Genomic DNA, 115343 nt, shown 5'->3' on the forward strand with positions numbered 1-115343 from the left:
AATTACGGGCCAAGCGCATCAATCAACGGCTCTTCGATCCCTCCAAGTATACTATTTTATGCAATCATAACCTCGCGTAGATGAGTTGAATTCACTGTCGACGTCGTGACTGAAACGATCGAGCCGTTGACCAGTCCGCAATCGTGTCAGGTATAAAATTGTGAAAATCGTCACTTTGCGTGCCTCGACCGTTCGTTTTTTTAGTTACGGGTTGGCCGCTGCCGTTGGTCTCGCTTTCGCGCTCCACTGTTTGCCTTTACGTGTAATCACTGGGAAGCTGCCCGCTGGATTGATCGGCGTCCCCGATCAATATTTGAACGACCCATCATTGTTGCGAGCACGAGCGGCCACATTCGACGATCTGCAACATATGACAGGGTTACTTTATTTTCTGCAGCAGCCATGGAGGTGGTCGCTTCTGGAAGCGCCAAAACTGGCGAACGGCGTTTCAATATCACTGACCGACAGCAATCCCCTCGTCGCAATTATTTTCAAAACGCTTCATCCGCTCACGCCGTGGATGGAACAATCGCTTGGTCCATATCTGGCGCTCTCTTACCTGATGCAGCCGATCGCAGCTGTCTTCGCTCTGCGCGGCACAGGCTGCCGCGACATCGGCTCGGCCGTGGCGATCGCATTACTATCCGTCGGCATACCTCATATTGTCGCTGAGCCGGCCGAACAGGCGCTCACAGGTCATTTCGTCGTTTTAACGGCGTTCGGGCTTTACTTTCGTCTTGTCCGCCACAGCCAGACCCCGCTTCGGCTTCTGGTGGCGTTGTCCATATTGTCGATCGCCTGCTTGCTTATCCATCCTTACCTGATGCTGATGGTGCTCGCAGTCTTCGGCGCCGGAGTGTTGACGCCGCTTCTGCGAGGACAGTGGCCCACAGCCGCCGCGTCAGGCTGCGCCCTAGGCGTGACGCTACTTGCGATCCGTCTGTTGGCTCGCATGATCGGTCTGGACGCGGTTCAACCTAACCACGTCGCACTGTATCCCCTTTTGCTGCGCGATTTTCTCGGACCCATCGTTCGCCTTGTTCCGCAGTGGACGTGGATTCCCGACTCACTACCCGGCGTCGACGCCGGTGTCGCCTATGCAGGCGCCGGGCTTATCGTGATGCCGGCAGTTCTGCTCTTGTTCGCTCAAGTACGATCGCAGTTGATCGCAGCGATCCGGAACCATGGCGGCTTGTTTCTCGCGGTTCTCGCACTGGCTCTTGGTGCAACTCAAGGCCACGTGATCGCCAACTGGCTGCGTTACTTTTCGCTTGTCCACGTCGCTGACACGATTGATCAATTCAGGGTCAGTCTACGATTGATCTGGCCAGTTCTGGATCTCGCAATGATTGCCTGTGTACGCTTTGCGGTCTTCACTCGGTGGCGGCCATGGCTGCTGGCTTTTGGCGTAACCGTGCAACTTCTTGACACCGAGCGGCTGCGTGCGGACGCACGTCTGGCGTTAAGCTGGGAAGCAACGCCTTTTACGACGGAACAGGCTCGCTTTGACGCCCGTCTGGACGGCGCGACTGCATTGCAACTGGAGCCAATGCTCGCCTGTGAACCACAACTCGTGTGGCGCTATGCGCAATTGGCTTACCTTGCCGCCCGGCACAATATAGCTGTTAATGACGCTTATTTCTCTCGCCAGCCGAGGGCCGTATCGTGCCCTGAGCAGCGTGCGCCGGACAACCTCAACGATCCAACAGTAACGCGCAACAATGGCGTCGTCACGGTGATCGACGGCGCCGCGTTCTAAAGTCAAGGAACCGCTTTCCTATCGTCAGAGGTTAACGGGAAGCTCATCATCATTGACGTCTGAAAGCCAAGCGCGCCTGCAACATCAGGGAAATTCCCCGCGCACCTTAATCTGATGAGCGCCACTCGTTGTCGATAGATGTTCTGCGAGTTCGAAATATTTCTCAAAAATCAGCGACGATCAGGGCGCCACAGGGGAGGTAAGTTATTCATTTTTCGGCAGGCGAACCTCGCGAACGGAGCAACCCTGCACGTTGTTCGAAGCGCTGTTGCGTATCAGGATATCACGAGGGATGCTCTTAAACAGGTCGTGCGCGATGTTCGGAGCATAGAGCCAGACGACAAGGTCTATGCGAGCTATTACGCCGATAACATGGATTGGATGGCCAATCGCGGATTTACCTTGGCTCAGGCCTATCCAAGGACTGGCGACGCTCGACACCGATATCCTGCAACAACAGGTGCAGTTCGTCACAGGACAGACCGTCCCTACAAACGACGTGTGGATCAGCAGTGTCGAGCAACAGATTGGCGCGCGTCAAGCGACGTTCTGGGGCGCGGTCCAGACCCTGACCCAAAGCGACGCCGCCCGTACCCAGATAAAGGGCGTCTACGCCGACTGGGGCCAACTCCCGCCGAGCGACGCCGAACTGCAGACGGCGGGCGCGGCGTTATACAATCTCTCGCGGGGCTGGCAGGTCGTTCAGGGACAGAATGTAACCGAATGGGCGAACGAAGCCGCCGCCTGGCGCGCTCCACGGGAGATCTGCTGGTTCTCGTCGACCGCGAGCGCAAGCTCAAGCGCTGAGCGAGAGCCTTGGCGAGGCAGCCATCCAGACGTGTGACGCGCCCCTCAGCGCCTCGCGTCGCAGCCGGATCTCGATCATGTTGGGGACAAGAGCGTGAAACGGTTTCAGCGCCGCCAGACACCCTGTCCTAGCCTGAGGCCAGACGTCGCTAGCGTGAGCAGCGAGTGGACGTCACCGCCTGCAAGCGAAGCGGATCAGGCACCGTATAGGATCAGTCCGGAGTGAGTTCGGAAACTTCTGACAGGGAAAAAGACCGAAAGGCCAATTTCAAAAATTTTCAGAAATAATCTGGCGCACCCGAAAGGACTCGAACCTCTAACCCCCAGATTCGTAGTCTGGTGCTCTATCCAATTGAGCTACGGGTGCGGACGAGGGGCTATGTAGCCGAGAGGATTCGTCTCTGCAACCCCCTATTTCACGCCTCAGACATAAATCTCTATGCGAGACCCTCTTGAACACTCGAAGGAGAAAACTCTCATGGTCTGATTGGAAAGTTCATGATCACCCATGCACGGCTACATGACCGGGCTAGCGCCAGAATTAGCAACACGAACCAAAATATCGGCGTCTCTACAGACACGCCCCAGAAATGTCGGTCTCGCGCCTCACCAACCTGCTCGTTCGAACCTCAGCAAGCAAGATAGACCGCCGGAGACGCGAAGTGAGTTCTCCTGCGTCGGTCAGCTTGCCGCACCCGTGAAGGCAAAAAAAAACCGGCTTCAGACGAAGCCGGTTTTACGCATAATCCGCCTGGACTGAGGCGAATTAGAAGCCTTCGCGCTCGAGACGCTTACGCTCCATCTTGCGAGCGCGACGCACGGCCTCGGCCGCTTCACGCGCACGGCGCTCAGACGGCTTCTCGTAATGACGACGAAGCTTCATCTCGCGGAAAATACCTTCGCGCTGCATTTTCTTTTTGAGCGCCTTGAGAGCCTGGTCGACATTGTTGTCGCGAACGAGAACCTGCACTGCGTGGTCTACTCCTGATCGAACCTGGTGACCGTGACGGCGCGCCGGATTCTTGCCGATTGGTAAGGACGAAAGCGGCGACCTGAGACGCCCTTACGTCGAAGAGGGCCGCTGCTTAGCACGGCCGAACAGGAAAAGACAACTCGATTCCGCTGAACACGTTTTCCTGAACGGCGCATCGGGCTATCGTTCGTGCAGTCTGCAGGGGTGATCTTTGTCTTATGGCGTTACTCAAGATAGCACGCATGGGGCACCCTGTGCTTCTCGCCACGGCCCAGATCGTCGACGCGATTGACGACCCTGCCGTGCAGAGCCTTATCGACGATATGATCGAGACGATGTTCGATGCGGCTGGCGCTGGATTGGCGGCTCCGCAAGTGCATGTTTCCAAAAGAATAATCGTATATCGCACACCACGTGGCCGCGTCGAGGAAGAGAGCGATCAGGACGACAGCGTCAAGGTGCTGGTGAATCCGGTGTTAAAGCCTTCAGGCGTCGAGACGACGCTGCGCCTCGAGGGCTGCCTGTCTATTCCGGGCCTGCGTGGTTGGGTGCCGCGCTACACGCGGGTCTTCTATGAGGGATATGACCGACGGGGCGAACGAGTCGCCGGCGAAGTCGGCGGATTTCAGGCGAATGTGCTGCAACACGAGGTCGATCACCTTGATGGCGTTCTGTACCCAATGCGCATGACCGATCTGCGTCTCTTCGGCTTTGACACTGAAGCCGAGCGCCATCTCCAGCTCGACCAGATTCAGGGCGACCGTTCGTGATCGGGCTGGCGACACGCCTCGCCGTCCCCCGAGCGATCGAATGCAGCGAGGAACGCGACTCGGCGCTGAAAGCGTTCGCCAACGAGGCCGGGCAGGCAGGCTGGTCGATAGCAACCCTTCAGAGAGCGGCCGGCCCCGACGCCGACCTTCTGTTTCCGGGCGGACTGCGCGAGGTCACTGAAGCCTGGGGCGATCTGGCGGATCGGTGGATGCTCGCCGCTATGGCGGGGTCTGAAGCAGAGGAACCCCGCCTGAGCCGACGCGTACGACGCGCCGTGCTGGAGCGGCTGGATGCGTTGACGCCTTACAAGGCGGCAGAGCGCCGCGCAGTGGCGTTTCTGGCGCGCCCATGCGGACAGGCCGCAGCTGCGCGGATCGCGATGCGGACAGTGAATGCGATCTGGGAAGCCGCAGGCGACGGAGCCTCAGGCTTCACCTGGGCGACAAAGCGCGTGTCCCTGTCGGCCGTATATGGCCCTACGTTCGCAACGTGGCTTGCGAGCGATGATCGAGGAAAAGTTGAGCGCATCCTTGACGCCGGACTTGAACGTACGCGGCGTATTGGCGCCTGTCGGCAAAAACTCTCTACGCGCTTTCGTCCAGGCGTCGGCTGAACCATGGCGATCGAGCAGCGCAAGACATCGACTGACGCTGAGGATGCGCCCGGCGACGGCGTACTTTTTTTACGCGAGCAGCAGCTCAGGCTCGCGCAGGAATTGTTGATCCTGACGGCGCGCGACATGGGCGAGGCCATAGCCCCGGTGCTTGAAGAACTGAAACTTGGCGGCGCGCAGCATAGAGCCCTGCAGATGCTCGCGCTTCACCCCGGAATGACCGTCGGCTCCCTGCAAGACGCCCTGGGGGTCACGAAACAGAGTCTTGCGCGAACGCTGTCGGAATTACAGGATCGGGGGATGGTGACGGCGTGCGCCGGGACGCAGGATCGTCGCTGCCGGTTTCTGGAGTTGACTGCGACAGGAAAAGCTGCCGAAGCACGGCTATTCGGTGTGCAGCGGGAGCGTCTTGTCGCCGCTTATCGTGACGCAGGCGGCCCAGCCGTTGCGGGATTCCGCCATGTGCTCAGAGGGTTGCTGACGCCTGAGAGCAAGGCGCTTCTGGGAGGTTCTCCCCAGACGAGAGAGCCTATGAAAGGAAGATCTCGCGATGGCAAGTGAGCAGGCTGGAGATAGGAGCGTCCTCAACGAACGGCCCGCGCCTTTTCAGGTGGCGCGCGACGAAAGCGTGTCGGGCGCCCACGTGCTGGTGGTGGACGACGACCCTCGCCTGCGGCGGCTGTTACAGCGTTATCTGGTCGAACACGGTTTTCGCGTCACCGCTTCGGCGTCGGCGCTTGAGGCGCGGCAGGCACTGGGGTTCATGCTGCCTGACGCCATCGTGCTCGACGTAACCATGCCGGGGGAAACGGGACTCGAATTGACACGCGCACTGCGGACGCAGGGACTGGACATCCCGATCCTGCTTCTGACGGCGCGTGGCGAACCCGAGGACCGGATCACTGGTCTTGAAGCCGGAGCTGATGATTATCTTGGCAAGCCGTTTGAACCGCGCGAATTGCTGCTGCGCCTGAAAGCGCATCTGCGGCGACTGACGCCCTCGGCGCCTGCGGATAACCTGCGTGTCGTGCGGTTGGGCATGGTCGAATTCGACCCGGCGCGCGGCGTGCTGACGGGCGAAAATGGCCCGGTGCATCTGACTGGCGGCGAGGCCGCGCTTCTCGCAGCGCTCTCGCGCCGCCCGAACGAGGTGCTGTCGCGCGAGGAAATCGCCGTTGCCCTGGACATGACGGAAATCGGCGAGCGCGCTGTCGACGTGCAGGTGACGAGGCTGCGGCGCAGGATCGAGCCGGACCCGCGAGAGCCACGTTATCTGCACACCATTCGGGGCAAGGGATACGTTTTGAAGCCGGGCTTCTAGGACGTTTCCACCCCACCCACATAACGCCCGGTCCAGAGCCGACCATTCGGATATCGAGGCCGCCATGTCTTTTTGCGATAGACGCCCTTGGTCTGCCGGAGCTGTTTGATAGGACGAAAAGCAAAGGCTTCTTCTCATGGCAGCCCATCGATCAGACTCCTGCCTTCGGCCCAAAGTATAGACTGTCCTGACGACTAAGCAGCTCTTGCCCGACGACATTCGGAGCGCCCGAGCGGCCGTGGACCCATTGACGACCGGTTCCTATTGGAGGCGACGATTTTCGGCATGTTACGATGGCGCGGCATGTGGAGCGAAGAGCGCGTCGACAGATCGGTACGCCGTGTGCTGCCTCGTTCGTTTCTCGCCCGTTCACTACTGATTCTATTGCTCCCGCTACTGGTGACGCAGGGCATCGCTCTCGAACTTTTCTACGGGAACTACCTGCGCGTCGTCTCGCGCCGCTTTTCGGACAGCGTTGCCTCCGAGATCGCGTTGTCTCTCGATTTGATGGAGCGTTATCACGCACGCGGCGATCGGGCCTGGCTGATCACAACAGCGCGCAATCGCACGCAATTGGCGATGACTTGGCGACCAGGGCAACGGTTGACGCGGTTCGGATCGACGCACGTCCTCGGGCCCATGGACGATGATCTCGTTCGCGCCATGCAGGAGATCGTCGCCTATCCATTTTTTATCGACTGGCTGCGCGACGAACATACGGTGTTCATCGATATTCAGGTCCCGGACGGCGTAATCTCGGTGGAGGCGCCGCGCAAACGCCTTGATGTCGGACAAATATGGCTGTTCGTGCTGTGGGCGCTTAGCGGTTCGATTTTGCTATTCGGCATCGCGGCCCTGTTCATGCGAAATCAGGTTCGGGCGATACGTCGGCTGGCGAAGGCCGCCGAACAGTTTGGCCTTGGGCGCGATCCGGGACCGATTCGCCCTGAAGGAGCGCAGGAAGTTCGCAAGGCCGCAGTTGCGTTCAACCGCATGCAAGATCGCATTCTTCGCTTCGTGTCACAGCGCACCGCCGTGCTTGCCGGAGTGTCGCATGACCTGCGCACCCCACTTACGCGCATGCGGCTATCCCTGGCGATGTTGCCGCATACAGGTTCTCTGGACGCCACCGACCTCCGCGAAGATATCGCAGACATGGTCGCCGACGTCGCGGAAATGGAGCGCATGATCGAAAGCTACCTCTCATTTGCGCGCGGAGAGGGTGCGGAGAATCCCGTCACAATGGATCTGGCCGCGTTACTCGACGATGTGGCCGCATCGGCGCGGCGGGCTGGCGTTGCGTTGCATGCTGTGGATTGCAGCCCCGGCATTACGCTGCAGGCGCGTCCGGATGCGATGCGCCGGATGCTCAGCAATCTCGCAGAGAATGCACGCAGACACGGCGCAGGTGTTTGGCTCTCCGGTCGCGGGGAACGAAACACGGCGGTAATCGAGGTTGACGACGATGGCCCCGGCATACCGGCAGACCGTCGGGAAGATGTGTTCCGCGCGTTCAGCAGCGGTACGGGGGGCGGTGGAACCGGGCTCGGCCTCACTATCGTGCGCGATATCGCGCGGGCGCACGGAGGAGAAATCCGGCTGGAGAGCAGCCGGATGGGCGGCCTCAATGTAAAGATCACACTTCCACGGTGACTCTGGGATTCTCGTAGTCAGACCCAGAGTCGACAAGTTAAATCTGGATCAAGGCAAGCTGTTGCCGGTGCCGCCGTGACCAGGACCGTTGTTACTGCCCATGGGGCCAGTCGATCCGCCGAAGGTGCTGCCCATGCCAGACATCGGGTTGTAACGTCCGACGTTGCCCAGGATCTGCTGCATGACGTTGATCTTGGTGCCAGGCGTCGGCGTGACTGCGCCAACCATGCCAACCTTCTTGGCGTCCTTCAGATCCAGCGTCCTCAAGGAACGCAGGGTGCCTGCCGGATCGAAATTAAGCACGACGACCTGCTGCTTGGTGATGCGCGGAAAGCTCGCCGGCTCAGGTATGGTCATCATGGATATGTAAATCCATGTATTGTCGTCGAAGGTCGCTTTCGTCGTCGGGGATCCCAACAGATCAATCGCATCCGCGCGGTTACTGACGCCCGGCTTGAGCTGGGTGTAGTCGTCGGCCTCGATGAGCGAGCCACGCGGCATCGGGGGCGATTGAAAGAACGAGCAGGCCGAAAGCAGGCAAGCGGAGCCGACCAGAACCAGCATCGGAGCCAGCGCGGCGCGGCCGCGGCGCGGTCGGAGGCCAGTCGGAGGGGACAAGGGCGTTTCGCATGCTGGCATCGAGAGGTCTGCTATCCTTCGCAGGCGCTGCGATCCTATTAACGCCACGTGCCGGGCGTCGATCGGAAATCGCGGGACTTGATTGTCCGGTGCCTGATAGCATGCTTTCTGTCAATCATGTCGGACGGCGACGCCATAGACGCCGGGCACGTTGGGGACTGCAGAATATGGCCGATCATGAATCTCTCGAATTTTCCCGCCCGATCCTGGTGCGGTCGTTGCGCAGCAGCCAGTCGGGTGCTCCGCGGGAAGTCTCGATAGAAGCGAATGAAATCGAGAGAAACGCCATGGCTCGGCGCCTAGGGCTGCCTGCGATTGCGAGCTTTTCATGTCGCTACCGATTGAACGCGGAAGCCCGAGGGCGAGTTCTCGCCGAAGCCACGCTCACCACACGTCTGACGCAAATCTGCGTCGTCACGCTGGAACCGTTCGAGGACGCACTGGTCGAGCGTTTCGCTGTCAGATTCGTTCCTGAGACTGACATGCGCGAGGACGATCTCAGCGACGTCGACTCCATCGATGAGACACCTTACGCGGGCGACAACATCGACATTGGAGAGGCGGCGACCGAGCAGTTGGGCCTGATTCTCGATCCCTACCCGCGTCGGCCAGGGGTCGAAATTCCGGCGGAATGGCGTGGGGACGAGGGCGGAGCGGGCAATAGCGACGAGCGAGAGAACGACGGCCCGACGCGTCGTCCCTTCGCGGCGTTGGAGCAGTTGAAGCGTCGTCAAAAATAAATCGGACGCGGGGATCCTTAATCGGACAGACCGTTGGGTTCTTGCGAAACCGCCGCCCGTCTGGTAGAGGCCCCCGCTCAATTGATGTTTTTGTCCGGCTTCGCGCTATGCGGCTCCGGGCTGATTCCAGTTTGGAGGGGCTCGGACCCATGGCTGTACCTAAAAGAAAAACTTCCCCCTCACGTCGCGGCATGCGTCGCAGCCATGAGGCTCTGCGCGTCGAATCCAGCGCTGAATGCGGAAACTGCGGCGAATTGAAGCGTCCGCACCACATCTGCAGCCACTGCGGACACTACGATGGCCGTGAAGTCATCGCCGCCGGCAAGGCGCTTAAGGTCGCGGTTCGCGCCTGAAAAACGGCCGCCGGGGAGACTATTGTCGCTTTGATGCGGCGGCTGCCAGCTTGGATCGGATTGGCGGAAACCGTTCATGAGCATGACTGATAGCTCCAACGTGCTGTCCGGGACGCCCGAGGAGCCCTACGCACTGGCGATTGACGCCATGGGCGGCGACGGTGGCCCTGAGGTCGTTATCGCGGGTCTCGCGGTGGCGGCCGATCGTCATCCGGGCGCACGGGTTCTTCTGATCGGCGATGAGGCCCGTCTGAAGGCGATCCTGCCGAAGCACCCGAAAGCTGCGGCGATCTGCACGATCCGCCATGCCGCCTCCTCAATTGCGATGGACATGAAGCCCACGGCGGCGTTGCGGGTTCGCGACTCGTCGATGCGGCTCTCCATGGACGCAGTTGCGAATGGCGATGCGCGCGGCGTGGTCTCCGCGGGCAACAGCGGGGCCATGCTGGCCCTCGCCAAGATTATCGTCAAAACCCTTCCAGGGATTTCACGCCCCGCGATGGCGGCGATCAACCCGACCATGAAGGGTGACGCCGTGATGCTGGACCTTGGGGCCAACGTCACGTGCGACTGGCGCAATCTTGTCGAATTCGCTGTCATGGGCTGCGCCTTCGCCAAGGCCGTCCTTGGCCTCCCCGCGCCCACTATCGGGCTCCTCAACGTCGGGTCCGAAGAACTCAAGGGCGATGAGAAATTGCGGCAGGCGGCGGAAGCTCTGCGTGACAGCCCTCTTGCCTCGCAGTTTTACGGCTTCGTCGAAGGCCACGACATTACGGCGGGCACGACCGACGTCGTCGTGACCGACGGATTTACCGGCAATGTCGCGCTGAAGACCGGCGAAGGGACAATGAAGCTGGCGTCAGGCCTGTTCAAACAGGTCTTCACCAGCAGTCTGCTGGGACGAATCGGGTATCTTCTGGTTCGCCCCTCCCTGGAGCGCATGCGCGACTGGCTGGATCCCCGGCGCTACAACGGGGCCGTGTTCGTCGGCCTGAACGGCGTGGTAGTCAAATCACACGGAGGCACGGACGCCGAGGGCTTCGCGTCGGCATTCGATGTGGCTATGGATATGGTCACGCATGGCTTCAACGAAAGCATCCGCGACGGCCTGCTGCATATGCCGTCCCTGACGGGCGGAAAGTCCGCGGCCGGGCAGGAGCGTGAGGACGCGGTGCTGTCAACCTGAAGCGGCGTCGAATCTGCGTTCGTAGTGCGGGGCCGTTTTCGTGCTTTGAGAGTAAATAGATATGACGACTCGCTCCGCTATGGTTGGTTTTGGCGGGTACCTGCCTGAACGCGTAGTGACGAATGACGAGCTGTCCGAACGGTTCGACACGTCTGATGAGTGGATTCGCGCACGTACTGGCATCCGCCAGCGTCACATTGCTGGCGAGCAAGATACGGCGGTCAGCATGGCGACTCGGGCGGCCGAAAGGGCGTTGGAGTTTGCCGGCATCGCGCCCAAGGACGTTGACGCGGTAATCGTGGCTACAGCCACTCCAGACCAAGCCTTTCCATCCACGGCGGTCCGCGTTTTACACCAGCTTGGCGTCACACACGGCTTCGGGTTCGACGTTTCAGCGGCGTGTTGTGGCTTCATATACGCTCTGTCGTCTGCGGATGCGTTTATCAGATCCGGGCAGGCCCGCACGATTCTGGTCATCGGCAGCGAGGTTTACTCGCGGATTCTCGACTGGTCCGATCGTGGAACCGCCGTGCTTTTTGGCGATGGCGCGGGCGCTGTAGTACTGCGCGCGACTGACGGCGACGGATCGACCGGACTGATCGGCACCCACCTGCACGCCGACGGCTCTACGGGCGATCTGCTTTATGTGGACGGCGCCGTTGGACGTCGCGAGCATCCGGGTCACTTACGCATGAGCGGGCGGGATGTATTTCGTCACGCTGTGGCCAAGCTGTCCTCATCGGTTGACGAGGCTCTTGATGCTGCGGGGCTGACCTACGCGGACGTTTCCTGGCTGGTGCCGCACCAAGCCAATATCCGCATTATCGAGGCTGTCGCGCGCAAGCTTCAGATGCCGATCGAACGCGTGGTGGTGACGGTCGAACGTCATGCGAATACCTCTGCGGCGTCGATCCCTCTTGCTCTTGATGAAGCCGTGCGAGATGGGCGGATTCAACGTGGCGATCTCGTTTTGATGGAAGCGCTGGGCGGCGGCCTGACCTGGGGTTCTGCGCTCGCTCGAATGTAGAGCGCTGCACACGTTGCGTGTCCCGATTGACGAGGGATCATGGCGTGTTACCCTCGCTCCATGAGCACTGTTACGCGCGCAAGTTTGGTGGAACAGATTTACACGCAGGTCGGGCTGTCGCGAAGCGACTCGACCGCCCTGCTTGAAGCTGTTCTGGAAACGATGGGACAGACGCTTGAGACGGGCGAGACCGTCAAAATCAGCGGCTTTGGAACATTCATGGTGCGCAAAAAGGGGCGTCGCAGCGGGCGCAATCCCAAGACAGGCGTCGAAATCCCAATCCTTCCGCGCTCCGTGATCGTTTTCCGGCCGAGCCAGATACTCCGCGCCAAGGCGAATGGGCAGGAGCTCACAACTGAAACCGACGCGGATTTGGACGAATGACCAGCGCAACGGCTGGATCAGCTGACTTCAGTGAAGACTTGCCGCCGTCTGCGGATCAGGCGCATGAAGACGGGGACCTGAAAGGGCGAAAAGGACCGCTGGCGTTCAGAACGATCAGCGAGGTCGCCGACGAGTTGAACGTTCCTCAGCATGTGCTGCGCTTCTGGGAGGCGCGCTTTGAACAGGTAAAGCCGCTCAAGCGCGGCGGGGGGCGACGTTATTATCGCCCGGAGGATGTCGAACTCCTCAAGCGCATTTCTACGCTTCTATACGTTCAGGGATACACCATTCGTGGCGTCCAACGCGTTTTGCGCGGACAGGAGAGCGAACACTCCGACGATCCGGATGTAGTAGCCAGCCAGCCTGATACGTCCCGCACATCCAGTCCTGCGGATCACGATATGGCTCCGGATAGTGAAAGCGCCGTGGCACCCGCTGATCTGAACTCCATCCCAACCGTTACTGCCCCGCCCCCTCGTATCGACGCCAATCGCCTTCGAGAGGAACTGTCGGAGATATTGGTGGAACTGGAGGCTTTACGCCACTATCTGGGGTAGGCGGTAAATCGCAACGCTACAGCTGCTGTGCCGAACGCGCGGGCTTGCGGCGTTCTCAACGCCCTGCTAAACAGCCTCACCGATATGACGGGCAGTAGCGCAGCCTGGTAGCGCATCAGTCTGGGGGACTGGGGGTCGTGGGTTCGAATCCCGCCTGCCCGATATCGAGAATCTCTCCCCTACCTATCAAATATTTGGCTGAAATCTCGCCATTACGCGGCCGATAATCGTCAGGTCACGCGCCTCCCCAGCACGCACCCAGGCCACCTGCTCTACAGGCACGTCGAACGACGGGTAACGGGCATTGTCGCTTGTTACTGTGAAGGTTTCTCGGTCCTTGATCGTTAACCTCTTGACGATGAACATACCGTGGAAATTCATCACATATATCGCTTGGGCCAAGGCGTCGGGAGTGTAATCCACGAGGAGTGTGTCCCCAGGATTGATAGACGGCTGCATGCTGTCCCCTTGGACGCGGACCAGAAATAAATCCTTTTTCCAAGTCCCGAAAACGCCCGCAAGAAAATGGCGAGGCAATTCGTATTCGTCATATCCTTCCCACTCATCAGGGGTAATGCCCCTTCCAGCCGACGGCTCGGCATGAAAAAATTTCAACGCCACCGAATCGGGTTTCTGCCCCGTCAACTCGAGCCCGTCATTCGTCATCGCTCCATCGCCCGACGCTAGCCACGACAGTGACACCCCGCATGCGCGAGCGAGCGTAACCATCGCATCCGCCTTCATGTCGCGGCCTGCCAGATAATTGCTTAATGTACTAAAGGGCACGCCAGAACGCTCGGCCACCTTTGTATTGCCGCCGCCGAACCTTATCGCCGCCTTCAGGCGATCAGCGCGCGCCGTGATGGTGTCCGATCCGACGGAAAGCTTCGACTCTCTCAACAAACCATCTCCCCAAACATGCGGCCGGGACTCTGGCATAATTTTCCACGCGCGAATAGAAAATACCCATATGAGATTTTGTTTCCCATTTGGGTATTTTATGCTACACCAACAGGCGCGCAGTCCGAAAGCAACTTACACGCGCCACATGACGGACTGTGGCGAAGATTGTCGTTTGGTGAATAGTTGGGGACATGTAATATACTCTTAGATACACGACAAAAGGGACATGCATTACCTAGTAATGCAAGATAAAATCCAAAGTTCGGAAAATATATATGAGCGTCTCTTGTACTCGCGATTACGCGCGCCATCGGCGACTCAATACAGCTTCACGTAACTTGCATAGAGCAAAGATAAACGGCCGGATCTCCACGGCTGAAAATGCACACGTCAAACATTCTTTTGCGGTTTAGAGTATGGCACGAAAATTTGACGATTCAGAAAGAGAGCGCTGCGTTCTGGCCCTTCCAGGCTGTCATCATGAACGCTTATCCGTCCGACAAACAGCACGACGCCTTGGCGTAAGCAGAAGTTATATTCACAGATTATCTGTTGAACTTGGATTATCTCAAGGGGCCATGAAAAACGTCTCGGAACGCCGCAAAGTGCACGGTTGGGAACCCTTGGCTGCAGGAAACTCCATTTCGTGCGGCGCCATCCAAATGAAAAGTTTTGTTTCTACTCGTCAAGACCGCTCGTTGTCTTCGTTTTTTATCCGGAAGGAGTTGTAGCCATGAGTAAAATCAGTCGTGGAGACATCATAGCTTTTCGTAAAAAATTCGCCGTAGTTATTTTTGTTTTGTCGAATGGTGAACTTATTTGCTCGCCCCTTGAAATTGAACCCGCATATGATCATCGTGCTTTTATTTTTTTGACGCCGGAAATGTTACATCTGGAAGAAGACATTCATTTAGAAACACCGGCTATCCTGTGCGTCTTGGGACGAACTACGCGACACCCAGATATGGCCATTTGCGGAATGATAGAATCGAATGTTTTGGACCAAATCGAATTCATCGCGGCGATGGAAATTCGTGCGCGAAAGGCCGAAGATTTTGGGCACTCAAGCAGCGCCAGCGCGATCGCTCTACCCGCAGGCGCGCTGATGAGTTCCTCATCGGTCTGGAATGGACGCCGCACCCCCAATCGTCGTCTTGGCGGCTAAATGCGTAGACAGCGCAGATTCATGACGCAGGACGAGTTTAGCCAATTGTGCGACTGCGTCGCTAAAAATGGAAATACTTCACACTGCATACGTCTCATCGGGCGTTCTTTGGACGATCTTTATCGCTTCCTCAAACACCACGCAGACGAGCGGCCACGCCTCACACTGGCGCTCTCCGTGTTTCACGATGACCTCATTGCAACTGTAAGAGATTTTGCTATATCGGGCATCCCGGGAATTCGACGCGGAGAAAAAGGGGCAATCATCCTGGGGGATGATGGAGAGCCTGTTATAGACCGCTCTCCCAACCCACAATTGCTGGCAGCCGTTCTCAGAGAAAGTTCCGCCCGTCTCACCCGTTCTGAACAACGTGACCGAGAAAACAGCGTCACCGCTGGCTCAGAAGATGCGGCGAGTTCGATCATGCAGGCAATCAATTCGGATCCATCGCCTGTGATGCTCGCAGTTGGCAAGATCTGCGACTAGATGGCCTTCCAGCGCGCGCTGACACGCCCTCAAATGACCATTTACAACGCCGGGTGGGACAACAATTCACGATTCCGGGTCGCTGTCTGTGGACGTCGTTTCGGGAAAACGTATCTAGCTGCCGAGGAGATTCGTCGAGCCGTACGTATCGCGATAACTCGCGGTATACCGCCAGAAAACGAAATATGGTATGGTGCTCCCACCTACAAGCAAGCCAAGAGGATATTTTGGCCCAGATTGAAGCGATTCATTCCTGCCCAATGGCTGCTCACGAGTCCAAACGAAAGCGAACTGACTATACGGTGCAAACCTTATGGCCACACAGTTCGCATCGTTGGCCTCGACAATTACGACACGCTCCGAGGGACAGGCCTATTTTTTTTTCTGGGTGACGAGTGGGCGGACGTAGCTGATGCGGTATGGCCAGAAATACTGCGTCCCATGCTGGCGACAACGCAAGGACATGCATTGTTTCTTGGCACTCCGAAAGGATATGGGAATTTTTACGACTTCTACATGAAGGGACAACCTGGCGAAACTAAGCACGCAGGTTGGTGGTCTTGCCTTTATACAACCATGGACGGTGGCAACGTCCCTGCTCATGAAATAAACGGAGCTCGCGATACCCTTGACTCTCGGCAGTATCGCCAAGAATACGAAGCTTCGTTCGAGAATTTCTCGGGACGTTGTCTCTACTCTTTTTCGAGATCCGAATCTGTGAAAAAAGTAGCTTACGATCCGAACTCAACACTACATATTGGGCTGGACTTCAACATAAACCCCATGTCGGCGACTGTTTGGCAGGAAAATCTGGATGCTGGCGGGCAAATTATAACGTGCCAGGTGGACGAGTTGGTTCTCTCCACTTCAAACACCTCGGAAATGGGCAACGAAATAAGGCGGCGATATGGACGTTTCGAAAATGACTTCTCTTCTTCGTCGCGCGTAGCTTTATCACATATCACGATATATCCGGACCCAGCCGGTCAGGCGCGTCGAACTTCTTCGGGCGGGCATACCGATATATCTATTCTACGCGATTTCGGCTTCCAAATTTTCATAATGAATCGAGCGCCACCTGTCAGAGACAGGTTAAATTTTACAAATGCGATGTTTCAAAACTCACTCGGGATTCGAAAGGCATTCGTATCTTCGCATTGCTCAAAGAGTATAGAATCCTACGAACGTTACTCATATAAAAGCGGATCGAGCGAACCGGAGAAGACAGGAGGATTCGATCATCTTGTCGATGCCACCGGGTATTATTTCGTTGCACGTTTTGGACATGATAAATTTTCTACAATTAAAACAAGCATTTTAAATCGCTGATTTTTATATCAAAATAATATCAATGCCGCGCTTTCTGACAAATAAAACTTCTTGTATTTTACATATTTCAAAGGAGAAGTGATGGATTGGTCTGAATTAAAAAAAGGCATGATGTTCTCAAATCGATTATCTGCTCGGGCCCGGGAACTTCTTGCGCTTAGTCGTGTTCTGGACGGAACTCTATACGATCACATTCCTCACCCGTTTTTCAAAAGTTGTGGAGCAGATGGATCTTACATCCCCATCAATCGGAGGCGACCATCAGTCCGCACGCATCTGTGTAACGTCGTTGTCGAGGATTCAACATCCCTGCTTTTTAATGCTTCACATTGGCCACTCGTCACCGCCCGTTTCGACGACGGGAGCGACGACCCCGTCCGTGAACAGAAGCTTCATTCAATCATTTTCGATAGCGGTATTCCATCTTTGATGGAGCAAGCCGCGATTATAGGATCGGTGGGCTCCGTAGCAATATTGGTGCAAGTTATAGACAACGAACTCGCTATAGAAATAAAAAGAACATGTTATCTAGAACCAACATTTTCCATATCAGAACCCAGTCGACTTGTGATGGTTCGGGAACAATATGTTGTTGATGCGGACTCGCTCAACAGATCGAACATTGGCTACTTCGAACCAGGAAACTACTGGTTTATCCGAGATTTCACCGAGAAGGAGACAATCTGGTACCAACCCGTACCCGTCACAGACGGTTTTCCTGGGGAGGAAAATCTGATCAGGGATCAAGATCGCTCTACGACCCATAGCTTGGGTGTAACGCCGATCATATGGATAAAGAATTTACCCGCAATTGATCCCACAGCTCCCGATGGCAAAAGCACCTTCTCTGCCGGGATCGACGCGATGATAGACGCTGACTATCTACTCTCCCAAACGGTTCGCGGTTTGCGCTACTCGGCGGACCCTACAATGGTACTCTCCGGTGACGAATACCAAATGTCAGGCGGTATTTCCGCGTCGCTCCCCAAGGACCCATCTTACGCGATATCCGTACCAGCGGGCGGCGACGCGAAACTTCTCGAGATTAACGGTACTGGAGCAACTGCGTCGCTGAGTATGTGGGAAGCGCTTCGCTCCCTGGCGTTGGAAGCTATGCACGGCAACCGTGCGCAAGGTGATCGCGTAAGCGCGGCACAGTCCGGGCGCGCCATGGAGTTAATGTGCCTGGGATTGACGTGGCTGACCGGCCGTCTTCGACGATCTTACGGCGAATCAGGCTTGCTCTCCCTCCTCAGGTTAATTTGCAAGATTACCGAATCAATACCAGACGTGAAAATATCAGGAAAATCCTACGGTCCAATAAATTCCAAGAATTTATCTCTGATATGGCCTCCGTGGTTTGAACCGACTTTTGGAGACATGCAAACTATGGCCCATGCAGTGCAAGCCGCCAGGACCGCGAACGCTGTTTCGATGGACACCGCCGTAAAGATGATGAGACCGGCGACCAGAGTCCCACACATTCATGAGGAGCGTGAGAAAATCATGAGCGATCTCGCGGAGCATGATCAACGCTTAAAAGCCCTCAAAGCCGCGGTCGAGGATCGCGATACCTCGGAGATATAAATGAGTTCTGACAAACACAGCTCATCCTTGGGCAACGAAAACGCCGGTCGTGACGTTTCACAGGGACCTCAGTCAGCTGCCGACAGCGTTGCAAACGCCTTTTCGGGACAGCTTGCGCAGGTGCAGGCCGATCTTGCGGAAGCGCGGGCGCGTTCAGTCGCACTCGAAGCCGAGCTCACGAATGCTCATGCCGAAGCACAGGCCAGTGCGGACGCTCGCGTAGCAGAAATCTCCCTGATGAAGCGTAACGCCGCAATTCGTGAGGCAGCAATTGGTGTAGGCTTTGTCGACATGGATTGCCTACCGCTTCTCGACACATCGCGAGTTTCCATATCTGAAGACGGGTCAATAGTCGGCGTCGACGACGCGTTTTCCGCTCTGAAATCGAATAAACCGTTTCTATTTTCCTGTAAGGACGGCGAAAACAGAAAGACAAGCGCCGCACGTCCGGCAGTCGCTCCAAGAGAGAGAACCCCGGTCTTTTCCTCGGTCCGCGACATGACCGACGCCGAGTACCGTGCGTCCTTGAAGAGAGTTGCGCCGTCATACGCTCGGCGATCAAATTAAGTAGGGAAGATTTAAATTGGCGATTGATAATTTTCCGGCACAATTACAGCCCATCATCCAACAGGGCTATCTGGCGCGCGAATTCACTGCAGGGCTCCAGTCTCGAATTGCCTTTCGCGCAATTGCCGACCGAGAAATTTTTCCTAACCGAATTGGCGAAAGCATCACGAAAACACGCAAGGGCCTCAAGGCCCCAGTGACCACGCCAATGAATCCGTCTCAGAACACCAACTTCGATAACGGATTGACTCCATCAAGCTGGTCTGTCGAACAATATACGCTATCGATTAACCAGTATGGAGACACGATCGACCTCAATGTGGTCAGCGAAGGCGTAGGAATTGCCGATCAATTTCTCGCAAATGCCAATACGAACGGCATCCAGGCTCTTCAGTCTCTTGATCGTATTGCTCGCAATACCTTGTTCGGCGGTGGAATCGGGGGGGTAGGCGGATACATTGGTGGCAACACGCGTGTGACCACCGCCCTCAGCGCTGCAGGCGCCGACGTGGCCGTGGACGATATACGTGGCTTTCTGTCGCTCCTGAACTCCTCTGGACAGGTTGTGTCGGTGGCGCAGTCGTCGGGAATGACCGTAACAATCGGCAGCAACGCGTATACCCTGATCGCCGCCACGGCGGACGCAGTCAATGTCTCGACAGCGCCGTTGGGAAAGTCTGGCACATTGACTTTTTCCACATCCGTAGCCGTCAGCGACGCGGTTGCCGGCAGTCCTGTGGTCGCCTCCACTGCGCCATTGGTGCTTCGCCCAAATAATCGTCTAACGACAGCCCAGCTAGTCGCCCCCACCGGCAATTACGGGTCCAGCACGTATGTTCCAGGCGATACTCTCGGCATTCAGACCGTTCTTGCGGCGGTGGCCGCTTTGCGCATGAACAATGTTCCGACAATCGACGGAGCATATCACTGCTATCTCGACGATCAGCAGATGCTTGGACTATTTCGCGATGGAGATTTCAAATACCTATACAGAGGGGCATACGGCAGTGATACTTATCGCGCCGGATCCGTCGTTGAGTTGCTGGGTGTCCGCTTTATCCCGACTACAGAAGCGCCTCTTCAGGCATCCTTGGGCGCTGGCGTAATCCATCGTGCTATTGTCTGCGGGCAGGGAGCCTTGATCGAAGGCGATTACAATGGCGTTGTCGAGATTCCAGACAGCGATCGCGCCTTGATCGAAAATCTTGACGGGATCATGATGATCACCCGAGAACCACTCGATCGTCTAAAACAGATTATTGCCCAATCATGGTACTGGATCGGCGGTTTTGCGCTTCCCACCGACGCAACCGTAAATCCCTCGATTATTCCCACTGCTACAAACAGCTATTTGAAACGTGGCGTGGTTATCGAAAGCCTGTGACCTAAGCGTATTGCGGCCGAATTTTAAATATTTGGCCGCATTCACATCAGATATTTCTAAAAAATCTCTTGGCTAAATCGGAATTCGGATTTTAGGGTACAGCCTATGAGCGAAACGTCCAACTCAAATACCCTAACCGACATTGAGCGCGTCAACGTCCGTAGGTACTGCTGGTACCCTGCTTTTGGAAGCGAGAACGTCGGGTTTTCTTCATGGCGTTTTTTTGATCATTATGGTCAGCTTGAATTTCGGCTTACAAATTTATCTATGTCAGAAATTTCAGTCGTCAGGGGCATGCTTTCCACTTTGGTTATACTCGAAACAGGGCCTTCTGACGCGGCCAATCAAATAGATACTGACAAAGCTGCAATTTGGACTCGTAACAAAGATGAAGTAAAAGATCGCGTCGACTTGTACAACCAGCAGCGGTTAGAGTTGGTGCAATTCCTAGGTATCCCCCCTGGCCCAGCACGGTCCACATTTTCAGTTCGATTGAACGTTTAATGGATATCTTCCGTCTACAAAATAGGATAGCTTTAGGGTTTCAGAAAGCGTCTCAATCATGTGGCGTTCCAACTTTACATTACAGGTCGCTCTCTTCACAATCCCCCGTAGACAGGAATCCGATCGACGATTTTTTTTGTATTTTTGACGACGTACCAAATTTTTCCGTCAAAACACCCGCACCATGGGGACACACATTTCGTTATGCAGCGCTAGACAACTCCAACATATTACCCGGCGATTACCTAGTCACAAATTCAGTTCTTGCCACGGAAAATTGTTTGCAGGACACTTACTTCGTTTGTCGCTGCGAACCAGCACGCGCACTCTTAGTCACGTTGACGAATGCGACGATATCTCTATGGCGCTGCGGCTCGTTCACAAACGAAAACACAGTTGGCCTCCAAGCTCCTCAAGGTCCGGTGCTCAGCGCCTATACTATGATAGCCGAGAACTGGCCAGTTTCCCTCTTAGCAAAACATTCTGGAAAGCCACCTGCCGCCAGATTGCCCACCGACGTTCCAGCTCAGGCATACTCACTTTTAATGCCAAACATTCCGACAATCGAGGTAAAAATCGGATTACGAGTTATCGACAACTTCAATTCAAGTTACCATATTTCCGGAGTGGAACGATCTCCCTATGGCCTGCGCGCAGATCTCGAAATCGATCAACTATGACAATCACTACTGCTGATATCGAACAATCTCTCGCAGAAAAAATTGCTTCATTCGTGTATCCGAGCGAGTCATCTAGTGAAAGTATTTTTGATTTTGACGTAAAAATTGCCCGTGGATGGCCCCCGGCCGCAGAACTGAACGCAGATTTGACGGCAGCATCTCCACTCGCTTGGATCACGGTTAATCAAAAGTCCGGGATGACTCGTGATAAGACGCGGTACGGGCGAGGATGGATCCCCAGCCGCACTCAAAGCGATATCGGAATAACAGCGAAAACGTCGAACGGAGTATTACAATTCAATGGCGTCGCCACTGCAAGCGGAGTGGCGGGCGCAGTCGTGGATGATGTAGCCTATCCCGTGTATGTATCGATCGGCGATACGGCAACCCTCGTCGCCCAGAAAATCGGGGCACAAATTCGGGAGGTCGGCCGCTCTACAATCGTAACTACAGGCTCGTCCCTCTTGAACTCATCCGCGCGAACATTTTATGCAAAAATTTCTAGCAATATTTCCATAGAACGTGAGCTATGTCGCATCGAAGAAGGATTTTGCATCTCTTTATTCGCGCCGTCGATTGCTTACCGTGACACGCTGGAGAGTGGTGTGATGACTGCTCTGTTAGCCGGGGATGAGTTACTTCGTGACGTTGATTCTGGACCATTAAAATTTGTCAAACGTGACGCAATTGACTCCAGTTTAAATGAGGGCCTATACCGCCTCGATTTGATATGGACATTTGAATACGGTTGGACTGAAACGCAAGCCGTAGCGCCTACTCTATGGCCCGTCGGCGTAGTTAACGACGCATGGGCATTTGGGGTTTTGGGCACATACACTCCGCCCAAAGCCCCACCAATCGGCGCCATTCGTTTTGACGCATGGTACGATATGACGAACACGATTGATCAACAATGCGCGGTAGCGTTATCCGACGGGCAGTGGGAATATCGCTTGCCGGCAAATTCCTCGATAATGACGGACGGCTCTGTCACATGGCCGACTGCAACTCAGGATTCCATTGATCTGGAAATTACTGCTGCATTGTCGGCCGGACTATCATTTTGGGCATTTGATTCCTATTTACCATCAAACACATTAAGTTCAGCTCTATCCTTATATCTTTCGAGCAACAAAAGAGGAAATTTACAATTTTGTATGCTCGGCCAATCTTCAAACTGGGGTGACCTCAGCGGGGTTGATGGATATAGCCCAGCGCTGCACCGTGATATCGATCTGATGTCAAACGACTTTTACTTTACTGTACTCGACGGAAGACCCCTGTATTTAATGCTGGATGCAAATAGCGGCCAACTTAGCGAGTTACCCTCTGGAATAAGTGGGGCTGTATCCTACATCCGAAGCAGAGTTGGCCATGAAACGGGAAAGGATCCTTATATCGTATACCTCTCCGGGGCTGCGCTTCAAGATTACGACAACACCACCGCCGCAAATTCTGCCGGCGCCGATGCGTCGGGCGCATATTGTACGCCACGGCTTAACGGCGCGACGCAACCGTATTCGTCGCTAACCGCTGCCGCAGCGGCGGATTGGAGCGCACGCGCGGCGTCCGGATTTCCGATGATGCCTACTGCTATGGCCGGCTGGGATCAACGCCCGCTCATAAAAAATCCGCAAGCATTTTATCCTCTCGATCCGAGTCTTAATGTTGAAGATTATTATGAGACGGCAACCCCCGACGCGCTCGCTGATCATGTTGCAAGCATGGCAGAGTTTATTCAATCAACTTCATCCACTACGTGCGGCGCCGGACTTCTCTATGCATGGAATGAATTCGCCGAAGGTGGTTGGATAGCACCAACATATTTAGCATCGGGATCAAATGACGAGCGTGTTTCCGCTGTGGGGTCAGCTATACAAAAGTTAGAGCAAGAAACACTTTATCCAGAACTACCTATCATCACGTAATATACGAAGCACGCCTGCATATCGTAACCACACAAAAAGGAAGCGGAATGAATAAGTCCATCGTAGTCACAACGCCATTTGCATCCTATAAGAAAGGACAAGTAATTTCCTCTCCAACTGAAGTTTCTAATATCCTTTCATCAAGTCAAGCGGATTATGTACGGCAAATCAACGTCGCCGTCCCTCAGACCGGTTCTATTCCCAAAGAAAAGGCGCCGATTTAATGGCGACGATATCTCAAAGCGGCGAACTAAACACCGCTTCGTTGTCCGTACCTGACCTGTACGTTCAGATTCAAACAGCTGGCGCCACCTCTCTGGCCGGCGTCGGCACAAACACCATAGGTGTCGTTGGAACAGCGTCCTGGGGCCCCGTCAACGCTCCCTGCGTCTTCGGCACCTCTCAGGAGCGTGTCGTCCTGTTCGGTCCTATGCAGCAGACATCCTACGACCTTGCTACTCCCGCCTCAGTCGCTATCGTTCAGGGAGCAAGCAGTTTCGTGGGCGTGCGTGTCACAGACGGTACAGATGCCGCGGCGACATACGCTTTGCAATACGACACCACGTCATCCAGCTATCCAATGATGCTGTCAGCCGCTTACACCGGCTCCGCTGGCAACACCATCAGCGTCGAGTTAACTGCAGGCTCAGCTCCCGGCACCTGGAAGCTGGTTGTCCAAATGCCAAACGCCGTTCCTGAGTCATTCGATAATCTGTCGACGGAAGGGGGCAACGCCGGCTTCTGGGCTACGGTCGTGGCTGCGGTCAATAGTGGCCAGTCAGCGACACGGGGTCCCAGCACTCTTGTTGTCGCCTCATTGGGAACCGGGACAACCGTGTCCCCAGCGATCATTACGGACCAGTATCTTATGAACGGCTCTGATGGAACCTCCGGCGTAACCGCCGAGACGTTGATTGGTTCTGATGACCTCAAACGTACCGGAATGTATGCGCTCCGTGGACAACAATGCAGCCTCGGCGTCCTGGCCGGCGTAACAGACGCCACAACATGGTCGACGCAAGCGGCATTCGGCGTTCAGGAGGGGGTATATATGATTACTTCTGGTCCTTCAGGCGATACAATCAATAGCGCCGTGTCCACACGGACCTCCGCCGGCGTCGACTCCTATGCGCTAAAAGTTATGTTTGGTGATTGGCTGTACTGGTATGACACTGAAAATGCAGTTACACGCCTGGTTCCCGCTCAGGGCTTCGTCGCCGGATGTCTATCTTGCCTTTCGCCGCAGCTTCCGAGCCTGAACAAACAAATTTACGGCGTGATTGGCAGTCAGAAGTCCGGACTCTCAAGCACAGGACAAGTAACAACCTATTCCTCCGCCGAGCTGACCTCTTTGTTTCAGAACGGGTTAGATGTTGTCTGCAACCCTGCGCCTGGTGGCAGTTATTGGTGTGTGCGGGGTGGTTTCAATGTGTCGAGCAACGCAGAAATTGACGGAGATGAATATACACGTGTAACAAATTTCATCGTCGGCACAGTGGCGTCCGGGATGGGTGTGTATGTTGGTCAGCCAATTTCACAGACATTATTTTCAAACATTGATGCAACACTTACGGGTTTTCTCTCCGATCTTCAAAGTCAAGGTATTATTGGAACCGCGTCTGGCAGTGCTGCGTACTCCGTGACATGTTCGGCAAAGAATAATCCGCAATCGAGAATCGCTCTAGGTTATCTTCAGGCTGACGTTAGCGTAACATATTTCGGAATCAACAGAAAATTCATTCTTAATATAAACGGAGGCGCTGACGTTACTGTCACCGCAAATACATGAGCACTCCCTACACAATCGGCCGTCAAGGATCAATCGTTCTCATCTGGAATGGCGAACGTATCGATCTGCAGGATGTCGTGAATTTTTCTGTTCAACAGGAAAGTCGTCGACAGCGAACAAATCCTCTTAACAAACCCCCGGTAGAATTCAGTACTCCAGCCGGGTGGCGCGGTTCATTTACCATAGATCGCGGAAATTCGGCGCTTGACAAACTATTCGACTCGGATGAACTTGCTTACTGGAACGCTAATTCGATTTCATCCGGCGTTCTTTACTGCTACATTCAAGAGTCGGATGGAACAACATCGAAATATGAGTATAGCGGACTTGCATTGACGTTTACTAACGCTGGCTCCTTTCAAGCGGAAAATATAGTGACGCAGACAGTGACCTTTTTTGCCAGCCAACGACGCGAGATTTAACTGTGTCTATCTACCATAAAGAACTTGTCATACTAACGACCACCAGCGGAAGAAAGCTGGAGTATAGGGAGTTGAATCCAGGAGAAATTCTGGACCTTTTGCTCGCATGCGGTGACGGATCGCAAAATCAAGCGTACATAAACGTAGTCCAGACATGGTGCTCAATTCGCGCAATCGATGGGGTTCCCATTCCGTTTCCCCGCAATCATGCAACGATCCGAGATCTCGCTAATCAGATCGGGAGCGACGGGCTCGACGCGTTGCACAGTCACATTGACTCTCTCGAATCAGCATCTGATTTGAAGGTAAAAACCGAAATAAAAAACTAACATACTCTCCGTCCTTGTCTACACTCATGGGTTTGTTACGTGCCAACGTCCCCTATGACGTGATCTGCGGTTGGGATCCACGATTGCGTGCCGCCGCGTTAGTGGTTGCAGGTCAACTGGACGGAGGGGTTTATAATTGGGAAAGCGGCACATGGACAAATTGCACAGATAATTAGTGCTTTTTTGCTTCATATAAATTTGCACAGCACCATAAAATTTCACCTTATATATTAATATTTATCACTGGGTTGAGAGCAATATTTTTTCAACAATCAAATATTGTTGTCTTGATGACAATTCAATTTGTATCAACGTTATAGGTCACGAGGTCTAAGCCGTGTCTTCAATCGAGTTTTCTAGGCCTCGCATCCTTGGCTTCAGTTTAAAAAATAAAACAAATATTTTCATTCCACCTCGCAATATTATTCTGAAAACGTTACAGAAAACTATACGAAAACAATCTAGTATTAGATTTAACTTTTTATATTACGCGAAGATCCGAAAGTTTTCTGTTGACCCTAAGGTGAAAATTGGAACAAAACATCAAAAACAAGGCCGCGATGAAAATCCTATACACATTTCATTTCGAGATCCAAACGTTTCTATAAATAGGGCAGCAAAACCTTCCACATTTTATTTACTTGCAGAAAATGATTTTAAAAAAAAAATTAAGTTTAAAAATACCATTCCGCATAAAATCTCGCACGAAGATACTGAACAGAAGAACGATTACCTAGAAAAATCCGGAAATTATAAAAAATTTCGAATCAATGATTTAACAAGTCCCAACGCTAAGCCCTCGAGCTCAAGAATCCTTTGTACAGAAAATTCTCTGCATTCAAAAGAAAATATACATAATTCAAAAAATTCAATCTTTTATAATAGAACTTCTTTGTATTCAAAAAAATATATCACAAAAATTCTGAGTAAAATAAATAAATACGGACAATTATATAATAAAAATAACACAATTTTAAATAATTCTTCTATTTATTCGATGGATCACGATTTTTCATATAAGTATAAAGTTTTTTTGGGGGACATAAAATCGAATCGATCAAAAAAATCCCATTACTTTGTTTCGAAAAAAAACTCGAACATTAACTATACAATATCTAGAAAATATTCACGCCACTCGTCATTTATACAACCCTCAGAAGATAACGTTCCAACGATAAAAAACACACATTCATTTACAAAATTTCTCCAAAAACATCCCGCAACAACACCTTATGAATTAAAAAAATACCTATTTAAACAAGAAAATTTAAAAAAACTCATTGCAGATGAACCAGGGAGCTCTTCTTTTTCTTTCCCCATTTCCAGTAACAAATTACGCTCGGCACGAAGTCAATTCACTCCGATTCCGTATCAAACTTTCGCTAATGCTCCATTTCAATTGCACACATCACGCGACGCAGAGCAGAAAAATTTTGAGGTTTTTCAAAATTCTTCTGATAAATTTAACAGAAGCGAACCCCATTCGCCACGCTATACGCATGTTGAACGTTCTATTTTTGCACATCAGAAATCTTCAGCGACCTACCAACCGAGTATAAACGAATTTGCTGATGCCGTGACCCTTCATCTGGTGAATGAACTATCGGCCGCACCAGCGCATTCCACACTGTCATGGCCACAAGCAACACCTAGCTATCCAGGATGGCATACATGACGAGCTTATTAAGAACAGCCTCTGCTATCGCATCCTTATCAAGCGCGCGCGCGTTTTCTCTCGGTTCCTTTGTTTTTCTCGACACTGAGGTTCCCTCTTTTTTACCTTGGGGAGGAATTCAGAGTACATCAGTTTCATGGGCTCCGGGCGGAGCCAAGACGATTTCGCAAGAGGGATATTTCGACGCCCCCCTAGAGTGGAGTGGCATTTTCCGTGGTTATAACGCCGTGACGCGAGCCCAAGCTCTTGAAACTATGGCCCGCGTGGGTAACGTGCTTTCGTTTGTCGGCGCTGCGTTGTCGAGGCAAGTGATAATCACGTCGTTTCAGGCGATATATACAGAAAATGGAAATATTGTTCCGTACAACATACGCTGCGAGGTTGTACCCTCCAATTCAAACCCGCTTAACGGCACAAAATCCGCGCTGGCCAACCTCATCGGCTCCGACGGAGCGGCGGCAGTGTCAACACTCTCCGCCGCGATGAGTTCCCTCGCTTCATACGCCGCAGGGATAACGTCGGCGGTGGGCGTCTACGCTGGTCAAATAACTCCTCTAGCGAGCCTTTTTGGAGCGGGAAACTCGATGACAACGTTGTACACTCAGCTAACCGGCGCGGCGACAGTCGCGGGAGGTCTTTCGGCTACGAGTTCCACGTCGTCTCTCAACGGCGCCGGAGCGCAATTGAGTTCTCTGAGCTCATCCCTGTATTCCATGATGGGTCTATCAGGGCAGGAGCTTTCTTCAATCGCAGAAAATTCGGGACCGGATGTCGTCGGCAGTATGAGCGCCCTTTCGGCTGCAGTAGGACATTCTGGTATCTTGGCATCTGTCGCATCTACCAACGCGTACGTCACTCGCGCAACGGCAAATGTAAACATTGCAACTGGCGCATCAAATTTGACGGTAGAATCCTGACTATGGCGAATATTCGAACTATTGGTCCTTCTGATGTATCTTTGTGGCATGTCGCCGCCCGTCTATTGGGCGATGCAACCCAGGCCAACAGAATAATGAGCCTCAATGCACTTAGCGATATCTGGATTCCTGGAATCATAACCATAGCAGTGCCACCAGTCGATGCAACCCAATCCGGAGGCGTTGATCAGACATGATTACGTGACGCCCGATTCTCAGAATACTGCGAAAGTCAGTTAACTTTGAATCCACGCGCCACCCCACATTGTGAGAAACGACCCATGCTTACATTAAACCAGCCCGTAGCCGTAGGCGACTCAGTGGTGCGACCTCGCCTTCTGGTCATGACTAACGGAACGGCGCTGCCTGACGCCTCAAACATTCATATAAAGAAAACGAGATTGTCTGAATCTGGGACGTTTTCCTTAACTTTACCCGTGGAGGCGTCATCTCCGTACTGGTTCGACCCTGATGTCGGAACATTTGAATTACCTATCGAAGTTTACTTGGGATTTCTTCCACATGGCCAAGAAGAGGGAACCCAACCCTATTCTCTTCTCTTTGGAGGCGTTGTCGATCACGCACACTATACCCCCGCCGGTAACAAAGTGGTCGTCTCCGGCAGAGACCGATCAGCACGACTCATTGAGCGCGAACTTTCCGGGAAATCGTTTCTAAATTTTACAGCTTCAGACGCAATTTCTCAGTTGGCTACGGAAGTCGGCCTGACACCGGACGTCGATACGACATCCGGTCTCGTCGGACAATTCTATCAGTACGAACACAAAGCTCACGGCCTTCGCAGCATGCACCGATTCCAGACGGCATGGGATTTCTGCGTCGGAATGCAACGACGATATGGTTACGACCTATGGGTCGACGGAAATACTCTTTATTTCAAAGCCCCCGACGAAAACAGTGAAATTTTATATTTGAATTGGAAGCAAGCCGATTCAGAAACAAAATATCCCGTTTCGTCTGTGTGGAATCTCGGGCTTTCTCGAAGGGTCGCATATTCTGACGGCACCGCAGTAACCGTTTCTGCATGGGACGCTCGGCAAAGAGTCTCTCACTCCGCGACCTACCCGTCGGACATATCAGCAGCTGGTCTCGGCTACGCTTATACCGCCGCCGTTGGCACAACGCTGGATGAATGCGCCGCTCTGGCGCGACAGAAGTACAATGAAACGATGGCTCACGCCAGGACATTGTCCATGAATGTCCATCCGTCTCTGTCCATATCGCCGCGCCAGCGCGTGACCATTCAAGGAACCGGAACTTCGTTTGACGGAGTTCCATACACCGTTGATGAAGTCATTTTCTCTGTGAACGGCCCTCGCATAGCGCAAAGTATTACCCTGAGAAACAGAAGCAATCTGAAGGATGCCTCGTGAGTAGCTTACGTAGCGTCCTTGACATGCAAATGCATGCGCACGCCAGCAGAATAGGACGCGCTCGACTTGGCGTCGTGAGCGCCGTCGATCCGTCCGCCGGACTGGTCAAGGTAAGGCTTCAACCTGAGAACACAGAAACAGGCTGGATCTGTGATACGGCGATCGCCGTGGGTTCGACTGTCTGCTACGCGCCCTCGGAACTAGGCTCTCATGTCCTTGTTGAGACAGTACAGGGCGATGGGGACAACTATATCGTAGTAACAAGAATTTTCGACGCCGTCTCGATGCCTCCTACTTTTTCCGCGCTTGGAGACGTCGTTCTTCAGGCAGGGCAATTTGGCGTGAAAATTGCCGATACTGAACTCGTAGTATCTGAAAGCGGAGTTACTGTCGTCGGCCCCCTCATTATCCGCGGAGATGTTTCCGTTCAAGGAACCATCAATGCTCAGGGCGATATTTCGACGTCCGGGGTTAGTTTGGAACAACATATACACCGCGGCGTACAAAGTGGGTCAAGCGTCTCCGGCACGCCTGTTTCAGGATGACATCCCTCGCACGCACATCAAACGATCGGAACGAGAACATGCCTGACGCCTATCATGTCCCGGGTTCGGATCTGACACTGGGCTCTTCGGGCGACATTGCGGTGGCGTCAGGCGTTGACGCTTCGAACCAGAGGATTCTTCGCCGCCTCGCGACGAATGCGGGAGATTACATATTTTCTCTCGCTTATGGGGCGGGGCTTCCGGGTCGAGTAGGAGGCTCGGACGTTCCTGCGGATCTGGAGACATTGATTTCCCAACAAATCCTGCTTGAAGCGTCGGTCTCTTCGACACCCGCGCCGATCGTATCCGTCACCAGATCGGGGCAAAGCATTACGCGTATTTCGATAACATACAGGAACACGGAAACAGGCGACACTGTCGCGCTGGAACTTTGATATGACCCCTTCGCTCCAAAATTTTTCGACCATGGTGTCTAACGCCGCCGCCGCCGCTCAGGGCGCTTGCAAGTCCCTTCTCGACTTCACAACCGGTTCTGTCTCGCGCTCCCTGATGGAAGCCAATGCGACGGTCGCACTGTGGCTGCAATATCTTCTGCTTCAGGTTCTGGCGACGACGCGTCTGGCGTCCTCTTATGGCGAGGATGTGGATTCATGGATCGCCCAATTCGGTATGAGCCGGTTAGGCGCGACGGCCGCCACCACTACCGAGACATTCATCTGTCTCGCGCCGCAGAGTTCCTCCGCCGTCGTTCCTGTCGGAGCAATCGTAAAGTCCTCAGATGGAACAATTTCGTTTTCCGTCGTGTCCGACACGTCCAATCCCTACTGGTCGACGTCCGCCGGCGGATATATCCGGGCAAAAGGAGTGGCGTCCATCACGTGCCCGGTCCAATGTTCGACCTCTGGAACGACTGGGAACGTGACAGCGGGTGTGCTCAATCTTTTGGGCACGCAGATCTCTGGTATCGACACCTGTTCCAATCTTGCAGCCGCCACAAATGGATCCGATCAGGAGAGCGACGCGGCTGTGAAAGCGCGCGTGACTCTTTGGTTCGCGTCCCTGTCTTCAGCGACCTTGAAGGCCGTTGAGGGCGCCATCGCTGGCGTATCGTCTAACCTGACTTATCAGGTCATCGAAAATGCTACGCCCGACAGCGTCTACCGTCCTGGATTTTTCTTCGCGGCGATCGACGACGGTTCTGGTGACGCTCCAGACGCCACCGTAGCAAGCGTCGAGGCGGCGATCGAAGCGCAACGCGCCTGTGGCGTCGAAACGGCCACCATTCGCGCAGCGCTGGTTCCGGCGGTAATCGTCGTGCCTGTCACGCTCGCCGACGGCGTCGTGCTGGCGTCTGTGCAAACCGCCGTGGAAAGTGGCGTTCTCGCATACGTCAACGCCCTCGCGGTCGGCGCCACCTGTAGTTACACAAGAATCTCCAGCGCTGCACTTACGGCGGCGGGAACCCTCGTAAAGAGTGTGGGGATTGTTACCGTCAATGGAGCTGCAGCGGACATCGGCGGCGACACAGGAAGCGTCGTGCGCGCCGCGTCGGTGGCGGTCACACTGATCAGTTCGTGATTATTCGGAATATATACCAGTACAGGATCTGAAAACTCATGGCGATCGGCGATCTTGACGATATGGCCGCGCGTATCCGCGCAGTGCTGCCGCAAGGATGGTTTCCATCAACCGAAGAAAACAGCACGCCCGTTCTGGACGGCCTGCTGACCGGGTTCGCGTGGCCCTGGGCTCAACTGCACGCGCTGCTCGCCTACACTGCGAATCAGGCGCGTCTGCAAAGCAGTACAGGAAATTTTATTGATGCTGCGGCCGCAGATTACTTTGGAAGCGATCTCGCACGAGTCACTTCCGAAACAGATACCGCATATATCGCGCGAATCCAGCAGACGCTCATAGCTCCTCGCAACACCAGACCAGCTCTTGTCAGCAAGCTTCAGGCCGTTGCGCCGGACGTGTCCATTTTTGAACCGTGGCGTGCACCTGATAGCGGATGCTATGGGCGCGACGGCTACAACACGACGAAACGCCGTTATGGCTCACGAACCTCTCCTGCCACCGTCTTTGTCGAGGCACCTGCTGGAACCGACTCAGACGCGCTGAAGGCTACAATCGTCGATACGAAAGCCGAAGGCGTGGACGTATTTTACAGGGTAATGGCGACAACTGACTGAAAAACGCCCCGAACTTCGATTTCGCGAAACCATCGGATATATCTGGCGGCGCCATCGCTCTCTCTTGACGAGCGAGAACGCGCTCAACTCGACCTGTTCAGAGCAATCACACCTCAGGTGAACGGGTGAGTTCACGGCGTAGCTACCCGCTTCGAGACTTCAACGTCGCCAAAAGTTCAACCCGGCTTGCGCAGACTGTCCACTGACGACTTCAAATCCTCGAACGACGCTGCCCCCGGAATGATCGCCTTCTCGCCGATTAAAAATGTCGGCGTGCCTTCCAGCCCGATCTGACGCGCGAGGTCCATGTTCTCGTGCAGGATTGCAGCGACGTCCGGCCCCTTCATATCCCGCTCAAGCCTGTCCGCATCCAGACCCGCAGCGGTCGCCAAAGCCCGGATCCGCGCGATCGAAGCCGGCTGGGAGTCGCTCATGAGCGCCTGCTGAAGCTTGAGGTAGCCGCCTTGCAGCCCGGCAGCGGCAATGGCCTGCGCCTCCATCTGACTCGCCGGACCAAGAACAGGAACAACCTTCTCAACCAGTCGCAGATCAGGCTCGGCCGCCACGAGCTTATCAAGATCCGGCAAAACCTTGCGACAATAAGGGCATCGCGGATCGTAGAACTCCACGACCGAAAGGGAGCCTTTGGGGTTGCCCAGAACGATGTCGCCGGACGAACCCGCGAGCTTGGCGCGGTTGGCGCGCACTGCCTGCAGACCCTTGGCCTGTTGCTGCGCCTCGGTCTCCGCGCGCATCGCGGTGATCGCGTCGGCAAGGATCGTCGGGTCCGTCTTGAGCGCATTGCGCACGATGGCGACGATTTCCTGCCGCTGCGCTGGCGTAAAACTGTCCTCCGCCCAAGAGGAGTCGGCAGGAAAAGCCGCAAGACCGCCAATGATCGCGGCGGTGAGCAAAGAGAGGCGAAGCCTTGGAAAGCGCGTCATATTCGATCCTGTAACCCAGCGAGCCATGCTTGTGAATGTCGCACGACCCGGCGTCATTTCCCCAGCGTCAGCGCGTTGCTCAAGTCCCCCAACGGCGCATTGCCGTGCGCCGCGATAGCGGCGTCGCGCGCCTGCAGCCCCGGCAACACGTCCAGACCAAACCTGCGTGTCAAAAACCGTAGAATGGAACCAGAGTCATACGGAGTGTGATCGACGAAGCCCCGTTTTGCGAAGGGCGAGATAATGATCGCCGGCACGCGGGAGCCCGGCCCCCAGCGATCGCCCTTGGGCGGCGCCACATGGTCCCACAGGCCGCCGTTCTCGTCATAGGTGACGATCACAAGCATATGGCCCCATTGCGGGCTCCGCTCCAGATGCTCGATCAGGTTCGCCAGATGGGCGTCGCCCGACATGATGTCCGCATAGCCGGAATGCTCGTTCAACGTCCCCTGCGGCTTGTAGAAGGAAACCTGTGGCAGACGCCCGGCGTCGATGTCGGCGAGCAACGCCGCGCCCGCCATCCCGCCGTCGCGCAGATGCTCTCGCCGAGCCGCCGTGCCCGGAGCGTAGGCGAGAAAGTAGTTGAACGGCTGGTGATGCGTCTGAAACTGCACCTCGCGCGACCGCAACCCGTGAGTCAGAACATAGTCCCACCCACCGGAATACCACGCCCAGCTGACGCCTGCGCGAGTCATGACGTCGCCTATCGTCGGCGCGGTCTGCGGAGGCAGCGTCGTCTTCTTCGCAGGGTCGGCCAACGCCGGATCGCCGCCCGGCGCAGGTGGGTTTTCGCTCGGCTGGTACGGCGGCTGCATCGTGTTCACGGCGTAGAAATCCGGCGTCAGATTGCCGTCATGGACAAACTTCGGCGGCCCGCCCAGAGCAGACTCAGGCGCGTTCGCCGCCACCTGCAAGGCCCGTCCGTCGGCTGTCGTCACCGCGATCAAAGGTTGGGCCGGGCTTTGATCCGCGTGCGGATAAAACGCAACGCAAGAGCAGATCAGCCACTGATGATTCATGAAGGAGCTGCCGAATGCTCCCATGAAGAAATGATCCGCCAGCGTGTAACGCCGCGCTATCCCCCACATCTTCATGTGGGAGCCGTCCCAGTTCCCCATCGGCATGGCGCCGACGTCGGACCACGCCACGAACTTGTCGTTCAGGCCACCATCGATCTGCATCTGGTTCTGATAGAACCGATGCCACAGATCCGCCGTTACAGCTGAATCGGGGACGTTCAGACCGCTCTTGCCGTCAACCGAAAACGGCGCGTTCGGCAGGTGCGCGCTCATGGCCTGCGTCACCGGCGGCGTAACGCCGGGCATCGTCACGCCGCCCCACACAGGCGGCAGTTCCGGCAGGACCTCGCCATTGCGGTCACGTTGCAGACGCGCGGACTCCGGCGCCTGCGCCAGCCCTTCGGCGCCAGGAAACCGCCCGTAGAGGCTGTCGAACGAGCGGTTCTCGTCGTAAATGACGACGACCGTCTGAATCTGCTCAAGACCGTGGCCAGCAACGGCGGTTGCGCCCGCCACCGGGGGCGGCGCAAAAGCGCAGGCGGCCAGCAGGGCAAGCCCGGCTTGCGGGGTGCGACGCATATCGTCAGTCTCCTCGGCTGATTTTCGAACGAGGCGACGCCGCGTCGATGGGTGCAAAGGCAATGTATCGGAAGCGAAAACTGCGGCCAACCACTCCGCCGCCCAAACAACACGCGCCAGCAAAGCCCGCTCTGTCACACGTGACGGTCGCAGGCGCGGCTACACGCATCACTCTGGTCCACCACATTACGGCAGGACTTATTCTGGCCGGACTCGCAACGCCCATCATCCGCAGCGCGTCTGCTGCCGCTTTGTCCCGTGAAGACGCCTTCAGGCGCGTAGAAACGCTCTCGAATTTGGGCGCGCGTTTGTTTCGAGACCCCCGCCTTTCAGCCTCCGGTCGCCAGTCCTGCGCCTCCTGCCATGATCCAGCCCACGGTTTCGCGCCGCCGGACGCACGCGCCGTCGAGCCCGGTGGCGACGCGATGACCCGGTTCAGCTTTCGCGCCCCGCCGTCCCTGACCTATCTCGCCGCCGTTCCACGCTTCACCGAGCATGCCTTCGACTCTGAAGACGAGGCCGACGAGAGCATCGACAACGGACCGACTGGCGGCCTGACCTGGGACGGGCGCGTCGATACGGGAGCGGCTCAGTCGCTTATCCCGCTGCTTTCCCCTGACGAAATGGCGAACCAAACGCCGCAGGACGCTGAGGCGCGTCTGGTCGGCGCCGGTTACGGCCCCGAACTGGACGCACTCCGGCTGCCGATCCGGTCGGGCGCGTTGCAATCGCGCCTTTCCGTCGCGCAGGACGCGTTTGAGGCGTACGAACAGGACTGGAAGACGTTTTATCCGTTCAACAGCAAATATGATCTCTATCTGGCCGGAAAGGCGCGGCTGTCTCCTGCGGAGACGCGCGGCCTCGCCGCGTTCGAAGACCCGGCCAAGGGCAATTGCGCGTCCTGCCACATCAGCGAACCTCGCAAAGATGGCGCGCCGCCGCTGTTTTCCGATTTTGGCATGATCGCGCTCGCTGTTCCCAGGAACCGCGCCATACCGGCGAACCGCGACCCGCAGTTCCATGATCTCGGACTCTGCGGTCCCCTGCGGAAAGATTTCCTCGACCGCTCCGAATACTGCGGCCTTTTCCGTACGCCGTCCCTGCGTAACGTCGCTCTGCGATCGAGCTTTTTTCACAACGGCGTCATGCATAACCTGCGCGACGCAATCGCGTTTTACGCGACGCGGGACACCGATCCCGCGCACTGGTACCCGCATGGACCACGCGGCATACGACCCTATGACGACCTGCCCCGTCGTTATTGGATCAACATCAACGACGATCCACCGTTCGGCGGCAAACCGGGAGACGCCCCACATCTGACCGATGCGGATGTCGACGACATCGCAGCCTTTCTGCGCACCCTGACCGATAATTGGAAACCAGACGACCAAACCGACAGAAGCGCCCGCTGAGCAGCTTTCAGGCTTCCGTGAACCGATGCTCCCTCAGGCTTGCCTCGATCTCTTCAAGCGAGCGTCCCCGCGTCTCCGGCACGCAGAAATACACGAACACGGCGGCAGCGGCGTTGACCCCGGCGAACAGCCAGAACGTGCCGGACGGCCCCATGAACTGGATCAGCGACAACGTCACCAGCGAGACTATGAGATCGGCGCCCCAATGACTGGCGGCGACAAGGCTCATGCCCTTGCTGCGAACCGACAGCGGATACACCTCGGCGCCTATTAGCCAGATTGCGACCGACAGGCTGCCCGCGTTGAAAATCGCATAGGCGACCAGCGCGCCGACAGCGACCCACGGGTTGGCGCCCTGCGTCGCGCCCATCATGAAGACAAACCCAAGCACGACGAGCGACAACGCCGCGAACGGAAGGAACACAAGCATCAGCTTGCGCCGTCCCCATGAATCAACGGCCCAGCTTCCGAAAACAGTCGCGACGACCATCGCGAACCCTATGGGGATCGAGGCGAGCAGCGCCGACCCTTCGCCGAACCCGACGCCGGAGAAAATCGTCGGCGCATAATACAACACGGCATTGATCCCGGTCAGCTGGCAGAGAAGGGCCACGCCGACGGACGCCACGATCGCAGGCCGCAGCCAAGGCTTGGCCAACTCTTTCCAGCCAGCTTCTGCATCATGCGCGTTTATGATCTCCGTCAGCTCACGCTCGGCCTCATCATTGGTGGATCGAACCTGCCGCAACACGGCGCGCGCCGCAGGAAAGTCGCCACGAAGCGCCGACCAGCGCGGGCTGTTGGGCAGGAACAGCATACCGACCAGAAGCACAACAGCCGGAATGGCGCCGAGCCCGAACATCAGCCGCCACGAATGATCGCGCAGAAAATACCCGGCGACGAACGACACGGTGATGCCCGTGACCACCGCCATCTGAAACAGGACGACCAGCCGCCCACGCCGGTTGGCTGGAACAATCTCGGCGATGTAGACAGGCACGATCTGAGACGACGCGCCAACCGCCAGACCAAGCACGAAACGCGACAAGGTCAGGACCGTCGTGTCCGGCGCAGCAGCGGCGCCGATGGTTCCGGCAAGAAAGATCGCCGCCGCCAGCATGATCGTCCGACGCCGACCAAACCGGTCCGAAAAAGGCGCGGCGCCGACGCACCCGACCAAAGCGCCGGCGACAATCGCCGCGGTCACAATTTGTTGTCCGGGCACGGACAGGGAAAAGACGTGGGTAATCTGCAACAACGCTGCGGAAATGATCCCGGTGTCATAACCGAAAAGAAGACCGCCGGTAGCCGCGACGACGGCGATCACTCCGACGAGAAGACTGTCATTCATCCGTCCAGAATCCGATCTTTTCTAAACGCAACGCCGTGCGTTCGCTATTATTGATCGTAACGAAAACATGCCGATGCTTCGCTACAACGAAACGCCCTTTCCGCATCGAAACAAAACTTCCACTGCAGATTCTCTTTGATGGAAGCGGGAAAGGAAAAGAAAAATCTCCCTACGAGAGAGTTGCCGCAGCCTTACCGCGCCCGCCCTGGGCGCGGAGCCCTAAGCACCCGCCTCATGCGGTGGGCGCCCTTGCGTCACCACAGTGCTGACTTTTCGAGGAAAAAGGAACGAAAAGAATTCCCCGGGCCCCATCCAGCGCTAATGACAGGACACTGCTCCAATGGGCGAAGCGCCGGATTCTTTGAATACGAATACCCAAAACTCCCCCTCCACAGCCCAGCGGTCCCCTTGCCAGAGCGGCGCCCTACTCAGACGAAGACCTCCAGCCGGATGATGACATCCGCAAGGCCTACGTATGAAACCCTTTCCTGTTGAAGAAAAACGGGCGGACATACGGTAAGGATACGCGATCCTGACCCGGCGCGCAGGAATGCCCCTCTAGAGCGCGACCCTGTCCTCAGCGGCAAGCGCAAGCCCCGAAGGCTCGAAACCGAAAACCCTCCCGTAAAAATCCAGCTCGATCTGAAAGACTCTAGCGATCGTAACCTCGTCTCTAAAGCCGTGCCCCTCTCCCGGAAACTCGTAGAGGGCGCACGGTGCGCCCCCAGCACGCAACGCTTCAACCATCGCACGCGCCTGTCCCGGAGGCACCACCCTGTCCTCCAGCCCCTGAAGAAGAAGAACCGGCGCGCGAATGTGATCAGCCATGAACAGAGGCGAACGCGCACGATACACCGCCTCCGCCTCCGGCCACGGCCCGACAAGCCCGTCGAGATAACGCGCCTCGAACTTGTGCGTTTCCTGCGCCAGCGCCCGCAGGTCAGTCACACCATAAAGGCTGACGCCCGCAGCGAAGACGTCGAACACCGCCAACGCCGCCAGAACAGTCAGCCCTCCGGCGCTGGAGCCCCGGATCGCGATCCGCTCCGGATCGACCACGCCACTTCCCGCAACATGTCGGGCCGCCGCCACACAATCCGCGACATCCCGGACGCCCCACTCCAGATCGAGCCGCTTGCGGTACGTCCGCCCGAACCCCGTCGAGCCGCTATAATTGACATCAAGCACCGCGAACCCTCGGCTGGTCCACCACTGAATCTTGAAGGAGAACGCCTCGCTCGCCCGCGCCGTGGGACCGCCATGCGCCGTGACGATCATCGGCGGCCGCTCGCCCTTGGGCGCCGTACAACGCGCATTGGTCGGGGAATAGAACAGTGCGTGCCCCTCGACGCCGTCCGGCAACGGAAAACGAATCTCCTCCGCCACGGCAATGTCATCCGCTGCGAACGGCAACGTCGTCGCAGCCCGCAGCACGCGCGGCAACTCGCCTTCGCGCCCGACAACGATCGCCGCCGGACGATCGGAGGGCGCGTCCAGCCAAGCAAAAACGGGCGACGACCTGTCGGCGACGAGGACCGGGCATTGTTCCGGAGCGCCAAGATCCATTTCACGCGCCGTCGCGTCGCCTTCCGCCCCCGGGGAAAGCAGAAGCGTACGCGCCCGGCCGTTACGAACGCTGAGCGCGACAACGCGGCCATCTGGCAAAATAGAAAAACTCTGTTGTCCGAACACCCAGTGCGGCTGCCCGATTTCCTCCGCCGCAGCGTAGAAAACGCGTCTCTCTCCAGTCGCGGCATCAAAACGGTGCAAGTTCCACCAGCCGTCACGATCAGTCGCCGCGAGCAGCGCCCGGTCGTCCAGCCAGCGTGGCTCGACGACGGATTCTGCGCCGCCAGACAATGTCCGCATTTTTTCGAGCCGCAACGTTCCGTCTGCACGCACGACCTGCGCCACCCGAAGCCGTGTCTCATCCCACGGCATGGATGGGTGGCTCCACTCGACCCACGCCAGATAGCGGCCATCGGGCGAAAACCGGGGCGACGTGTAGAAATCCGCGCCACGCGCGATCACCGTTCCGCCATCGACAACAGCGTTCGGCGACGCGGGCAGGAGAGTCAGCGTGTTCTCCGCTTCGCCCTCAACACTGTGATCCTCTCGCACCGCGACAATCCAGTCGCCACACGGGTCGACCGCGAAATCTGCATAACGCAGTCCATCGTCGGCTGCGACAAGCACGGGATCCGACGTCGTTCCGCCCTCGCCCAAACTCAGCACGTAGACGCCGCCGTCGCCACGATGGCTGAGAACCGCCTGACGCCCGGCGACGCTATATGCGCCGCCGCCGTATTCGTGGACGCGCGTGGCGACGTCGAAGCCGGACGAGGTCAGATCCTGAGGAGCCTCGCCCTCGCGCCAGCCTACGAGCGTCGTTCGCCCGCCATTGGCCGGTCGCCGCTCCAGCCAGAACACAGCGCCCGCGCTAACGGTCACGGAAGAGAGAGTCACGGTTTTGCCCGCAGCCAGCGCCGCCGTCACCGGGGACGGCCACGCGCCGCAAGGCGTCGGGTGTTTCGGCATCGGGCCTCCTTCATTCCGGCAGGTCGTGCGTCGCCCACCGGATTCCTCCTATGGTTGGCCATGGGGAGTGGTTCCTGCAAGCCGCCCGGTCCCGGAGGCCCAGACGTCGTCCCCAAAGCCGATAACCCGCAAGCTGGCCAGATCATTCGATCAGGCCGCCGCACTTTATCCGCCGCGCCACGCACCGATCGTCTGGATCTTCTTCCTCATTCCAAGCGTTTGGCTCGCCACCTCCGGCTCCACAGAAAGGCTGCCCGGACTTGACACGGGTGAGCGCAGAAGGTTCCTCAGGCGCTTTGCTCGACCAGCACGGGGCGCCTGACGCTGTTACATTTTCTGGATTCGCTCTTCTCCCAATACGGCTACGGCGTGATAGGCGTCGTCGTCATGCTGGAGAGCATGGGCCTGCCGCTGCCAGCCGAGAGCCTGATCATCACCGCCGCGCTCTACTGCGCGACGACACACAAGCTCGACATCTACTGGGTCGCCGGGGCTGCGGTGATCGGCGCCATCATGGGCGACAATTTCGGCTTTCTCATCGGCAAGGCCCTCGGCTTCAGAATGCTGCGCCGTTACGGCGGAAAGGTGGGTCTGACGCCTGAGCGTCTGCTGGTCGGACGTTATATCTTCCGACGGCACGGCGGCGTGGTCGTTTTCTTTGGCCGCTTCATCGCCGTGCTGCGCGTTTTCGTCGCGCTGCTCGCAGGGGCGAACCATATGCCCTGGCATACGTTCCTGTTCTACAACGCCCTAGGCGGCATCCTGTGGGCCGGCGGCTATTCGCTCTGCACCTATTATCTCGGGCACGAAGTGCTTCAATTGTCTGGCCCGATCGCTTATGGCGCCGCAGCGCTTGCGATCGCCGGGATCGCCGGAGGGTTCCTCTTTCTGAAGAAGAATGAGCATCGGCTGATTGCAGAAGCGCAGGAGGCGGCCGAGAAGGACGCCAGCCTGAAACACTGACAAGACCGTCCGGCGACGGATAACGGGGGCGCCGACGGCGTCAGACGACGAGGTGCAGCGATGATGCAACCCGAGATGACACGCCTTGACGGCAAGCTGGCTCTGGTGACCGGCGCCAACAGCGGCCTCGGCTTCGAGGTCGCATGCGGCCTCGCTGCTCTGGGCGCTCGCGTGGTCCTCGCCGCACGCAATCCGACACGTAACGAGGAAGCGCTGGCTCGCCTGAAAGCCCGTATCCCCCACGCGCAGGCAGAGACGGCTTTCCTTGACCTCGCCTCGCTTGACGACGTGGCGGCCTTCGCCAGCGCTTTCGCCGGGAAAGAGGCCGCGCTCGACATCCTCGTCAACAACGCGGGCGTCATGGCTCCACCTATGCGGCAGGAAACCGCTGACGGCTTCGAGCTGCAACTCGGCGTCAACCATCTGGGGCACTTCGCGCTGACCGCACGTCTGATGCCGCTTCTGCGCGCCGCGCCGGGCGGCGCCACGGTCGTCCCGGTCGCGAGCCTCGCCGCATGGCGCGGACGCATCCAGTTCGACGACCTGCAATCCCGCTATCCCTACAGCGCCTTCACCGCATACCGCCAGAGCAAGCTGGCGAACCTCCTGTTCGCGACAGAACTCGCGCGCAAGGCCCATGCAAACGGATTGCCCCTGCACGTACGGGCGGCGCATCCCGGATGGTCACGCACCAGCATCGGCCTCAACGGCCCTTCGCTCGGCGCCACAGCGTTGCGAGCAAAACTGTCGGAGCGAGTGATCTCGCTCGCGTTCGGTGCGTTAGGTCAATCGGCGGAGGACGGCGCCCGCCCCATCATCTATGCTGCGGCATCGCCAAAAGCAGAAGACGGATTGTATTACGGCCCCACCGACCGGGGCGAACGGCGCGGACCGCCTGGCCTCGCGATTATCCCGCCTTCGGCGCGTGGCACGGCGACCGCTCGTCGCCTGTGGGACGTATCCGAGCGATTGACAGGCGTAACGTTCGCCTGATGAAAACCCGCAGCCGAATGCGGGACAGACGCCAGGCCGATTTTTCGGGCGTCGCAGCACACCACTGCCTGTTGAGGCCCCCTTCAAGGAGAGCGATTGCGTGAGGCATGACTACATCTCGGCGCTTACAGATCTTCGCCGCATGTTCGACTGGCTTCCTCCCGTTTTCGCCTCCCTCCTCATCCTCTTTGGCCTCGGCGGCCTCTCCGCACTGGCCTGCGGCATCGTCGCCAACCGCATCCTCGCCCGCCTGAAGGGCCAGCGCCGGGGCGCGTTCATCCACGCGTTCGCCAGCGGGCTGCGCCACCCGATCCAACTTGTCATAGCATCTACAGTGATGCTCTCGGCGCTACCGGCGCTGGATTTTTCCACGGTCATGCTCGAGCGACTGGCGCATCTGCTCGGGGTCGTGCTGGTGATCTCGCTCGGCCTTGGCCTTGGTCTCGGCGCGCGCATCACCGCCTCGGCCTACACCACACGCTGGAGCGCCTCGGGCGACGACCGGGAAGAAGATATTCAGGGGCGCAAGCATCTGACGCAGGTCCGCCTGATGCAGCGTATGGCGGAAATCGTCATCGGCGTACTGACCGTCGGCGCGGCGCTGATGACTTTCGAGCCGGTGCGCCAATACGGATTGAGCCTGCTGGCCTCGGCCGGGGCGGCCTCGATCATCGTCGGTCTCGCCGCCCGTTCCGTGCTCTCCAACCTGATCGCCGGCGTACAGATCGCGGTGACGCAGCCCATTCGCATGGGCGACATGATCTCCTTCAACGGAGACTGGACATGGGTGGAAGAAATCAACGCCACGTATGTCGTGTTGCGCGCCTGGGACAAGCGCCGCAGAATCGTCCCGCTTTCCTACTTCCTGGATAATCCGTTCGAGAACTGGACCTACAACTCCGCCGAACTGGTCGGCGCGGTTTATCTCTATCTCGACTTCGTCGCCCCAATGGACCGCATCCGCGCCCGGCTTGCTGAAATCGTGCGGACATGCCCCGAATGGAACGGCAAGGACTTCAGCGTGCAGGTCGCCGACGCGACGGACCGTACGATCATGATCCGCATCACGGCGGGCGCGCGCACCGCCGTAAGAAGCTGGGATCTCCGCTGCGCGCTGCGCGAGGGGATCGTCTCGTGGATCCGGGAAAACTGCCCTGAAGCCTTCCCTCAGACCCGCTTTCTGCCTGGCGGCGACGCGTCGGGAGGGCTGCCGCCCGACGCGGACCCGTTCCTGCCGACCAGCCGGACCCCGCCACCGCCGCCCTGATTTTTGCGCCGCACACTCTGCGCGCGGCGGTCTACCGCCGCTGCGCATTGAAACTTGGGGTGAGCGCTGGTAAGCACGCGGACTTCAAACCGTCTGTTCGCGCGGGCCGGAGACGCCATGTTTCCGGGCGAAAAGATGCGCTTCCAGAAAGAACGAAATGTGCGCGCCGACCGACGTCGGACGTGGACCGCGACCCCGAGCGGGACAGCCAAGGCCGGAGAAGATCATGAGCACCAAGAAACTGCTGATTCTGCCCGGCGACGGCATCGGTCCCGAAGTCATGCGCGAAGTCGCGCGCGTTACGGCATGGCTGAGCCGCAAACGCAACATTGCCTTCGAGATCGACGAGGACCTCGTCGGCGGAGCGTCTCTCGCCGAATACGGCGTGCCGATCCGTGACGAGGTCGTCGAAAAAGCTCGCGCCGCCGACGCCGTGCTGTTCGGCTCCGTTGGCGATCCGGCGTGGTCTCACGTCGGTTTCGACAAGCGTCCGGAAGTGGCGATCCTGAAGCTCCGTCAGGAACTGGGCCTTTTCGCCAACCTGCGCCCCGCCAAGGTCTTCGACGCACTCGTTGACGCCAGCACGCTGAAGTCCGACGTCATCAAGGGGCTCGACATCATGATCGTCCGCGAGACCGTGGGCGGCATCTATTTCGGCGAACCGCGCGGGATCGAGACCCTGCCCAACGGCGAAAAGCGCGGGATCAACACCGAGGTCTATACGACCAGCGAGATCGAGCGCGTCGCGCGCGTGGCTTTCGATCTGGCTCGCAAGCGCAACAACTCGGTCTGCTCGGTCGAGAAGTGCAACGTCATGGAAAGCGGCCTGCTGTGGAAAGAGGTCGTGACCGATCTCCACGCCCGCGAATATTCCGACGTGAAGCTTTCGCACATGCTGGCCGACAACTGCGCCATGCAACTGGTCCGCAACCCGGCCCAGTTCGACGTGATCGTCACCGGCAACCTGTTCGGCGACCTGCTGTCCGATCTCGCCTCCATGTTGACCGGCAGCCTCGGCATGCTCCCCTCGGCGACGCTCGGCGCTGTGCAGGAAGACGGCCGCCGCCCGGCGCTTTACGAACCGATCCACGGCAGCGCGCCCGACATCGCCGGGCAGGGCATTGCGAACCCGATCGCACAGATCCTGTCGTTCGCAATGCTGCTGCGCTATTCGTTCGATCTGCAGGCCGAAGCCGACATGATCGAGGCGGCGGTCGCGGCCGTCCTCGCCACAGGCCTGCGCACTGCGGACATCATGAGCCCCGGCCTCGCACGCGTCGGCACCGACGTTATGGGCGAGGCCATCGTCCGCGAACTCGACAAGATGTGATCCTTGCGCCCGCCGACGCGACAGGCGTCCGGCGGGCGATCGTCACCGATACACCGGGTCGAGATACGGACTGGACGCGTCAAAGAAAGATCGACTGGTCTGCAATTCCGCCGAAATAACCCGTAGGCTGGCCAGGGCGCGCAGGATTTCGACGCGTTGTGTCATGCTCGCCTCGTGCTGCTCCCGGCGAACAAGCAGCGCAACCGCCAGATCAGTGGCCCGCGCCGTTCTTCCATACTGCCCGCCATACCGCCCGCTGAAACGCGCCATCCGCGCCAATGTCTGACGCAATGCGCGCTGCACGTCCGGCGGCGTCATCCCGCGCGCCAAAATCGCGCGCAGGTTGATGATCGCCATGCCGACCGTCATTCCGGACAGAACTCCGCCGAGATAGGCGTCGACCACCGGTCCCCGTTCGCCCCCTGAAGTGTTGAGCAGCTTCAGCATCCGCTCCACCGTCAGACCGATCAGATCAGCCCGGGTCATCGGCAGGCGACGACTGGCCAGACGTCGTAGAGTGCCCAGAATGCGACGCCGCATATCCCAACGCACCCCGTCCGGATCCAGCGGCAGGAACACCCGATACATCCAGGTGCAGAACGCCATCGCCAGAACCAGCGGAACAGCGGTGTTGAAAAAACTAATTTCATCGAGACGCCCGCCATTCAGCGGACCGACAAGAATGGTGAGAAAGAGGTTGTAGGCGACGGCGCCAAGGACCATCGCGGGATTGGCGAAGGCCAGCCCTCCAATCATCATCGGCAAAGCCAGTCCTGCGGCGAGAAGTTCATACGTCGTGACGGCAGGGACGACATAGAACGCAACAACCATCGCCACGACGGACACGCAGAGCGCTCCGTGAAGAAAGGCGCGGGTCGCCATCGCAGGCGTCTCCAGAGTCGAGAACAGACTGGAGACGATGCCCACGAACATCAGAAACGTCAGCCCGTCCGGCCACGCCGTGGCCACCCAGATCATGCCTGCGATGAACACGCTGACCGAAGCACGCATACTGTTGCCGATCGCGACGCGCCAATCCCGCCAGGTGCGCATGGCGTAATGAAACGCGTCATGAGATTGCGGATTGCGGCTCAGGTCGAACTGGGTCAGCGCATAATTGAGCTCATCGCACATCTGACCAAGCGTATGCAGCGCCTGCCCCTGCCTCGTGATCGAAATTTCCCGCCCGACGTCAACCGGAGGACTGGTGACGATCTTCATCTCTGATTCAAGACAGGTCGCGGCCTCGATACGGATCGCGGCGCGCAAGGTCGCAAGATCCGCCATGACCGCCGCAAAACCGTCAGCCGCGTGCAGACGTTCCGCGAGCGGCTCAAGAAAATCGCAAGTCTGCGCCGAAAGTCGCTTCCATACCTCCCCATAGGAAGCGGGGTCGGCAAGCAGAGCCTGAAGGTCCAGCCCCCGGGCGAAAAGAGCCGTCACGGCCGCCATCGCAGCCCGTGCATGGTCGCCTTCGTGGCCACGGCGCCCGCCGAGTTCAACTTCGGCGAACTCGACCTGATCGCCCATCGAAGCAAGCGTCGCCAAAAGGTCTGCGGATGAACGTAACGCCGCCTCTTCGCCCGACAACATGCGCCTCAGCAGGCCGGTCGTGCGCCCGATCGCCGTGATGAAATTGTCCGCCAGCCGCGACCGCGCGCGATCCTGCAGGCGATACTGGAACAGGGATGACACAACCGTTTCGATGACTACGCCCAGCGTTATGTACGTAAGGCGCGCCATGGCGACATCGAAAATCCGCTCAGGAGCGGCAATGCCGTCAAGCGAGATAATCACACAGGTGAAGCCGCTCGCCCGCATTCCGTGAATACGGTAATTGGTCATCGTCGGCGGACCGGGAAGCAGCGTTCCCACAAAGCAGAAACCGCCTACGCACGCGGCAAGCAACAGAATGAAAAGCGCTGGCTGCTGCGGGCACGCGGCGACCAGCGCCACCCCGGCTATTCCGCCGACGATCATACCGAACAGATGCCATCGCGCCTTGGCGATCGACTTGCCGCGCGTACCCTGTGCAATCATCCAGACAGTCAGCGCGGCCCATTGCGGGCTACCCAGCTCCCACCAGAGAGCTATACCGAGCGCCAGAAGGGAAGCGAGCGTGGTTCTCAGCGCATAGCCGAAAGCCATCACGTCCGGAGCGATCAGCCATCGCACCCGGTTGAAAACGCCCTCGCCGGAAAGAACGGCGAGGACACGGCGGCCGCACGAAGCAGCCCCCTGTCCGCCAAGTCGCGAAACAGCATCCCACGCCTCCGCCACAAGGCGGTGCAATCCGGCGGCTCTGCCTGCACGAAACGTCATGGTTTCCGGTTAGAACAGAACGCGCCGACAAACCTCGGATGACCGCGAATAACTGTCTTCCCGGTCCGGCATGGCGCGCACTCCCCGTCTCTCGCTTCTTTCGAAAATCCGTGGATTACCGCCATAAAAAATCACATGACCGACTGCGCACCCGATTGAACGATTTCAAACGCGCGGCGGCCATGCGCTTCAGGGAGCGTCGCTGATCGAGGAAAGAAAACTACTCTTCGTAGGAAAGCAGTGAGTGGACCGGCACGTCCAGCTTGTTTCGCCCGCCCAGCGCCGTCAGTTCAATCAACACCGACGCGCCGATAACGTCAGCCCCGGCCTTGCGAAGCAACGCGACCGAAGCCGCCAGCGTTCCACCCGTCGCAAGAAGATCGTCTGTCACGACCACACGCTGACCGGGCTTTATTGCGTCCGCCTGAATATGCAGACTATCCGTGCCGTACTCGAGATCGTAGCTGAGCGAAATCGTGTCGCCGGGCAGCTTTCCCGGCTTGCGCAGCATGACAATGCCGCAGCCCAGACGCGTCGCAAGCGGAGCCGCGGTCAGAAAACCACGGGATTCAATGGCCGCCAGTTGATCCGGCTGCCACGGACCTACGGCGCGCGCCATACGCGCCGTCGCAAGCTGCCAGGCGTCGGCGTTCCGCAGCAACGTCGAAATGTCGTAGAACAGGATGCCGGGCTTCGGAAAATCCGGAATGCCGCGAATATACTGTTTGAGATCGATGTCCTGCATTGTGTCCCCGCCCGCGTAGGAATACCAGCCGCATCGGCGCCGAAATTCATCTATCTATTTGATAGAGTTGTATTTTTTTCGGGAAACACCGCCTGCCGCCAAACCGGGCGGGACACTAACTTGCCCGGCGCCGCCCTGCAAGGCTCGTCAAACCGGAATAGAGTCGCCCATCGCAGACGCCACAACCTTCAAAAATCCGTCACGCCGGAACGGTTTGGGCAGCAGCCGCGCATCCGACGGAGCGGCCGCAGGTCGCGGCGCGTCAGCGGTGAAATCGCCGGACATGCAGACGACGCCCAACTCCGGGTAACGCTCTTTCAGCACCCGCGCGAGCGAGAAACCGTCAAGCGGCCCGGGAAGCTGTACGTCCGTCACCAGCAGATCGATGCCGTCTCCAGCTTCAGCCAGCGCATCAAACGCCGACTCTCCATCCGCCGCCTCCCGCACCCGGTACCCGGCCAGACCCAGGATCGTAGCCACGATGTCGCGGATGGCGGGATCGTCCTCGACGACAAGCGCCCGCCTGCTCTTTCGCTCGGAAGAAGGCGCCGCCAGAACCGGGGCGGAAATGAACTCCGCTTTCGCGCGCGGCAACCAGACTGTGACTTGGGCGCCCCGCTGCGGCGCGGAGGAAACCACGACGCGCCCCCCAGACTGGTGCGCGAAGCTGACGACCATGGCCATGCCGAGGCCGGTTCCGGCGCCGTCCTCCTTGGTGGTGAAGAACGGCTCAAACAGTTGATGCAGAATCTCCGGCCCCATGCCGCAGCCGCTATCGGCGACGTCGATCCGTATCCACGACCCTGCCGGAAGCGGCGTCTTTTCCGACGACACGCGTAACCCGCGCTCTTCCTCGACTGGCAGACTCAACAGATCAACGCCCGCCGGAAAGGTCACGTTCGCGGCCCGAATTGCGAGTGTCCCGCCCTTCGGCATCGCGTCGCGCGCGTTGATCGCAAGATTGAGAAGCGCGCTTTCAAGCTGTGCGGCATTCACATGTACGGGCCAGACAGTCGTCGCCTCGCCGCAATCCACGATGATGCGTGGACCGATCACGCGGGCCAGAAGGCCGCTGACGTGAAGAAATATATCAGCCAGCGCCACCATGTCCGACGCGGGTTTGTCGCGTCGCATGAAGGACAGAAGCTGACCAGTCAGCGCCTCCGACCGGCGCGCTGCGTGAACTGCGGAGTCCAGACAGCGTCGGCCACGTTCGCCATCGCCGACCTCGCCAGCCTCCCCGGCAAGCTCCAGATTGCCTAGAATGACGGTCAGCAGGTTTTTAAAATCATGCGCGATCCCTGCAGTAAGCTGCCCGACGGCCCGCAGCTTCTGCGCCTCGCCCAGAGCACGCTCGCTCCGCAGGCGCAGGGTGATGTCGTTTGCGGTCAGCACGAAACCGCGCCTGTCCTCCGAACCCGACGCACCATCGGGCGCGAAAAACACCGTGCGGCACAGCTCGAGATCTGCGCCGTTAACGCCCTTGCATTCCACCATCACCGGCGGGGCGAGCTCGCCCCGGCGAAGCGCTCGTTCAACATGCGCGAACGGCTCAAGCAGCGGCGTTCCCCCGACAATCAGAGCCGAGCTGAGATCGTCGTACCGCAAACCCGGCCGCAGGACGCCGTCTTCCAAACCCAGTATGGCGCCCAGCCGATCGTTCCAGTGCCGGAGCTGACCGTCCGTGCCGAAGACGGCGACGCCAATCGTCAGGCTGTCCAGTACCGCGCGCATCTGCGCCGCCAGATTGCGGCTGCTCGCCTCCGCCCTCGCGGCCGCAAGCGACGTGCGATCAAGAATCCAGCCAGCGGTGATCATGATCAGGACGCCGATGACAATACCGAGCGCGTCCAGGCGCTTCTGCCAGCCGGTGTTCCGCAACATGTCGGCCAGTCGTCCCGCACGCTCCATGGTGTCCGCATGGCTCAACTGTGACAAAGCGCCGTCAAGTGAGACCAGAGTGGCGTCGGCGTCAGGCGCGCCCAGCGTGTGGGCCGCATCCGGTTTCCAGGCTGCGACACGGTCCAGCGCCTGACGGAGCTGCTCGATGCTGCGGTCATGTTCGGGATCGAGGCGACGCTGCGTCGCCGCGAAGTCGGAGAAGTCGGCGCGGGCAGCCGAGAGCTTGCCCACCGCGTCTGCAAAACACGCGGCGTCGGTGGGGGAATGCTCGGCCAGCCATGCGAAATGGCAAATCCGCGCGTCGCTTACCTGCCGATTAAGGGTGCGAAGATACTGGTCGGAACCCGCGCTCTGGCGATCAAGCTGGCCATGTCGCGCCATCTCGTTGCCGAGCTGCATGGCCAATGTTCCGAACGTCACGATCAACAGCGCGGCGCCAAGGAGAGCAAGCATATGTGCTCGCTTTGCCGGATGACGCGCCATCGCTCCTCCCATGGGGTAATTCGCGGCAAGATACGGCTCTCATCCGCACCGAACGTCAAGCCCAACCTGCACGCCCGACTGTGTTTTGACGCGAGATCGCCCACAGGAAAAGCTTCGTCACGGACGCGGCATCGTCCAACTAACTGCGCCGGACGCTCCTTTTCAGACGGTCGCGCGGCGCAAACGCCAAGCATAGAGCACCAGAGGGCAGAGTGTGCGCCTTGGACCACTCCTGCGGTGCCCCCGGATCAAGGCAAGGCTCAGCGCGGCCTGAATGGCAACGTTGCCAGCATCATGAGCGAGCCGAGCAACATCCCCCCCGCCATTGGCAACGCAGTCCCTGAAGGCAGCACGCCCAGCAGGGCTCCGGCGAGCGCCCCGAACGCGTACTGCATCGTGCCCGTCAACGCCGATGCGGCGCCGGCCATGTGCGCGTGGTCTGCAAGCGCGCCCATCGTCGCGTTGGGATAGATCAATCCGGTGGCGCCCAGCGCCACCGCCATCGTGCAGATCGTGAGAATGACGATCAACGACGCCCCATGATCGTGACGATGCGCCGGCAGGTGAAGTGACCAGATGGAGACAGCCAGCAGCGCGAGCGCCCCGATCACCGCCAGCAGGACCGACCCCGTCAGGATACGCCCGGCGTCGACGCGGCCGACCAGCATGCCGTTGACCTGCGAAGCTCCAATCATGAAGACCGCAAAAACGCCAAACAGCATTGAGAAATGCAGCGGCGAAAACCCAAACCCGACGATAAAAACCGGAGACGCGGCGGTCAGGTAGCTGAAGGACATGAACGTCGAAAAACCGCCGATCAGCGCGTGAGTCAGGAACCCGCGATGTCTGAGCAGCAGGAGATATCGGCTCACCAGAATTATCGACGAGAGGCGCTGGCGCCTGCGGCGCGGCAGCGTTTCCGGCAGCACGCGCAGCACAAGCAAGGCGCAAATCGCGCCGTAGACAGCGGACGCCCAGAAGATTGTCCGCCAGGACGCGAAAGTGACCACCAGCCCGCCGAGCATCGGCGCAAGGATTGGCACTACGCCCATCACCATCACCAGCTTCGACATCATTCGCGCGCCTGCATTGCGATCAGGCACAAGATCCCGCACGCAGGCCGTCGGCACGACAAGGCTTGCCGAGGCGGCGAGGGAAGCCACGAAGCGCGCGACCGAGAACACGGCGACATTCGGTGCAATGGCGCACACCACGGACGCCAGCGCGAAGATCGCGTTGCCCGCGACCAGAGGCGCACGACGACCGTAGCGGTCGGATAATGGGCCTACGGTGAGCTGCCCTATCGCAAGACCAACGAACCAGATCGACAGGGTCATCTGCACTGAGCCCAACGTCGTATGGAGCGAACGCACCATCGCCGGGAACGCAGGGAGATAGATATCCGTCGAGATCGGCCCGACGGCGGTCAGCACGCCGAGCAGGATCGGCATCCATCCCGGCGTGGTTGACGGAGGCTCGTATGCGCCGCCGACCTTCGTGTATGGCGACTGAACGGGAGAGGCCATGTACAGGCTCCGGAATAATCTCGGTCTGGGCGATATGGCTGGAAAGTATTCGACGGGTGGAAAAACCACCGACTAGTGGACGCTGGCGCCTTACTGTCGCGCCGATCTGGCGTAGCCGCACAGGGATACAGCGCAAGACTTCACGCGCAACGCCTCCCCAACGGACTGGATGCAATGAACCGATTCATCGATTCTCCTGCGGCCGGACGCCTCAAAACGCGATCGCGCCGGACGGTGGCGCGAGTGATGGCGACCTTAAAAGGGATCAGACGTCTGGACTCAGGGTCCCACCGTCCGTCTCGCCCACACGGCGCAACAGCCATAACCCGAGCAGGCCCGACGCAGCAAACAGGAAACAGCCGACAGCAATCCGACCGCCGCCGCCGATCTGTGCGCCCGCTCCGAGCAACACGAACACCACGGTTTGCGGCGCCGCGCCCAGCGCTGTCGCTGCGGCAAACGGCATCACCCGCACGGCCGAGAGACCAGCAAGAATATTCAATAAAAGGGAGGAGCCGACCGGCAGCAGCCGAAGCGTCAGGATCGTCGTGAAGGGATGCGTCTGGATCGCACGATCCATGCGCGACACGCGGGCGCGCAGGCCGCCGCTCTGCGATGCAGCGGCAGGATCATGAGAGGAAAGCCATCGCGCCGCAGCCTCCCGGCCACCCCAGCGCGCCCAACCAAACGCGAACACGCACCCGACCAGAGTCGCCACGACGCTGAGAACGGACCCTTCCCACACGCCATAGGCGACCCCTCCGGCGAAGCAGAGCGCCTGACGGGGGAGCCCGAACGCACACCAGACCGCGCCACACAGAAGGAACGCGATGCGTCCAGAGGCTCCGGCGCGCAGAAGCTCCGGACTGTCGAGCACATGGCGAGCGGACGGAAGCTCCCGCAGCAAAACTGCGCCAGCGGTCAACGCCAGAAGCATGAGAGCGGGACGCAGAAGGACGCGCGGACCGGCAGGACCTGCGGCCGGACGTGGGACGCGGAGCGCGTCGGGCGGTCTGGTCATGCTGCGCCGTAGCATCGGCTTGCCCGCACTTGCAAGGCGGGAGTAAAGGGCCTCATGCCCGACGCAGCGACCGCTTTCTCCGTGAAGGCCCAGGACTCAGACTCGATCCCTCTCGACGGCATGACGCCGCGCGACCGAAAACGCGTATCGAACTGGCTGCTGACCATCTGCGTCATGCTGCTCGGCATGATCGCGCTCGGCGGCGCGACGCGCCTCACGGGTTCTGGTCTGTCAATCATGGACTGGCGTCCTGTCACGGGAATTCTGCCGCCGCTTAGCCATGCCGAGTGGGAGAGACAGTTCGAACTCTACAAAGGCATTCCCCAGTACAAAATCCTGCATGACGGGTTCGGGCTCGCCGGCTTTCAGAAAATCTTCTGGGCCGAGTGGACCCATCGTTTCTGGGGCCGGATGATCGGTCTGTATCTGCTGCTCCGTCTGGTCTGGTTCGCGGCGACAGGCGTTCTGACCCGCTCCCTGATCCTGCGTCTGGCTCTATTCTTCGTACTCGGCGGCCTGCAGGGCGCGATCGGCTGGTTCATGGTCGCATCGGGTTTTCGCGCTGACAGCACCGCCGTCGAGCCGGTGCGCCTCGTGCTGCATCTGAGTGCTGCGTTCATCCTCTACGTCGCCATCCTGTGGACTGCGCTGTCGATCCGCTTCCCGCGCCCGTCGATCATCCCGGACCGGCAGGCTGGGCGTCGCGTGCGTGCAATCCTTGCCGTGGCCATCGGGTTGATCTCGTTGACGATCGTGGCTGGCGGGTTCACCGCCGGGACGCATGCCGGATTTTCCTACAACACGTTCCCTCTCATGGAAGGACGATTGATCCCGGAGGGATACGGAAAGCTCTCGCCGTTCTGGTTCAACTGGATCGCCAATATCCCGGCGGTGCAGTTCGACCATCGACTGCTCGCGACACTGACGGCGCTATGCGTCGGACTTGTCCTGCTGATCGGGGCTCGCGCCAATCTGGGCGAACGGGCCCACCGGGGCGTCATTCTGCTGGGCTGGGCCGTACTGGCGCAGTATGCGCTGGGCGTAACCACTTTGCTGCTGGTCGTGCCTGTTCCAGTGGCGACTTTGCACCAGACTTTCGCAGCGGTGCTGCTCAGCGTCGCAGTGTTCACCCTGCACGCACTGCGCGGCGTGGGCCGCGCGTCCTAGATGGCGTGAGCTTCAGACTCGTTTCATGCTCCTGAAGTCGCCTGCCCGGACTCGCTGCGCCCGGGCATAGCGCCAGTTTCAGGATCGAACGGACCGACCACCGCCTCCACCTTGCCTCCCAGCCCACGGATCACGTCAGCGATGACGTGGTCGTCACGGATCAGGATGACGTCGGGACTGATGGCCGCCGGAAGGTGCCGGTTACCCAGATGCCACGACACCCGCAGCAAATCGTGCGCCGTATCCGCCGTCACCCGAAGCAGGTACTCCGGCAGCGCCGAGACAAGCACGACCCCGCCAGTTTCGAGCTTGAGGCCATCGCCGTCCTTGAGGTGGTGGGTATGCTCCAGATCCAGCAACATGCGAGAACCTGAATCGAGATCGAGCATCATCCGTCGCCGATGACGTCCCTCGTAATCAGCTGTGAAGACATCGATCGCCGTGGCGGCGTCCCAGGAGCCGGCTGGAAGAATCGTCGTGCAGCGCATAGTCAGAATGCAACCTCCACAAGAAGAACAGAGCGAGACTTCAATGCGCCGTCCTGACCGTACGTGCGCGTCGTTCCACGGCGACCGCAGTTGACCCGCCAGATAGCGGTTCGCAACCACACCGCACGGCTTGAACGTAAACGAGAATCCCCTACCTTCGGCTTCATTCGCCCGGAACGTAACGAAGCGTTCGCGCAAATCACGAGGCTGGCAAGCCCTCTGTGACAAGATCACGCATCACGAGAGCGCCATATTGCCTCACCGGGACAGCGCTAACTCCCGTATCTGCACAGCGACCGCGCCTGGGGCGTCGTCGTCATGTCCAGCGCGCCCTTCAAGATTGCACGACACGGGGGAATAACGGCGCAACGTTACAGGGAATGCGACATAGCTCTCTGCGGCTTTGCACACTCGCCCATCGTTCACTTTGCGCTCGGCGTGCTTGGAAAGGTCTGGCCCTGAGATGACGGCACACCCGCAACACCCCACCCGCTCTCTTTCTCGTACAGCGCCGGGCAATACTCTGTGCAGGCGCTTTGACCCATCGAAACGCGCTCGCGACTTTAGGATACCCTCTTAGACCAGCTGCAACCGGATACTCGCACCAGCACGATCCGACGACGCCTCGTGTAACGCCGCCCTGAGCCTCCAGGCACCTGAGCTCAGGACACGCGGGGTAAGCGGATGACGAACCGGGCTCCCAGTACGCGGCCATCAGACGCGACGCGGTTATCGGCATGGATTGTCCCGCGCAGCGCCTGGATGATCTGACGACTGATCGACAGGCCCAACCCGGAATGCTGGCCGAAATTCTCGGTTTGGGGGCGTTCCGAATAGAACCGGTCGAAAATCGAATCGAGTTTCGCCTGCGGGATGCCGGGGCCTTCGTCCGACACGGCGATTTCCACCATCGCGCCAGCCGCGTTCGCCTCGAGAAGAATATGTCCGTCGGGCGGCGAAAAGGAGACGGCGTTTCCGATCAGGTTGCGAAGGACCTGCACCAGCCGATCCTCGACGGCGAGCGCGCGCAGGGGCCGCGCCGGATCGTCGTCCACCACGGAGACGTCGATCTCCGGCTGCCCAGGCTTGCGGGTCGACTGATTGATTTCCGCCAGCAACGACAGCAGCGGCGCCACTGCGATCGGAGACGGCTGAACGCGCGACATTTCGGCGTCCAGCCGACTGGCGTCCGAAATGTCGGTGATCAACCTGTCGAGTCGACGCACGTCGTCCCCGATAATGGTCAACAGACGACGGCGGCGTTCTGCGTCCTCGACGCGGCCGAGCGTCTCGATCGCCGAGCGGATCGAGGTCAGTGGGTTTTTGATCTCGTGCGACACGTCCGCCGCGAACCGCTCGATCGCGTCCATTCGCGCCCATAACGCCTGCGCGCTGTCCTGCAGGGCCCGTCCCACGTCTCCAATCTCATCGCCGCGACTCAGCAGCCACCCCGGCACCGCGCCAGCGCGGCCGGAGCTTTCTCGCATCACGTGCGCAGACGCCGCCAGCCGCAGCAATGGACGCGCGATGGTCAGGGAGAGATACCAGGACAACAACACCATGATCGCCATCGCCAGCAGGAACAACGACAGGATCGACGAGCGTATTTCGAACAGCGACGTGTCGACCGCCTCGCCCGTGCGGGTAAGCTGAATTACGCCAACGGTCTGCCCCTCATGCATCACCGGTTCTGCGACGGTTACCACCAGAGTACGGTTGGCGGTGCGCCTGATATAAGGCGGCGTCTCCACCTCATCATGCGCGTTGTCGGCGCCGGGGCGACTTCCAGATTTTCCAGCGGCACGATCTTCCGTCAGCGGGCCGTCGTCGGCTTCTCCGATCACTGAATTTATCAACCGTTCCAGCAAACTGCGATGCAGGGGCGGGGCGTCCTGCTCGTCAGGCGGTAAGGGCGGACTGCCCGGTGCGCGGTGCGCCAGCTTTTCCTGCCGGCTGTCGGCCACAAGCCGTCCGTCCGGCGCGTAGATACGCGCCTCGGCGCTGGGGCTGGGCTCCGTCAGGCGCAACAGCAACGGCCGGACCAGAGACGGTTCGAGGAGGTAGGTTTCGCCAAGCGGCGCCGCTCCGTCCTCATCGCGCCCGCCACGACCGCGGGAACGCGGCGCATGCGTGACGGCGCTCTCGCCGAGCGCGCCGGCGTAGATGCGCGCCTGCTCTCGGAGCGCCTGCACCTCGCCCGTCAGCAGACTGTTGCGGAACTCATTCAGGAACAGCAGCGTCAGGCCAAAGACGACCAGCGGCAGCATGTTCGCGAACAGTATCCGCCGCATCAGGGGGGACACGAGGCGACGCTCGGACGCCTCCAGCGCTTCAGCCGCGCGCCGGTCCGACCGCCGACGCGTTATCGAGCGCGAGGAGAACTGTTTACGCAGCAGATTCGTCAGGGCGCGAAGCGGCCCGGTGAAAGTGGACGACCGCGCCGAGGATCGGACCGGCGCGCCCAGTTCGACCCTCTCCGGACCGACGCCGTCGCCGCCCGGGCGCGCCGCGTCCATGCCTCAGTCTTCCTTGTAACGGTAGCCGATGCCGTAAAGCGTCTCGATCTGGTTGAAGTCTTCGTCAACCTGCCGGAATTTCTTGCGCAGACGCTTGATGTGGCTGTCGATGGTGCGGTCATCGACGTAAATGTTGTCGCCATAGGCGGCGTCGATCAGCTGGTCGCGGGACTTTACCAGACCCGTCCGGGCGGCCAGCGCCTTGACCAGCAGAAACTCCGTCACCGTGAGAGGTATTTCGGCGTCGCGCCACTGACAGCGATGACGCAGCTCATCAAGCGTCAGGCTGCCGCGCACGAGCGTGCTGCCCGCACTCTCTCCGGCCGCTTCAGCGCGGTTGACTTCCTTGCGCCGCAGCAACGCGCGGATACGCTCGATCAGCAGACGTTGGGAAAACGGCTTGGTGATATAATCGTCAGCGCCCAGTCTGAGGCCCATCAGCTGATCGACTTCCTCGTCCTTCGAAGACAGAAAGATCACCGGCAGATTGGAACGCGCGCGCAGACGCTGCAGGAGCTCCATGCCATCCATACGCGGCATCTTGATGTCGAGCACGGCGAGATCGACCGGCCGCGCCGCCATGCCCTGCAACGCCTGTTCCCCATCGGTGTAGGTGCGGACCTGGTATCCTTCCGCCTCCAGAGTCATCTGCACGGAGGCGAGAATGTTCCTGTCGTCGTCCACCAGCGCGATCGTCTGCTTCGTCGTCTCCGTCACGTATCCTCATCTCCCGGCCGCAAACCGCGCGGCCAATCCTCCGCTATTGCGGGCGACCATAGCCGCACGCGGACGCATGGACCATGGGGGGCCTCGTTACTAAGAAGCAACCTTGGAGCGCGCCCGAGAGCGCCGCACACAACGGTATCGCAATGGAGCGCCGCGAATTCGTCACGTTTTCGTAGCCACGCGCGCCTTGCCGAGCGCGGTGAGGATGCCTAATTCTTGCACCATGACCAACACAGCAGACACCTTCGGGGTCGGCTCTCCGGCCGAGCAGGCGGAATCCGACCGCACAGAACATTATCATCCCCACGAAGCCACCGAGACGGGCGATGACGTGATGAACGCCGCCGCCGCCCGCATCAAGGCGCTGGAGGCCGAAGTGGCGGAGGCCCATGACAAGTGGCTCCGCTCCGAGGCTGAAATGCAGAACCTTCGCGCCCGCGCGAAGCGGGAAGTGGACGACGCCCGGCAATACGCGGTGCAGAAATTCGCCCGCGATGTCGTCGAGGCGGCGGAGAACCTGCGGCGCGGTCTTGCAAGCCTGCCCCCGGCGACAGAAGGCGAAGACGGTATTCTGGCCAAAATGCGCGAAGGCATCGAGAGCACGGAGCGGTCCTTCATCTCCATCCTCGAGCGCCATGGCGTGGTCGGTCACGACGCCGCTGGCAAGCCGTTCGACGCCAACCTGCATCAGGCGATGGCCGAGCAGCCGAGCGCCGAGCATGAGCCCGGCACGGTGATTCAGGCCTGGACCCCGGCGTGGACGCTCCATGGGCGGCTGCTCAAGCCCGCCATGGTCGTCGTCGCGAAAGGCGACGGAGCCGCTCCGGCGACGCCGGAAGCCGGGCAGTAACCACCCACGGTGGAAGCGGTTAGAGGCGGCGTGCGGGGATTTTCGACAGGTTTTCCGTCGGCGTCGCCCTTGCAAGGCCCCTCAACCGATCTTACATCGCAATAGCTTGAACGGTCCGCCGCATTACGGACGGGCCACAGCAATCATAAGGGCGACATCCGGTGCTTCGGGCCGGAGGACGCCGCTGAGAGGAGATTGAGTTCATGAGCAAAGTTATCGGTATCGACCTCGGCACGACCAATTCCTGCGTCGCGATCCGCGAGGGCAGCGAGAACCGGGTTATCGAGAACAGCGAAGGCGCGCGCACGACGCCGTCGATGGTCGCCTTCACCGAAGGCGGGGAAATGCTGGTCGGACAGGCCGCCAAGCGTCAGGCCGTCACCAACCCCACCAACACGCTTTACGCCGTGAAGCGCCTGATCGGCCGTCGTTTCGACGACGCCACCGTCCAGAAGGACAAGGGGCTGGTCCCGTATTCCATCGTCAAGGGCGACAACGGCGACGCATGGGTCGAAGGGCGCGGCAAGGGCTACGCCCCGTCGCAGATCTCCGCCTTCATTCTCGGCAAGATGAAAGAGACCGCCGAAGCGTATCTCGGCGAGAAAGTCACGCAGGCGGTCATCACCGTTCCGGCTTACTTCAACGACGCCCAGCGTCAGGCCACGAAGGACGCGGGCAAGATCGCGGGCCTCGAAGTCCTGCGCATCATCAACGAGCCCACGGCGGCTGCGTTGGCCTATGGCCTTGAGAAGAAGAGCGGCGGCACCGTCGCGGTCTACGACCTTGGCGGCGGCACGTTCGACGTCTCGGTTCTGGAAATCTCCGACGGCGTCATCGAGGTGAAGTCGACCAACGGCGACACGTTCCTGGGCGGCGAAGACTTCGACAACCGAATCATTTCGTTCCTGGCCGACGAATTCAAGCGCGATCAGGGCATCGACCTGCGTTCCGACAAGCTGGCTCTGCAGCGCCTGAAGGAAGCGGCGGAGAAGGCGAAGATCGAGCTGTCTTCTTCCAAGGAGACCGAGATCAACCTGCCGTTCATCACGGCGGACGCGTCCGGCCCTAAGCACCTTGTCGTCAAGCTGAGCCGCGCCAAGCTGGAGAGCCTCGTCGACGATCTGATCGTCCGCACGATGGAGCCCTGCAAGGCGGCGCTCAAGGACGCGGGCGTTTCGGCTTCGCAGATCGACGAAGTGATCCTCGTCGGCGGCATGACCCGCATGCCGAAGGTGATCGAGGCGGTTAAGGAGTTCTTCGGCAAGGACCCGGCCCGCAACGTGAACCCGGACGAAGTCGTCGCAATCGGCGCGGCTGTTCAGGGCGCTGTGCTGAAGGGCGACGTCAAGGACGTCCTGCTGCTCGACGTCACTCCCCTGTCTCTGGGCATCGAGACGCTGGGCGGCGTGTTCACACGCCTGATCGACCGCAACACGACGATCCCGACGAAGAAGAGCCAGACCTTCTCGACGGCTGAAGACAACCAGAACGCCGTGACCATCAAGGTCTTCCAGGGCGAGCGTGAGATGGCGGCCGACAACAAGCTGCTGGGCAACTTCGACCTGCAGGGCATCGCCCCGGCGCCGCGCGGCGTGCCGCAGATCGAGGTCACGTTCGACATCGACGCGAACGGCATCGTGTCCGTCTCGGCCAAGGACAAGGCAACGGGCAAGGAGCAGCAGATCAAGATCCAGGCCTCTGGCGGTCTGTCGGAAGCCGACATCGACAAGATGGTCAAGGACGCCGAAGCCAACGCCTCGGCCGACAAGGCCAAGCGCGAGCGGGTTGAGGCGCGTAACAACGCCGAAGGTCTGATCAATCAGGTCGAGAAGTCCCTCTCCGAAGCTGGCGACAAGGTTCCCGCCGCCGACCGCGCCGATGCGGAAAGCGCCGTGGCCGCCGTGAAGTCTGCTCTGGAAGGCTCGGACGACGAAGCTCTGAAATCCGCTACGGAGCGTCTGACCCAGACCGCCATGAAGATCGGCGAAGCTGTCTACAAGGCGGAACAGGCGGAAACGCAGGGCGCCCCCGGCGGCGCGGCCCCGCATGCCGACGACAAGGTCGTCGATGCGGACTTCGAGGACGTTAGCGACAAGAAATCCTGAGCGGGTTCGTCTTGATATCGGCCGGGTTTCGACCCGGTCGGCCGCCCCAGCCGACGCTCTCCGACGGCATGGTTCAAGGCGTCCGCTCCGGTCGGGGCGGACGCTTCTTTTTTATCCCATTCAATCCCTCGCCGCCGCATCGGGCCGGAAGAGGGAGGACCCCACGAGGATCCTATGGCCACTAAACTGGATTATTACGCCGTTCTGGAAGTCACCCGAGAGGCGTCCGGGGACGAGTTGAAGAAAGCGTACCGGCGACTGGCCATGAAATACCACCCGGACCGCAACCCCGGGGACGCATCAGCTGAAAACCGCTTCAAGGAAATCAGCGAAGCCTACGACATCCTGAAAGACGACCAGAAGCGTTCGGCCTACGACCGCTATGGCCACGCTGCGTTCGAAGGCGGCGGGGGCGGGTTCGACTTCAACGGCGGCGGTGGATTCGGCGCGGGCGGCCTGGGCGACATCTTCGAGCAGATGTTCGGTGACATGATGGGCGGCGGACGTCGCGCCAAGCGTGCTGGCGCGGACATCCAGACTCAGGTCGAGATCAGCCTCGCCGAAGCGTTCGCTGGCGTGAAAAAAACCGTCACCGTCACGACCCGCGTGGTCTGTGAGGCCTGCGAGGGCACCGGGTCGAAGGACCGCGAAGCGGGTGTCGACACCTGTCCGAGCTGCCACGGCGCGGGCAAGGTTCGCGCTCAGCAGGGTTTCTTCGTTGTCGAGCGCCCCTGCCCGACCTGCCATGGCGCCGGGCGCGTCGTGAAAGACCCCTGCGTTTCCTGCCATGGCGCCGGAACGGTGCAGCGCACCCGCACGCTTGACGTCGCTATTCCAGCCGGCGTCGAGGACGGTACCCGTATCCGCATGACGGGCGAAGGCGAGTCAGGTGGCAAGGGCGTCGCGCCCGGCGACCTATATGTTCATATCAGCGTAGCCCAGCACGAACTTTTCCAGCGTGACGGCTCAAATATTTATTGCCGCGTGCCGTTGCGCATGGCGCAGGCGGCGCTTGGCTCGGACATAGAGGTCCCGGTGATCGACGGCGGTCGCGCCAACGTGAAAATTCCGGCGGGAACGCAAAATGGCGAGCATTTTCGTCTACGCGGCAAGGGATTTTCGGTGCTTCGCTCGTCGTCGCGCGGCGACATGTATATTCAGGTATCGGTGGAAACGCCGCAAAATCTCACGAAACGCCAACGCGAATTACTTGAGGAGTTCGAGAGCGAGGCGGGCGAACATGCGAAAGGCAGCCCCGAGCATGCAGGTTTCTTCAGTCGCGTGAAGGACTTTTTCGACGGAACGAAGGGCTGAGTCATACGGGCTGGAGCGCATTGCAGGCGCTCCAGCCCGTGCACGGCAGCAATATGCAGCCGATCTTTCAACGAAAACTAAAAAACTTCTGATCACGGCATTCGCCAGGTAATCGACTGAATCGCGAAAGCGTCGCTATAGATTCAGATTCAAGCGTCACCCAAGGCAAAAGCCGGTCACTGGTCGGAGGACGGCCCGCTGCCCAACCTTTCTCGCGCTTCATGACTGGGCGGAGCCCCTGCGACCGGATGCATTTCGGCATGCGCCCGATCTTTCGGCGTCCCCACGTTCTCGAGCGTCGGTTTCGCCTCTGTCTTGATCGACGGCGTCTCGGTCGCCGCGCCACCAGACGTTTCAGCCGCTTTCGACATCTGGTCCGACAGCGGATTTCTGTCGAGAACCTGCCGCGCATTCCGGGGGTAGCGGTTCATCAGACCCAGCAACGTCCCGTTGGTCCACCCAAAGCCGATCTGCATCGGATACTCGCCACCGCCCGCGCCCCCAGTAGGACTGATCTCGGGAGCCACCACGTCATATTTCTCCAGAAGGACGCCGCTTTTTTCATAAGTTCCGATCACGCGCGCCATCCAGCGGCGGGCGATGTCCTCCGCAAGCGCCTCTTCTCCGTATTGATTAAGCCCCTTTACCGCCATCCATTGCAGCGGCGCCCAACCGTTCGGAGCGTCCCATTGCTGGCCGCTGGTGATATCCGTCGCGACGAGGCCGCCAACCTTCAGCAGTTTCGTCCGCAATGTGTGGGCCACAGCGTGAGCCTGCTCGTCAGTCGCCAGATGCAGAAATAACGGCATAGCGGTCGCGGCTGAAAGAACGTCTGTCCGCTCCCCTTTCTTCCAGTCATAGTCGTAGAAAGCTTCGCGCTCCGGATCCCACAGATATTTCCTGATCGCAGCGACGCGCGCCTTGGCGTCAGCGCCGTAACGGATGGCCTTTCCCTGATCGCCCGCAAGTTCGTAGGCGTGGGCCAGCGTCTGCGCGAGATGCGCCACGGTGCAGTTCATCTCGATGGTCACCAGATCCGTGGTGTGGATCGTGGACAGCGTGTGGTGATCGGCGAGCCAGCGGGCAGAATAATCCCAGCCGGTTTCAGCGCCTGCGCGAAGATCTCGCCACACTTCGTGCGATGGACGAGACGTAGACGCAGCCGTGGCGATGTCTTCGGGGTAGCTCTCATCGCGCGGGGTGTCGAGGTCGTCCCACGGCCTCACCATCAACGCGCCGTCAGGCAGACGAACCGCATGCCGCCAGGCGTGACCGGGCTCCAAAGTCGAAGCTCCGTCTGTCCAGTAATCGTATTCGCGCTGCAGCTCAGGCAGAAAACGCGTGTAAACGACCTGCCCATCATGGCCAGCCAGCAGATCCAGCATGATGGCGAAGAAAGCCGGCTGCGACCGGCTGAGATAATAGGTTCGGCTGCCGTTCGGGATGTGGCCGTAACGATCAATCAACGAGGCCAGATCTTCAAGGGTCGAGCGCATCAGATCGATCCGGCCGTCCTCGTACAGGCCGATCATCGTGAAGTAGCTGTCCCAGTAATAGATTTCGCTGAAACGCCCTCCGGGCACCACGTATTTCTTCGGCAGCGGCAACTGCGACGACCACGGAATCTGTCGGTCCGGCTCGCGGGTAAGAACGCTCCACATGCCGGAGATGTAATCCCGCACGTTTTCGCCCGGCGTACGTTGATAAGCCGCCGAGGTGAACTCCGGCGTCGTGAAATAGGTCGCGACGAAGGTCTTGAGATCGAAACCCGGCTCCTCCCTCTGCTCGCGCCAAGCTTTCAAAATCTCCGAAGGCGGATGGTTTGGATAAGCGTCGGCGGCGGCCTTGGCGTCGGTGAAAATCCGGGCCTGACCGATCGCGGCGAACAGCCCGTCCAGCGCGATGGACGGCGGCCGCAAATCCTGCTGCGCGTCGACATGCGTCGTCGATTGCGGAGCGGGGATGATTGTCGGATGTATCAGCAGGACTTCGTCATCCTGAGCGGAAGGCGGCGGGTTTTGACTTGAGGGAGCTCCGCGAGACGAAAAGTGCGGATACGCGGAGGCAGGACCGTCTCCGGTTGCGCTGTCTTTCTCACGGGTTTGCTCCATGGGCGGCTCAACCTCGGGGGCAGTGAAAGTTGTCGGGTTATTTCCCGGCGTCAGCCTGCCGGAAGCATCGTTACCATTTGACGAACGGGGCGTTCCGTCCGGAGCGACCTGTGTTTGAGAAAGGCCTGCGGACGGCGTGGCGGATACGTCGGAGCGAGAGGCGTTCCGGGCGTCGCCAGGGTCGTCTGTCGGCGCGGCGTTCGCGTATACCGATCCCAAGGTGGCGTCCAGCGCAAAAACGCCCCCGGCCAGCAGGCACGCCTGCAGGGTTGCGCGTAGCGCAATGCGGGCGGGCGATACGCATGTTTGTGAGGGAGCTGAACGTCCGAAGAGTCTGACTGTCAAAAGGACTCCTTATTCCGCCAGCCCGAACGAGAACCGAATCTTGCATGGCGAGATCTTGCCGCTCATATGCATATTACGAAACAATGAGCCGGTGATCGTAGAGTTGCATCCAGCGAGCGCCGAAAGCCGCCGCCGGGTTCGCTTGCGCGTCCAGGAGGCGCTTTCTGCGGCAGGTCTTCCGGGATCGGCGAAAGCGGCTATGATTTGCGTTCGCCCCCCAGCCTCGGACGTCCGACGTGACGTATCGCGGCGTCGGTCAGCAGTTCGGGAGTCTCGCCTATGTCATCCGCATCTTCAAGCCCGAACCTGGACAGCGGTCACTCCGCGAACCGAACCGACCCTCTCGGCGCGCTGGCCACGACCGACCGTCTGTTTTTCGAGCGCGCAGGCGCCAGACTTGATCGCTCGGCCGCAGAAACGCTCACGGCGAGCGCACTGGAAGGCATGGACGACGGAGAACTCTTCCTCGAATATCGCGAGAGCGAGGGCGTATCGCTCGAAGATGGCGTTATCCGCACCGCATCCTTCAACACCAGCGCCGGTTTCGGGCTGCGCAGCGTGCTGGGCGAGGAGTCCGGTTTCGCGCATTCCGATGAAATCAGCGAAGAGTCGCTGCTCCGCGCGGGCGAGACGGTCCGCGCGGTGCGTGCAGGCCGCTCCGGCGTCCGCGCCGATCCCCCGCGCGCCACCAATGCGCGCCTGTACAGCGACCTCAATCCGCTGCACGACACCGATTTCAGCGTGCGCGCCGCAGTCCTGAGCGAGATCGACGCTTATGCGCGCGCCAAGGACTCCCGGGTAGTGCAGGTCATGGCGTCCCTCAGCGCCGAGTGGCAGGCGGTGCAGATCATCCGCGCCGACGGACAACGCGTGGCCGACCTGCGGCCTCTGGTTCGGTTGAACGTCTCCGTGGTTGTGGAGAAGGACGGACGACGCGAGAGCGGCTCACACGGACAGGGCGGTCGCTTCGACATCACGCGAATGCTCACGCCCGATGTCTGGCGCGATGCGGTGGATGAAGCGCTGCGGATGGCGCTGGTCAATCTCGACGCGCGTCCGGCGCCGGCCGGTGAAATGGAGATCGTGCTCGGTTCCGGCTGGCCGGGCATCCTGCTGCATGAAGCCGTCGGCCACGGTCTTGAGGGCGACTTCAACCGCAAGGGCACCTCGATGTTCGCCGGGCTGGTGGGCAAGCGCGTCGCAAGCCCAGGCGTCACGGTGATCGACGACGGCACGCTGCCTGATCGTCGCGGCAGCCTGACCGTCGATGACGAAGGCACGCCGTCCGGGCGCACCGTCATGATCGAGGACGGCATTCTGACCGGCTTCATTCAGGACCGCATGAACGCGCGTCTGATGGGCGTTGCGCCGACCGGCAACGGGCGGAGGCAGTCATACGCCTACTCCCCGATGCCGCGCATGACCAACACGCTGATGCTGGGCGGCGACGCGACGACCGAGGACATGATCCGCTCGGTCAAGCGCGGACTCTACGCCATCAATTTCGGCGGCGGGCAGGTGGACATCACGTCGGGCAAATTTGTCTTCGCCACGTCCGAGGCTTACCTGATCGAAGACGGCAAGGTGACGGCGCCAGTCCGTGGCGCGACGCTGATCGGCAACGGCGCCGACGCCATGACCAAAGTGTCGATGATCGGCTCCGATGTCGCTCTCGATCCCGGGATCGGCACATGCGGCAAGTCCGGGCAGGGCGTACCGGTTGGCGTCGGACAACCGACGCTGAAGATGACGGGGCTTACCGTCGGCGGCACCGTCGGCTGACGAGCCGGCCGTCTTTCCGGTTTCCTTTCCCCTGCAAACTTTCCAGCCAGACGGGATAGCGTTGCTTCGCCGTCTCGCGTCCGGGAAATTTCTCCGCAGCCGGAGCCAAGTTATCCATGATCCATTCGCTCCCTTTTGCGCCGGATTTCACGGCTGACAAACGGTCATGAGAGCGACGTTCAGACCAGATCGATCCTCGCCCGGCCCTGTAGCAGTCGGGCTCTCACGGCTACTCGGGGCTATCGCTATTCCGGCGACGATCCTGCTGCCGATCCTGCTGTTCCGCACCCGCGCCCTGTCGGACGCGGTAGTCTCCGTCGTCACCGTTCTTTTCGTAATGCGAAGCGCAGCTTTGCACGACTGGTCATGGCTGCGGGCTCGCTGGCTGCAATGCGGGCTGGCGCTCTGGGGCGTGATCGTCGTGTCGTCGGTTCTGGCAGGGCCTGCGTCCTCGGCGATTCAGGGCGTCCTGAGCGTCCGGTTCTTTCTGTTCGCCGCAGCAGCCTCCTTCTGGACTCTGGCCGGGCGCAGGGCGCGCAGCGCTGCAACAGGCGTTTGTGCGGCGCTGGCTGGCTGGACCGTGCTCGAGTGCTGGCAACAATACCTGACCGGATACAATGCCCTCGGCTACGGCCGCTGGGGCGACGGAGCCCTGACCGGGCCTTTTCTGAAGCCGCGAGCGGGCAACGCCCTGCTGATGGTGATGTTTCCCGGCGCGATGCCGGTGGTGTTGCGGCTTCTGGCCCGTGATACATGGCGATCGAGGCTGGCGGGCTTAACCGGACTGCTGCTGCTCATCGCCAGTATGATCCTGATCGGACAGCGCATGGCGAATCTGCTGATGGTGGCCGGGCTGCTGCTGACAGCGTTGCTCGTACGTCGCATGCGTCTGCCGGTGATCGCGGCCCTCGGTCTCGGCGTTGTTGTTCTTGCGGCGCTTCCGGTTATTTCTCCACCGACCTACAGCAAGCTGGTCATAAAATTCGCCGACCAGATCGGTCACTTCACAGCCAGCCCCTATGGACAGATTTATACGCGCGCGGCCGTAATGGTCGCCGAGCACCCCATGCTGGGCATCGGGTTCGACGGGTTTCGGTTTCATTGCCTTGACCCGCAGTATTTCCATGGCCTGCCGCAGTTCGACATTCCCTTCGTCGGACCTGCGGCAAACGGCTGCAACATCCATCCGCATAATTACTATCTGCAGGTCGCGACCGCGGCCGGGCTTCCGGGGCTGGCGTTGTTCGTGACGATGATCCTGTGCTGGCTGCGCCTGATCGCGCGTCCGTTCCTGCCGCCACGCGGCGCAGAGCGCATGTCCAGAATCACGCCCGCCGCCGCCCCGACGCCTGAGAACGCCATGCTGCTCGTGGCCTGCGTTGTGACGATCTGGCCGATCGCGAGCACCAGCGCCCTGTTTTCGCTGCCGTCGGGCGGGTGGGTGTTCCTGATCGCAGGGTGGGCGATGGCGGCGACGTGCGGCGAGACGCCGGAGCGGGCGTCTGGGAGAATTTAGCGAGGGAGCTTCGGGATGCCGCAAAAGGAGACGCCTGAGATCGGGGCGCCTGAAACCGGGTCGATGGCCGGGCTTATTGCGCGGACGTCTTCACGCAGCCTGTATGTTGATGATTACACTGTGCCGGTGGCGTTGCGATGACGGGCATATCCTGGCGCATTCGCCGGGCGGCTGAGTTCCTGTTTCTGTTCGTCGGAGGACCTCTGGCGATCCTCGCGCTTCATCGTGCGGGCGTTCTGTTCGGGCTGTTGTGGGCGGCAGCGGCTCTCGCCTGGCTCAACCAGCGCGGCGCATCCGCCCCCCAGTCCGACGAGACGGTCGGAGCCGCATTGCGTGCGCCTTTGCTGCGCTTCATCGTCCTCGCGCCGCTCATCACGGGTGCCGCCTGGATCTGGTCGCCACAGACCCTGTTCATCCTCCCGCGTGAAAAGCCGGGTTTCTGGCTCATAATCATGGTTCTTTATCCGCTGCTGTCCGTCTGGCCGCAGGAGATGCTGTATCGATCATTTCTGTTCCGGCGCTATGGCGCGCTGTTCGGCGGCGACAGGAGGACTGTCGCCGCCAGCGCCCTAGCGTTCGGCTTCGCCCATATTCTGTTCCTTAACTGGATCGCCATAGCCATGACGACGATCGGCGGCCTGCTGTTCGCGAGAGAGTATGCGCGACATCGGGATCTGCGGGTGGCGTGCATCGAACACAGTCTCTACGGCTGCCTGATCTTCACCATTGGGTTGGGCAGGTTTTTCTATACGGGAGCAGCCTGGAAGCACGGCTGAGCTACGCGCGGCCTTCATCGACATTTCGCTTGTCTTTGTTCTTATTTTGTTCCAAAAGAGAACAGAAGAGAACGAATAGTTAACGAGACATGTCGCACGCAGCGGAGGCGGATGAATTCTCGCCGGACGCATTGCGAGGAGGGCTGGGCTTATGAGAGAGTCAGCGGACAGCGCAGTTATGACGCTGGAGGCGCCGAGACTGGCGGCGACGGCGCGGCCCGTCGTCGCAGTCGGGGTTCGAGGAGTGGAAATGGACAAGACGAAGGCCCTGGACGGGGCGCTTAGCCAGATCGAGCGCGCGTTCGGCAAGGGATCGATCATGCGTCTCGGGCAACGCCCGAAGGAAGCAGCCGACGTAATCTCGACCGGCTCCCTTGGCCTCGATATCGCGCTTGGCGTCGGCGGCCTGCCACGTGGCCGTATTGTCGAGATCTACGGGCCTGAAAGTTCCGGCAAGACCACGCTCGCCCTGCACGCCATCGCCGAGGCTCAGAAGCTTGGCGGCACCTGCGCATTTATCGACGCGGAACACGCGCTCGACCCGGGATACGCCCGCAAACTGGGCGTCAATGTCGACGATCTTCTGATCAGCCAGCCGGACGCTGGCGAACAGGCGCTTGAAATCGCTGACACACTGGTCCGCTCCGGCGCCATCGACGTGCTCGTGGTGGACAGCGTCGCCGCGCTCGTCCCGCGCGCCGAGCTTGAGGGCGACATGGGCGACAGCCATGTCGGCCTACATGCCCGTCTGATGAGTCAGGCGCTTCGCAAACTCACAGGCACGGTCGCGCGCTCAAACACGCTGCTGATCTTCCTCAATCAGATCCGCCTCAAGATCGGCGTGATGTTCGGAAACCCCGAGACCACGACAGGCGGCAACGCGCTCAAGTTTTACTCCTCCGTCCGGCTGGACATCCGCCGCATCGGCGCGATCAAGGACAAGGACGAGGTCGTCGGCAACCAAACGCGCGTAAAGGTCGTCAAGAACAAGATGGCCCCGCCGTTCCGTCAGGTCGAATTCGACATCATGTATGGCGAAGGCGTCAGCAAGATGGGCGAGCTGATCGATCTGGGCGTGAAGGCTGGCGTCGTCGAGAAATCCGGCGCGTGGTTCTCCTATGACAGCCAGCGCATCGGGCAAGGGCGCGAAAACGCCAAGCAGTTCCTGCGCGACCGTCCGGAAATGGCGGCTGACATCGAGCGCAAAGTGCGCGAGCACGCGGGCGTCGTGGCTGAAGCCATGATGACCGGCCCGGATGCAGACAGCGACGAAGACTAAACGCTAAGGCGGCAGGGGCTCGGAGACGTTCCGGGACCTCCGCCCCGACATTCCCTGAACAGGCGCCCTTGACGGAACGAGCCTATATTGCTCGTTTCGTCATCGCATCATCAGGGAAAGAAGCGTCGATTATGTCTTTCGTTCTCAAGGCCTTTCAGGATCGCGAAAATACGTGGCGGGAACTGTTCCATGAACAGATGCCTGAAATGGAATTCCATAACTGGCCGGAATACGGCGATCCTGAGCAGGTGGAGTATGTCGCGCTCTGGAAACCCGAAGCGGATCTGGCCACACGTTTCCCAAATCTGAAACTCGTCTTCTCCCTGGGGGCTGGGGTCGATCAGTTCGACTTGTCCACGCTGCCCGACCATGTCGGTCTGGTGCGCATGATCGAACCCGGCCTGACGCAGGGGATGATCGAATATGTCGCCGCCTTTGTGCTGTCCGCACATCGCGATCTTCCGCTCTATGCGCAGCAGCAACGCGGCCATGTGTGGCGTACGTGGCCAGAGCGGCAGGCCGCGCAAACGCGGGTCGGGATCATGGGACTTGGAACGCTCGGCGTCCCTTGCGCGCAGGCGATCGCAAACCTTGGCTTTCCAACCCTCGGCTGGAATCGTAGTCCGCGCGATATTGACGGAGTCCAGGTCTTTCACGGCGCCGACGCCCTCGATGCATTCCTTGCCCAGACCGATATCATTGTCTGTCTTCTGCCGCTGACCGATGAAACCCGCGGCATGTTCAACCGGACTCTGTTCGCAAAACTCCCCGCTGGCGCGACCCTGATCAACGCAGGCCGCGGCCCTCAGGTCGTCGGCGAGGATCTTATAGAGGCGCTGGATTCCGGCCATTTGAAGTGGGCCATCCTTGATGTGACGGACCCGGAGCCCTTGCCCGAGGGCGATCCGCTTTGGGATCACCCGCAAGTCGTCATCACGCCGCATATCGCCAGCAACACCCGCCCGGACACCGGCGTCGCCAGCATCATCGCCAATATCCGCCGCTATCGCTCCGGGCAGCCTCCGGAGGGCCTCGTCGACCGCTCGAAACGATACTGACCAACACCGCCCGGACAAGGGAGGCGCCGTCGCCATTTCGTGGTAAAGGCGGCGCTTCACGAAACGGCGGAGGTTCCATGGTCATCGCTTCTGCGGCGCGCGTCACGCCCCCCAACCGGCCCCTGTTTGGGCGCGTCACGCCGCCCGGCTCGAAGTCGATCACCAACCGCGCGCTGCCTCTGGCCGCATTGTCTGAGGGCGTGAGCCGTCTGACCGGGGCGCTCAAGAGCGACGACACGCGATATATGGCTGCCGCACTACGTCAGATGGGCGTCGACGTGGAAGAACCCGACGACACGACTTTCGTCGTCACCGGAACCGGAAACCTGAAGCGCCACGACGCTCCGCTGTTTCTGGGCAACGCTGGCACAGCCGTTCGCTTTCTTACCGGCATAGCGCCGTACGTGCCCGGCATGGTTGTGTTGGATGGCGATGCGCATATGCACAAGCGTCCCATTGCGCCACTTATCGCCGCCCTGACTGCACTTGGCGTGGACGCCACGGCGCCAACGGGGTGTCCGCCAGTGACCGTCCAAGGCTCGGGACGTCTTTCAGGTGGGCTCGTGAAGATCGACGCCGGACTTTCGAGCCAATACGTGTCTGCGATCCTCATGGCGGCGGGCAGAGCCGATGCGCCGGTCGAAATCCAGTTGCAAGGTTCTGGGCTTGACGCCCGAGGTTACGTAGATCTGACGGTGACCGCCATGCGCGCCTTCGGCGGTGCGGTCGAACAGACCGGGCCTATGAGCTGGCGTGTCGAACCAGCGCGCTACGTTGCGTGTGATCTGGCCGTTGAGCCCGATGCATCCGCCGCAACTTACCTGTGGGCCGCTGGCGCGCTTACCGGAGGCGTCATCGATGTCGGACTGGCGCCCGAAGTATTCTCACAACCCGATGCGCGCGCATACGAGATGATACGAGCGTTCCCGCATATGCCATCACAGATCGACGGCTCCCAGATGCAGGACGCAATTCCGACACTTGCGGTCATGGCCGCATTCAATACAACGCAGGTTCGTTTTTGCGGCATCCGGAATCTTCGCGTGAAAGAGTGCGATCGCATCAACGCACTTTCCACAGAACTGAACCGCATCCGTCAGGGTCTGGCGTCCGAAGAGGGCGACGATCTGATTGTAAACGGAGATCCTTCACTCACAGGGACATCGCTCCCCACGCAAATCGAGACTTACGCGGATCATCGCATCGCCATGGCCTTCGCTCTAGCAGGCTTGATGATCGAAGGAATCGAAATTCTCGATCCATCATGTGTCGGCAAGACCTACCCGGGGTTCTGGGATGCGTTGCGAACTCTCGGGGTCGATGTCGCTTAATAAAGAAAAAGAATTTCCGTGGAACTGGACCGTCAAAAAATCTCCGGTTCCACCGATGCTTCATCACGCCGCACAGTTTCGCCTTCGCGCAAGAACATGGTAATTTCGCCAAGCGTGACGCAATCCAGTATCGGAGACAGATTGAGCTCTACATGCCGTTCGATAACGGCTGGACACTTGGCAATACGCCCGATGACCCTTCCCAACACAAACGCCGTTTGAGTAGCGTAATCCAGTGCCTGAAACTCAATCGCCAATGCGTCATCACCTTCAGGAGCCTCGATTTCCTCCACCAACCCCTGCAAGCTCTCGAGTTTAGCTCCCAAAGCCGAAGTCAGTTGACTGATTCGCTCCAGCACGGTGCTCAAAGGTATGTCAGAATCCATAATCATATATCCGCAACACGCGCACGAATTGTAATGTCCTGTCTATTTCTATGATTTACCATAACTTCCTCACCAACGCCTCCTGCGGCGTCACGCATCCAGGCGTGTTGCGCCCGACCACTCACCGGCCAAAATCTTATCCGACGTCCTCTTGATCCCCCCAAACTAAACGCCACACAACTAATTCCCTTAGAAGAAAGATATTCTCTAATGAATTCAGAATTTCGATTCCCAATATCGCCCAATCGCGGCTGTACCGTCGCGCCCCCAAATACTTTACACTGCAAATTACCCCGGCGAGCGCCATACAAAAGAAGGCCGCCTACCAAAGACTCCATGGCGTACACGCCAGAAGAAAATTTTGACTGTGAGGAAATAAACGCTGAGTGCGGTAGAAGAAAATGATTCATACCGCCTATTTGGGCGCACCTATCGAATAGGCAAACCGACACACAAGATCCCAGAATGGCAACGAATATCTCGCGTGAATCGCAAGATATCCGAATTTGTCCCAACATGACGCCGGTAATCTGATACGGCAGGGCATTACGTGAAGTCACGTTAGACCGTAATGGCTCCGAATACTGCCTCAATTGCGGTTTTCAATTTTCCAACAGTATAGGGTTTGGCCAGCAGATTATTCACGCCGTACTTTATCGCCTCTTGCACCAAATCTTTACTCGCTTCTCCTGTCAAAATAATAAAGGCGACTTTTGCTGTTTTGGGTGTCGCTCTTATATTTTTCAACAAATCCAGACCATTCATTTCCGGCATATTGAAATCCGAAATAATGAGATGCGCCTGATTTTCCGAAAAAAAATCCAAAGCTTCTTTACCATTACGTCGTTCAGAAACCTGGAACACTCCCAATTGAGCAAGACTATTTCTTAATAAAGTTCGTATTGATATCTGATCATCAACGATCAAAACTCGGATTGCCGACGCGGCGGGCATTATCGCACTACTCCCGGTTCAATGGATCGAAACTCCGCCATCACCGACGCTATTTCAGATAAAGACATCACACGCGCCACCGCTCCCCTTTCCGCAGCCACCCGCGGCATGCCATAAACGACACAACTTGCTTCGTCTTGCCCAATAGTTACAGCTCCAGCTTTACGCATCGCGCCCAATCCGGCGGCCCCGTCAGAGCCCATGCCAGTCAAAATGATTCCCAGGCAGCGTGGACCAAAATTTTCTGCCGCTGAATAAAACAATTCATCAATAGAAGGACAATGACCGTTTACAGACCCGCCCGGAGCAAGGTCACAAACAAATCTCCCCGCACTGCGGCCGATTCGAAGGTGTCGATCACCTCCCGGCGCAATGTAGACCGTGCCGGAACGAAGGACATCCCCTTGACTCGCCTCGACAACTGTAACGCCACATAATCGATTCAACCTTGAGGCAAGACTGGCCGTGAAAAGAGGTGGCATATGTTGCGTAACCACTACAGGCAGTGCGTCGACCGTCAACGCCGGGAGGATTTCCCCGAGCGCCTCCACTCCACCGGTGGAGGCACCAATGAAAATGGCCTCGATCTCAGGCCTCAAAATGTTCGGTAGAGTCTCATTCCGCAATTTTGGTGCCGCGAGAGGATTGCGCCATCGCGGTACGCCAAAAACCGCTGCCTGCTTTACGATCGGAACCAACCGGTCGTACCCAACAATACCCTCCCCGGCAGAGGGCTTTGGGAAGCAATCAAAGGCGCCTAAACGCAACGCCTCTATCGAAAGATCAGCGCCGCTCTGGGTGAAGCCCGACACCATTACAACCGGAATTGGACGAAGACGCATGATTTTCTCGAGAAATTGCAGGCCGTTCATCCCTGGCATTTCGACATCCAACGTGATTACATCCGGCTGGTCGGCGATTATCATGTCGCGCGCTTCCAGCGGGTGGTTCGCCATTCCCGTGATTGTGATGGCTGAGTCACGCCGAAGAGCAGCAGCAATTAACGCTCTGCCAGTACGTGAATCATCAACGACTAAAACACGAATTATTCCGCTCATTGCACGCTCTTGCAGTATGTAGTCGGGCAAAAATCCCTGCGTACTGTGGATAGCAAATGCTCCGGAATTTTCTCAGAGTGTCCGAGATATAAATATCCGCCTGGGGAAAGGCAGGAAAAAAGTCTACGCCACACGAAATTTTTTCTATCTTCATCAAAATATATGGTGACATTTCTACAAAATATAACCAAAAAATCCCGACTAAACGGCCAATTTGACAGGAGATTGAGACGCCGAAAACTGACCATATCTTTTACTTGTTCAACAACAGAAAAATGCTCGTTTATTGGAAAGAACCAACGCCGCCTTGTATCGTCCGATAATTTTTCTATTTTATATCCAGAGTAAATACCTGTTTTCGCAATATTAATCATTTCCGTGTTTATATCCGTTGCCAATACTTTCACATCGAAACTGGGAGCGTCAGGAAATGCACTTAATATCGTTATTGCAATGGAGTATGCCTCTTCGCCTGATGAGCATGCAGAGGACCATATCCTGACTGGAACGCCACGCCGAGCGCGGGAAATTAACTCTGGCACTACTACACGGCTCATATGTTTGAAGTGATGATTTTCTCGAAAAAAACCCGTAACATTTGTCGTGAGCGCGTCAATCATTCGATCGAGTTCATCAACTCCCGTCGGGCTGGTCACAAATTTTATGTACGTCGAGAAATCTAAAAATTTACAAAACCGAACGCGTCGAGACACTCGTGAATAGACCAAGGTTCTACTTAATCTATCTCTGGAGTACCCGCACTTTTCGCAAACTATATCCTGTATATTTTTTATATCGTCCTGACAGTAAGGGACATCAGAAATTTCATCTTCGAATCCGACGCGATGTCTCACGCTACCGACTCCAGTATCGTCGCCGCGACCATCTCCAAGCTTAAAACTCCCACCATTCGATCATTGATCGAGATAAGGCCAGACACAAATCCTTTCTCCCTGTCGGAAGAAAAATTTGGAATCCCCTGAATCATCGACTTTTTGACATCAATTATATCAGAAACACTGTTCACTAAAAATCCGAAAATTTTCTCAGAAATCTCGACCACCATAACAACATCACGTCCCCCGTCTTGATCTACGGAGTTACCCAGAAGCTGACGCATGTTTATAACCGGAAGCACAATGCCTCTAAGATTGATCACTCCACTGACAAAATTGGGAGCGAATGGGATCGGCGTCGCACCGAGCCAACCGCGTATCTCTCTTACCTTCAATATATCAATGCAATATTCTTGTTTTCCTACCTGAAAAGAGATTACTTTTTCTGCTCCACCATCGATTTCTTGTCGCAAAAATCCTGTCATGTCGCCCACTCCGGCGAGCGGCGTTCAATGCTCGCAAGTCCGCCCGGATATGGCAATCTACATACGTTTTCGGAGCCCATGTGAATTATGGATGCCGCATCCAAAACCAGTGCGACGTTGCCGTTTCCCAAAATAGTCGCAGCTGAGATGCCTCGAGTCGCACGAAAATTCTTCTCTACGTTCTTGCTTACAACCTGCATCTGTCCGTCTATGCCATCAGCTAACAACGCGACCCTGTTTCCGTCATCATCTTCAACAACTAAAATAACTTCGCGATCCTGGAAATTTTCACCTGTTGAAAATCCCAAAACAACACTTATATCGAGTAACGGCATAAATACCCCGCGTATGGAAAGGGCGGAAACACCGTCACCCATTACAAATACATCTTTGTAATTAAACAACATAGTTTCCACTATACACGAAACTGGAAGAATAAGCGTTTGTCCGCAGGAGGTTATCGCCATTCCCTCTATTACCGCAAGCGTCAATGGTAAACTCAACAAAAACGTAGAACCGACACCTTTTTCGGAAAAGATCGTCACACGCCCGCCAACATCAAGTATAGATTTTTTTACGACATCCATACCCACTCCTCTACCCGACAAATCACTGACTGTCGACGATGTTGAAAAGCCGGGAAAAAATATCAAATTATCTATTTCATTTTCACTTAAATTCGCTTGCGAATTTATAATTCCCTTCTTGATTGCAATTGATTTTACGCGCTCTCTGTTAATTCCAGCGCCGTCATCCGCGACCGTAATTATAATTCTTCCAGATTTTTGAATTGCAGATAAGCGAATTACTCCGTCGGCGCTTTTTCCATTTTTTAACCGATCTTCCGTCGACTCTACTCCGTGATCAACTGCATTCCGAAGCATATGCGTGAGAGGATCTGTTAATCTTTCAATCAAACTTCGATCGATTTCTGTATCCTCACCATCCATCACTAACTGAATTGACTTTCCAGTCGCGTGAGCCGCCTCACGCACAACTCTTTGCATTCTCTGGAAAACTGTGCGCAATGGCTGCGCTCTGACAGCCATTACGGCATCCTGGATGTTTCTTGTAAGCTGATCAATATCACTCAACGCGTTTTCTATCGATACTGGCTCTGCTCGCCCCCAATGATTTTTTTCATACCTTTCTCGCAATGTTGCTTGCCCGATTACTAACTCTCCTACTAAATCTACAAGCTTGTCTATCCTTTCCAAATCTACCCTAATAGTTACATTATTGTTTTGAGAATTTACTTTAATTGTGGCCGGAGCGTTTTCTGACTCTCCCTCATTAATTTCATTATTAAGATTTTTTTCCGGGGATTTTTCTGATTTTCCCGTACCGTCGGGCGATGAATTATCTTCGAATATCTCAAACGCAACATCCAATTCGTTACCAGAGGTATTATCAATCTCTGACAACTCTATGGAAATCGGGGAAAACAAAGATACAGACTTTTCTTCCTCGTCAAATCCTCCTAGGTTATCATCTCGATTCAGAAATTTATCTGCATCTACTGAATTATCGCAACTAAGAGAAATAAGCTCTTTGATACTTTGATTCTGCCTTTCAAATGGGGGGGCAACTCCCTCGCGCTCCGCTTGTACCGAATCACTAAGAACATCGGTTGCCCTAAGAAATATTTTTATGATGCCTGAATCAATATGGAGCATTTTTGAACGCAAAAGATCAAGAGCGGTCTCAAATACATGCGTAAAACGCACAAGGTCCGGCATTCCGAATGAACCAGCTCCTCCTTTTACAGAATGAACAGATCTGAATGCCGCATTGACAATTTCGTCGGTAAAGTCGCCACATTTAATTATCTCCAAACTTCGTTCAAGTTCGCTTAGGAGTTCGTTGCACTCCTCGAAAAATATATTTTTTATGGAATCAAAATCGTCCATAAAATTCCTCCTATTTTTTGATAATTATACGATTGATAGCCCGCACAAGAACTTCAGGCGCAAACGGCTTGACTATCCAACCTGTAGCGCCCGCATTTCGCGCAAGAATTTTCTTTTCTTGACTCGTTTCTGTCGTAAGAACGAGTATCGGAGTTTTTTTTGTTAACTCCAATATTCTAATGCAACTTATGAAATTATACCCATCCATGCGGGGCATGTTAAGGTCTGTTATTATTACGGCGGGAGCTTCAACGAGCGATTTCACTAATTGAACGCCGTCTACTCCGTCGGCCGCCTGCCGCACTGTATAGCCCGCAGCGTACAGAGTCTTACTTAGCAAATTCCTTATAGTTCGTGAATCGTCAACTATGATAATAATATTAGACATTTTTTTATTTCCTTAAATCTGTGAATTTCAAAAGTCCTCCCATCCTTCGTCTGACGATATTTTGCTTTCCTTAATTTTTGAATCTTTATAGCTTTTTTGTTGTATTTTGTCGAAAGAATCCAAAGATCTTGTTTGTTGTGTTTTTTTGCTGAGGTTGCGAATATGATCTTTCATATGAAAATCACCCACGAGATTTTCAAGATCCCTCGTTTCTCTGGTAAGATTGTGGCTTGCTGCCGTTGTTTGCTCTACCATCGCCGCATTCTGCTGCGTCGTCTGGTCCATTTCACCAATAGCCCTGTTAATTTCTGTCAAGTTCTCCGCTTGTTGATGTGCAGACGACGAGATGTCTTCGATCAGGGACGATATGGTTCCTACGTTGTGTGATATTTTCGACAGCGCCGCGCTGGTCTGTGTCACCAACGTCACCCCGCGTGAAACCTGACGTCCTGATAATAGGATAAGTTCCTTGACGTCTTTGGCGGAAGCCGCGGAGCGCTGCGCAAGCGATCTAACCTCCGTCGCAACAACTGCGAAGCCACGTCCTGCATCGCCGGCCCTTGCCGCCTCCACCCCCGCGTTGAGCGCCAGCAGATTTGTTTGAAATGCAATTTCGTCTATAACTCCCAATATATCAGCGACTTTTTTTGAAGAATCCTCTATTTCGCGCATCGCCTCTATAGTGGAATTCATCACCGCACCGGACTCCGTGGCCTCGTCACGAGCGCCGCCTGCCGCTTTTCTAGCGTCAAGGGCAGCCTGAGCTGTTTTCTGGACCCCAACAGTAACTGTATTTACGGAGGCGGCTGTCTCACCGAGATTGGCGGCCTGCCTTTCAGTGCGACGGGCCAGATCATCAGACGCCAGCGCAATTTCCGATGAGCCCGACGCTATAGTCGCTACACTCGACGCAACTCTTCCAAAAATTTCGGCTAATTTGTCAATTGACTCATTGAATATATTTCTTTGAATTTGATATTTATGATCTATAATATTTGAGGAACGGTAACCAAAATCACCAGCGGCGAGCTTCTTCATCGCGTCCACCATCTGCTCCAGAGCGTGGTTCGCTGAATCCCTCTCTTTTTCTGCTAAATCCAAGCGTAGTTGAATATTATTTTTCGCTACATTTTCGTTTTTCAATTCTTTTTTTAAATGATCCAGGCGATCGACGAACTTCGATCTGGCGTAATCTATGGCTTGACGCAAATCTTTTATTATATCAAATTTAACGGATGTAGAATAAATATTTATTGTAGATAAGGCGTCTTCCTGATTAATAGATCGAATTATTTCGTGAACCGGCGATATTATTTTTTTGACAACAAAAATAACTGCAGGAAAAGTAGAAAATAAAAACAGGAGACACGTAAATCCAATTAAAAATGGCGAAAATTCACTACCTTCCAACCGCAACATTATAGAAAAAGCACACAAGAAAATTATTATACAGCTTATGTACGCCGAAATAAAATTCTCTAAAGAAGAACGAAACAGGCGCATTTTTCCACTTCCATTGGCGGGCCGAAAAATGAATTGACTCCGCAATAGCTAATCCCCGTTCACACGGCCCCATCGAACGTAGTAAACGCCCTATTTTGATAAAAAATGGTTACCAGGCGCATTAAAATGCCTCGGCGCCCTGCGTCAACTTTTTGGTAATATATTCGGCATTATTTTTAAATTGCGACCTTTAATCTGTTTTATTGCCTTTTCGACGGGATTCCGGCGTGAATAATTTGCATGACGACATACAACGCAAGCTGCAGTTCTTAGGGTTAGGAACACGCGAGTGCGATATCATTCGCTCCGCCCAACCAAACATTATGAAGGCCATACCAGCAGGTCTGGATCTCTTCTATGACAAAATTTTACAAGTTTCCGAACTTTCAAATTTTTTTGAGAATTCAGAACATATAAAATCTGCAAAAGGGCGCCAAAAAAGCCATTGGCATTCTGTCACCGACGCAAAATTCGGATCGGATTACATTTCCGCAGTTACTGCAATCGGGAACATGCATGCCAAGCTTGGGTTAAATCCCGGCTGGTATATTGCCGGCTACAGTGTCCTTTTGGGAGAAGTCGTTCGCAGCGCGATCAAAAACGCATGGCCGTCCGCTAAGCGATCCTTATTCTCCGCGCCCGCTCCGAAGAGCGAAGGGGAGGCACTGGGCGAGCAAATCGCGCTTCTGATCAAGGTGGTCCTTCTGGATATGGATTTAGCGATTTCGACCTATCTGGAGAATCTGGAGGCTGCAAGGGTTCGAGCGCAGGAAGCCAGGGTAGCAAGTCTCGACACGCTCGCCTCTGCTTTAGATCGCGTCGCGGAGGGAGACCTTTTACTCGGCGACTATGAGGCCTTGTCACATGACGGAGGGCGTTTGGAGGGGGCTTTCGCCAATGTCATCAACGGCCTTAGTGAGATCATTCTTGAGGTGAGGCATTCGTCTGAGTCCGTGGAGGTGGGCGCCCGCGAAATTCGCAAAGCGAGCGAGGAGGTACTACAGAGGATTTCTGAGCAGACTACCGGTCCTCAATCGGTCTGCAACACCATCGGTCCACTGGCGGATTCGGTAAAATCTGTTGCTCAACGAGCAAAGAGCGCCGATGCCGCTGTTTCTCTTTGCGGTCGGGAGGCGCGACAAAGCCGGACGGTAGTTGCCGAAACGATAGCAGCGGTGGATCAGATCGCCGAATCTTGCGGAAAGATAAGCCAGATAATTGGGCTCATCGAAGAAATCGCGCTTCAGACCAATCTCTTGGCCTTGAATGCTGGAGTGGAGGCGTCGCGCGCGGGCGACGCCGGGCGGGGTTTTTCGGTCGTCGCAAAAGAGGTGCGCGCTCTGGCGCAACGCTCGGCAGGCGCAGCGAAAGAAACGAGAGCCCTGATCACAACTATCGGCGAAGACGTCACAAAGGGTGTAAAGCTGGTGAACGAAACCGGCGTTGCGCTCGAGAGTATTTCTCGATCGGTTGTGGACGCCGGAGGGCTGGTTGGCGAAATCGCCGAAGTAGCCGAAGAACAGGCCCTCCGAATTGACGAGATCAATGCCGGTGTAGTTACGCTGGAACGCGAAATGAGAAGTAACGCAGCCATGATGCGACGAACCACGGGGGTAAGCCACGAGCTTGCAAGAAATTCCACTCACCTGATGCAGTTAGTCATGAACTTCAAAGTTCATGAGCAGAAGCGACGGCAGCGCATTGCCCGGGGATGAGAACAGGCGGCAACGTTCTCATGGTAGGGTGCGGAGGCTAAAAATTGACGCCTCTCCACTGCCCCGAAGACGAACTCAAGCGCCGCGAACGCAATGGCACCCGCGGCCACACCTTTGGCCTGACATGGCGAGAAGGCCTCTAAAACAGCGCAATCTCATCTCACCAACGACCAATTGCACGTCTTCGGTCTATCAGTTCCCTTTAGGCGCTGCGTCACGATATTTGTCCCAATGCATGGCCAGCTCCCTGACCACCACCGAGCCGACCTTGTATGCGGCCTCAAGCGAGGGGAGGAAGCCGGAGAAACCTGACTCGTGCGCCTCCTCAGCCAGCAAATCGGCCGCGCTTTTACCCGGCGGGGGCATGTCGTAGTTACTGGCCGTGCGCAGAATCAGGACGCGGTTGATATCGACGCGCCCAGCTCGGGCCTGCGCCGTCAGGGCCTGCATGAAGCCCACATCTTCCTCTGCCGTGGTGGCGAATACCCCTTTGCCTTCAGTCCAATATGCTACCCAGCGCTCCGCCCAGGCGTTCATGCGCGCGCCAATCCAGAATGTCTCGGACGAAAGCGTGTCGCCCAGCATAACCTGTGGAGGCTTCTGAGCGTGTGCGTAACCGCGATACCGCTCCCGGCTCACCCGTAAGCCGTCCGTGTCCTGAAGCGCCACGTCGCGTGTCAGACCATAAGCCCACGAGACCAAAGCAGGGTCCAGCGTGTAAGCCATGTCACCCCATTGAGAATGCAAAGGTGGCGTCGGCTTATCCGTCGGCGTCGCCCCCATCACAGGGGTGAAACCGTCTGGCCAGCTTTTCGGTATCTCCCGGGCGTCAATCAGATGCGCGAGACCGCCATTGATCACGCGCGGCGCCCAGACGGCAGACCCCACCGAACCGAATTTCGGATCGATGCCGCCAATTCCCGCCAATACGAAATAGGTCTTTCGTAAATCGAAGCGCGGATCGAGCACGAGCGCGGTCATCGCGGACGCCATATGCTCGGGCCCCTCTCCTGTGACAACACCCAACACCTGAAGATCCGGATTGTAGCGCATCAGGCCATGATCGGTGCCGGGCGCAGCCAGTTCCTGGCTGAGCGGCAGTTTTTCGACCCATGTCTGGAATTCGCCAGGCACATCGCCCGAATCCTTACCGATCTCAAAAGTCGTCACCACGACGACGCGAACTGGAAGCTGGGAATCCGCGGCGCTTGCGGCGGATGAAGCCACCGCAGACAACGCTGTAGCAAAAAAAAGATCGGCACGAAAACGCATGGAACAAAACCTTTGTCGAGCAGGACGGATCAGAGCGGTTTTTCAGCAGCAACGCTGTGTTCGAAACGAATAAAATCGCCCTCCAGTGCCCATTGGAGGCGCGCCTTCTCGCTATTGGCGAGCAAATCGTGGCAAGGTCCGGCGGCGACATCGGAACCGGGCGCAATTCCCGCGCACGCGCCCTCGATCCTGAACGGCGTCGTTTGCGCCCATAGGCTTCGCCCCGGCGCGAAAGCATGCTCTAGCCCCGTACGGGAAAGATCGCGCAGGTTGGTGTAGGACAGCGGGTAAGTCAGGGCCGCACGCAGATACTCGTTCGTCAGCGATCCCCGCGACACGCCTTCGTCATCCGTGGACAACGCGACCGGAACGTCATGCGCCCGGTAGGTCATGAAAGGGTGCGCATCGCCGCGCACGCCGAGAATCTGATCGTTGCTGGTCAGATTGATCTCGACCATGACGCCACGCTGCGCCAGTTCAGCCAGCAAACCTTCCGGATCGCGTTCCGACAGAACATCAACGCCGTGACCGATGCGACTGGCTCCAGCGACCTCAACAGCCTGACGGATATGGTCGCGCAAGCCTTCCGGGGGCACGAGACCGCCCGTCAATTCGCCCGCATGTAAAGACAGCTTCACCGTTGGGTGGCGGGCGGACAGGAAGTGAAACATGCGCATGTGCAGCGCGTAATCGCGCATGGCGACTGGGTTGTCTTCCGGCGCGACGATGTTGATCCCGACAAAACGCGGATCGGCCTCCGCCAACGCATAGCCAAAGGCGATCTGGCTAAACACCATGCCGGGCGGAAGGACGCGAACCGTTTGATACAGGTAACGGACGCTGACGCCACATCCCGGCGCAGCGTCTGGCGACCCGCAGCGCATGATCTGCCGCGCGCCAGCCTCCATCTTGTCGGTCTCCGCGCGGGCTGCAGAGACGAGCGGCGCAAACTTTGGCGACACCGAGGTCAGTGTGCTGTTTAACCCGTCGTCGTCCGTGACCTGTGCATTCGCGCCGAGGCCCGCGACCGGCATCAGTTGCGGCGAGATCATCAGCTCGACATACCGGACGTGGTCCATGGCCGCCTGGTTCTGCGCATCGGCGAGCATGTCGGGCTCATGCGCGTACGTGGCTGGCATGAACCGGTCGAACGTTGCGAAGAAATGATCATGCCCCGACCGATCTTCTGGGGTCGGCACGAAATCCCGCATCGACAGGGCGTCAATAGAACGTGCGTAGAGCGCTGGATTTGCAATCACGGCGACGGCTGGCAGACCATCACTTTTGGCGTCATGGCCGCCAGCGGTGCAATGCGCGGAAGTGATTGCGCCGCCAGCCGACACGCAGAGCTGGTCGCGCGCCGCCCAGTCGAGCATGTGCTCGGCGTAGATCGCACCGACGAGATGATTGTGCAGGTCGGCGCCTTTGGGAAACGCCTGCAGGAAAGGGCGCAAGCGGGCAGGGTTCGTGCGGATCTCGTTGAAACGCGACGCTGTTACGTCGAAATCGTGATCTGCCGACGACACCGCCGACGCAGGAGAAGCAGCATGAGCATCTGCCGCCGCTGTAATGTGAGCGAGCGTTGCAGAGAGAACGAGGGCGGAAAGCGAGCGTCGGATCGTCATGGCAGTATCGTGTTCTCTCCCGCACAGCTTGGCAATGCTGATCGAGACAGGCCGCGGCTTGACGGCGAGGGCTGGTTCGGCTGCACCTTACACCACCACCATGACGAACGAAGCGCCTGCCGCTATGGGCGCCGATTGTGAAAGGTTACGCCCCTTGCCCCGGCTCATCATCCCGACGACCGCTCCCTTCGACCATGAACCCGATCAACGGCATCGGAACGGAAGACGCGTGAGCCCGCGGCTGGCGCTTCTTGCCTGCGCCGCGCTGGTCGCGACCGCATGCCCGGAGCTTTCGGCGCGCGCAGCGGATCAGACGCCCCCCGGGGTTCCTCTGCCTGAACCTGCACGAATCTTCGCGCCGCTCGCCTCCCCGCAGCCGGTCAACGCCTACCGGTCCGGCTCCGGCGCTCCCGGCCCGCTGGCATGGCAGAACGGGGCCGATTACGACATCAAGGTGTCGATCGACCCGACCAACAAGACCGTCACGGGCAGCGAGGTCATCACCTACACCAACAACAGCCCAGGCGATCTAGACACGCTGTGGGTGCAGCTCGATCAGAATATCTACAAGGAAGGTGCCCGTGCGGATTTCTCGTCGCCCGAACGGCACGCGAACCACACGGACGGCTTTTCCATCGAAAGCGTCTCCGTCGGAGATGACGGGCATACGACCCCGATCCAGCCCCTTGTCTCTGACACCCGCATGCAGACGCCGTTGCCCCAGCCTCTGCCGAAGGGGGGCAAGATCAAGCTCCGTATTGCGTGGCACTACACCGTGCCGGGTCCGTGGGGCGGTCGCACGTCGGTGACGCCCAGCAAGAACGGCGACATTTACGAGATCGCCCAGTTCTATCCCCGCATGGCCGTCTACGACGACATTCGCGGATGGGACACAGCGCCCTATCTCGGTCAGGAATTCTACCTCGATTACGGCGATTTCGATTACAGCGTGACGGTCCCGGCGAACTTTATCGTCGTTGGCTCCGGCGCCCTTGCCAATCCTGCCGAAGTCCTGTCGCAGGAGCAGCGCGACCGTCTGGTGACGGCGTCGAAAAGCGACCAGCGCGTCATGATCCGCACGCAGGCGGACGTAGAAGCCGCGATAGCGCCACCACCTGCTGCCGTCGCGGCGGCGCCCTCTCCGGCCAAACCGGATGCAAAGGTCGACGCCAAACCTGACACGACACCCGCAACCAAGACGTGGCGCTTCCACATGAGCGATAGCCGCGACGTCGCGTTCGTCGCCTCCGCCGCGCTTCTGTGGGATGCGGCGAAGCTGGACCTGCCGCCCGTCGCGCCGGCGCCCGGCAAACCACCTGCGCCGCGTCTCGCCATGTCGGTCTACCCGGTCGAGGGCGTCGGGTCGCACGGATGGGATCGCTCGACCAGTTACGTCAAGCACGCCATCGAATATTTCTCCGAAAAGTGGTACCCGTATCCTTGGCCAAACGCCATCAACGTTGGTGGCCACGGCGCAGGCATGGAATATCCCGGCATCGTCTTCGACGGCATGCAAGACCGTGACCCGATGCTTTTCTGGATCACCACGCACGAACTCGGCCACGGCTGGTTCCCGATGATCGTCGGATCGAACGAGCGCCGCAATGCGTTTATGGATGAAGGATTCAACACCTTTATCGACGCCCTTGCGTCGGATCATTTCAACCACGGCGAATTCGCGCCAAAGCATGATTCTGAATACGCGCCGGATACAGGAAAACCGGCCGACGATATCATCAAGGTTCTTAAAGATCCTGACGCCCCGGTCCTGATGGCGCCCAGCGACGTGGTGTCGGAAAAATACCGTCACCCCGTCACCTACTTCAAGGCCGCTTACGGTTTAACGTTGCTGAGAGAACAGATTCTCGGACCTGACCGTTTCGATCGGGCGTTCAGACGCTATATCTCGCTCTGGGCGTTCCACCACCCCACGCCGTCCGATTTCTTCCGTCTGATGGACAGCGAGGCGGGCGAGGATCTCTCATGGTTCTGGCGCGGCTGGTATTTCAACAACTGGGCGCCCGACTACGCCATCAAACAGGTCAGCTATGTCGAGGGGGACCCGAAAAAGGGGGCTCTTGTTCAGGTCGCCAACCACGGATGGTTGCCTTTGCCTGTCGTACTACAGATCACCTGGGCGGACGGAAGCTCCGCACGTATGACGTTGCCGACGGAAACATGGATGCTGCGCAACGAAATCACGCTGCAGATCCCCGGTTCACAACAGATTCGCACTGCGGTTCTCGATCCGGACCGCGCCATTCCCGACGTCAATCGCGCGGATAATTCATACGGCGCAGTCCCGACCGCGACGCCTCAGCAGCACTGAGGCCGCGGACGAACCAAGCGGAGACGCTCGGACGGCGGCGATGCAAACGCCACCGTCCGAGCACCCTCCACTATATTCTGTGAGTTACAAGAGTGATGTCGGATGCGTCTCCGCCCAAGGAGATGCACTCTGAGAGTGAGATATTTTTTAGAAGACGAAAGTTCTTTTTAAAATCTAGTCACTTCACAAACTTCTCGTCGACGCAGGCCCCCGTTCACCACCGGAAAACCGCGCCCACTCTGAGACAGACTCCTTACAAATCACCAGGCGATATCGAAAACAACATTAAAAATCATGATAAAATCCATTCCTTATGATCAATCTTCCAATTAACGACCCCATAGTGTCGTACCGAGCGAGCATGCGATCTCCTCCCGCTCTCAGTCCGCCTTTGGATTTTAGAAGACAGCCGCACTACTCGACTGAAACCATGGCCATCATACTGGCTCACCCCCATGGATCCGACTCATCGCCTGAGCGCACGCCGCCATCAAATCGATTTAGAAAATTTTTTGTTTTTCAGAAAATAATCGAAAAAATCTAGCTCATTTCAGCGTTTCCGAATTCCTGCAACACTTTCATGATCGCTTTACTATCCGTTTCCGCCAACACGCGGCGTCCAAGGCGCACGCACTCTTCGTAACGCACGGAGCGGATGACCTGTTTTACGCGCGGCACAGCCGAGGCCGTCATCGACAGCGACCGTAACCCCATCCCGACCAACAAAGGCGTGAGAATGGGGTCGCCAGCAATCTCTCCACACAAGGAAACCGGCGTGCGATGTTGCAAGGCGGCGTTCACCACGTCTGCAATCATGCGCAACACGGCAGGATGCAGCGCGTCATAAAGCGACGCGACATCGGCGGATGCGCGGTCGGCCGCCAGAGCGTACATGGTGAGGTCATTGGTTCCAATCGCCAGAAAATCGGCGTGCTGCGCGAGCGCGCCTGCCGTAAGAGCTGCGGCAGGCGTTTCGATCATGGCGCCGAACGGCGGCAAGGTTTCCGCGAGGGCGACCCCTTTGCGCCGCAGCCTGCGGGCCACCCGCTCGTAAATATCCCGCGCAGCGCTGATCTCTTCCACAACCGTCACCATCGGCAACAGGACCTGCAACGGGCCAACAGCAGACGCGCGAAGGATCGCGGCAAGTTGGGTCTCCAGCAGCGCCGGATGCTTCAGCAACAGGCGTATTCCCCGCAACCCTAGCGCCGGATTCGCCGTCTCACCCAACGTCGACAGCCCCGCCCGCTCCAGCGCCTCGCTCGGTTTTTCACCGCCCCAGTCGAGCACGCGTACCGTGGTCGTGTCCGCGCCCATCGCCGCCACCAGACCAGCGTAAAGCTCGAACTGCGTCGTCTCATCCGGTAGTTCTTCGGAGTTGATGAACAGAAACTCCGTGCGCAGCAGACCGATCCCCGCGGCGCCGGATTGTGCAATCAACGGCAGTTCTGCAGGAAGTTCCAGGTTGGCCTGCAGCAAGACTTTCTCGCCGCTCGCCAGCTTGGACGAAAGTCGGCGCATCCGTCCAAGCTTCTGCCGTTCCTGCGCGTAGGTTGCGACAGCCCCTCTCGCCTCCACAAGAGTGTCGCTGGCCGGATCGACAACGACACGCCCGCGATCTCCATCGACCACCACCTGCGCGCCATCGGCCACCGCGCCGAGCGCCCCCGCTACGGCGAGGACGGCGGGAATGCCCAGCGCCCGCAGCATGATCGCCGTGTGACCAGTCGCGCCGCCTTCTTCACTGACGACGGCGGCGACCCGCGACGGGTCGATCAACGCAGCGTCAGAGGGGCGCAACGATTCAGTGACCAGAATCGCGCCGTCGGGCATGCCCCGCAACGTCAGAAAAGGCGTACGCGTCAGATTGCGCAGAAGACGACGCCCTATTTCACGAAACTCGTCAGCCCGTCGCCTTGCCGCAGCGGCGTCTTCGCCACTGCCCGCTCTTGCGCCCTGTGGGGGATGCGACGCCTGCGCAAGCGCCTCCGTTTCCTCAAAGACCGCGGCTTCTGCAGACAGGCCTTCCGCGATGCGCCGCGTCACCCCGCGTTGCAAACGCGACGGCCCCAGCATCCGCCGATAGACGTCAAGCAGAGAACCGATTTCGAACTGACTGTCTTCAGGCAATAACGCCAGTCTCGCCTGTAGTTTTCCGAGTTGCGAGATCGACCGGATGACGGCGTCGCGGAAACGCTCCTCTTCCTCTTCCCGGTTAAGCGAACTTAATCGCTCCCGCAGATCAGGCTCCGGATCCTCCCGAACGACAAACGCCGGTCCGATCGCAACGCCGACACCAATCGACTCGCCGGTCAGAACCTGCTCGGTTCTGGTCTCCAGCGAATGCGGGCGCTCCTTTGTGTGAGCCCGCCGACCGCTATCCGCTGTCGCCCGCTCCGTCCCTTGTTTCGAGTGTTTCATGGCCGTGATCTGTATTTGTAACGCCATGTTGCGCCAGACGCCGCGCGCCTGTCTACAGGGTCAGTCGTCTTCGCCAAAGCCACTGGCAATCAACGCCACCAGCGCATCCAGTGCGGCCGATGCATCAGGACCGGTGGCGCGCAACTGAATTTCGGCGCCCTTACCGGCGCCGAGCATCATCAGTCCCATGATCGACTGGCCGGGAACGCTCTCTTGTCCATAATCGACCGTGACTTCGGCACCGAAGGTCTCCGCAAGGGCGACAAAGCGGGCTGACGCGCGGGCGTGAAGACCTTTGGCGTTGACGACGACAACAGATCGCGTCGCGTCGCCCACCGCGCCATCGGGCATCATCCAGCCTTACGCGCGACAGACCGCAGCGACGGACGGAGAACCGCCCCTGCGTCGGGTGATTGTTTCGCGGGCTGCTGCTGAACGCAATCGGCCACAACGGCCACCTGCTCAGCGGGACCGTCCGAAACGAGCCTGACCGTCGCGCTCTCCGCGCATCTCCGCGCGCCTTCCAGACATTGCTGCGGCAGGTGGGACGAACACGCGATGTATTTGTGGGCCGCCTGCTCCGCCAGCGTTGTGCATTCAGTAAGGTTACGGTGGTCGCGCATCTTGGCGAGCTTCACCAGCATGGGCAGGTTGGCGCCGCCCAGAACCTCAATTTTACCCGCGCAGCTCATCGCAACCGCAAGATTGGACGGCGTACTGCCGAGCATGTCGGTGACCAGCACCACCCCATCGCCAGTGTTCACGTCGTCTACACGCGCGCTCAGCTCAGCCCGACGCGCCGCCAGATCGTCATCCGCGCCAACGCTGACCGTCGCGATCTGCGTCTGCGGACCGACCACATGCTCCATCGTCTCGCGCAGGGCCACGCCAAGAGATCCTTGCGTGACCAAAACAATACCGATCATGCGTTTCCTTGCGCTATGCAACGTAATGCGTCTGCTCCGGACGAAGCACGCCGCGATCCGCGCGTCAATCGCTCGGCAGAGGCGGTTGCAGACTCGTCATGCCTCGATGCGACGTCGGCGCCAGCCGAGGGAGAGGTCTCTCCGGACGCACGATCTGTAGATAGCGCATCGCCAGCGCCCGTTTCATGCGCCTCTGAAATTCCGTCCGTCGGCTCGCGCGCCCAGCGCCAACCGCCGCTCGTGCCGCCCACGCCCAGTCGGGCAAGTTCGCGATGCGCCACCGCTATGGGCCAGTCGCCGGTCGCAAGCCCCTCCGCCTCGCCTTCTGCGGCGCGGCACACGCCTTCTTCCGTCAAACGGCTCGCCAGCGCTTCCACCAGCGTCACGGAGCGATGTCGCCCGCCGCTGCACCCGATGGCGATCGTCGCGTATTTCTTTCCCTCACGCACGAAGCGCGGCAGGACCAGCTTCAGCATCGCCTGGATCTGGGCGAGAAAGGGCTCGTAATCCGCATCGGCGCGCACATAGTCGACCACGGCCTGATCCAGACCAGTCATCGGCGCCAGAGCCGGATCGTAGTGCGGATTACGCAGGAACCGTGCATCGAACACCATGTCCGCTTCACGCGGCAGGCCAGACGGATAGGCGAACGACATCAGGATGACCGTCAGGCCCTCATCCGGCCCGGTAAGCCAGGCACCGAAACGCGCCTCCACCAACCGGCGCAATTCGGGGGCAGACAGGTCAGACGTGTCGATGACCAGATCGGCGCTGCCACGCAGCCTCGCCGTAAGGGCGATCTCCGCCTCGATGCCTTCCTTGACGCTACCATGCGGCGCCAGCGGATGACGGCGCCGAGTAGCCGTATAGCGACGCAGCAACGTCGCCTCTTCGGCGGCCGCATAGATCAGTTCCGCATGAAGGTGAGGATTGACGCGAAGCCGGGCCAGCGCCTCCAGCACGGCGGTCGCATCGAACCCGCGCGTACGGGAATCGACGCCGATAGCGATCGGGCGATCCGCGCGCGCCACGATGTCGTCGAGCATACCGAGCGGGGGATTGTCGATCACTTCGTGACCCAGATCCTCCAGAATCCGCAGGATGGACGACTTTCCCGCCCCGGACAGACCGGTGACGAGAAGAATCTGACGCGGCGTAACGCTGTCTTCAGAAGGGCTAAGTGTCACCATGGAACCGAAAAGGCGCCTTGTGTGATGAAAATGGACAGGCCCAGAAAGTAGCGACTCTGGCCCATAGCGAAGACGGGGCACGGGTGAACCCGTGCACTACCCTCGCTTTCGCAAGCATCATATCAGTACGTCCCCACAAGGTGGCAACATTTCGTAGCCTTCAGATATCGCCAAGCGACATAACCCCAATGCGGCCACGGAGTGGCGCGGGCGCCACGCAGTCCAGCGCGACGTCGATCCGCGCGACGGCGGAAGCGTGGAACCCGTTCAGCCGCAAGAGCGGCAACCCGCTCGGCTCATGCGTCTCGGGCCTCGGCGACCGTTCCGGGGCCATTGCGGTTTCCTCGCCTCCGGGCGCGATGAGCGCAACCGCGAGATACGCGCGCGCGCGCTCAACAAACGGCATGCGCACCAGCCCCCATCCCCGAACCTCGACCATCCCCCGCAATGGCGCCGGTGCGCAGGCCACCCCGTCTGCGAGCAACACCCGATCATCGGCGACAAGGTCGTACCCTGCATGAACGAGACGAAGAAGGAGGTCCGATTTACCGGCCCCGGAAGGCCCGAAAATCAAAACCCCGGCGCCATTTCTCGCGGCGCAGCAGGCGTGCAGCGAACGAGAGGCGGGTAGGGCGGCGTCCTGTCCGCCCGGGGTGAGCATTACCATCCGGCAACGTCTTTCGTTTTGCTCGCTTCACGATTATGACCACATTGTGGCGGCGCCGGAAACCCGGCTGACGCGAGACGTTTTTGCGAGACGCGCCCCGCGCCTCGAACAGTCAGGGGGAGAGCGCGGAACGTGAATGTCGGCTCGATCATAACGCCAACCGACACCGGCGCCTGTCGGCGCGCCGTGCAATGACCGTGGTATGCGAGCAGGAGCGCGACGGCATCAGCCTCCGGCGCGTTAGAGGCTTCGACCGTCACGCCGACCACTTCCCTCCGCGCATGAGCGAGCAACTCCGTCTCGCACTCTCCGCCGGACGGGCGGCGCTCGCCGCCCGCGGCGCATCAATGACCGACGTGGTCAGGGTCATCTATCGCGTCAAGGAAACCGACGGCCTCCCGCATTGTGCGCCATTTCTATATGGCGCGTTCGGTGAGAGGCAGCCGATATCAACCCTGCTTGTCGTTCCCGAGTTCGAGCGGCCTGACGTCCAGATTGAGATCGACCTGTTCGTCCATCTGCCCGGGCGCACCGCGCCCCTGTAAACGCCGCAGGCCCGTGAAGCCGGTGTGACCGCTATCTGCGGACGATCCCGCAACAGAGCGCTTTATCGCACCGCCATCAGACGCTACGTTGAAAACTCCGAGTTTTCTGGCCTGACGGATTGCTTCATTGTCGTTTCCTCCAAACGCCTCCACCGAGCAGCCCACGTCGCAGAAAGATATCGCCGCACGCGCGCAACTGGACCAGTTGCACAAAGTCGAGCACGCCCTCGCCGAAGCGAACGCCACAATTGCAAGCCTGCAGCGGCAGATCGATTCCTTCGAAAACAGCACATTCTGGCGCATTACCTACCCGGCCCGCATCGCCCTGAACCGAGCGCCAAGGCTGGCTCGGCTGATGCGCCTGTCCCTCAAATCGGTCTGGTGGATCGCCAGCGGACAATTTCCCGCCCGTTTTCGGCTTTACCGTCTCAGCCAGGCGCAACTCCATAAGTCCCGCGCCAGCGCCGAACTGGCGGCGCCAGCAACGACCGCGCCTGACGCCGTTGGCGCTGCAGAGCTGACCAACGCACCCCATACACCGCAGTCTGGCGCGGGGGCCGCGTCTACCCTGCCTACCTCCGACGCGTCCGAGTCAAAACCTCCGGCGGCCAGCGTTCTGGCTGTTTCGCCGCTGTCGATGGATTTTCAACCGACGCGCCCGCTGTTTTTTCCCCGGTATGCAGAGCCGGTTCTCAGCATCGTCATTCCGACCTATGGGCAGGTTCCGGTCTCGCTCAGATGCCTGCAGTCGATCGTCGATAATCCTCCGACCGCACCCTATGAGGTGATCGTGGCCGAGGACGCGTCGGGAGATCCCGCAATCACCCGGCTCGCGGAAATTCGCGGCCTGATCCTGATCGAGCAGCCCCGAAACCTCGGTTTCCTGAAAAACTGCAACGACGCGGCGAAGAAGGCGGCGGGACGTTACCTCCATTTCCTGAACAATGACACGGAAGTCCTGCCGGGAGCGTTCGACGCGCTGGTGACGAGACTGGAGGCAGACCCCGCAATCGGCCTGACAGGGTCGAAACTGCTGTTCCCCGACGGGCGGCTGCAGGAAGCGGGCGGCGTCATCTGGAACGACGCCTCGGGCTGGAATGTCGGACGAAACGACGACCCGGAACGCGCCGCCTACAACTGGCCGCACGAGGTCGACTACATCTCCGGCGCATCGATTCTCGTCCCGCGCGACCTGTTCGAGACGCTCGGCGGCTTCGACGAGACTTTCGCACCTGCCTATTACGAGGACACCGATCTCGCTTTTCGCGTAAGGCAGGCAGGTTACCGCGTTATTTTCGAGCCAAAGTCGCGCGTGATCCATCATGAGGGGCTATCCCACGGCACGGACGAGACAACCGGCGTGAAAGCCTATCAGGCGCGCAACCGCGAGATCATGCTGACACGGTGGAAAGATACTTTGGAGGCCGATCACTTCTCGCCCGGGACGCATGTCTTGCGGGCGACTGCGCGTGGGCGTCACCGTCGCACGATCCTGATCGTCGACCACTATGTGCCAGAGCCCGACCGGGACGCCGGTTCGCGCGCCACGATGTGCGTTATCCGCGCCCTGCTCGACGCCGGATGGCTGGTCAAATTCTGGCCGCACGCGCCGCGCGCTCGCACGCCCTATTCCCCGGCCCTGGAACACTTGGGGGTGGAGATACTGGACTACACAAGCCCGCCGGAATTTCCTGAGTGGATTGCGGCGAACGGCGCGGATCTGGACCACGTCATGCTCATGCGCCCCACGGTGGCGCGTTGGTACATGCCATATCTGACGACATCCCCACGACCGTTTCTGTCATTTTATGGCCACGACATCCATTTTCTGCGGATGATGCGGGAGGTCGACCTGACTGGCGACGATACATTTCGTCGCGATGCCGAAGACATGCGCGATCTGGAAATCGATCTCTGGCGACAGGTCGACTCAATCATCTACCTTGCGGAATACGAAGCCGCTCTGGTGCGCGAAATCCTGCCCGATGCGCCCGTCCATGCCGTGACGCCATTCTGCTTCAGGGACGGCCACCCCGCCCGCGCGCCGTCGAGCGGAGCGACGATCCTGTTCGTCGGCGGCTTCGCCCATCCACCAAATATCGACGCAGCTCAATGGCTGGCCGAGGAGATCATGCCCCGCGTGCTCGCCGTCATGCCCGACGCGCGACTGATTCTGGCCGGATCGAAACCCGCGCCTGCGGTCCTCGCTCTGGCGAGCGAGCGGGTGAGGGTGACCGGATATGTAACTGACGAAGAACTGGAGGCGCTGTATGCAAGCGCTCGCGTGGCAGCCGCGCCGCCCCGTTTCGGCGCGGGCGTGAAGGGAAAAGTGGTAGAAGCGCTGCACCACGGTCTGCCTCTTGTTACGACGGCAACCGGCGCCGAGGGAATTCCGGGCATTCACGACGTGTGCTCCGTTACCGATGATCCCGAGGCCTTTGCAAACGCCATCGTCTCGCTTCTGCGCGACGATGCGCTGTGGCGGGAGCGCTCGGACCGGGGCAGAGCGTTGATAGAGACCCAATTCTCTCCACGCACGTTGGAGGAAAGCCTCTTACGGGCGCTGGGAGAAGGGGCGGCCGACCGTTCCCGCTAATCAGCACGTTCTCTCGTCTTTTCGTTTCACAAGCCCTGCAGGGCCATGCGAACAAAAAGCTAACATTCGCCCTGTAAAAATCCGGCGGCCCCCCTATATTCGACGGTCGGAACGACGGGACGACTGACGGCACGATGACGAAGCAGACAATTTCCAGCCACGCCATCCGGGTCAAGGGCGCGCGTGCCCACAACCTGAAATCCGTGGATGTCGAGATTCCTCGCGACAAACTGACCGTCATCACCGGCCTTTCGGGGTCTGGCAAATCGTCGCTCGCCTTCGACACGATCTACGCTGAAGGGCAGAGACGTTACGTCGAAAGCCTGTCCGCCTACGCGCGGCAATTCCTCGAATTGATGGGCAAGCCGGACGTCGACTCGATCGACGGGTTGTCGCCTGCGATCTCCATCGAACAGAAAACCACGTCCAAAAATCCGCGCTCAACCGTCGGCACCGTCACTGAAATTCACGACTACATGCGCCTGCTTTGGGCGCGCGCAGGCGTGCCGTATTCGCCCGCGACCGGCCTGCCGATCGAGGCGCAAACCGTGAGCATGATGGTCGATCGCGTGATGGAGATGGCGGAGGGTACGCGGCTGATGCTGCTCGCCCCGGTCATTCGCGACCGCAAGGGGGAATACCAAAAGGAAATCGCCGAGCTTCAGCGCAAGGGCTTTTCCCGCGTCAAGGTCGACGGCGAGCTGTATGAAATTTCCGAAGTCCCGAAGCTGAACCGCAAGCTGCGGCATACGGTCGAGGCCGTGGTGGACCGTATCGTGGTGAAGCCGGGCATTGAAAGCCGTCTCGCCGACAGCTTCGAAACCGCTCTCGGCCTGTCAGACGGGATCGTCTACGCCGAGGAAGTCTCGCGCGACGCCGCGGCCGAAGGCGCACGCACTGTGTTTTCCTCGCGCTTCGCCTGTCCCGAAAGTGGCTTCACGCTGGAGGAGATCGAGCCGCGCCTCTTTTCCTTCAACGCGCCACAGGGCGCCTGCCCGACCTGCGACGGCATCGGCACGGAGACGTATTTCGATCCGCATCTGGTGGTGCCGGACGAGGGCCTGTCGCTGGCGCAGGGGGCTATCGCCCCGTGGCGCAACGCACAGAACGACCTGTTCGAACAAACTCTCTCCAGTGTCACCGCCCATCTGGGCGTGGAGATGACGACGCCATGGCGCCATTTGCCAGAGGCCGCACGGACAGCCATCCTAGAGGGCACGCCGGACGACGTCGTCTTCACCTACCGCGACGGCCGCAAGGCCTACGCCGTCACCAAGCCGTTCGACGGCGTGCTGGCCAATCTGCGCAAACGGCTAGCGATGACGGACAGCGTATGGGCGCGGGAAGAACTGACGCGCTATCAATCCGACAAGCCATGCCATGTCTGCGACGGCGCCCGGCTCAAGCCGGAAGCGCTGTGTGTACGGCTCGCGGGCTTCAACATTGCGCAGGCGTCCGATCTGTCCATCCGCAAGGCGCTTGAGTGGTTCGACAACGTGCTGCCGACGTTGACGCCGCAGCGCGCCGAAATCGCGAGGCGCATCCTGCGAGAGATCGTCGACAGGTTGAAATTCCTTGTCGACGTCGGCCTCGACTATCTGACGCTCTCGCGTGGCTCCGCCACCCTGTCCGGCGGCGAAAGCCAGCGCATCCGGCTGGCCAGCCAGATCGGCTCGGGCCTGACCGGCGTATTGTATGTGCTCGACGAACCGTCGATCGGTCTCCACCAACGCGACAACGAGCGTCTTCTCGGCACGCTGGAGCGGTTGAAATCGCTCGGCAACACCTTGATCGTCGTGGAGCACGATGAAGACGCGATCCGCAGCGCAGATTGGCTGATCGACATGGGGCCGGGCGCAGGCGTCAACGGCGGACGCGTGATCGCCGCAGGCACGCCAGAGGACGTGGCTAAATCGCCCGATAGTCTGACCGGCGCCTACCTGTCCGGCCGCAGGCAGATTCCCGTCCCGGCTCAACGGCGACCGTTCGACAAGAAGAAACTCGTAACCGTCCGTGAAGCGACCGGCAACAACCTGAAGACCGTAACCGCCAGTTTCCCGCTCGGCACGTTCACATGCATCACCGGCGTCTCGGGCAGCGGCAAATCCACGCTGGTCCTCGACACGCTCTACAAGACCCTGTCACGTAACCTCATGGGATCCGGGCAGTCGCCGTCGCCGTGCGCGGGCGTCGACGGCATGGAGTTGCTCGACAAAATCATCGACATCGACCAGTCGCCGATTGGCCGAACCCCACGCTCCAACCCCGCGACCTACACCGATCTGTTCGCGCCGATCCGCGACTGGTTCGCCGAACTGCCCGAGAGCAGGGCGCGCGGCTACAAGCCCGGCCGCTTCTCTTTCAACGTGAAGGGCGGACGTTGTGAAGCATGTCAGGGCGACGGCGTGCTCAAGATCGAGATGCACTTCCTGCCGGACGTGTTCGTCACTTGCGACGCCTGCAAGGGCGCGCGGTACAATCGGGAAACTCTGGAGGTGAAGTTCAAGGGCAAGTCCATCGCCGACGTGCTCGCCATGAGCGTTGACGAAGCCTTGCCGTATTTTCAGGCTCAACCCCGCATCCGCGACCGGCTGGCGATCCTGCAACAGGTTGGTCTCGGCTATGTAGCGCTAGGCCAACAGGCGACGACGCTCTCGGGCGGCGAGGCCCAACGCGTAAAGCTGTCCAAGGAACTGGCCAGACGCGCCACCGGCCGCACAATGTACATTCTCGACGAGCCGACCACGGGGCTGCACACGGAAGACGTACGCAAGTTGCTCGACGTGCTGCACGCGCTGGTGGAGCAAGGCAATACTGTTGTCGTGATCGAGCATAATCTCGAGGTCATCAAGACGGCGGACTGGATTCTAGATATCGGGCCGGAAGGCGGAGATGGCGGCGGCAGGATCGTCGCCGAAGGCACGCCCGAGACTATCGCTGCCTGCGCCGAGAGCCACACGGGGCGTTTTCTCGCTCCTTTGCTCAGGGCCACAGGACACCCTGAGGCTGCTGCGAAAATCTCCGGCAAAGGCAAGCCGCCTCGCAAATCCCCCGAGCGGTCAAAGGGAAGCGCTTCGAAGGCAAAACGCGGCGCCACTGTCAGCTGACGTCCGAAGTACTGCCACTGGACCTCAATGCAGAGGCGGCGCTTCAGACATCTATGCTGCCGATCAACTGCGCCCGCCCAAACGATCTCGCCTGATCGGAGCCGTTTTGGCGCAACAGGGTGATCGGGTCTTTCACAACGCGCCTACACGACGAAAAGGAAACGTTGACGCGCCTGATTGCGGTTTACGTTTGCATTAAAATCGCCTTCTTCGGCAAAGGGCCGTCAAATCGATTTTTATCAGACGGCGCTTTTTTCGGAACGACATCAGTTATAGTTTTTGACGGATAAGAATCCTCTCACTCGTCCATGAATTTTCTCCAGACAGAATCACGCGAGAGAAAAATCGATACCACAAGAGCATATTTTGAAAATATTCGGCAGTCTCAAAAATCAGAACGCACGAGAGAGAAACCCAATTCTGTAACGACCATCTACCCTGAAACAGCGCGCGGCAAGAACACGCCCATCTAAACGGCCAGATTGTCGATGAGCCGGACCCCATCAAGCCAGGCTGCCGCCAACACCCTGAGAGAGGCGCCTGGCTTCTCCCTAGGCGTCAACGTCGTTGCTTCGCACACGTCAAGATAATCGATACTTTCGAAACCAGCATCACGCAGTATTTGCATTCCTACATCAAGCGCAACGTCTCTCTCCGCACCGCTTCTTACAACATCTGCGACCTTCTGCATCGCTGAGTATAACGCAGGCGCGCGCCGCCGGGCGTTCTCTCCCAGACGCCGATTCCGTGACGACATGGCGAGGCCATCAGCCTCACGCAGCGTCACGCAGCCCTCAATGCGTATCGAGTGGTTGAAATCCTTCACCATACGGCGAACGATCTGCAACTGCTGCCAGTCTTTCTCGCCAAAAAAGGCAACATCGGCCTTCGATATATTGAAAAGCTTCATCACTACGGTCGCCATGCCGTCGAAATGCCCTGGACGGTGCGCGCCTTCCAGCCGCTCAGACAGGTCGCCCACGTGGACGTTCGACACGAAACCTGCCGGATACATCTCGGCAACAAACGGAACAAACACGGCGTCCACCCCATCCAGCAAGGCGACGTCCCGATCTTCGCTCCGAGGATAGGTCTCAAGATCAGCTGCATTGTTAAACTGCGTCGGGTTGACGAAAATCGACACGATCACGCGATCGCACTGTTCGCGCGCCCGCTTCACCAGCGAGAGATGCCCGTCATGCAACGCTCCCATTGTGGGGGTCAGGCCGATCGTCGCGCCTTCAGCTTTCCATGCGACGACCTGGGCCTGTAAATCGGAGATAGTACGAAAAATCACACTCGTTCTCCGAAACTATGTTCTTGAGACGGGAACTGTCGGTTACGAACTTCTTCGGCGTAGGCGCTGACCGCCTTCTCCGCCTGCGCGGCCAGATTTGCATAACGTTTGACGAATTTCGGCCGAAAATCAGCAAACAGACCCAACATGTCGTCTACGACCAGAATCTGGCCGTCGCAATTCGGCCCCGCTCCTATCCCGATTGTGGGACAGGCGACCGTCGACGTGATCAGATTTGCTAGAGACTGTGGAATTTTCTCAAGAACGACCGCGAAGACGCCAGCCTCACTTACAGCGCGCGCGTCCGCCAACACACGCTCCGCATCCGCATCGCGCCCCTGCACCTTGTAGCCGCCAAGCGTATTAACAGATTGCGGCGTAAGGCCAATGTGTCCCATTACCGGGACGCCACGTCGCACCAGAAAATCGATGGTCGTGGCCATGTGAACGCCGCCCTCCAGCTTGACAGCGGCAGCCCCGGTTTCAGCAAGAATCCTCGCGGCGTTCCTGAACGCCTGCTCAGGACTCTCTTCGTAAGTTCCAAAAGGAAGATCAACGACGCAGAGCGCATGCGACAAGCCGCGAACGACGGCTTTACCATGCAGAATCATCATATCCAACGTGACGCTCAGCGTCGACGGAAGGCCATGCAGGACCATGCCCACACTGTCGCCGACCAGCGCGACATCACAATGGGCGTCCACCAGCTTTGCGATCGGCGTTGTGTACGCCGTCAGGCACACGAGAGGTTCTCCCCCCTTTCGCAATCTGATGTCCGCGGCTGTCAGAGTTTTCTGGGATACGTTGACGCTCATTGTCTTAACTTTTGCTTCGTGTCGCGGCCTGTATATCCGCACGAACGACATCTCGCCACCCGGAGCGCCCCGCATGACGCGTTGGAACTGGAGCGACCACACGCTTTACGAAGTTCGTGTCTTGTCGCCAGTCCGAGCACGCCGGTTGCGACACGCCCAGAGATCTTTGGCCATCGACGTCGAAGGGGTGTCAGACGCCTGCAGGGAAAGCAGCTTGCCGCCGTAGCGTCATCTTTCAAAAAAACGAAACTTTTCCCGTGGCCCGCGCTCGTCCGCCTGCCGCGCCTAGATCCGACACGGCTCTATTGCTTTGAAGTCTTCGAGCGTGAGATCACTATACCGTCAGACAAAGCGTCTCGCGTTCAAAAATCGCGCTCAGTGCACTCCACATCAGCCATCGCCCAAGTCCTGACAATCTGATTTACACAGGATAAACGCGGCGTCCCGCACATGGACGCCCCCCCTGATCAGACACGCATCTTTGACCGAATGTCCGCACCATACGTTTCCCGGGGCGAGCGCAGAGCCCGCCTGCGGCAGCGCCGTCATATTCGATTTAACGAAAATCCTGTTCCGTGATGCGCTACAATGCCCGAACAGGACTCAGCGCCTTTTCGAACATCTCGGTACATGCCTCCCACGTAAACCGTTCGGCGTGGGCGCGGCATGCGCCTCGATCAGCGTTCAGAGCGGCCAGGCATGCGGCGCGCAAGTCCGCACCCACCGCGCCCACACGGCCGCCAGTTCCGGCCAGAATATCGCGCGGGCCAGTGACGTCGTAGGCCGCGACCGGCGTGCCGCAGGCAAGCGATTCAAGCAGAACAAGACCGAACGTGTCGGTCAGGCTGGGAAACACGAAGACGTCCCCCCCGGCATATGCTGCGGCCAGAGCCCCCTCGCTGAGCCTTCCCGTAAAGAACGCCGCTGGAAAGCGGTGTTGCAGCGCCGCGCGTTGCGGCCCGTCTCCCACCACCACCTTCGATCCGGGAAGATCCAGTGAGAGGAACGCCTCGATGTTCTTCTCCACCGCAATGCGGCCGACATGAACAAACACCGGTCCCTGAACGCCCAGTTCGGTCTTCCAGTCCCGACGTGGTTCGGGAGAAAACCTAGTAAGATCGACGCCGCGCGTCCACGGCTTCAACTTGGTGAACCCGCGGGCGGCGAGATCTTCCCGCAGGCTCTCCGTGGCGACGAGCGTCGCCTCCGCCGCGTTGTGAAAGCGTCTGAGAACAGCATAGGAGAGACCCAGACCGACTTTCGCGCGGGCCTGCACGTATTCGGGGAAACGCGTATGATAGGAAGTGGTGAACGGCATTCCCCGCTTTCGCGCCCATCGCCACGCCGCCCAGCCTATCGGGCCCTCAGTCACGATATGCAGGGCCTGCGGGCGGAATGCTCGCGCCATTCGGTCAAAACCGGGTCCCGGCCAGACTGCGAGACGAATTTCCGGGTAAGTCGGGCAGGGAACGGACCGAAACCGGTCAGGCCCCAGCACCTCGACCTCATGCCCGCGCGCGCGCAGTCCGTCGATTACCGTGGTCATGGTGCGCACGACGCCATTCACCTGCGGTTTCCAGGCGTCGGTTGCGACAAGGATCCTCAAGGGACCTGCATTCACGCCGATCACGCCGGCAGCGAAGCCTTGCGCGCAGCGGCCGCGCCGACCGTCGCAGCCTGCGCCATATCCGGTTCCGGACGAAGCCCACCCCGCGCCCTCCGACCACTCTCGGAACGGGAAGAGGCGCTCGGCGCTCCATATGACGCGCGCATATGCGAACTCCAGTCGATCAGGGAGAAATGCCCCTGCCGGTCCTCGACCAGCGCCGTGCAACTCTCCACCCAGTCCCCGGTGTTCATGTAAGTCACGCCGCCGATATCGCGGATTTCGGGGTTATGGATATGCCCGCAGATCACGCCGTCGGCGCCACATTGACGCGCCTCGCGCGCCAACGCCTCCTCGAAGCGATCTATCGCCTTCACCGCGCCTTTGACGCGCTTCTTGGCCCAGGCCGAAAAAGATCGGTAAGGCAGCCCCAGACGGCGCCGCGCTCCGTTGATCCAGCGATTGAGCGTCAGCGCCGCCGTATAGGCGTGATCGCCGAGCACCGCGAGAACCGGCGCATAGCGAACGACGCTGTCAAATTCGTCTCCGTGGATCACCAGATAACGTCGACCGTCGGCGGCGATGTGCTCGGCCTTGGGACACAGACGGATCGACGCGATCTCCAGTTCCATCGGCAGCCAAGCCCGGAACATTTCGTCATGATTCCCGGGGATGTATATCACTTCCACGCCCCGCCGGGCGAGGCGGAGGATCATGCGCAACAATTCGTCATGCGCTTCATCCCAATGCCAGGAGCGCCGCAACCGCCATCCGTCGATAATATCGCCGACGAGATAAAGCTTTTCGCAGTTCACGGTTTTCAGAAAGTCGACGACCAGGGCTGCGCGGCTGCCCTTGGTGCCAAGATGTATGTCCGAGAGGAAAACCGCGCGATAAGACGTCTGGCCGGAGAGGAGAGTATCGAAGCTCATGGCGCCCCGCTTTCATCATGTCGCGACTGATGGTCCGTGACCTTTCATAAGCGATCCGCGCCGCGCCGCACGTGACAGTTTGATGATTTCAGAACGGAGTTCCCTGATTGCATTGGCGTGGCGTCCGACGCGGCCTAATGTTCGTGGCAGAGGAGGGGAAATCCCCCATGAAAGACACGAATGTTTGTCATCCATAATCCGACCGCGGGGCGACGGAACACGCGCAAGCTGTGGGCCGTGCTCGACTGGCTGGTCAATCATGGCGCGCCGGTCAAAATCTTGGAGACCCGGCACAGCGGCCACGCGACCGTGCTGGCGCGGGAAGCTGTGGCGAGTGGCGCGGACATGGTGGTCGCCGCTGGCGGCGACGGCACGATCGCCGAGACTGTCGCCGGGATGATTGGCGGGCAGGCGCGGCTGGGCGTCATCCCTCTGGGCACGGCGAACGTGCTGGCCCATGAATTCGGCCTGCCGAACCACCCGCGCGAACTCGCCACGATCCTCTCCTCCCCTCGCAGCGCACCTCTCTGGCCCGGCGTAATGCGGTCGCCGACATCGACGAAGCTCTTCGTCCAGATGGTCGGAGCGGGCTTCGACGCTCACGTGGTGCACAACATCGATCTTCATACCAAACGCCGTATCGGCCGTGGCGCGTATGTCCTGCAGACCCTCCGGGAGTTGCAGCGCTACCAGTTTCCAGATTTGACGATCCGGCTGGACGGGGTGGAGCATCGCGCCGCCAGCGTCATCGTCAGCAAGGGGCGCTTTTATGGCGGCCCCTACATACTGGCGCCGGACGCGCGGCCGGGCGAGCGAGGCTTCACCGTGGCGCTGTTCCGCGACGGCGGCCCTCTCTCCGCATTGCGGGCGGGGGCCGCATTGCCGCTAGGGCGTATGGGCGCGTTGCCGGGCGTCTCGTTGCTGCATGCTTCGCGCGTGGAGATCGGCGGACCGATCGGACTGCCGGTGCAGGCGGATGGCGATCCTGCCGGGATATTGCCGCTCAGCGTCTACGACGCCGAAGGGCCGATCCTCGTCGCTGCATCCCCACAGGCAAAATACCGGCGCGGGGAGGCTCTGTTGTTTGACTCCGCATCGACCCCGCAGCAGCAAGCCGCTCAATAAGCTTGAAGATGCTGTCTACCGTGTTTACGGCGCAGACAACTCATATAACCGAAGTTCCGAATTCGTTAATTTATCGTGCCACACGCGCCGCGGCTAATTAAGCTTGTAATCATATATTTTCGGGAAATTTTATCGATTATTACGCTGGTAACGTAATCTTTTTCTCAAATAATTGACGATGATAATTTTTCTTGTTTTGTTTAATTAAGTTTACACATTAAATAAAATTATGGTGAAACATGGAACTTCCACCCGAACTTGTTCAAATTTCAGGCGGGGACATAGAAATTTGGGGTTATTATAACCCGGTGAAAGCACGCGACGTGGTAGAATCCGCAAGAAAAATTACCAACGCTCAGATAAGCAAAGGAAAAAGACGATTCTGCATATCATGTCAGGGACGCATGGCGCATGTAACCAGCGCATCGGCGCGGTAAACCCACAAGCAGCAGAAAGGCAGTTCTATAAGGAGGACAAAGCGCTTCGCGGCAAACAATCGGAGAATGTTACGGTCGAAGTTCATGAGTTCAACACGGAATTTCTTATTAAGACAAGATCTTTCATCAGAATTAAAAATCCATTTTCAAGCTCCAAACACAAAGATGATAAATTAGCTGGAACAGCACACTCAATGTCAACATTGAATGGAAAGCTTCGCCTTCTGGTCGAGAAAAACACAGATTTCAAACATATATTTCTTCTAGCTTACTGTTGCAGCGCCGGAGAGAAATTGCCCGCTCCATGATTGAATAAATACACTTCAACATTTCCAGTATTCAATTTTTTACATCCTGCTTCATACCTTGATTCTATTTTCACCACATTCTCGTACACCCACGAAGAGTAGCACCATATTGTCTGACCCTCATGGACATAGGCTTTTACCGACCGCGATCAGAGGCGTTTCGGGAACCCGGCCGCAAGGTGGTCAATGAACGCACGTACGGCCGAGGGCAGCCCTCTGCGCGTGGTGAACACAAGATGCACAATGCCATTCGGCCCCGTCCACTCTGGCAGCACAGACACAAGGCAGCCGTCATCCAGCGCTTCGCGAACGAAATGATCCGGCAGCCACGCAACGCCAAGGCCTGCAATCGCGGCGTCACGCACCATGGTCATATCCTGCGAACCGAACCGAGGCGTTCGGCGAATTTCGTGCGTTTCACCATTCTCGTTCATCAACGGCCAGACGCAACCGGCCGCCTCGTCACTCGTTGTCAGCAACGGTGCGGTCGCAAGGTCCGACAGGACGCCGATGCCCGCGGCTACACGGGGATGCGCCACGAGGACACGCACAGAGCGCCCCAACGTACGCATGGTCATTGCCGCATCCGACGTCAGCGCAAGACGGACACGCAGCGCGAGGTCGATGCGTTCCTTAACGAGATCAACAGGTCGATCCACCGCCAGAAGCTGTAGCCGCACCTTTGGGTAACGGCTCAGAAATCCGGTGATCAGATCACCGATGACGGAGACCATCCCGGTGGGACAACTGAATCGGACAATGCCTGCCGGTTCGGCCTGAGCGGCGCTGATGATCGCCTCCGCAGCATCCGCCTCGTCCAACATGAGCCGACAGCGCTCATAAAATGCCTGCCCGAGCTCCGTGACGCGAAAACGGCGGCTCGAACGCTCGATCAACCGTGCGCCAAGCCGGGTCTCGAGATCCGATATACGACGACTGAGTTTGGATTTCGGCTCGTGCAACGCGCGCGATGCTGCGGAAAACCCACCATGCGTCACCACCGAGACGAAATATGCATGATCGTTGAGATCGCGCCGTTCCATCGTTCCTCTTTCTGAACGCTGTGTGCCGATATCACCGTCTACAGCATTTGTCGTTGCGGTGTCATGTCTCTCTCACCGACGCAAACAACGCGTCTTGGACAAGGAGCAGAACAATGGTTTACGGATTTGACGGCAAAGTGGTGGTCGTGACCGGCGGCACAAGCGGCATCGGCCTGGCCACAGCCAAGGCGTTCGCCAAAGAAGGCGCATTCGTTTTCATTACGGGCAGAAGGCAGGATACGCTCGACGACGCCTTGGCCCAGATCGGCGGCAAGGTCACCGGCGTTCGCGGCGACATGGGTAATCTGGAAGACATCGACCGCCTGTATGATGCGGTCCAGCAGAAGCATGGACAGATCGACGTTATTTTCGCCAACGCTGGCGGCGGAACGTTCGCGCCTTTGGGAGAAATCACGGAAGAACACTACCAGTCCACGTTCGACAGCAACGTCAAGGGCGTGCTCTTTACGGTGCAAAAAGCGCTCCCTCTGTTGCGCGATGGCGCTTCGATCGTGCTCAACGCCTCAAACGTCAGCGCAGCCGGAACGCCCGCTTTCAGCATCTATTCGGCGACCAAGGCGGCAGTGCGGAGCTTTGCACGCAACTGGATGCTCGACCTCAAGGGCCGGCATATCCGCGTCAACGCAGTGAGCCCGGGAGTGACCGACACGGCAGGACTGGACCACCTTTTCGGCAACGGCGAACAGGCCGAAGGAACAAAAACCTACCTCGCCAGCCTAATCCCGTCGGGACGCGTCGCCCAGCCCGAAGAGATCGCACGCTCGGTGCTTTTCCTCGCGTCTGATGAAGCCAGTTTCATCAACGGCATTGAACTTTACGTCGATGGCGGTCAAAAACAGATCTGAACGTCGTCAGGTCCGCGCGGCATCCTCCCGAACAAACATGCAGCGATGTTCGCATGAGCGCCGCGCGGACGGATTATCAGACGTCTCAAGCCACGGCATAACGCCTGCGCTTAGAATTTTCGGAGATGATCATGTCTTTCGTCACGACCAGGGATGGCGTCGAAATCTTTTACAAGGACTGGGGGCCGAAAGACGCTCACCCGATCATGTTCCACCACGGATGGCCGCTGTCATCCGATGACTGGGACGCCCAGATGCTGTTCTTTTTGCAGCACGGTTTCCGTGTTGTCGCGCATGACCGCCGTGGGCACGGACGCTCGGCCCAGGTGTCCGATGGTCACGACATGGATCATTATGCGGCCGACGCTTCCGCTGTCGCGGAAGCGTTGGACCTGCGAAACGCCGTGCATATCGGCCACTCTACAGGCGGGGGCGAGGTTGCACGTTATGTGGCGAGACACGGTCAGCCCGCCGGACGCGTCGCCAAAGCGGTTCTGGTCAGCGCCGTTCCGCCCCTGATGCTACGCACTGAAGCCAACCCAGAGGGCTTGCCCATCGAGGTGTTCGACGGATTCCGCTCGGCCCTCGCTGCAAATCGGGCGCAATTTTTCCGCGACGTGCCCGCTGGCCCGTTCTTCGGATTCAACCGCGCAGGAGCTGAGCCGCAGGAAGGAGTCATCCAAAACTGGTGGCGACAGGGTATGACGGGCAGCGCAAAGGCCCATTACGAGGGCATCAAGGCGTTTTCCGAAACTGACCAGACCGAAGACCTGAAGGCCATTACCGTGCCGACGCTTGTCCTGCATGGAGAAGACGACCAGATCGTACCCATTGCGGACGCGGCGCTTAAGTCGATCAAACTGCTGCCAAATGGCAAGCTCAAGACCTATCCCGGTTTCCCGCACGGGATGCTGACAGTGCATGCAGATGTGCTCAATGCGGATCTGCTGGCCTTTATCAAAGGCTGACCTCCCGATGCGGCCACGGTAAATCTGCTGTGGCCGCATTGTCCTAAAGCTTCATCGGCGACACCATGTCACGCCAGCCATAGCGTTATCGCACTGGAACCGCCCGTAAAATCGAGCCCCCAATCTGACATGCTCCGACCAAAGCAACGCTCAGTGCTGCGAGTGATGGGGCCTTTCCTGCGGCTGATACACAAGGCTCCTTACGATAAAAAAGCATGGCTACCGAACGACAATGCCGAAACTTCTAGGAGGCAACGTTTGTCATTCAGAAATATTTTTTGACGAACGCTTCCCGCCCTAATCACGCCTGAGCGGTAATCTTTGGCAACAAACACATTGAGAGTATTCTTGATTGGACTGCCGATTAACTTGCAGTCTCAGAGCCACAGCTCGTAATCATCATCAATATCGATGCATACAGATTATTATTTCATATTTTTTCGCGTTTTGCTTCGAGAATGCTTGGCAGACGTATTTCAATCCAGTCCGCAAGCGCAGACACCTTCTCCGCCGCTTCCTGCCCCAACGGCGTAAGGCTGTATTCGACATGTGGCGGCACCACATGAAACGCGATACGATCAACAAGACCATCGCTTTCCAGCCACTGCAGGGTCTGCGCCAACATGCGCTCGCTCACGCCACCAATAAGGCGGCGCAATTCACCGAACCGATGGGTTCCGTTTTGCAGCGCAATCAAAACGAGAACGCCCCAGCGACTGGTCATATGTTTTAGCACCTCGCGTGAGGGACATTGAGCGGCCATAAGGTCGCCTCGACGCAATTGCTCTGACAGAGAGGCTCGCTGAGTTTTCGAATTTTTCTTCATACTTACTTTTATGTACGTACTTACTAATCAGAAGCAAAGATCTTATGTCGTGATGTGTCACGGACCACAAACAGAGAGAAATGTCATGGCCATTGCGATTACCGGTGCGAGCGGTCAACTCGGGCGGCTTACACTCAACGCCCTCATAGGCCGAGAGACCGGAGAACATATTGTCGCCCTCGCGCGCGCACCTTCAAAAATAGAGCTTGAAAGCGTCGAAAAGCGGGAATTCGATTACTCCAGAATCGACACGCTCGCGCCCGCTCTGAAAGGGGTAGAGACGTTGGTCCTGATTTCATCAAGCGAAATCGGACACCGTGTCGTTCAGCATCGAAATGTCATCGAAGCTGCAAAGATCTCTGGCGTCCAAAATATTCTATACACCAGTGTGTTGCACGCCGATACGTCGCCTTTGTCGCTGGCAGATGAACATCGCAAAACCGAGGTCGACCTCGTATCGTCTGGCTTGTCTTTTACGATCCTCCGCAATGGCTGGTATACGGAAAATTACGTCAATTCTGTCGGAGCCGCTCTCAAGGCAGGCGCATTTATCGGAAGCGCCGCAGACGGCCGGATCTCATCCGCCGCTCGTGCCGATTACGCAGAAGCGCTTGCAGCCGTCGCCACAAACAAAGGTCACTCTGTAAAAACCTATGAATTGGCGGGCGATAACGCCTGGACGCTTTCTGATCTGGCGGCAGAAATCTCGCGACAGACTGGAAAGGAAATCCCGTATCGAAATCTGCCTGAAGCGGAATACGTCAAAGCTCTTATTGGAGCGGGCCTTCCCGCTGACCTAGCGCATTTCATAGCGGGTTGCGACACCGCTGCTTCGAAAGGCGCGCTTTTCGATGGCGGGCTTCAGCTCTCCGCCCTGATCGGGAGACCAACGACGTCTCTTTCTGAAAGCGTCGCTCTTGCGCTTAAATAATCTCTCTATCGATATCAAACGCCGCGACGATTTGTGAGGAGAACACCCGCCTGGCGCGGTGCCCTCATAAACGACAAAAAATCAACTACGCTCAAAGGGGGAGCGTCCCCCCTTGAGCGGGAAGATGTCACCCGGCCTCGTCCACAAGCTCCTGCCGATACTTGTCCAGAGAACTTGCCAAATCTGGCTCCATCGTCGGCGTCTTCTGCCCCAGCTTCTCCATCGTGTCGATAATCGCGTGAATGACCACAAGCCGTGCAAACCATTTGCGGTTGGCGGGGATTACGAACCATGGCGCGTGATCACACGATGTATGGCGAATCGCCTCTTCATAAGCGTGACGATAGTCCCCCCAGAATTCGCGCTCTTTCATATCAGCGCTCGAAAATTTCCAGCGCTTGTCCTTCAGGTCAAGACGGCGGAGCAGGCGCTTGCGCTGCTCCTCACGCGAAATGTTGAGGAAAAACTTCAGCACGACGGTCCCCTGCCGAGACAGGTAGTGCTCAAAATTTCGGATATCGTCGAAACGCCCCTGCCAGAACTCGGGCGTCCCGACCTCTCCCGGCAGGTGCTCCCTCTCCAGAAGCTCCGGATGCACCCGCGTCACCAGAACGTCCTCGTAGTGGCTGCGATTGAAGATGACGATACGACCGGCGGACGGACCTGCGATATGAATGCGCCACAGGAAACCATGTAGAAGTTCCTGCGGCCCCGGCTGCTTGAAGGAAGAGACCGTGACGCCCTGCGGATTCACGCCGGACATCACATGTTTGATCGTGCCGTCCTTGCCGGACGTGTCCATGCCCTGAAAGACGATCAGCAGCGACTTCGTCCCGTTGGCGTACAGCAGGTCCTGCAAATCCGCGAGGCGCTTCTTGGCCACCTTCATCAGCGCCTTGCCTTCGGACTTGCTCAGCCCGATATCGGCCTTGTCCTTCGGATCGTATTTCGACAGATCGAAGTTCGCCACGTCGTCGACGCGAAAGCGCCGCGTCAGGATAGTCTGGAGGTCGGCGCTCTGCTTCATGACACGTCCCCTTGCAGTAACTTCAGGCGGCAGTTTTGAATGGGGTCAGCCGACCCCGCGCTTTACGGCGAGACCCGCCGACGCCTGACACACCGGCATCATCTCGATGCGGTTGATGTTTACGTGTGCAGGCAGGCGCAGCGTCCACGAAACCGTCTCCGCGATATCCTCAGGCAGGAGAGGCTGCGTGTCGCGATAGACCTCCGCCGCTTTCGCGTCGTCGCCAAAGCGGACATTGCTGAATTCGCTGCCGCCACAAAGACCTGGCTCAATATTCGTCGCACGCACTCGCGTGCCCAGCAAATCGCTACGGAGATTGCGCATGAACTGCGACACGAACGCCTTTGACGCGCCATAGACGTTGGCGCCCGGATAAGGATACGTCCCGGCCGTGCTGCCGATCGAGACGACATGCCCATGGTTACGCTCTGTCATTCCCGGCAAAAGCGCACGCGTGATTTCGACCAACCCGGTGACGTTGGTGGCGATCATGGTCTCCCAGTCGGCTATATTCGTCTCCTGCGCGGGGTGCAGGCCGAGCGCCAGCCCGGCGTTGTTCACCAACACGTCGACGCGGCGCCATGCCTCTGGAAGACTGTCTGGCAACGCCCGAAGCGCCTGCGTGTCCGTCATGTCGAGTTGAAGCGGGAGGAAGGCATCGCCCAGCGCATCCTGCAACGCGACCAGACGCTCCTTGCGACGCCCTGTCCCGATCACCCTGTATCCGTCACGGACCAGGCGTTCGACGATCGCCTTGCCAAACCCCGCGGTGGCGCCTGTCACCAGAACTGTATCGCTCATCGCACTTCTCCCCAGACTGCTGTGCGTTTCATTCACTACGCGCCGCATTAGCCGAGGTTGAGCGGCGTGTTGTCAAATAGCCTAGTGAGCCCCATATCCTCTGAATGGCTTCAGCTCCGACCGAAACGATCTACACGAATTTCCGCGACGCCCCTCTGACGGGGAGGCTTCTGGTCGCGACGCCTGCATTGTCGGACTCAGATTTCGCCCGCAGCGTCATCTACATATGCGCCCACTCTACAGAAGACGGCGCAATGGGGATCGTGGTCAATCGGCGCCTGTCCCAACCGGCATTCGACGATCTGCTTCTTCAACTGGACATAGCTCCAGCTCCTCCGCGCCGCCGCGTCTCCCTGTGCGCCGGCGGGCCTGTGGAATCCATGCGCGGTTTCGTCCTGCACTCCTCCGACTGGAGCGGGGACGGCAGCATGACGGTCGACGAAGGCATTTCCCTGACGGCCAGCCTCGACATCCTCAAGGATATCGCCGCCGGGTCTGGCCCTCGCGACGCACTGCTCGCCCTTGGACACGCAAGCTGGGCGGCGGGGCAGATCGAGGAGGAAATCGCCCGCCACTCCGCATGGCTGGTGGCCCCGGCGACGCGTGACATTCTTTTCGGCGTCGATCACACGGGCAAGTGGCGCAAGGCTTTGGCGGGGATCAACATCGATCCGCTGCGACTGGCGCCATTTGTCGGCAACGCTTGAGTCGTCTTCCCGGGACTCACCTGACGAAGGCGCCTCTCGGCGTGCGCGCCACATCCGAGCCAATCCTGCTGACAGACCTGTCTGCGCAAACCTCTGAGCATTTTTCAGCGCCTGTAACCGAGCGCCAACAACTGCATGCTTCCGAAACTTCGCCCCAAGCCCCCGTGAATGCATGTAGTCCGTTTAATCTCGGATATTCAGAAAAAAAGTGGGAGACCATGTCGTCACCCCATGCGCGAGGTCGCCGTCCCCATAGGGATAGGTTCCCAGCCCGACTGGCCGCCCCTCCCTTCGGGCCTCATCCCATTTCCGAAGCTTCGCGTCGTCATGCGTCATATAAGCTTCGGCAGGTCCGATTCCTCAATCACCCGAGAGCGTCATCTCGCGTCCCCTCTCCCCCCATCCCATTGGCGCAGGAAAGCGGCTCATCGGGCAGGAGGCACAGGCGCTGCGCTCCCCGTTCCAAACGCGATTTCAACCGTAGCAGTTCGACGACCGGCCCGAATGAAAGCCTTTCACGCGACGACTCCCTCAACGCGAGGCCCAGAGAAAGCTGCGCCGCGCGAACGCCTCTGTCACAACTCTCTCCGATCTGGTGAAATTCACTGCCATACGATGCACGATCTCTTCTCGTTATTTATGAAGTACGCCACAAAACATCGCAGTATATTCCCCCTGCAGTGAAGGTATACGCTCCTCCTACCGACCGACGCCTGCAGCGTCGCCGTCACTCCTGAGCGTTGAAAGGATTAACCGATGAAATTGAGCGCACGAAACCAGATCAAGGGGACCATCTCCAAAATCGTCAAAGGCGCCACGACGTCGCATGTCACGATCGACATTGGCAGCGCTGCCGTCATGGCGTCGATCACCAACGAAGCCGTCGAGGAGCTCGGACTGACGGAAGGGGCGGCTGCGTTCGCAGTCATCAAGGCCTCGGACGTCATGGTGGCCGTCGAATAGCCGCGGTCGCCGCCATCAGAATGAAGGTCGTGTTCGCCGAACACGCAGGGCTTTCCTGATCAGGGCACTGTGATAGGGGCGATAATCGCACGGGGCGATGAGAGGGGAGGGCCGGGAGCTGCGTGCGGAAAATTCGCTTGCACGCATTTCGTTGCGATTTTAGCATGACTATAAAGTGTGATCGAAACCCTCATAGCTTCGCGCCTGATTTGCTGCGGCCAATGAAAATCTTATGGAGCCCAGGTATCCAGCAGGTTTTCTGAATCGAAACTCCCTGCGTAACGGAAAAATCGCCAGGCAGGGTGGAGAACCGAATGACTTTGCCTGCGTCGGACGACATGCCGGCCGCCAGAAAATGGCCCCGCATCAGTCGCCGCGACTTTATGAACGGCGTCGCCGCCGTCGCCACCGCGCCATCTATGCCGGGTCGCGCTGCGGAAGGCGAAACTTTTATCCCTCCGCCGCAAAAAACAGGCCTGCGCGGCAGCCACCCGGGCGCGTTCGAAGCCGCGCATGCGTTGCGAGACGGCGCGCTCAAGCCGGAAAGCGTTCGTGACACAGGCGAACTCTACGATCTCGTGATCGTCGGCGGTGGGTTGAGCGGCCTTGCGGCGGCGCATTTCTTTCGTCGATACGCGGGAACAGACAAAACCGTTCTGATCGTGGAGAATCACGACGATTTCGGCGGTCATGCAAAACGCAACGAATTTGACGTTGACGGACACACGATCGTTCTCAATGGAGGAACGCTGGAGATCGAATCTCCCGAGCGTTACAACGAATGGGCGCGTTCGATTCTGAACGACATCGGCACCGACCTCTCCGCTTACGAGCGTCAAAACGCCCCTCAAGACTCTCTCTATGAGACTCTTGGCATGAAACCGGCATTTTTCTTCGATCGCGAAGGCTGGTCGGCGGATCGTATGACTCGCAGAGGTTCACGTCGCGACGCGCCCTGGCCGAGCCTCGACGCCACAGCAATCGCTCAGGCGCCGCTCAGCCCCCGCGCCCGGAGGGACCTTGAGCGTTTGTTGGCGAAGACACAGCCGGACTACATGCCCGGCGTCGGCGTCGCAGAAAAAAAGAAGCGGCTGGCGACGCTAGCCTACGATAAATATCTTCTGGACTACATAAAGGTCGACCCCACTGTGGCGCGCATGTTTCGCAAGGCCGGAGCAGGGGTCTTCTGCGTCGGCGCGGACGCCATGCCCGCCCTGTTCGCCTGGGCGATGGGATATCCCGGTTTCTCCGGCCTTGGTCTGGGCGTCATGCCCGAGGGCCTTCTCTCCGATCTGCCCGGCGGCGAGCATGGACGCCAGACCGAGACCGATCGCTCCGTTCATTTCCCTGACGGCAACGCGACGCTCGCTCGCCTGCTCGTCGCGTCCCTGATCCCCGAGGCGACAACGGCGCGTGGTCAGAACGCTATGGGCACAGCCGATTTCGACTACATGGCGCTTGACCGGGCGTCGAACAAGGTCCGTATCCGGTTGTCCACGCTGGCGCTGAACGTCGCCCATGACGGTCCGGCGGAGAGCGCAGAGGCTGTATCGATCCTGTGTTGTCCCGCCTCAGAACCTCACCCGACGGCCATACGAAAAGTGCGCGGACGACAGGTCGTGATGGCGTGCTGGAACATGTTCATCCCGTATCTGATCCCCACGCTGCCGGACGCACAGAAAAAGGCGCTCGCCTACGGGGTAAAGGGGCCGATCGTCTACGCCAACGTCGCCCTGCGGAACTGGCGCGCATTTCACAAACTCGGCGTGTCGGACATTGACAGTCCGAACATGTATTTCGAGCAGGTGCAGATCGCCGAACCCGCCTCTCTGGGCGCTCTGAAAGCGCCAACCAACCCGGATCAGCCGATCGTCGTGCGTATGATCAAGACGTTCGACGCCCCCGGGCTGCCGACCAAGCGCGATCAGCATCGCGCCGGTCGGGCGGCGCTGCTCGCCACGCCGTTTGAGACATTCGAACGCGAAATCCGCTCTCAACTGCAAAGACTCCTTGGCCCTGGCGGTTTCGACGCAGACCGCGACATCGCCGCCATCACCGTCAATCGCTGGCCCCACGGCTACGCCTACACCTATAACAGCCTTTACGAACCTCTGGACTGGGTCTTTACCGAAACAGACGAGCGGCCCTGTGTCGCAGCACGTCAACCGTTTGGTCGCATCGCTATCGCAAATTCCGATTCCGCGGCCAGCCCCCATACCGACGCGGCGTTCGAAGCTGCACATCGCGCGGTGGTCGAACTGCTCGGGCGTGAAGCGTTTCCCTTTGTCTCTGCTACGCCGGGCCCGTCCACATTCTGAAGAATATCGCGAACCTCGGTTTCGCGTACTGACCGAAAGTACGATATGTCAAACTCCGATATCACCCGAAGAGACTTCGTGCACGGCGTCTCGGGCGCAATGCTCGCCGCTCTTCTTTCGGGTAAACCCGCCACCGCCGCAGCGCTGCGAGACGCATC

98 protein-coding genes, 2 tRNA genes and 1 pseudogene (1 of these 101 running past the window's edge) are annotated in these 115343 nt (G+C 58.6%); 60 read left to right on the plus strand and 41 right to left on the minus strand.

The annotated features are described in order from the left end of the window. Positions 1 to 370 precede the first annotated feature (370 nt). Complete coding sequence (locus HK28_RS02895; RefSeq protein WP_143217298.1) at positions 371 to 1759, plus strand: DUF6311 domain-containing protein; 1389 nt, start codon at positions 371 to 373, stop codon at positions 1757 to 1759. Positions 1760 to 2108: 349 nt separating this feature from the next. Then, entirely contained in the window at positions 2109 to 2603 is a 495-nt protein-coding gene (locus HK28_RS02900) for a hypothetical protein (protein WP_086643124.1), read from the plus strand. 253 nt (positions 2604 to 2856) lie between these two features. Here the strand turns inward: HK28_RS02900 and HK28_RS02905 are convergent. Together HK28_RS02905 and rpsU are read right to left on the minus strand one after the other, a co-directional pair. Further along, positions 2857 to 2933: transfer RNA gene (locus HK28_RS02905), tRNA-Arg, on the minus strand. Between the two features lie 399 nt (positions 2934 to 3332). Continuing rightward, complete coding sequence (gene rpsU / locus HK28_RS02910) at positions 3333 to 3536, minus strand: 30S ribosomal protein S21 (RefSeq protein WP_084440514.1); 204 nt, start codon at positions 3534 to 3536, stop codon at positions 3333 to 3335. 221 nt (positions 3537 to 3757) lie between these two features. Here rpsU and def point away from each other — a divergent pair, with 221 nt between their 5' ends. The 5 genes from def (at position 3758) to HK28_RS02935 (ending at position 7897) form a co-directional block, all read left to right on the plus strand. Then, positions 3758 to 4309, plus strand: a complete 552-nt coding sequence (gene def / locus HK28_RS02915; protein WP_086643125.1) for a peptide deformylase — start codon at positions 3758 to 3760, stop codon at positions 4307 to 4309. Continuing rightward, on the plus strand, positions 4306 to 4923 hold the full coding sequence (locus HK28_RS02920; RefSeq protein ID WP_086643126.1) for a hypothetical protein: 618 nt from the start codon (positions 4306 to 4308) through the stop codon (positions 4921 to 4923). Before def ends, HK28_RS02920 begins: the two co-directional genes overlap by 4 nt. 3 nt (positions 4924 to 4926) lie before the next feature. Beyond that, positions 4927 to 5484 (plus strand): MarR family winged helix-turn-helix transcriptional regulator, encoded by a 558-nt coding sequence (locus HK28_RS02925; RefSeq protein ID WP_086643127.1) that lies wholly within the window; start codon positions 4927 to 4929, stop codon positions 5482 to 5484. Continuing rightward, a complete protein-coding gene (locus HK28_RS02930; RefSeq protein WP_086643128.1) occupies positions 5474 to 6244 on the plus strand; it encodes a response regulator in 771 nt (256 codons plus the stop codon). The genes HK28_RS02925 and HK28_RS02930 overlap by 11 nt, the downstream gene beginning before the upstream one ends. A gap of 285 nt (positions 6245 to 6529) precedes the next feature. Next, positions 6530 to 7897, plus strand: a complete 1368-nt coding sequence (locus HK28_RS02935; RefSeq protein WP_086643223.1) for an ATP-binding protein — start codon at positions 6530 to 6532, stop codon at positions 7895 to 7897. Between the two features lie 48 nt (positions 7898 to 7945). Here HK28_RS02935 and HK28_RS02940 read toward each other — a convergent pair whose 3' ends face one another. Next, complete coding sequence (locus tag HK28_RS02940; protein WP_086643224.1) at positions 7946 to 8461, minus strand: outer membrane protein assembly factor BamE; 516 nt, start codon at positions 8459 to 8461, stop codon at positions 7946 to 7948. Between the two features lie 242 nt (positions 8462 to 8703). Between HK28_RS02940 and HK28_RS02945 the strand changes: the two genes are divergently transcribed. The 7 genes from HK28_RS02945 (at position 8704) to HK28_RS02975 (ending at position 12945) form a co-directional block, all read left to right on the plus strand. Beyond that, positions 8704 to 9276 (plus strand): DUF177 domain-containing protein, encoded by a 573-nt coding sequence (locus HK28_RS02945; protein WP_086643129.1) that lies wholly within the window; start codon positions 8704 to 8706, stop codon positions 9274 to 9276. 149 nt (positions 9277 to 9425) lie between these two features. Further along, a complete protein-coding gene (rpmF, locus tag HK28_RS02950) occupies positions 9426 to 9629 on the plus strand; it encodes a 50S ribosomal protein L32 (protein ID WP_084440511.1) in 204 nt (67 codons plus the stop codon). 76 nt (positions 9630 to 9705) lie between these two features. Continuing rightward, positions 9706 to 10815 (plus strand): phosphate acyltransferase PlsX, encoded by a 1110-nt coding sequence (gene plsX / locus HK28_RS02955; RefSeq protein ID WP_086643130.1) that lies wholly within the window; start codon positions 9706 to 9708, stop codon positions 10813 to 10815. 61 nt (positions 10816 to 10876) lie between these two features. Further along, positions 10877 to 11842, plus strand: coding sequence for a beta-ketoacyl-ACP synthase III (locus HK28_RS02960; protein WP_086643131.1), 966 nt, complete (start codon positions 10877 to 10879; stop codon positions 11840 to 11842). A gap of 60 nt (positions 11843 to 11902) precedes the next feature. Then, positions 11903 to 12226 carry an integration host factor subunit alpha gene (locus HK28_RS02965; protein ID WP_086643132.1) on the plus strand — a complete coding sequence of 108 codons (324 nt, stop codon included), beginning with the start codon at positions 11903 to 11905 and terminating at the stop codon, positions 12224 to 12226. Next, positions 12223 to 12783, plus strand: a complete 561-nt coding sequence (locus HK28_RS02970) for a MerR family transcriptional regulator (protein ID WP_086643133.1) — start codon at positions 12223 to 12225, stop codon at positions 12781 to 12783. Before HK28_RS02965 ends, HK28_RS02970 begins: the two co-directional genes overlap by 4 nt. A gap of 88 nt (positions 12784 to 12871) precedes the next feature. Then, positions 12872 to 12945 (plus strand) — tRNA-Pro (locus HK28_RS02975). Between the two features lie 24 nt (positions 12946 to 12969). Here HK28_RS02975 and HK28_RS02980 read toward each other — a convergent pair. Further along, the gene (locus tag HK28_RS02980; protein ID WP_086643134.1) at positions 12970 to 13722 is read right to left on the minus strand and encodes an XRE family transcriptional regulator; all 753 of its coding nucleotides are present in this window, start codon (positions 13720 to 13722) and stop codon (positions 12970 to 12972) included. 697 nt (positions 13723 to 14419) lie between these two features. On the opposite strand from HK28_RS02980, the gene HK28_RS02985 reads away from it, so the two are divergent. The 16 genes from HK28_RS02985 (at position 14420) to HK28_RS03060 (ending at position 32540) form a co-directional block, all read left to right on the plus strand. After that, a complete protein-coding gene (locus HK28_RS02985; protein WP_086643135.1) occupies positions 14420 to 14851 on the plus strand; it encodes a hypothetical protein in 432 nt (143 codons plus the stop codon). A gap of 21 nt (positions 14852 to 14872) precedes the next feature. Continuing rightward, complete coding sequence (locus tag HK28_RS13670) at positions 14873 to 15337, plus strand: hypothetical protein (RefSeq protein ID WP_143217299.1); 465 nt, start codon at positions 14873 to 14875, stop codon at positions 15335 to 15337. Further along, positions 15338 to 16666 (plus strand): hypothetical protein, encoded by a 1329-nt coding sequence (locus HK28_RS02995; protein ID WP_086643137.1) that lies wholly within the window; start codon positions 15338 to 15340, stop codon positions 16664 to 16666. Positions 16667 to 16747: 81 nt separating this feature from the next. Further along, positions 16748 to 18253, plus strand: a complete 1506-nt coding sequence (locus HK28_RS03000; RefSeq protein WP_233140311.1) for a phage portal protein — start codon at positions 16748 to 16750, stop codon at positions 18251 to 18253. After that, positions 18254 to 18820, plus strand: coding sequence for a phage scaffolding protein (locus HK28_RS03005; protein ID WP_086643138.1), 567 nt, complete (start codon positions 18254 to 18256; stop codon positions 18818 to 18820). Positions 18821 to 18836: 16 nt separating this feature from the next. After that, positions 18837 to 20204 carry a DUF4043 domain-containing protein gene (locus HK28_RS03010; RefSeq protein ID WP_086643139.1) on the plus strand — a complete coding sequence of 456 codons (1368 nt, stop codon included), beginning with the start codon at positions 18837 to 18839 and terminating at the stop codon, positions 20202 to 20204. A gap of 1180 nt (positions 20205 to 21384) precedes the next feature. Next, on the plus strand, positions 21385 to 23316 hold the full coding sequence (locus tag HK28_RS13675) for a hypothetical protein (protein WP_143217300.1): 1932 nt from the start codon (positions 21385 to 21387) through the stop codon (positions 23314 to 23316). A gap of 223 nt (positions 23317 to 23539) precedes the next feature. Next, positions 23540 to 25105: a phage tail protein gene (locus HK28_RS03015; RefSeq protein ID WP_086643140.1), complete on the plus strand. Its 1566-nt coding sequence runs from the start codon at positions 23540 to 23542 to the stop codon at positions 25103 to 25105. Further along, the gene (locus HK28_RS03020) at positions 25102 to 25527 is read left to right on the plus strand and encodes a hypothetical protein (protein ID WP_086643141.1); all 426 of its coding nucleotides are present in this window, start codon (positions 25102 to 25104) and stop codon (positions 25525 to 25527) included. Before HK28_RS03015 ends, HK28_RS03020 begins: the two co-directional genes overlap by 4 nt. An 852-nt stretch (positions 25528 to 26379) precedes the next feature. Then, positions 26380 to 27531, plus strand: coding sequence for a hypothetical protein (locus tag HK28_RS13680; RefSeq protein WP_158093376.1), 1152 nt, complete (start codon positions 26380 to 26382; stop codon positions 27529 to 27531). Further along, entirely contained in the window at positions 27528 to 28448 is a 921-nt protein-coding gene (locus HK28_RS03030; protein ID WP_143217302.1) for a hypothetical protein, read from the plus strand. The genes HK28_RS13680 and HK28_RS03030 overlap by 4 nt, the downstream gene beginning before the upstream one ends. A gap of 344 nt (positions 28449 to 28792) precedes the next feature. Further along, positions 28793 to 29842 carry a phage late control D family protein gene (locus tag HK28_RS03040; protein WP_143217303.1) on the plus strand — a complete coding sequence of 350 codons (1050 nt, stop codon included), beginning with the start codon at positions 28793 to 28795 and terminating at the stop codon, positions 29840 to 29842. Between the two features lie 74 nt (positions 29843 to 29916). Continuing rightward, positions 29917 to 30387 (plus strand): hypothetical protein, encoded by a 471-nt coding sequence (locus tag HK28_RS03045; RefSeq protein ID WP_158093377.1) that lies wholly within the window; start codon positions 29917 to 29919, stop codon positions 30385 to 30387. A 38-nt stretch (positions 30388 to 30425) separates the two neighbouring features. Then, positions 30426 to 30782, plus strand: coding sequence for a phage tail protein (locus HK28_RS03050; RefSeq protein WP_143217304.1), 357 nt, complete (start codon positions 30426 to 30428; stop codon positions 30780 to 30782). 1 nt (position 30783) lies between these two features. After that, positions 30784 to 31926, plus strand: coding sequence for a baseplate J/gp47 family protein (locus HK28_RS03055; RefSeq protein WP_086643148.1), 1143 nt, complete (start codon positions 30784 to 30786; stop codon positions 31924 to 31926). Between the two features lie 38 nt (positions 31927 to 31964). Beyond that, entirely contained in the window at positions 31965 to 32540 is a 576-nt protein-coding gene (locus HK28_RS03060; RefSeq protein ID WP_086643149.1) for a hypothetical protein, read from the plus strand. A 176-nt stretch (positions 32541 to 32716) separates the two neighbouring features. On the opposite strand, the gene HK28_RS03065 is transcribed toward HK28_RS03060, so the two are convergent. Together HK28_RS03065 and HK28_RS03070 are read right to left on the minus strand one after the other, a co-directional pair. Further along, complete coding sequence (locus HK28_RS03065; RefSeq protein WP_233140312.1) at positions 32717 to 33484, minus strand: DsbA family protein; 768 nt, start codon at positions 33482 to 33484, stop codon at positions 32717 to 32719. 53 nt (positions 33485 to 33537) lie between these two features. Beyond that, the gene (locus HK28_RS03070) at positions 33538 to 35082 is read right to left on the minus strand and encodes an acid phosphatase (protein WP_086643150.1); all 1545 of its coding nucleotides are present in this window, start codon (positions 35080 to 35082) and stop codon (positions 33538 to 33540) included. 140 nt (positions 35083 to 35222) lie between these two features. Here HK28_RS03070 and HK28_RS03075 point away from each other — a divergent pair, with 140 nt between their 5' ends. After that, positions 35223 to 36497: a cytochrome-c peroxidase gene (locus tag HK28_RS03075; protein WP_233140313.1), complete on the plus strand. Its 1275-nt coding sequence runs from the start codon at positions 35223 to 35225 to the stop codon at positions 36495 to 36497. Positions 36498 to 36504: 7 nt separating this feature from the next. On the opposite strand, the gene HK28_RS03080 is transcribed toward HK28_RS03075, so the two are convergent. Further along, positions 36505 to 37848 (minus strand): sugar porter family MFS transporter, encoded by a 1344-nt coding sequence (locus HK28_RS03080; protein WP_086643152.1) that lies wholly within the window; start codon positions 37846 to 37848, stop codon positions 36505 to 36507. Between the two features lie 558 nt (positions 37849 to 38406). Further along, positions 38407 to 40386, minus strand: coding sequence for a S9 family peptidase (locus HK28_RS03085; protein WP_086643153.1), 1980 nt, complete (start codon positions 40384 to 40386; stop codon positions 38407 to 38409). A gap of 387 nt (positions 40387 to 40773) precedes the next feature. On the opposite strand from HK28_RS03085, the gene HK28_RS03090 reads away from it, so the two are divergent. The 4 genes from HK28_RS03090 (at position 40774) to leuB (ending at position 44939) form a co-directional block, all read left to right on the plus strand. Further along, positions 40774 to 41349 (plus strand): DedA family protein, encoded by a 576-nt coding sequence (locus tag HK28_RS03090; protein ID WP_086643154.1) that lies wholly within the window; start codon positions 40774 to 40776, stop codon positions 41347 to 41349. Between the two features lie 60 nt (positions 41350 to 41409). Continuing rightward, complete coding sequence (locus HK28_RS03095) at positions 41410 to 42342, plus strand: SDR family oxidoreductase (protein WP_086643155.1); 933 nt, start codon at positions 41410 to 41412, stop codon at positions 42340 to 42342. A 100-nt stretch (positions 42343 to 42442) separates the two neighbouring features. Then, positions 42443 to 43609, plus strand: coding sequence for a mechanosensitive ion channel family protein (locus HK28_RS03100; RefSeq protein ID WP_086643156.1), 1167 nt, complete (start codon positions 42443 to 42445; stop codon positions 43607 to 43609). Positions 43610 to 43835: 226 nt separating this feature from the next. Continuing rightward, positions 43836 to 44939, plus strand: a complete 1104-nt coding sequence (leuB, locus tag HK28_RS03105; RefSeq protein ID WP_086643157.1) for a 3-isopropylmalate dehydrogenase — start codon at positions 43836 to 43838, stop codon at positions 44937 to 44939. Positions 44940 to 44981: 42 nt separating this feature from the next. On the opposite strand, the gene HK28_RS03110 is transcribed toward leuB, so the two are convergent. The 5 genes from HK28_RS03110 to HK28_RS03130 all read right to left on the minus strand — a co-directional run bounded on the left by HK28_RS03110 (position 44982) and on the right by HK28_RS03130 (position 52938). Next, positions 44982 to 47261: an FUSC family protein gene (locus HK28_RS03110; RefSeq protein WP_086643158.1), complete on the minus strand. Its 2280-nt coding sequence runs from the start codon at positions 47259 to 47261 to the stop codon at positions 44982 to 44984. A 220-nt stretch (positions 47262 to 47481) separates the two neighbouring features. Continuing rightward, entirely contained in the window at positions 47482 to 48006 is a 525-nt protein-coding gene (locus tag HK28_RS03115) for an adenine phosphoribosyltransferase (protein ID WP_086643159.1), read from the minus strand. A gap of 147 nt (positions 48007 to 48153) precedes the next feature. After that, on the minus strand, positions 48154 to 50391 hold the full coding sequence (locus HK28_RS03120) for an ATP-binding protein (protein ID WP_086643160.1): 2238 nt from the start codon (positions 50389 to 50391) through the stop codon (positions 48154 to 48156). 260 nt (positions 50392 to 50651) lie between these two features. Continuing rightward, entirely contained in the window at positions 50652 to 51917 is a 1266-nt protein-coding gene (locus HK28_RS03125) for a multidrug effflux MFS transporter (RefSeq protein WP_086643161.1), read from the minus strand. Positions 51918 to 52182: 265 nt separating this feature from the next. Next, the gene (locus tag HK28_RS03130) at positions 52183 to 52938 is read right to left on the minus strand and encodes a TVP38/TMEM64 family protein (RefSeq protein ID WP_233140314.1); all 756 of its coding nucleotides are present in this window, start codon (positions 52936 to 52938) and stop codon (positions 52183 to 52185) included. A gap of 120 nt (positions 52939 to 53058) precedes the next feature. Here HK28_RS03130 and HK28_RS03135 point away from each other — a divergent pair, with 120 nt between their 5' ends. Next, complete coding sequence (locus tag HK28_RS03135; RefSeq protein ID WP_086643227.1) at positions 53059 to 54105, plus strand: COX15/CtaA family protein; 1047 nt, start codon at positions 53059 to 53061, stop codon at positions 54103 to 54105. Positions 54106 to 54128: 23 nt separating this feature from the next. Here HK28_RS03135 and HK28_RS03140 read toward each other — a convergent pair whose 3' ends face one another. The 3 genes from HK28_RS03140 to HK28_RS03150 form a co-directional block, all read right to left on the minus strand. Further along, positions 54129 to 54593 carry an urease accessory protein UreE gene (locus HK28_RS03140; RefSeq protein WP_086643162.1) on the minus strand — a complete coding sequence of 155 codons (465 nt, stop codon included), beginning with the start codon at positions 54591 to 54593 and terminating at the stop codon, positions 54129 to 54131. A 662-nt stretch (positions 54594 to 55255) separates the two neighbouring features. Beyond that, the gene (locus tag HK28_RS03145; RefSeq protein WP_233140322.1) at positions 55256 to 56884 is read right to left on the minus strand and encodes a stimulus-sensing domain-containing protein; all 1629 of its coding nucleotides are present in this window, start codon (positions 56882 to 56884) and stop codon (positions 55256 to 55258) included. 228 nt (positions 56885 to 57112) lie between these two features. Next, the gene (locus HK28_RS03150) at positions 57113 to 57826 is read right to left on the minus strand and encodes a response regulator transcription factor (protein WP_086643164.1); all 714 of its coding nucleotides are present in this window, start codon (positions 57824 to 57826) and stop codon (positions 57113 to 57115) included. Between the two features lie 232 nt (positions 57827 to 58058). Here HK28_RS03150 and HK28_RS03155 point away from each other — a divergent pair, with 232 nt between their 5' ends. The 3 genes from HK28_RS03155 (at position 58059) to dnaJ (ending at position 62104) form a co-directional block, all read left to right on the plus strand. Beyond that, on the plus strand, positions 58059 to 58685 hold the full coding sequence (locus HK28_RS03155) for a nucleotide exchange factor GrpE (RefSeq protein ID WP_086643165.1): 627 nt from the start codon (positions 58059 to 58061) through the stop codon (positions 58683 to 58685). A 203-nt stretch (positions 58686 to 58888) separates the two neighbouring features. Continuing rightward, positions 58889 to 60790 (plus strand): molecular chaperone DnaK, encoded by a 1902-nt coding sequence (gene dnaK, locus HK28_RS03160; protein WP_086643166.1) that lies wholly within the window; start codon positions 58889 to 58891, stop codon positions 60788 to 60790. Between the two features lie 174 nt (positions 60791 to 60964). Beyond that, positions 60965 to 62104: a molecular chaperone DnaJ gene (dnaJ, locus tag HK28_RS03165; RefSeq protein ID WP_086643167.1), complete on the plus strand. Its 1140-nt coding sequence runs from the start codon at positions 60965 to 60967 to the stop codon at positions 62102 to 62104. A gap of 176 nt (positions 62105 to 62280) precedes the next feature. On the opposite strand, the gene treF is transcribed toward dnaJ, so the two are convergent. Next, positions 62281 to 64560 (minus strand): alpha,alpha-trehalase TreF, encoded by a 2280-nt coding sequence (treF, locus tag HK28_RS03170; protein ID WP_233140315.1) that lies wholly within the window; start codon positions 64558 to 64560, stop codon positions 62281 to 62283. A gap of 279 nt (positions 64561 to 64839) precedes the next feature. On the opposite strand from treF, the gene tldD reads away from it, so the two are divergent. The 7 genes from tldD (at position 64840) to HK28_RS03200 (ending at position 72302) form a co-directional block, all read left to right on the plus strand. Then, positions 64840 to 66342: a metalloprotease TldD gene (gene tldD / locus HK28_RS03175; protein WP_086643168.1), complete on the plus strand. Its 1503-nt coding sequence runs from the start codon at positions 64840 to 64842 to the stop codon at positions 66340 to 66342. Positions 66343 to 66508: 166 nt separating this feature from the next. Then, positions 66509 to 67858, plus strand: a complete 1350-nt coding sequence (locus HK28_RS03180) for an O-antigen ligase (protein WP_086643169.1) — start codon at positions 66509 to 66511, stop codon at positions 67856 to 67858. Between the two features lie 15 nt (positions 67859 to 67873). Beyond that, positions 67874 to 67999 carry a hypothetical protein gene (locus HK28_RS14405; RefSeq protein ID WP_255376451.1) on the plus strand — a complete coding sequence of 42 codons (126 nt, stop codon included), beginning with the start codon at positions 67874 to 67876 and terminating at the stop codon, positions 67997 to 67999. Then, on the plus strand, positions 67996 to 68634 hold the full coding sequence (locus HK28_RS03185) for a CPBP family intramembrane glutamic endopeptidase (protein ID WP_086643170.1): 639 nt from the start codon (positions 67996 to 67998) through the stop codon (positions 68632 to 68634). The genes HK28_RS14405 and HK28_RS03185 overlap by 4 nt, the downstream gene beginning before the upstream one ends. 250 nt (positions 68635 to 68884) lie before the next feature. Beyond that, on the plus strand, positions 68885 to 69913 hold the full coding sequence (gene recA / locus HK28_RS03190; protein ID WP_026397918.1) for a recombinase RecA: 1029 nt from the start codon (positions 68885 to 68887) through the stop codon (positions 69911 to 69913). Between the two features lie 131 nt (positions 69914 to 70044). Next, positions 70045 to 70971, plus strand: a complete 927-nt coding sequence (locus HK28_RS03195; protein WP_086643171.1) for a glyoxylate/hydroxypyruvate reductase A — start codon at positions 70045 to 70047, stop codon at positions 70969 to 70971. A gap of 77 nt (positions 70972 to 71048) precedes the next feature. Further along, positions 71049 to 72302, plus strand: coding sequence for a 3-phosphoshikimate 1-carboxyvinyltransferase (locus HK28_RS03200; RefSeq protein ID WP_086643172.1), 1254 nt, complete (start codon positions 71049 to 71051; stop codon positions 72300 to 72302). A gap of 32 nt (positions 72303 to 72334) precedes the next feature. Here HK28_RS03200 and HK28_RS03205 read toward each other — a convergent pair whose 3' ends face one another. From HK28_RS03205 to HK28_RS03245, 9 genes are all read right to left on the minus strand, one after another. Further along, complete coding sequence (locus HK28_RS03205; protein WP_143217305.1) at positions 72335 to 72688, minus strand: hypothetical protein; 354 nt, start codon at positions 72686 to 72688, stop codon at positions 72335 to 72337. A 2-nt stretch (positions 72689 to 72690) separates the two neighbouring features. After that, positions 72691 to 73206, minus strand: coding sequence for a chemotaxis protein CheD (locus HK28_RS14465; RefSeq protein WP_369823584.1), 516 nt, complete (start codon positions 73204 to 73206; stop codon positions 72691 to 72693). Between the two features lie 43 nt (positions 73207 to 73249). Further along, entirely contained in the window at positions 73250 to 73642 is a 393-nt protein-coding gene (locus HK28_RS03215) for a response regulator (RefSeq protein ID WP_086643175.1), read from the minus strand. Further along, positions 73642 to 74700: a chemotaxis response regulator protein-glutamate methylesterase gene (locus tag HK28_RS03220; RefSeq protein ID WP_086643176.1), complete on the minus strand. Its 1059-nt coding sequence runs from the start codon at positions 74698 to 74700 to the stop codon at positions 73642 to 73644. The genes HK28_RS03215 and HK28_RS03220 overlap by 1 nt, the downstream gene beginning before the upstream one ends. Further along, entirely contained in the window at positions 74697 to 75320 is a 624-nt protein-coding gene (locus HK28_RS03225; protein ID WP_086643177.1) for a protein-glutamate O-methyltransferase CheR, read from the minus strand. The genes HK28_RS03220 and HK28_RS03225 overlap by 4 nt, the downstream gene beginning before the upstream one ends. Positions 75321 to 75550: 230 nt before the next feature. Further along, positions 75551 to 76021, minus strand: coding sequence for a chemotaxis protein CheW (locus HK28_RS03230; protein ID WP_086643178.1), 471 nt, complete (start codon positions 76019 to 76021; stop codon positions 75551 to 75553). Beyond that, positions 76018 to 77931 carry a chemotaxis protein CheA gene (locus tag HK28_RS03235; RefSeq protein ID WP_086643179.1) on the minus strand — a complete coding sequence of 638 codons (1914 nt, stop codon included), beginning with the start codon at positions 77929 to 77931 and terminating at the stop codon, positions 76018 to 76020. The genes HK28_RS03230 and HK28_RS03235 overlap by 4 nt, the downstream gene beginning before the upstream one ends. 10 nt (positions 77932 to 77941) lie before the next feature. Further along, positions 77942 to 78319, minus strand: coding sequence for a response regulator (locus tag HK28_RS03240; protein WP_086643180.1), 378 nt, complete (start codon positions 78317 to 78319; stop codon positions 77942 to 77944). A gap of 27 nt (positions 78320 to 78346) precedes the next feature. Further along, positions 78347 to 79822, minus strand: a complete 1476-nt coding sequence (locus HK28_RS03245) for a methyl-accepting chemotaxis protein (RefSeq protein WP_086643181.1) — start codon at positions 79820 to 79822, stop codon at positions 78347 to 78349. Between the two features lie 227 nt (positions 79823 to 80049). Here HK28_RS03245 and HK28_RS03250 point away from each other — a divergent pair, with 227 nt between their 5' ends. Beyond that, the gene (locus tag HK28_RS03250) at positions 80050 to 81537 is read left to right on the plus strand and encodes a globin-coupled sensor protein (RefSeq protein ID WP_158093379.1); all 1488 of its coding nucleotides are present in this window, start codon (positions 80050 to 80052) and stop codon (positions 81535 to 81537) included. Positions 81538 to 81729: 192 nt separating this feature from the next. On the opposite strand, the gene HK28_RS03255 is transcribed toward HK28_RS03250, so the two are convergent. Then, entirely contained in the window at positions 81730 to 82809 is a 1080-nt protein-coding gene (locus HK28_RS03255) for a purine nucleoside permease (RefSeq protein ID WP_086643183.1), read from the minus strand. A 29-nt stretch (positions 82810 to 82838) separates the two neighbouring features. Beyond that, complete coding sequence (locus HK28_RS03260; RefSeq protein ID WP_086643184.1) at positions 82839 to 84434, minus strand: adenosine deaminase; 1596 nt, start codon at positions 84432 to 84434, stop codon at positions 82839 to 82841. Between the two features lie 229 nt (positions 84435 to 84663). Between HK28_RS03260 and HK28_RS03265 the strand changes: the two genes are divergently transcribed. Further along, the gene (locus tag HK28_RS03265; RefSeq protein WP_369823581.1) at positions 84664 to 86763 is read left to right on the plus strand and encodes a M1 family metallopeptidase; all 2100 of its coding nucleotides are present in this window, start codon (positions 84664 to 84666) and stop codon (positions 86761 to 86763) included. 540 nt (positions 86764 to 87303) lie between these two features. Here the strand turns inward: HK28_RS03265 and ptsP are convergent. The 5 genes and pseudogenes from ptsP to HK28_RS03290 form a co-directional block, all read right to left on the minus strand. Next, the gene (gene ptsP, locus HK28_RS03270) at positions 87304 to 89184 is read right to left on the minus strand and encodes a phosphoenolpyruvate--protein phosphotransferase (RefSeq protein WP_086643230.1); all 1881 of its coding nucleotides are present in this window, start codon (positions 89182 to 89184) and stop codon (positions 87304 to 87306) included. Positions 89185 to 89244: 60 nt separating this feature from the next. Further along, positions 89245 to 89538: an HPr family phosphocarrier protein gene (locus HK28_RS03275; RefSeq protein WP_369823582.1), complete on the minus strand. Its 294-nt coding sequence runs from the start codon at positions 89536 to 89538 to the stop codon at positions 89245 to 89247. Further along, positions 89535 to 90110 (minus strand): PTS fructose transporter subunit IIA, encoded by a 576-nt coding sequence (locus HK28_RS03280; protein ID WP_086643185.1) that lies wholly within the window; start codon positions 90108 to 90110, stop codon positions 89535 to 89537. The genes HK28_RS03275 and HK28_RS03280 overlap by 4 nt, the downstream gene beginning before the upstream one ends. Before the next feature lie 203 nt (positions 90111 to 90313). Next, positions 90314 to 91300 (minus strand): annotated as a pseudogene (gene rapZ / locus HK28_RS03285) (RNase adapter RapZ); the annotation flags it as partial. A gap of 160 nt (positions 91301 to 91460) precedes the next feature. Next, on the minus strand, positions 91461 to 91967 hold the full coding sequence (locus tag HK28_RS03290; protein WP_086643187.1) for a hypothetical protein: 507 nt from the start codon (positions 91965 to 91967) through the stop codon (positions 91461 to 91463). Between the two features lie 191 nt (positions 91968 to 92158). On the opposite strand from HK28_RS03290, the gene HK28_RS03300 reads away from it, so the two are divergent. The 3 genes from HK28_RS03300 (at position 92159) to uvrA (ending at position 98215) form a co-directional block, all read left to right on the plus strand. Then, positions 92159 to 92512 (plus strand): hypothetical protein, encoded by a 354-nt coding sequence (locus tag HK28_RS03300; protein ID WP_158093380.1) that lies wholly within the window; start codon positions 92159 to 92161, stop codon positions 92510 to 92512. A gap of 127 nt (positions 92513 to 92639) precedes the next feature. Next, on the plus strand, positions 92640 to 95108 hold the full coding sequence (locus HK28_RS03305) for a glycosyltransferase (protein ID WP_233140316.1): 2469 nt from the start codon (positions 92640 to 92642) through the stop codon (positions 95106 to 95108). A gap of 134 nt (positions 95109 to 95242) precedes the next feature. Then, positions 95243 to 98215, plus strand: coding sequence for an excinuclease ABC subunit UvrA (gene uvrA / locus HK28_RS03310; protein ID WP_086643190.1), 2973 nt, complete (start codon positions 95243 to 95245; stop codon positions 98213 to 98215). 469 nt (positions 98216 to 98684) lie between these two features. Here the strand turns inward: uvrA and panC are convergent, their stop codons facing one another. From panC to HK28_RS03330, 4 genes are all read right to left on the minus strand, one after another. Continuing rightward, positions 98685 to 99512: a pantoate--beta-alanine ligase gene (gene panC, locus HK28_RS03315; protein ID WP_086643191.1), complete on the minus strand. Its 828-nt coding sequence runs from the start codon at positions 99510 to 99512 to the stop codon at positions 98685 to 98687. After that, positions 99509 to 100327 carry a 3-methyl-2-oxobutanoate hydroxymethyltransferase gene (gene panB, locus HK28_RS03320; RefSeq protein WP_086643192.1) on the minus strand — a complete coding sequence of 273 codons (819 nt, stop codon included), beginning with the start codon at positions 100325 to 100327 and terminating at the stop codon, positions 99509 to 99511. Before panB ends, panC begins: the two co-directional genes overlap by 4 nt. 583 nt (positions 100328 to 100910) lie before the next feature. Further along, positions 100911 to 101933, minus strand: a complete 1023-nt coding sequence (locus HK28_RS03325) for a glycosyltransferase family 1 protein (protein WP_086643233.1) — start codon at positions 101931 to 101933, stop codon at positions 100911 to 100913. 20 nt (positions 101934 to 101953) lie between these two features. Continuing rightward, positions 101954 to 102865, minus strand: a complete 912-nt coding sequence (locus HK28_RS03330; protein WP_086643193.1) for a UDP-2,3-diacylglucosamine diphosphatase — start codon at positions 102863 to 102865, stop codon at positions 101954 to 101956. Between the two features lie 180 nt (positions 102866 to 103045). Here HK28_RS03330 and HK28_RS03335 point away from each other — a divergent pair, with 180 nt between their 5' ends. Continuing rightward, positions 103046 to 103990, plus strand: coding sequence for a diacylglycerol kinase family protein (locus HK28_RS03335; protein ID WP_086643194.1), 945 nt, complete (start codon positions 103046 to 103048; stop codon positions 103988 to 103990). Between the two features lie 391 nt (positions 103991 to 104381). Continuing rightward, positions 104382 to 104735 (plus strand): hypothetical protein, encoded by a 354-nt coding sequence (locus HK28_RS03340; protein WP_086643195.1) that lies wholly within the window; start codon positions 104382 to 104384, stop codon positions 104733 to 104735. 149 nt (positions 104736 to 104884) lie between these two features. On the opposite strand, the gene HK28_RS03345 is transcribed toward HK28_RS03340, so the two are convergent. Beyond that, complete coding sequence (locus HK28_RS03345; RefSeq protein ID WP_086643196.1) at positions 104885 to 105778, minus strand: LysR substrate-binding domain-containing protein; 894 nt, start codon at positions 105776 to 105778, stop codon at positions 104885 to 104887. A 113-nt stretch (positions 105779 to 105891) separates the two neighbouring features. On the opposite strand from HK28_RS03345, the gene HK28_RS03350 reads away from it, so the two are divergent. Together HK28_RS03350 and HK28_RS03355 are read left to right on the plus strand one after the other, a co-directional pair. Further along, positions 105892 to 106644: an SDR family NAD(P)-dependent oxidoreductase gene (locus HK28_RS03350; RefSeq protein WP_086643197.1), complete on the plus strand. Its 753-nt coding sequence runs from the start codon at positions 105892 to 105894 to the stop codon at positions 106642 to 106644. 131 nt (positions 106645 to 106775) lie between these two features. Continuing rightward, positions 106776 to 107612 carry an alpha/beta fold hydrolase gene (locus HK28_RS03355; protein WP_086643198.1) on the plus strand — a complete coding sequence of 279 codons (837 nt, stop codon included), beginning with the start codon at positions 106776 to 106778 and terminating at the stop codon, positions 107610 to 107612. A 430-nt stretch (positions 107613 to 108042) separates the two neighbouring features. Here HK28_RS03355 and HK28_RS03360 read toward each other — a convergent pair whose 3' ends face one another. Beyond that, complete coding sequence (locus HK28_RS03360; protein ID WP_233140317.1) at positions 108043 to 108336, minus strand: helix-turn-helix domain-containing protein; 294 nt, start codon at positions 108334 to 108336, stop codon at positions 108043 to 108045. Between the two features lie 187 nt (positions 108337 to 108523). Between HK28_RS03360 and HK28_RS03365 the strand changes: the two genes are divergently transcribed. Beyond that, on the plus strand, positions 108524 to 109369 hold the full coding sequence (locus HK28_RS03365) for an SDR family oxidoreductase (protein WP_086643200.1): 846 nt from the start codon (positions 108524 to 108526) through the stop codon (positions 109367 to 109369). A 127-nt stretch (positions 109370 to 109496) separates the two neighbouring features. Here the strand turns inward: HK28_RS03365 and HK28_RS03370 are convergent, their stop codons facing one another. Beyond that, positions 109497 to 110396 (minus strand): PPK2 family polyphosphate kinase, encoded by a 900-nt coding sequence (locus HK28_RS03370; RefSeq protein ID WP_086643201.1) that lies wholly within the window; start codon positions 110394 to 110396, stop codon positions 109497 to 109499. A gap of 45 nt (positions 110397 to 110441) precedes the next feature. Then, positions 110442 to 111197 carry an SDR family NAD(P)-dependent oxidoreductase gene (locus HK28_RS03375; protein WP_086643202.1) on the minus strand — a complete coding sequence of 252 codons (756 nt, stop codon included), beginning with the start codon at positions 111195 to 111197 and terminating at the stop codon, positions 110442 to 110444. A gap of 104 nt (positions 111198 to 111301) precedes the next feature. Between HK28_RS03375 and HK28_RS03380 the strand changes: the two genes are divergently transcribed. The 4 genes from HK28_RS03380 to HK28_RS03395 form a co-directional block, all read left to right on the plus strand. Continuing rightward, a complete protein-coding gene (locus HK28_RS03380; RefSeq protein WP_086643203.1) occupies positions 111302 to 111904 on the plus strand; it encodes a YqgE/AlgH family protein in 603 nt (200 codons plus the stop codon). 756 nt (positions 111905 to 112660) lie between these two features. Beyond that, a complete protein-coding gene (locus HK28_RS03385) occupies positions 112661 to 112867 on the plus strand; it encodes a molybdopterin-binding protein (protein ID WP_086643204.1) in 207 nt (68 codons plus the stop codon). A gap of 314 nt (positions 112868 to 113181) precedes the next feature. Then, positions 113182 to 115185, plus strand: a complete 2004-nt coding sequence (locus tag HK28_RS03390) for an FAD/NAD(P)-binding protein (protein ID WP_233140318.1) — start codon at positions 113182 to 113184, stop codon at positions 115183 to 115185. A 45-nt stretch (positions 115186 to 115230) separates the two neighbouring features. Then, positions 115231 to 115343: the 5' portion of an FAD/NAD(P)-binding protein gene (locus HK28_RS03395; RefSeq protein WP_086643205.1), read on the plus strand. It continues 1768 nt past the right edge of the window; only the first 113 of its 1881 coding nucleotides appear in the window; its start codon is at positions 115231 to 115233; the stop codon falls past the right edge of the window.

Origin of the sequence: Acetobacter sp. DsW_063 (assembly GCF_002153745.1) — a bacterium.
Lineage (GTDB): Bacteria > Pseudomonadota > Alphaproteobacteria > Acetobacterales > Acetobacteraceae > Acetobacter.

What these genes read in the sequence shown, in the direction of transcription:
- HK28_RS03355 (WP_086643198.1), top strand. Translation starts at nt 106,776, where the DNA reads ATGTCTTTCGTCACGACCAGGGATGGCGTCGAAATCTTTTACAAGGAC.
- HK28_RS13675 (WP_143217300.1), top strand. Translation starts at nt 21,385, where the DNA reads ATGACAATCACTACTGCTGATATCGAACAATCTCTCGCAGAAAAAATT.
- HK28_RS02925 (WP_086643127.1), top strand. Translation starts at nt 4,927, where the DNA reads ATGGCGATCGAGCAGCGCAAGACATCGACTGACGCTGAGGATGCGCCC.
- HK28_RS03205 (WP_143217305.1), bottom strand. Translation starts at nt 72,688, where the DNA reads ATGGATTCTGACATACCTTTGAGCACCGTGCTGGAGCGAATCAGTCAA.
- HK28_RS03135 (WP_086643227.1), top strand. Translation starts at nt 53,059, where the DNA reads ATGACGCCGCGCGACCGAAAACGCGTATCGAACTGGCTGCTGACCATC.
- HK28_RS03145 (WP_233140322.1), bottom strand. Translation starts at nt 56,884, where the DNA reads ATGCGGCGGATACTGTTCGCGAACATGCTGCCGCTGGTCGTCTTTGGC.
- HK28_RS03255 (WP_086643183.1), bottom strand. Translation starts at nt 82,809, where the DNA reads ATGCGTTTTCGTGCCGATCTTTTTTTTGCTACAGCGTTGTCTGCGGTG.
- HK28_RS02970 (WP_086643133.1), top strand. Translation starts at nt 12,223, where the DNA reads ATGACCAGCGCAACGGCTGGATCAGCTGACTTCAGTGAAGACTTGCCG.
- HK28_RS03110 (WP_086643158.1), bottom strand. Translation starts at nt 47,261, where the DNA reads ATGACGTTTCGTGCAGGCAGAGCCGCCGGATTGCACCGCCTTGTGGCG.
- HK28_RS03215 (WP_086643175.1), bottom strand. Translation starts at nt 73,642, where the DNA reads ATGCCCGCCGCGTCGGCAATCCGAGTTTTGATCGTTGATGATCAGATA.
- HK28_RS02965 (WP_086643132.1), top strand. Translation starts at nt 11,903, where the DNA reads ATGAGCACTGTTACGCGCGCAAGTTTGGTGGAACAGATTTACACGCAG.
- dnaK (WP_086643166.1), top strand. Translation starts at nt 58,889, where the DNA reads ATGAGCAAAGTTATCGGTATCGACCTCGGCACGACCAATTCCTGCGTC.
- def (WP_086643125.1), top strand. Translation starts at nt 3,758, where the DNA reads ATGGCGTTACTCAAGATAGCACGCATGGGGCACCCTGTGCTTCTCGCC.
- HK28_RS03060 (WP_086643149.1), top strand. Translation starts at nt 31,965, where the DNA reads ATGGCGATCGGCGATCTTGACGATATGGCCGCGCGTATCCGCGCAGTG.
- HK28_RS03240 (WP_086643180.1), bottom strand. Translation starts at nt 78,319, where the DNA reads ATGTCTAATATTATTATCATAGTTGACGATTCACGAACTATAAGGAAT.
- HK28_RS03080 (WP_086643152.1), bottom strand. Translation starts at nt 37,848, where the DNA reads ATGAATGACAGTCTTCTCGTCGGAGTGATCGCCGTCGTCGCGGCTACC.
- HK28_RS03345 (WP_086643196.1), bottom strand. Translation starts at nt 105,778, where the DNA reads ATGGAACGGCGCGATCTCAACGATCATGCATATTTCGTCTCGGTGGTG.
- HK28_RS02985 (WP_086643135.1), top strand. Translation starts at nt 14,420, where the DNA reads ATGAGTAAAATCAGTCGTGGAGACATCATAGCTTTTCGTAAAAAATTC.
- HK28_RS14405 (WP_255376451.1), top strand. Translation starts at nt 67,874, where the DNA reads ATGCCGCAAAAGGAGACGCCTGAGATCGGGGCGCCTGAAACCGGGTCG.
- HK28_RS03220 (WP_086643176.1), bottom strand. Translation starts at nt 74,700, where the DNA reads ATGAGCGGAATAATTCGTGTTTTAGTCGTTGATGATTCACGTACTGGC.
- HK28_RS03275 (WP_369823582.1), bottom strand. Translation starts at nt 89,538, where the DNA reads ATGATGCCCGATGGCGCGGTGGGCGACGCGACGCGATCTGTTGTCGTC.
- HK28_RS03235 (WP_086643179.1), bottom strand. Translation starts at nt 77,931, where the DNA reads ATGGACGATTTTGATTCCATAAAAAATATATTTTTCGAGGAGTGCAAC.
- HK28_RS02900 (WP_086643124.1), top strand. Translation starts at nt 2,109, where the DNA reads ATGCGAGCTATTACGCCGATAACATGGATTGGATGGCCAATCGCGGAT.
- HK28_RS03050 (WP_143217304.1), top strand. Translation starts at nt 30,426, where the DNA reads ATGCCTGACGCCTATCATGTCCCGGGTTCGGATCTGACACTGGGCTCT.
- HK28_RS02930 (WP_086643128.1), top strand. Translation starts at nt 5,474, where the DNA reads ATGGCAAGTGAGCAGGCTGGAGATAGGAGCGTCCTCAACGAACGGCCC.
- plsX (WP_086643130.1), top strand. Translation starts at nt 9,706, where the DNA reads ATGAGCATGACTGATAGCTCCAACGTGCTGTCCGGGACGCCCGAGGAG.
- HK28_RS14465 (WP_369823584.1), bottom strand. Translation starts at nt 73,206, where the DNA reads ATGTTGGGACAAATTCGGATATCTTGCGATTCACGCGAGATATTCGTT.
- HK28_RS03335 (WP_086643194.1), top strand. Translation starts at nt 103,046, where the DNA reads ATGTTTGTCATCCATAATCCGACCGCGGGGCGACGGAACACGCGCAAG.
- HK28_RS03070 (WP_086643150.1), bottom strand. Translation starts at nt 35,082, where the DNA reads ATGCGTCGCACCCCGCAAGCCGGGCTTGCCCTGCTGGCCGCCTGCGCT.
- tldD (WP_086643168.1), top strand. Translation starts at nt 64,840, where the DNA reads ATGTCATCCGCATCTTCAAGCCCGAACCTGGACAGCGGTCACTCCGCG.
- HK28_RS03385 (WP_086643204.1), top strand. Translation starts at nt 112,661, where the DNA reads ATGAAATTGAGCGCACGAAACCAGATCAAGGGGACCATCTCCAAAATC.
- HK28_RS03125 (WP_086643161.1), bottom strand. Translation starts at nt 51,917, where the DNA reads ATGGCCTCTCCCGTTCAGTCGCCATACACGAAGGTCGGCGGCGCATAC.
- HK28_RS03085 (WP_086643153.1), bottom strand. Translation starts at nt 40,386, where the DNA reads ATGCCGAAACACCCGACGCCTTGCGGCGCGTGGCCGTCCCCGGTGACG.
- HK28_RS03200 (WP_086643172.1), top strand. Translation starts at nt 71,049, where the DNA reads ATGGTCATCGCTTCTGCGGCGCGCGTCACGCCCCCCAACCGGCCCCTG.
- HK28_RS02960 (WP_086643131.1), top strand. Translation starts at nt 10,877, where the DNA reads ATGACGACTCGCTCCGCTATGGTTGGTTTTGGCGGGTACCTGCCTGAA.
- HK28_RS03375 (WP_086643202.1), bottom strand. Translation starts at nt 111,197, where the DNA reads ATGAGCGATACAGTTCTGGTGACAGGCGCCACCGCGGGGTTTGGCAAG.
- HK28_RS02945 (WP_086643129.1), top strand. Translation starts at nt 8,704, where the DNA reads ATGGCCGATCATGAATCTCTCGAATTTTCCCGCCCGATCCTGGTGCGG.
- HK28_RS03390 (WP_233140318.1), top strand. Translation starts at nt 113,182, where the DNA reads ATGACTTTGCCTGCGTCGGACGACATGCCGGCCGCCAGAAAATGGCCC.
- HK28_RS03030 (WP_143217302.1), top strand. Translation starts at nt 27,528, where the DNA reads ATGACGAGCTTATTAAGAACAGCCTCTGCTATCGCATCCTTATCAAGC.
- HK28_RS03225 (WP_086643177.1), bottom strand. Translation starts at nt 75,320, where the DNA reads ATGATTGACGCGCTCACGACAAATGTTACGGGTTTTTTTCGAGAAAAT.
- HK28_RS03090 (WP_086643154.1), top strand. Translation starts at nt 40,774, where the DNA reads ATGCTGGAGAGCATGGGCCTGCCGCTGCCAGCCGAGAGCCTGATCATC.
- HK28_RS02995 (WP_086643137.1), top strand. Translation starts at nt 15,338, where the DNA reads ATGGCCTTCCAGCGCGCGCTGACACGCCCTCAAATGACCATTTACAAC.
- HK28_RS03180 (WP_086643169.1), top strand. Translation starts at nt 66,509, where the DNA reads ATGAGAGCGACGTTCAGACCAGATCGATCCTCGCCCGGCCCTGTAGCA.
- HK28_RS03290 (WP_086643187.1), bottom strand. Translation starts at nt 91,967, where the DNA reads ATGGTAATGCTCACCCCGGGCGGACAGGACGCCGCCCTACCCGCCTCT.
- HK28_RS13670 (WP_143217299.1), top strand. Translation starts at nt 14,873, where the DNA reads ATGACGCAGGACGAGTTTAGCCAATTGTGCGACTGCGTCGCTAAAAAT.
- HK28_RS03185 (WP_086643170.1), top strand. Translation starts at nt 67,996, where the DNA reads ATGACGGGCATATCCTGGCGCATTCGCCGGGCGGCTGAGTTCCTGTTT.
- HK28_RS03055 (WP_086643148.1), top strand. Translation starts at nt 30,784, where the DNA reads ATGACCCCTTCGCTCCAAAATTTTTCGACCATGGTGTCTAACGCCGCC.
- HK28_RS03380 (WP_086643203.1), top strand. Translation starts at nt 111,302, where the DNA reads ATGGCTTCAGCTCCGACCGAAACGATCTACACGAATTTCCGCGACGCC.
- dnaJ (WP_086643167.1), top strand. Translation starts at nt 60,965, where the DNA reads ATGGCCACTAAACTGGATTATTACGCCGTTCTGGAAGTCACCCGAGAG.
- HK28_RS03370 (WP_086643201.1), bottom strand. Translation starts at nt 110,396, where the DNA reads ATGAAGCAGAGCGCCGACCTCCAGACTATCCTGACGCGGCGCTTTCGC.
- HK28_RS02935 (WP_086643223.1), top strand. Translation starts at nt 6,530, where the DNA reads ATGTTACGATGGCGCGGCATGTGGAGCGAAGAGCGCGTCGACAGATCG.
- HK28_RS03280 (WP_086643185.1), bottom strand. Translation starts at nt 90,110, where the DNA reads ATGATCGGTATTGTTTTGGTCACGCAAGGATCTCTTGGCGTGGCCCTG.
- HK28_RS03360 (WP_233140317.1), bottom strand. Translation starts at nt 108,336, where the DNA reads ATGACCAGTCGCTGGGGCGTTCTCGTTTTGATTGCGCTGCAAAACGGA.
- HK28_RS03040 (WP_143217303.1), top strand. Translation starts at nt 28,793, where the DNA reads ATGACTAACGGAACGGCGCTGCCTGACGCCTCAAACATTCATATAAAG.
- HK28_RS03115 (WP_086643159.1), bottom strand. Translation starts at nt 48,006, where the DNA reads ATGCAGGACATCGATCTCAAACAGTATATTCGCGGCATTCCGGATTTT.
- HK28_RS03140 (WP_086643162.1), bottom strand. Translation starts at nt 54,593, where the DNA reads ATGCGCTGCACGACGATTCTTCCAGCCGGCTCCTGGGACGCCGCCACG.
- uvrA (WP_086643190.1), top strand. Translation starts at nt 95,243, where the DNA reads ATGACGAAGCAGACAATTTCCAGCCACGCCATCCGGGTCAAGGGCGCG.
- HK28_RS03015 (WP_086643140.1), top strand. Translation starts at nt 23,540, where the DNA reads ATGGCGACGATATCTCAAAGCGGCGAACTAAACACCGCTTCGTTGTCC.
- ptsP (WP_086643230.1), bottom strand. Translation starts at nt 89,184, where the DNA reads ATGAAACACTCGAAACAAGGGACGGAGCGGGCGACAGCGGATAGCGGT.
- HK28_RS03330 (WP_086643193.1), bottom strand. Translation starts at nt 102,865, where the DNA reads ATGAGCTTCGATACTCTCCTCTCCGGCCAGACGTCTTATCGCGCGGTT.
- leuB (WP_086643157.1), top strand. Translation starts at nt 43,836, where the DNA reads ATGAGCACCAAGAAACTGCTGATTCTGCCCGGCGACGGCATCGGTCCC.
- HK28_RS03005 (WP_086643138.1), top strand. Translation starts at nt 18,254, where the DNA reads ATGAGTTCTGACAAACACAGCTCATCCTTGGGCAACGAAAACGCCGGT.
- rpmF (WP_084440511.1), top strand. Translation starts at nt 9,426, where the DNA reads ATGGCTGTACCTAAAAGAAAAACTTCCCCCTCACGTCGCGGCATGCGT.
- HK28_RS03065 (WP_233140312.1), bottom strand. Translation starts at nt 33,484, where the DNA reads ATGACGCGCTTTCCAAGGCTTCGCCTCTCTTTGCTCACCGCCGCGATC.
- HK28_RS03020 (WP_086643141.1), top strand. Translation starts at nt 25,102, where the DNA reads ATGAGCACTCCCTACACAATCGGCCGTCAAGGATCAATCGTTCTCATC.
- HK28_RS03260 (WP_086643184.1), bottom strand. Translation starts at nt 84,434, where the DNA reads ATGACGATCCGACGCTCGCTTTCCGCCCTCGTTCTCTCTGCAACGCTC.
- panB (WP_086643192.1), bottom strand. Translation starts at nt 100,327, where the DNA reads ATGAGCGTCAACGTATCCCAGAAAACTCTGACAGCCGCGGACATCAGA.
- recA (WP_026397918.1), top strand. Translation starts at nt 68,885, where the DNA reads ATGGACAAGACGAAGGCCCTGGACGGGGCGCTTAGCCAGATCGAGCGC.
- HK28_RS03000 (WP_233140311.1), top strand. Translation starts at nt 16,748, where the DNA reads ATGGATTGGTCTGAATTAAAAAAAGGCATGATGTTCTCAAATCGATTA.
- HK28_RS03340 (WP_086643195.1), top strand. Translation starts at nt 104,382, where the DNA reads ATGTCAGGGACGCATGGCGCATGTAACCAGCGCATCGGCGCGGTAAAC.
- HK28_RS03350 (WP_086643197.1), top strand. Translation starts at nt 105,892, where the DNA reads ATGGTTTACGGATTTGACGGCAAAGTGGTGGTCGTGACCGGCGGCACA.
- HK28_RS03245 (WP_086643181.1), bottom strand. Translation starts at nt 79,822, where the DNA reads ATGCGCCTGTTTCGTTCTTCTTTAGAGAATTTTATTTCGGCGTACATA.
- HK28_RS03300 (WP_158093380.1), top strand. Translation starts at nt 92,159, where the DNA reads ATGACCGTGGTATGCGAGCAGGAGCGCGACGGCATCAGCCTCCGGCGC.
- HK28_RS02895 (WP_143217298.1), top strand. Translation starts at nt 371, where the DNA reads ATGACAGGGTTACTTTATTTTCTGCAGCAGCCATGGAGGTGGTCGCTT.
- HK28_RS03155 (WP_086643165.1), top strand. Translation starts at nt 58,059, where the DNA reads ATGACCAACACAGCAGACACCTTCGGGGTCGGCTCTCCGGCCGAGCAG.
- HK28_RS03230 (WP_086643178.1), bottom strand. Translation starts at nt 76,021, where the DNA reads ATGACAGGATTTTTGCGACAAGAAATCGATGGTGGAGCAGAAAAAGTA.
- HK28_RS02940 (WP_086643224.1), bottom strand. Translation starts at nt 8,461, where the DNA reads ATGCTGGTTCTGGTCGGCTCCGCTTGCCTGCTTTCGGCCTGCTCGTTC.
- HK28_RS03120 (WP_086643160.1), bottom strand. Translation starts at nt 50,391, where the DNA reads ATGGCGCGTCATCCGGCAAAGCGAGCACATATGCTTGCTCTCCTTGGC.
- HK28_RS03365 (WP_086643200.1), top strand. Translation starts at nt 108,524, where the DNA reads ATGGCCATTGCGATTACCGGTGCGAGCGGTCAACTCGGGCGGCTTACA.
- HK28_RS03195 (WP_086643171.1), top strand. Translation starts at nt 70,045, where the DNA reads ATGTCTTTCGTTCTCAAGGCCTTTCAGGATCGCGAAAATACGTGGCGG.
- HK28_RS03130 (WP_233140314.1), bottom strand. Translation starts at nt 52,938, where the DNA reads ATGACCAGACCGCCCGACGCGCTCCGCGTCCCACGTCCGGCCGCAGGT.
- HK28_RS03095 (WP_086643155.1), top strand. Translation starts at nt 41,410, where the DNA reads ATGATGCAACCCGAGATGACACGCCTTGACGGCAAGCTGGCTCTGGTG.
- HK28_RS02980 (WP_086643134.1), bottom strand. Translation starts at nt 13,722, where the DNA reads ATGCCAGAGTCCCGGCCGCATGTTTGGGGAGATGGTTTGTTGAGAGAG.